Genomic DNA, 111,012 nt, shown 5'->3' on the forward strand with positions numbered 1-111,012 from the left:
CGCAAGGAGTTCTGGGGTTATGCGCCTGGCGAGAACCTGTCCCCGGACGATCTGATTGGCGAACCATATCAGGGTATCCGCCCAGCGCCAGGGTATCCCGCGCAGCCCGATCACACCGAAAAGGTTACGCTGTTCCGGCTGCTCGATGCCGAACGGAACGCCGGTGTCAGCCTGACCGAGAGCATGGCGATGTGGCCGGGCTCATCCGTCTCGGGAATCTATCTATCGCATCCGGAAAGCTATTATTTCGGCGTCGCCAAGGTCGAGCGCGACCAGGTTGAGGACTATGCCGCACGCAAGGGCATGGATGCGGCCGAAGTGGAGCGCTGGCTCGGGCCGATCCTCAACTACATCCCTACTGCCTTTGCGAAGGCAGCTGAATAGCTGCACTGCGGACTCACGTGCCCGGCGTGAATGGCCGGACGCATCCTCGTCCTTATCGCCTGTGTCGTCGGCATTCGCGTCATGGACCTGCCGCCATACGCGCAGCGGTTCTATGAGATCGGCACCGCCGGACTCGTCGGCGATCCGGGCTGCCGCAGCACGAGCGCTCATACCGCTTATTGCTGCGAGATAGGACGGAGTGAGTCTCCAGCGGCGTTGCTACAAACGCCTTCCGCGCGCTGGCGTCTATCGCGACCCGGCGCGGTCTTGCCTATCGCGCGGCCGCGCTGGGCGAGCACGGTGCAATGGCCGAGGCCCTTCTCTTCGCCACACCCGACCAGTTGCCGGCGCGCGACTGGCCGGTGTCGCTGCTCGGTTCGCGCCAGCCGCGTACTATGACCGACCGCTGTGCCCTTCGGTCTGGCCGATCGCCGGTGCCCGTGCCCTCGGCCCCGTGATAGGCCACAAGGCCCGATCTCGTTGCTCAATCACGATGGCGCCGCCAGCCCGCCATCGTGAGAAAGCCGGGAAACTCTACCTTCCGGCGGTCCAGAGAATGGTATCGGAGCAATGAAACTCTGGACTCTCCATTGAACTGGCGGGAACAAGGGTCTCAGGTCAAATTCGCAACCCGCATATGCGCCGCCGCACTGTTGGAGCGCATTGCCATCCTCTCCCCATCCAATGCGGCGATGAAGGCTTTTCGTCGGCTGGTTCCCCGGCAGCTGACGATCGGAGTTGTCAGGCAAGACGAAAGCGCTGCCGAATCTGAGAGATAGAGGCTCTGAATAGACAGGCGATTGAAAGGCGGCCACTTAGTGGTGGTGGCCTTCCGGCCCAACCATCTAAACAGCAGTTCCTGCGGCCTGTTCACCGCAAGACCAACGTCGCTTCGAACTCGAGAGGCTCGGTGGGAGCTGCATCGCGCTCGTAGCGATGGTGATTGCCGACGGCGGGCCGGAGGCGAAGCGTCTCCGTCCCGCCAGGTCGGTCGATAGTCCCGGTAATCGCTAATTCCTCGTTGCCGTCAAGACGCTGCCTGCACGTTCTAGCGTTATGCGAGAGGACTTGAATGGCGTAGTACGGAACGTGAGTAGGTCGTCGACAGTACGCACTGGCCGACCGTCGATGTCTCGGATGATGTCACCCTCTCGAAGCCCGAGACGGTATGCCCCAGCCCCTATCCGCACCTCTAGGACGACGACACCTGAAATGCCGCTGTCAGCACCAATCTCGTCGGCGAATGCGGGCGACAGGCTCGCGACCCTCGCGCCACGCAGCGGACTGAGGTTCGGCATCCAGCTTTCGTTGCGGGCCGGTTCATTGGGGGGCAATTGCAAAGAGACGGCAATCTTGTGGAACTCTCCGTCGCGCTCCAACGTCAATTGTACCGTGCTGCCGGCCGCCCGAGTGGCAATTCGATAACGCAGCGCCTGCGGATCATCCACCGGAAATTCGTCGATGGCGAGGATTACGTCACCGGGTTGGAGACCCGCGCTATCGGCGGGGCCGCCCTTGAAGACATCTGTCACCAGGACACCATGCAGCGAGGATAAGCCCAACAACTCAGCTATCTGCGGCACAACGGTGCGGCTCGAGAGGCCGATCCACGGCCGGACGAGAGTTTGGCCTTTCACGGCACCGTCGACCATTACGCGCGCCATGTTGCTGGGGATTGCGAAACCCAACCCCTGCGACCCCCCAGAGGTTGAGAAGATAGCGGTGTTGATGCCCACAAGTGTTCCGTCCATGGCGATCAGGGCACCGCCGGAATTGCCGGGATTGATAGCAGCGTCGGTCTGGATGAAGAAACGAAAATCGCCGACACCGAATGAAGTGCGCGCCGTAGCTGAGACGATTCCGCTCGTCACGGTTTGGCCAAGTCCAAACGGATTGCCGATCGCTATCACCCGATCGCCGGCCTTGAGACGATCAGAGTCGCCGAACGCGATAGATGGCAACGCCGCGCCGCCAGCCTCGATCTGCAAGACAGCCAAATCGGTGCGCTGGTCGGAAACCAACACCCTCGCCGAGTAAACCTGACCGCCTGGCAACGCGACAAGTATTCCGCTGGCCGCTTCGATCACGTGATAGTTGGTGACGACGACACCGTTGGCAGCGACGATGACGCCAGAGCCAAGCGAGCTTTCAAAACGGTCCTGCCCATAACCAAACAGCAGAGTATCCCTGAACAGGCGCCAGAATGCGGAGCCATCGAGATAACGGGTCGCTGAACGGTTGCGAATGACTTTTTGGGCAAAAATATTGACGACCGACGGAGCGGTCTTTTCGACGAGCGGCGCCAAAGATTGGCTGGGTAGCGGAGCAGGCGGCACATCTTCCGCGGCAGTAACTGGCGCAAGAAGTGTCGCGCCGATTAGCGCCGTCATCCCGATTGCCATGGCGATGCTGCGGAACTGCATGAGTAGCGTTCCCCTTCCCCGGTCATTCTCATTGCCACGGAAAGTAAACGGGCAAGAGGATCGCGGCGACGACGATCCAGAACAAGATTACGGAATAATAGGCTGCACTCTTGAAATGGCCGGTGATCCTCCGGTCGGCGGGAAAATCCTGATCCTTGAATTGGCTATGGATCTGCTCCCACAGGTCAGTCGCCGATTCAGCATGGAGATGCTCGCATTTTTCGATAAAAGAACGCTCGGTGTTGCCACGTGGCCGGCTGCGCAAGTAGTCGCGATAGAAATCGTAACCCAGGCTTAATTCAAGAAAGATGATGCGCGGATACAGAAACACGACACCGCGGTCGATGGTTAATACTACCCGGTATGCGAACCACACGATCATCGAAGCGACAAGGGCGGCGGCAATCAGCAAGGGTCTGCTCGCCAAATCGAGGCTAAGAAGCAGCATCAACCAAAAATATCCGTGCGCTACTACATGACCGAAAGCGTACCACACATTATAAGAGCGGATAGTAGCAAGGCGCTGGTCGTGAATAACCTTATATTCAAGCTCGCGACTGCTAGATGCAAGGGGCTCCTGCCCCAACTGCCTTGTGGTTTTGACTTTGGCAGTGTCCATTGGGAAGCTCCCAATATCCTCCGTCAAGATTATACATCTTAGTTCCAACTTACCTTACTGGCAAGCTTTCCGCCGAAACCGCCGCAAGACGGCGACCGCATATAAAACATGGAACACGGGCTCCTCAGGTCAGCACCAAAATCTGAGCCCAGTCCAGGCACGGTACTGCCTCGCGGTCGAATACCAGCGAGAGATGATTTCTTCCGAGCCTGCTGGCTAGCTAAGCCCGCGTTCCGTTGATTTTCAGTGCCTGAGCCAGTTTCACGTTCTGCTCTGTTGCCGCCAGGATATCCGGCTGCTTGTCGGTCTTCAGGCGCGATGCGTCGAGGCCAATTTCCGCCGAGATCCTGAGAACGATCACCTCGTTCACTCTGCTCTTGGCGGATCACATTCTTCCCCAGCAGAAGGCCCCTAAGCGGATAGTCGTCACCGCCTCTGATCGCGATGAGAGCGGCGACCTCAGCCTATCTACGGGCCAGCAGAGCAGCAGACCGAGGACCGGGCGATCTTTGCGAAGCCTCCACATCTGCGTGAACGAAGCCCTCCAGGCATCATCGTGATTGGACTTCACGATCCGTTGGAGTCACGCTGGCTGCAGGCATAAGAAGGATATGGGTGGACCAACTATCGTCCGAATAGGAGGCCAACATGAAGCACCAAACGATCGAGCAACTGCAGATGGTCGCCGAGATCGATCAGGACTACCTGCGCCAGGCCATGTCGCGCAGCGAACGTCTTGAACGCTGGGCGGAGCTCCTTGAACGGAACCCTGACCGGCGCCTCTCGACGCTGCCTCAGACCGAGTATCAGCCGGTTAGAGCACGCGTGGCCATGCGCGGCGACGGCTCGCCGATCTCAGTCGCTTTCGAGGATCCTGTCCTGCGCGCCGCCGGGTTGGAAAACGACAACTACGGCGAAGCGAAGCGGTTCTTCGAACTGACCGACAGGCAATTGCATGAGATCATCTGCTATTGTCATTTCGGCGCGACGGTGAGCGCCGCAACGGCCGCCCGTCACATCCGTGCGGCGATTGCCGGGAAACAGCCCGGCATGTTCGCTCGGATGCGTGAGGCGTTCGTCGGATAAAGCCGGCGCCGTTTCGCAGCATCATTTTTGAAGCGGCTCGCATGGAAAGCCGCAGCCGAGCGCAGGCAAGCGCTCCCCACGCGGGAAGGCTGCGTTCCATTAGGGATGGTGCGGTCATGACTATCCAAGGTCCTTTTCGAGAGCGGCGTCGAGGTCTGCTGGGCTGAGTTGCACCATCTGTTGCGCCGAACTCTGCAGGGCGATTGCCGGCCGGTGAATGAACGCGCCGACGCGTCGCCAGGCAAGCCTGGAAAATTTGGCACTCCTATCATTCGAGTGCCAAAGGGGCTATGTTAAGTGGTGCAGTCGCTCTATGTGCGGCGGCAGAAAGAACCCCAATGAAATTCCGACCACTCCACGACCGCGTCGTCATTCGGCGCGCTGAAGGCGACAACAAATCCAAGGGCGGAATCATCATTCCCGACACCGCCAAGGAAAAGCCTCAGGAAGGCGAAGTGATCGCCGTCGGCCCGGGCTCGCGTGATGAGAGCGGCAAGCTGATCCCGCTCGACGTCAAGGCCGGCGATCTCATCCTGTTCGGCAAATGGTCCGGCACGGAGGTCAAGATCGACGGCGAGGATCTCCTGATCATGAAGGAGAGCGACATTATGGGCATCGTCGAGAAGACCAAAGCGGCCAAGAAAGCCGCCTGACCGGGCGATTTGCGCTCTCCTAATTTCTAGACTGAACTGGACGTAAAATCATGTCTGCCAAGGAAATCAAATTCGCTACCGATGCCCGCGACCGGATGCTGCGCGGTGTCGAGATCCTCAACAATGCCGTGAAGGTGACGCTCGGCCCCAAAGGCCGCAATGTCATCATTGACAAGGCCTATGGCGCGCCGCGCATCACCAAGGACGGGGTCGCCGTCGCTAAGGAAATCGAGCTTGCCGACAAGTTCGAGAACATGGGCGCGCAAATGGTGCGCGAAGTGGCCTCGAAGACCAACGACCTTGCCGGTGACGGCACCACCACCGCCACGGTGCTGGCCGCTTCCATCCTGCGCGAGGGCACCAAATTCGTTGCCGCAGGCATGAACCCGATGGACCTCAAGCGCGGCATCGATCTTGCTGTGGCTGCCGTGGTGAAGGACGTTCAAGCCCGGGCCAGGAAAGTCAAATCTTCGGACGAGATCGCCCAGGTTGGCACGATCGCCGCCAATGGCGATGCGTCGGTCGGCGCAATGATCGCCAAGGCGATGAACAAGGTCGGCAATGACGGCGTCATCACCGTCGAGGAAGCCAAGACCGCCGACACCGAGCTCGATGTCGTCGAAGGCATGCAATTCGACCGTGGCTATCTTTCTCCCTATTTCGTCACCAATGCCGACAAGATGCGCGCGGAGCTGGAGGATCCCTACATCCTCATTCACGAGAAGAAACTCGGAAATCTGCAGGCGATGCTGCCGATCCTTGAAGCCGTGGTGCAAAGCGGCAAGCCGCTGCTAATCATCTCCGAGGACGTCGAAGGCGAAGCGCTGGCGACCCTTGTGGTCAACAAGCTGCGCGGCGGCCTGAAGGTCGCGGCCGTCAAGGCGCCGGGCTTCGGCGACCGTCGCAAGGCCATGCTGGAAGACATTGCGGTGCTCACCGCCGGCCAGATGATTTCCGAGGATCTCGGCATCAAGCTGGAGAACGTCACCATCGACATGCTCGGCCGCGCCAAGCGCGTGCTGATCGAAAAGGACACGACCACGATCATCGACGGCGCTGGTGAAAAGACCGGCATTTCAGCGCGCATCCAGCAGATCAAGTTGCAGATCGAGGAAACGACCTCGGATTACGACAAGGAGAAACTCCAGGAGCGGCTGGCGAAGCTGGCTGGCGGCGTTGCCGTCATTCGCGTCGGCGGCGCGACCGAGACGGAAGTCAAAGAAAAGAAGGACCGCATCGACGACGCGCTGAACGCCACGCGTGCGGCGGTGGAAGAAGGCATCGTGCCCGGCGGCGGCGTCGCACTGCTGCGCGCCAGGTCGGCGCTTAACGGGCTGACGGGAGCCAATGCCGATGTGACGGCCGGCATTTCGATCGTGCTGAGGGCGCTCGAGGCGCCGATCCGCCAGATCGCAGAGAATTCCGGTGTCGAAGGCTCGATCGTCGTTGGGAAACTCATGGACAGCAAGGATCACAATCAAGGTTTCGATGCTCAGACCGAACTCTACGTCGACATGATCAAGGCCGGTATCGTCGACCCCGCCAAGGTCGTTCGGACGGCCCTGCAGGATGCCGGCTCGATCGCCGCGCTCCTGATCACCGCTGAAGCAATGATCGCGGACATTCCGCAGAAGGATGCGCCCGCTATGGGTGGCGCAGGAGGTATGGGCGGAATGGGCGGAATGGACTACTGAGCGGCGCCTGAAACTATAGCCAGAACGACGGAAGGCCAGCGACGCGGGCACATGCGAGCCGATATCTCGGCGATCATCGGTTCGCTCGACATCATGTTCGGGGAGATCGATCGATAGGCGCTCGTCGCTGTCGTTTTTGCTGCTAAAAATCGTCTTGGAGACAAGAACATGACCGACACTCTTGCCGAGAAAACATGTACGCCTTGTCGCGGCGGCGTCCCGCCGCTCACGCGTGATGAAGCCCAACGTTTCCAGGCACAGGCTCCAGATTGGGAGCTGGGTGACGATGCCCACCGCATCCAACGGAGCTTTCGATGCCGCAATTTCCGGGACGCGCTCACCCTTGTTCAGGAGATCGGTGAGCTCGCCGAAACCGAAGGCCATCACCCCGACATCAGCTTCGGCTGGGGTTATGTGACGGTTTCCCTGAGCACCAAGAAGATCAAAGGACTGCACGAAAACGATTTCATCATGGCAAGCAAGATCGATCGGGTGCTCGATCGCTCGGGCCGGCCCGTCGACCGCCAGCAGTGACACGGCAAATCCATCGCCAATCTAGCGAGGTTTCCATGACACAGATCCGAACCGACAACCAACCCGTCACCCAAATCACCATCGTCGATTCTGAACCGGACAAGCAGGCCGAGGCATTGTCCGTCATGACCGAGCGGGCGCGCTTTATGGCGCGCCAGCCTGGGTTCATCTCAATCAGCCTGCATCGCAGCCTCGACGGGCGGCGCATCGTCAACTACGTCCAATGGCAGAATCGCAACCTGCTGCGATTGGCTCATCAGTCGCCGGAATTCCGCAAGGAGTGGGGTCATTTCGATCAGTTGACGGACGAGATCGATCCCAATCGGTACGAGGTAGCCCAGGTGATAGATAGTGGTCAGTAGGCGTGCCGCCCACATGACCTGAACCGCCGGGTCGAGACGGCCGACATGAGCTGACAAAGTCTAAGCCATGGCTGCCATGAACCATCGCGTCGTCACCGTATTCGGTGGAACCGGGTTTCTCGGCCGCCGCGTTGTTCGGCATCTCCGCAATGGCGGTTTTTTCGTTCGGATTGCATCAAGACATCCGGAACGGGCCGAGAAGTTGTTTGGTTCTGATGATCCGCAACTTCAATCGGTCGAAGCCGATATCCATGATGAGCGGGCGATCGCCGATGCACTTGCCGGTGCTTTCGGTGTTGTAAATGCGGTCAGTCTCTATGTCGAACGGGGACAGGAGACCTTTCATTCCGTGCATGTCGAGTCGGCCCGGCGGGTCGCAGCACAAGCACACCGAGCTGGCGTCGAACGGCTCGCTCACATTTCAGGAATCGGCTCCGATGTTGCCTCGCAGTCGCTCTACATCCGCAAGCGTGGCGAAGGCGAACTAGTGGTGCGTGCCGCGTTTGCTGACGCCACTCTCATCCGCCCGGCGGTGATGTTCGGACCGGATGACGCGTTTCTCACCATTATCCTCAAATTTCTCCGCCGGTTTCCAATCTATCCGATGTTCGGTCGCGGCCTGACGAGATTGCAGCCGGCCTATGTGGCCGATGTGGCAGAGGCGACCGCAAGAGTGCTGCAGGGGACGGAAACGCATGCGATCACGTATGAGTGCGGCGGCCCTCGCGTCTACTCTTACGAGGAATTTCTCAGAGTCGTTGCGCACGAAGCCGGTCTTAAGCCCAAACTGATTCCAATCCCATTTGCCGCTTGGCACGCGCTGGCTTGGTTCGCCGAAATGCTCCCGAGCCCGCCCGTCACCAGGAATCAAGTGGAACTGATGCGGGTCGACAACGTGTCATCGCCGAAGATGCCGGGATTTGGAGAACTTGGAATTTCGCCGTGCTCGGTCGAGGAAATGCTCCAGGAGATATTGTGGGATCACTGATTAAAGAGCTTCTTCGGCTAGTGCGCTCCCGCCGAGGGAACAACAAGGGCAAGGTCGAGGGCATGGTGAAGTATTCCCGCTCGAACTTCATGACGCCGATACCGGCGGCGGCGAGCGTCGATGAGGCTTCGGTCTATCGTCTGCTCAGGGCGCACGACCTGATCAACAGTCCGGCCTTCATCGTCGTGAAGGCTCCCAACGAGTTCAAATTGAGTCGTATGTACCAAACCGGCACACTATATGTCGATGGTCGCCTGCACCTTCCCGGCAAGCCGGCGAGTGGAAGAGACCACCACGCTTTCGCCCAACAAAGGGAGAAGCGATAATGACGTTCAATGACTCAGCGGACTCAAAGCAGCTTTCAATACTGGCCACAGTGGTCGATGTTTATTGCCGTCAGGCCGGGATAGCAGTGGGCGATCCGGCCAGGGAACGTCTTGGCCGTCAAATCATCGAGTTGTTCCAAAACGGCATGGATCAGCCAGACGAGTTGTTGTTGGCCCTAAACCATCACTACGACGAGTGGCTTGGTGAGGTTGGCTTGCCGTCGTCTTGTGCCGACCAAGCCGCATCGCTGATCTCTGGCGCTGCTCCCTCTCCTGCGGATCACCCGTCGATGTCGCCGCAACGCTTCCCCCAACGAAAAACCCCGCAGGAGCGGGGCTTCTAGTATTTTCGGCGCGGGCTTGCGCTCCACTGAAAACAGTGACGGAGCAGTTAGGCGATAGGGCCAGCGTCTGCCGTTACGGCGAGTCAGGATATCGTTGCATCATCGGCGTTCCGAGCCGCGTCGAACGCGACCGGTCGATTGATGACATTGCTGACGGCAGAACCAGCGAGTGTGCGCGTCACGGAAGCCGGAAAGCAGCGGTCGTTCAATTGCGGAATTCGGATGGAATTGTATCGACTCCGACTATCCTTGCACACCCTGCAAAGCTGCGCCGATGGCGCTTGCAAGGACGACAGGAAAACACCATCTATAGACTGATAGCGAACAAGCTGGAAACGTCGGTTCAAGTCCGACGGCCCCGACCAAATCGGGGTTTCGTCTAGGGTAGGACACCACACTTGGTAAACGCCGCTCCCTTCCGGTCGAGCGGCGTTTTCGTATCTTCTGTAAAAAGGCAACAAACGGCCCGCATTGTGGAAGGCTAGCGTTGTAGCGCTGGCTAGTGCGTCCGCAACTCGAACTTGATCAGGACTTGCATAAGCTGCCTGTCTGTCTCGTCACTTTCGCCATTTCCAGGTGACATCGGTGAGCGTTGCGAACTGGCTTAGCAATACCGTCTGAGCGGCAAGCGATGCGAGATTCCTTGATAAGCGCTGACTAACAGGTTGTTTGCAATCTTTGAGGGGATGCAGAAGCCCTTGAGGCCTGGGAAGTCGGAGCCTGTCAGTGATCATGATGCACGGTGCCCAACCTCGGCAATTCTGAAGTGTCCGCGTCAAGCATTTGTTGCCAGCAGACCGTGCGCGCGGTCTGAAATAAAGGAACTCGAACGCTGCGCCAGTGCCACCCGCAGCACTTGAAACCATGCCCGGGTCTTCCATGTAATACGCAATAGCGCACAACTTTCCGAATGAGGAAGCGCCGGCAGATGAGTCTGCTCCCCACCAGCAATTCAACAGAGCATCGCCGTGCCGACCATCGTTGGCCGGCAGCGTTAACAACAGAGCGTTTTCCTCTTCGTTGTCAGACGAAGGGAGATACACAATGGCAAAGGTCGTTTGCGTCCTCTATGACGATCCGGTCGACGGTTATCCGACAAAATATGCGCGGGACGGCCTGCCAAAGCTCGACCGCTATCCCGGCGGCCAGACACTTCCCACGCCGAAAGCCATCGACTTTGAACCGGGGGTCTTGCTCGGTAGCGTGTCGGGCGAACTCGGCCTGAGGAAATTTCTCGAAAGCACGGGCCACAGCCTGGTAGTGACATCGGACAAGGACGGTCCCGACAGCATTTTTGAACGCGAGCTCGTTGACGCCGAAATCGTGATCTCGCAGCCGTTCTGGCCGGCATATCTGACTGAAGAACGAATGGCCAAGGCAAGCAGACTGAAGCTTGCGATCACTGCCGGCATTGGATCCGACCATGTCGATCTTCAGGCCGCCATGGACCGCGGCATCACGGTCGCCGAGGTGACTTACTGCAATTCGATCAGCGTGTCCGAGCATGTGGTCATGATGATCCTGGGGCTCGTGCGCAACTACATCCCGTCCTACCAGTGGGTCGTGAAAGGCGGCTGGAATATCGCCGACTGCGTCGCACGCTCCTACGATATCGAGGGAATGCAGATCGGAAGCGTCGGTGCCGGCCGGATCGGCAGCGCGGTGTTGCGCCGGCTGAAGCCGTTCGACGTCAAGTTGCACTACACCGATCGCCACCGCCTGCCTGAGGCGGTCGAGCAAGAACTTGGCGTTACCTTCCACCAGGACCCCGCATCCATGGTCGGCGTCTGCGACGTGGTCACGATCAATGCACCTCTGCATCCGGAGACGGAAAATCTCTTTGACGAGACGATGATCGCCAGGATGAAACGCGGCGCCTATCTGGTGAACACAGCGCGCGGCAAGATCTGCAATCGTGACGCCATCGCCCGCGCGCTGGAGAGTGGCCAACTCGCTGGCTATGCCGGCGACGTCTGGTTCCCGCAGCCGGCTCCCAAGGATCATCCGTGGCGATCGATGCCGCATCACGGCATGACGCCGCACATTTCAGGATCGTCGCTCTCCGCCCAGGCGCGCTACGCCGCGGGCACGCGCGAAATTCTGGAATGCTGGTTCGAAGGCCGGCCGATCCGTGAGGAATATCTGATCGTCGATGGCGGCAAGCTCGCCGGCGCCGGTGCACATTCCTACAGCGCGGGAGACGCCACCAGAGGTTCGGAGGAGGCAGCACGCTTCAAGGCCAGGAGTGATCCGAGCTAGATCGATTTCCGCTGCGCTCGACTCGGACGGGAAGAAGACAAGGGTGACGTGGGGGGCAGATCAACATGGGTCCTGCTGCCAAGGTTGACGAAAAGACCAAGGCCGAACTCAAGAAGAATTGGACGATGATGCTGGCCGGTTCGACAAAGTCCGCTAAAGAAGATTGATGTGTCCGTGCCTCTGATTAGCGTTAACACGCTAGGGCGGAGCGGTTGGACAGGACTCATCCCAACCCGAACAAGTCAGCTTCCGCGCATGCATTCTCAAATTTCGTTGACTGACAAGTCTTCCCGATGTGTCGCGATCTGCCATCTATTCCCCCACGCATCCTGCATCATCGCTCGTCGGTCGCCATAAGGCGTGTCCTTAGGTTCCTCAATCGACTCTCCGCCCGCACCGATTGCACGCCGGTACGTTTCGTCAGTGTCTTCTACACACACATAGAGGAAAGCCGGCATTGCTTCGCGTTCGCCATCGCCGCTGACCATCACGATAGAGTCGCCAATCTTCATCTCTGCCGGCGCCTCAGTCCGGTACTCGCCGGTCGCGTCGAATACGGTTTTGAGAAATTCGACCAAGCCCCTGACGTCGTCGGTGACGATTCTCGGCGTGACGCTGCGCCAGCCATCGGGCTGAAATTTGACCATTTGCTCAGCCTATCAGTCAACCACGACAGTTGCATGAGGGGCGAGGGGTTAGCCATGCTACGCCTCGTAGGCTCTGCACGTTACCGACCGATCGGCGCGGTTGGCGCTGCAGTCGTTCCTCGAGGGATCCTAAGCTTTCTGCCGCAAGTCGAACAAGACCGCGTGCTCGGGCTATAGGGCCAGGTTCGGTCCTCAGGGCACTTACCCACGAAGGAACAGATGAACTTCCTGACCGGGATGTTCGGTGGCCGGGTAGGGAGACCCATTGGCCGTGAAACCGCGAGCCGGCAAGATTCGCCGCATGGCGGCATTATTGCTGTGTGTTGTAGCGAACACGGCTGATCCGCTTGCGAATGACAGCGCCGCGTCGACGAGACGCCAGCCCAATTTATGACGGCGATGGCTTTCTGCGACGACCACATACCCTAGTTCGACTGGGTAGGCGGCGGCGTCCGCATTTGATTTCGACTTGGCAAAGACGGCGGTTCGATAGTCCGGCTCTGGATTTTTAATCGCCGCAGTTCCGACCAGCTTCTTACCGTCATAGAGCATGACTAGGCCCCGCGCACCCTTGATGCGTTCAAGCAGCCCATGGTGGGAAACTTCGCCCTCCGAAACAACCAACTTGACAAAGGCATCGAGTTCTTTGTCGGAATATCCATGCGGGGGCCTGGCGGTCAACGAACTGAGATGTTGCATTGCTTGAGCATAGGTCACTCAGATTGAGGTCGCAAATTCATCGACACGGGCGGGCCGAGAGCGAGGCAATTTTCAGGCGTGAATTGCGCGCCGGCGCTCGCGGTCTCTCTCGGCGAGGCCCTCCGCGCCGCCGGGCTGCCCTAGTAACGGTGCAATTTACGATGCTTGCACAATCGGACAGCAGCGAACGTCTCCTTGTGGGCGCATGCACGAACCCGCTTCGCGGGAGGGTCGCCTCGACCTGAGATGGCGCGACAGGCATTTGACTTGAGCGGGTAGAGGCGTCGATCTGACCATGGAGTTCCCTGCAACGAGGAACTCGCCATGGCTACCCTGTCGACCGATGCACCAATCTCTCCGCTTCGCCAGCGCATGCAGCACGACATGCTCATGCGTGGCCTGGGCTCCCATACCCAGCAGGACTACGTTCGTCACGTCCGGCGCTTCGCTGTGTTCCTTGGCCGCTCGCCGGACACTGCGACGGCTGAGGACATCCGCCGATTCCAGCTGCATCAGCATGAGAGCGGCGTCGGCCCTGCGACGATCAATGGCGCGGTCTCGGCATTGCGGTTCCTGTTCCTCGTGACGCTGAAGCGGCGGGATCTGGCGCGCGCGCTGGTGATTATGAGGTATCAGCGCAAGCTGCCCGACGTGCTGAGCGTGGAGGAAGCGGCGCGGCTGCTCGAAGCGGCGCCGGGCATCAAGTACAAGGCCGCGCTCGGTGTCGCCTATGGCGCTGGTCTGCGCGTGTCCGAGGTCGCGCACCTCAAGGTCGACGACATCGATAGCACACGCATGCTGATCCGCGTTGAACAGGGCAAGGGACGCAGGGACCGCAACGCCATGCTCTCGCCGCAACTTCTGGAACTGCTGCGGCTGTGGTGGCGCGAAGGCAGGCGGCGCGGGGTGATGCTCCCGCATGGCTGGCTGTTCCCAGGGCGCAGCTGCACGGCGCCGATCTCGTCGCGGCAACTGCATCGCGCGGTCCAGGAAGCAGCCGAAGTCGCCGGCATCCGCAAGCGCGTCAGCCCGCACACGCTGCGCCACAGCTTCGCCACTCATCTGCTCGAACAGGATGTCGACATCCGCGTCATCCAGGTGCTGCTTGGCCACAGCAAGCTCGATACCACCGCGCTCTACACCAAGGTCTCGACGCGGACGATCCATGCGGTCGCAGGGCCGCTCGACCGGCTGATGGCGCTGATGGAACACAAGACGCCGCCCGGCTGAGCCGTGCGCACCTCTGTCGAGGTCGCCGACATCTTCCGTGCTGCCGGCCCCGCCTATCGGGCCGCCCATGCAGGTCACCTGAGCCTCATCCAGCTCAAGGTGATGTCGGCGATCGAGCATTGCCGCACCGCGGCGCTCGGCGGTCACGTCGAGGCCTGCGAGGACTGCGGCCAATGGCGGATCGCCTATAACAGCTGCCGCAACCGGCACTGTCCCAGGTGCCAGGGCGCGGCCGCGCGTACATGGCTCGCCGAGCGCGAAGCCGACCTGCTGCCAGTCGGCTACTTCCACGTCGTGTTCACGCTGCCCGCCGAGGTCGCCGTCATCGCGTTCCACAACAAGGCGCTGGTCTATGACCTGCTGTTCAAGGCGGCATCGGAGACGATGCTGGCGATCGCGGCGGATCCCAAGCACCTCGGCGCGCGCATCGGCATCACCGCCGTGCTCCACACATGGGGCTCGGCAATGACGCACCATCCTCATGTCCACATGATCGTGCCGGGCGGCGGCATCACGCCGGACGCGTCACGCTGGATATCGTCGCGGCCGGCCTTCCTTCTCCCAGTCAGAGTGCTGGGCAAGCTGTTCCGCCGTCTGTTCCTGACCCGACTGGTCGCGCTGCACGACGCCGGTCGGCTCGCCTTCTTCGGATCGGCGGCGCACCTCGCCGATCGTCGGGCCTTCCTACGCCACCTGGCTCCCGTCAAGAAGAAGCGCTGGGTGGTCTACGCCAAGCCGCCCTTCGCCGGTCCCGGGGCGGTGCTCGCCTATCTGTCGCGCTATACCCACCGGGTTGCGATCTCGAACCGCCGCCTGATCGCCTTCGAAGAGGCTGGGGTCACCTTCCGCTACAAGGATTATCGCCGCGACGGCACCGACCGGCAGCAGGTCATGACGCTCGCCACAGATGAGTTCATCCGCCGCTTCCTGCTCCACGTCCTGCCGCGCGGCTTCCATCGCATCCGACATTATGGCCTGCTCGCCGGCTCCGCCCACAAGGCCAGCCTCGCACGCGCCCGCGAACTGCTGGGCGTCGCTGCCCCGTCCGATGACCACACACCCGAACCAGAGGACTTCCGGCCGCCATGCTCCTGCTGTGGCGGACGCATGATCGTCATCGAGGTGTTCGAACGGTGGAGGAGGCAGCCGCGCGGACCTCCGAACGCATCGGCACCGATCCGGGAGACCGCTCCATGACCCGGCATGGTCTGATTCAGCCTCCAGCCACAGGCGCTCAACGGTTGTGTGCGTCAAGTTCTGCAAAAAGGGGCGGCCATAGTGCTGGTCATGCGGCTTGGCGTAGAGCGAGCTTTTTGTGCTCGCGCAGGTCGTCCATGTTGATGTAGCGGTTGGCCTCCATCCAGTTTTCGTTGGTCTCGACAGCCAAGGCCCTGACAAGGCGCAGGCAGCTTTCGGCGTTGGGGAAGATGCGTACGACATAGGTGCGCCGGCGGATTTCCTCGTTGAGGCGCTCGAGCATGTTGGTGGACTTGAGATGCTTGTGGTGCTGTCTCGGCAGCCTGAAGAAGGTCAGAGTTTGTTCGATGGCATCTTCGGCCCAGCCTGTCAGGCGCGGATAGCGAGGTGACCATTTGGCAAGCCATGCGGCGAGATCGGCCCTGGCCTCGGCGAGATCGCGTCGGTCGTAGAGCCAGCGCAGCTCCTGCAGGCAGTCATCGCCGTGCTTGCGCGGCAGATGATCGAGCGCGTTCCTGAGGAAGTGCACGTAGCAGCGTTGCCAGGGGCGGCTTCCGGGATCACCTCGCCGATCGCCGCCACCAGGCCGGCGTGATCGTCGGACACGACCAATTCGACGCCCTTGAGGCCGCGCGCCTTCAGTGAGACGAGAAAGTCTTTCCAGGCCGAACGGCTCTCGCGATTGGCCATCTCCACAGCCAGGATCTGGCGCCGGCCGTCCCAGTCGATGCCGACCGCGATCAGCACCGCCTGGCTCATGACGACGCCGGCTTCACGCACTTTCTCGTAGCGCGCATCGAGGATGAGGTAAGCAAACGGCTCTTGAAGGGGACGCCTGGCAAAGGCAGCGAGGCTCTCGTCCAGCCGCTTGTTGATGGCCGAGATCGACGAGGCCGAGAAAGCATGGCCGCACAGCTCTTCGGTGATCGCCTTCACCTTGCGGGTCGACACGCCCTGCACATACATCTCGGCCAGCGTCGCCACCAAAGCCCGTTCCGAACGCTGATAGCGCTCAAACAACTCGGTCGAGAAGCGCCCCGAGCGGTCCTGCGGAACCCGCAGCTCAAGCTTGCCGACGCGCGTCACAAGGGTGCGGCCATAGTAACCCGAGCGATAGCCAAGCCGCTCGGGCGTGCGTTCGCCCTTCGAAGCACTCAGCGCCTCATCCATCTCGGCCTCGAGCACCTCCTGCATCACCGCACGGATCACTTCGTGAAGTCCGTCCGGGTTCGAAAGCAGAATGTCTTTGACGGAGGCGCTGGCGGTCTTACTTTCAATCTTGGTCATGGTGGCGTTCCTTCGCGGGAATCGGTGACGTGAACAATCACCAGCCTGCCATGACCGCCCCTCTCTCAGCGAATTTGCAGAACTCTCAGCACACTACCCGCTCAACCTGCGGCGACGGACCCACGCGCGCCCATGGTGCTCAGCGAGGCCCGCAGGGCCCCGTCCGCCTGCGCGCAGAGGCTACAAGGCTGTGCGGAGGCTTCACTGAGCGGTCCGTCCGTGTCCACCGCGTCGCCTAACGGGGGCGGTCACGCCGTCGCCGACATCAGCCGCAAACTAAAATCCCCATAGCCATCAACTGTGGCCCGCGGGTTCCTGCATGAGAGGCTTTCGTACGCCTCTCGGCACCCGAAACCCTTCAGCATCACGGTCACCGGTCCTTTGATCCGAAGGTCTGCTTTCCAGCCCTTGCAGACGGTCAGACTAGTTCTGTGCAAGAGCCGACTGAAAGTCCTTGGTGTTGTTGCGATTGGGATAGGACTGGTCCGGCACCGGCACACCGAGATGCAGGCAGAGCGGCTTCCACCCATCTCCCAGATTGTGGACCAGCAGCCGACCCGGCGGCACTGTCGCAATGACCGCCCTTACATTGGCCTCGTAGACGGCTATGGCATTGGCGCGATCGTGCGGCCGGCCGCCGAAGACCTGCCTGGAGATCAACGCAAGACCCAGTGACTCCTGATCCGTGCTCTGGCTGATGCCTGCCAGGATCGTTTTCTCGAAGCTTTTCCACCAGCTTTCCGGCGATCGGTATGTCAGGATGACCCGGGCGTCTGGATAGAACTCAATCAGGTCACGCCAATAGTGCGCCGAGGGCCAATCGATGCAGGACGCGTAGCCCGCAAACAGCTGGTTCCAGTCTGGTGCCGCGCCCTGCGCCAGCGCACGCCAAAGCCGCTTCTGGTCTTCATTGGCCATGACTTCGGACATGTGGTGACAGGGGCCGAAGCCAAGGATCGTCAGCGCCTCGCGCATCGAATCCGTTCCTGTCCGGCCAAAGCCCGTTCCGATTACCCTTATCGCCATTGTCCCCCCGTTCAGGCCTACAGCCAGATCAGTCGCTTGCGAGCACCATCCGCAGGCGGTTTCCCTCAGGGTCGGAGAGGTCCAGCGCCCCGTCCGTTTGCAGCGAGGGCACCTGCGCATCGCCGAGACGTCGCGCGGCGGCCGCGAGGTCTTCCCGGGTGGGAAGCACGACGGTAAAATGCTCCAGACCTGCCGCGCCGAGCGGTGGCTCCTTCAGCTCGTCGCGAGCCCAGATGTTGAACGCCACCATGTGTGTGCGTTCCTCGGTGCCGCAGTCGAACAGGCCAAACGTTGCTGACTGGATATGTGGCCTGAAGCCAAGCACACCGAGGTAGAACGCCATCAGCGTTTCGGGCGACCGTGCGCGCATATGAATGTGACCGATGAAGGTATCCGCCGCCAGCGGAACTTTGACACGGTCCGCCGGGTCGAGCTCCTGCAGCAATCGATCGATATCCGGAGGTTCAAGCCCGGAATGCCTTGTGCCGTCCTTGGCGACAAGCGAAACACCGCCGTCAGCCATCTCTTCCCTGGACGCGAAGCGCCCGGGTGTGTCGAAGCAGATCTCGATCCCGTTGCCGGAAGGGTCGGAAACGTAAAGGGATTCCGAGATCAGGTGATCCTGGGCGCTGTGCCTCAGGCCGGAGGCCCGCAGCCGGGCGACGACTCGGGCCAATTCCTTGCGTGTCGTGACATGGATGGCGACATGAAAAAGATCGCGGGACTTTGACGGCAGGATGGTTGTCGCCCCGGCGTGCAGCACAATGAGGATCTTGCCGTCGACGCCGAGTTCGGCGATCCCGCCGTCCCTGGTCAGGGTCGAGAGGCCGACCACGTCACGCCAGACCGGTAAGGCGGCTGGAATGTCGACGACGCGCAGATGAACCGGGCCGAGACGGGTGGTGCTGGCCAGAATTTCTTGGCTCTTCATCGGCCGTTGTCTCCCTGCAGCGCTGGAACATTAGCTGCGAAAGATATGCCTGTCTTGCGCATAGTTCGGGTCGACCGCTCCCGGGCGCGTATCCGCCTGTGGTAGCCGGGTCGTTGCCGCCCCTGCTGTCATTTTGCGATAGCCGGCGGATGGGGGGAGCAGATGGACAAGGCAAGCGCGGAGCACCGCTACGAGGACTGGGACAAGCTCAACGCGGAGCAGGATGCGCTCGGCGCCTTCGAGCCCGTCATGACGCATTCCTTCGGAATTGATCCGCAGGACGGCCGGCCCGTGATGTTCCACTCTCAGATGATCTGCGACCTAGCGACCGTCGTCGACATCGGTGAGTCGTGACCGCCGAGCCTAAGCACATATTGAGGCCGACCGCTGGCTCTCCGCCCCAATGCCGCATCGTGGAGGTGGTGCGTCGCTACCGCGTAGGGTGGTCGTGGCATGAGTGCCGATGTCCGCTTGGGTCAAAGTCGACATTCAGCCGGCAGGCAAATCAAGCTAACAGAGTAGCCGAGAATTTCGTCCAGTTCAGATCGCCACCCTGCACTGGTGGCTCTGAATCAGGCGCTTCTGCAAACCGTGAAGGAAGTCCCCAGACCGCCCCTTGGATCTTGTAGGCTTTACAGGACCGGTGAAGCCGCCCCTACGGTTGGGTAGCGACTGCGCGAGACCGGATGGCCATCGCTAGCTCTCCGCATGGCTAAAGACCACAGCGCCGTTGTCGTTACGAACTTCAACGGCGACGATTCCATCGTCACCTTTTCGGGTCTGGAACATCGAGATTGCATGGTCTTTCGCAGTCTTCTCGGCGTCGAACGTCTCCTTGTCGACGATGCCCTGTCTTCCGTACCAGATGACAGTGAAGGCCATTTTTGGTCGTTCCTTTGCGCCAAGCATACAGGAATTCAGGGCGGTAGGGGATGAAAGCACGGTGCCACATTCAAGCATTGGCGCTCCACAGGGCCGGTGAACTAGCCGCATCTGGACTCCAAACGGCAAGAGGTCGCATTCTGCCCTGGGGGAAGAGGGGCGTGGACAAGCACCCCTACGACAACCGCTCTGGACAGTGGCGCAAGGGTACCGCCGGCAAACGCCGTCGTCGTTCTGGCAACCCGTCGTGGTGGGGCCCATCTTTGCGGGCGGCGCATTCCTGCCCGGCTTGCTGACCCTTGAAATCGGCCCAACTCTCGTAAGCTGCAACATCAAGGGCAATATCAGCTACAACACAGGCGAGCGTTCCTACCATGTTCCCCGGACAGGAATACTACTGGCAGACACGTATAAGCCTTTGGAAGGGGGAGCGGTGGTTTTGCTCTGAAGCGGCCGCCCGCAAAGCTGGCTGGCGGAAATCGAGACTGTAGTGGCATAATTGGCCGGGCTTAACAGTCCGGCCTTTCTATTGAGCATATGAGCCCAGTACGAAGACGCCATGTGGCGCGCTCGCCCAGTGTTACGACGCTGAGCTGACGATCCACATACAACGCCAGTTGCGAAGCGTCTCTTCGCTCAGCTGTCCGCGGTAGTGAGCGATGACGTCTTAAAGAGTGAGGTAGTTCGAGTCAGACACGGGGCGCTATTGCGTTGATGGAGTTCTTGATCGGCGACCGCCCTTGGCTACCAAGCGCAACGAACGCCGGCGGAAGAAAGAGGCGGCTTAAGGAAGTGACTTGGCTAGATCAACCGATGTCGCTCCTTAGATTCGTCTGCCCGTCGCCTCGTGCCATTGGTGTCAGTGGTTTTAGCTCGATGCGCCGCGTCGCTTTGAGCCCGATCTGTGTTCTTCTTCCTTCCGCTAGCGCCGCCTTCATTCTCCCACCGCTCGATCGCCCTCCGTTCGAGCGCCTTACGCGTCTTTAGCACGTCGAACTCAATGCCGACGCCAGCCGATAGAGCTTCGCTCGCGATGGCGTCGGCAAGATCGGCGTCGGAGATTTCCAGTTCAGGAAAGATCTGTCTTATTGCTGCTAGGGCTTCCGAGAGAGCAAATGATTTCGGGTCTCTTTGGACCTCGTTGAGGAAGGCGCTAATTGCGGCGCGCACTTCAGGCTGAATTCGGTGAGTCGGGTCCGCGCTATTCATGGCGATTCTCCCTGGCAATCGTCTTAACGGTGCATACACGTTGAGGGTTCCCTCACGCGCGCGGGCAGCAGTATCCGCGGGTATGAGTGGTTGGCCGCATTCACCGTGGCATTTATTCGCCTAGTTCTCCCGCCATTCGCGCAGGACGAGCTGATGACGATGTGGAAGATTGGGCGCGATGTCGTCGGCAATATGTACCATTGGAACGGCCGGCTTCTGCCGGTCGAGGATCTGTGCGCCCTGGCACGCGAACATGACATCATCACCGTGGTCGACGGAGCGCAGACCTTCGCCCAGATGCCGCTCAGCTTCCGAAAGCTCGACTGCGACATCTTTGTGACGAGCTTGCATAAATGGCTCGGCGCGCCGGCGGGCAACGGCATGTTAGTTGTCAGGGAAGGAAGAAAAAGGAATTGACCTGCGGGCTGTCGCGCGTGTTCTGTAAAAAGGTTGGATCGGATGCAACATCGCGTCCAGGATATTCTAGTCCTCTTCGAGCCGACCACCAGGGAAAGCTGGGGCGCTAATGGCAAGCAAAGATGGGCAAAATCAGAGTGACCCGCGTTGGCATGGGCCTTAGGACCAAGACAAGACGGCCGGTGCCGTGTCCTTCGCCATCGACGAGGCTTAGCTGTTTCCGGTTTGCTCCACCTGCTTCAATGCCCGGCGAATTTCTCCATCAGGCTAGGCACAGGGCTCTCCTGTCGGCTCTCAAGTGGGGTCGCCAGACGGGTAAGCAGGGGTCGGCGACTTGGGGTCACAGGGGGCTGCAATCCCCCTTAAAACGGGTCCCAGACTGCCACAATATCCGGGAGCTCGACAAGTAAAAAAAGTCGATGATTCAATGTGTAACAGCGTGATCCTACGTGATAGAAATAGGACGGGTGGGATGGTTGTGGACCAGGATTATCGTGCTGTTTTGGTTCGAGACGAATTCTCCATTCAGATGCCCATCATTAGTGAATCTCGGTGTGTCGGTGGCTGCGCCTCCATGATTTGAATCTGCGGTGGCCAGCAGACGTCGAGGCTGAGGGGCGGTAGCCGGCCGCCGCCCTTAGTTCCGTGCGTCAAACAAACGGGCAGGCGTGTCCGGAGTCTGAAGGTCCACGAAATTCGCCGTACTTATTTCGCAAATATTTCGCAAAAAAAGTACGGCGTCGATTCGCTAAGCACTTGAAAACGTTGGTGATCCCGACAGGAATCGAACCTGTGACCTACAGATTAGGAATCTGCCGCTCTATCCTACTGAGCTACGGGACCACGCGGCCTGACACATAGCCGCTTCGGATCGTTTCGCCAAGAGGCCGGCCGCATGCAATCGGCCAGCCTTTTGTGCGGCGCTCGTCAGGCGGCCAGCGCGGTTTCCGCCAGCTTCACCCAGTAGCTCATGCCGTGCGGGATGGCCTCGTCGTTGAAATCGTAGGCCGGGTTGTGAAGACCGGCAGTGTCGCCATTGCCGATGAAGATGAAGGCGCCGGGGCGCGCTTCCAGCATGTAGGAGAAATCCTCGCCGCCCATCACCGGCTGGATGCCGCGGTGGACTTGGGCGTCGCCGGCGACATTGGCCGCGACGTCGCTGGCAAACACCGTCTCTTCGGCGTGATTGAAGGTCACGGGGTAATTTGCCTGGTAGTCGACCTCGATCTTGGCGCCGAAAGCGGTCGCCAGGCCGTCGCAGATGGTGCGGATGCGCTCTTCGGATTTCTTGGCGATCTCCTTGCGCAAGGTGCGCACGGTGCCGGCGATCTCGGCCGATTCGGGAATGATGTTATAGGCATCACCGGCATGGAATTTGGTCACCGAGACAACCACGGCCTCGACCGGATCGGTGCTGCGCGAGGCGATCGTCTGCAGCGCGCCGACCAGCTGGCTGGTGATGACGATCGGATCGATCGTGCCGTGCGGCATCGCGGCATGGCCGCCCCGGCCTTTCACGGTGATGGTGAATTCGGCCGTCGCCGCCATGATCGGGCCCGGACGGATGGCGAACTGGCCGACAGGCAGGCCCGGCATGTTGTGCATGCCGAACACTTTTGCGATGTCGAAGCGCTCCATCATGCCGTCCTTGACCATCTCGTTGCCGCCGCCGCCGCCTTCCTCGGCCGGCTGGAAGATCACCGCCACGGAGCCGGCGAAGTTGCGCGTTTCAGCGAGGTATTTCGCAGCACCCAAAAGCATCGCCGTGTGGCCATCATGGCCGCAGGCGTGCATCTTGCCGGGAACGGTCGACGCATAGGGCTTGCCTGATATCTCGTTGAGCGGCAGCGCGTCCATGTCGGCGCGCAGGCCGATGGTGGCGCCTTCGCCCTGGCGGCCGCGGATGATGCCGACGACGCCGGTCTTGCCGAGACCGGTGACCACATCGTCACAACCGAACTCTTTCAGCTTTTCGGTGACGAAAGCCGCCGTCTTGAAGACGTCGAAGTTCAGTTCCGGTGTCTGGTGCAGATGCCGGCGCCAGCCGGCGACTTCGTCCTGCATTTCAGCGGCGCGGTTCAGGATTGGCATGATGGTTCCATTTCGTCGTTGGAGCAGCCGGCTTCAGCCTGGTGTTGTGCAATTGTGCCTTGGGTTTTGCAATTGTGCCCTGGGTTTTGCAATTGTGCCCGGGGTTTTGCAATTGTGATTGTCAGGCACTTTGCCATGTTGGCGTCACATAGGGTAAATAGCACCGCACCGATGCGGTCCGTTTTTGAGGGTCGGACTCATTATGCTGGCGGTCACGTAACGAAATCTTACGGAGCCAGGGGCAATCAGGGCAAGAGGCGATTTCGGATTCGATCATGCGGCACAGGCATTTCCTCAAACTATTCTCGGCTGGCGCAATCATGCTGTCGGTCCTGGCCGGGCCGGCGCTGGCCAATCCGGTGGTTGTCTTCGACCTGAAGAACGGCCAGATCCTGCAGCATCAGGATGCCTTCAAGCGCTGGTATCCGGCGTCGCTCAGCAAGCTGATGACCGCCTATGTGACCTTCCGGGCGATCGCGGCCGGCGAAGTCCAGCTCGATTCGCCGATCAAGGTGACCAAACACTCCGCCGGCGAGCCGCCGAGCAAGATGGGTTTCAAGCCCGGCTCGGTGATGCGGCTCGACAATGCGCTGAAGATGATGCTGGTCAAATCGGCCAATGACATCGCCATGGCGGTCGGCGAGAATGTCGGCGGCTCGCAAGCCGCCTTCGCCGAAAGGATGAACGCCGAGGCGGCCCGGCTCGGCATGAACGGCACCCATTTCGTCAACCCGAACGGCCTCTACTCGCCCGACCAGTACACGACGGCGCGCGACCTTTCGGTCCTGGTGATGGCGATCCGCCGCGAGTTCCCGCAATATGCGCCGTGGTTCTCGATCGAAGGTCTTGCGGTCGGCAAGAAGGCCATCCCGAATTACAATCTCCTGATCGGCCGCTATCCCGGCGCCGATGGCATGAAGACGGGCTTCGTCTGCCCTTCCGGCTTCAACATGATCGGCTCGGCGACGCGCAATGGCCGCACGCTGGTGGCGGTCGTGCTTGGCGAGAAGTCGGCGGTCAGCCGTGCCGAGGCCGCGGCAAAACTGCTCGACCAGGGGTTTGATACGCCCGCCGCCGGCTCGGCCACCGTCACGACGCTGGCTCCGTACGGCGACACGGTCTCGCCCAACGACATGCATGACGAGGTCTGCAAGAAGAAGACGCCGGAGGAGCAGTCCGAGGCGCCGCCGGCCACTGCGGCCAAGGACGTGCCGAAATCGCCCTATCAGGAGAAGCTCGACCATGTGCCGACGCTGGTTGCCGTCGGCCTCGGCGGCGCTACCGGTCCGGCGCCGAAGGCGATGCTCGACCAGGGCGGCCAGGAATATGCCGACGTACCGATCCCGAGCTGGCGACCCGACAAGCCGGTACCGGCCGGCACGGGTCCGAAAGTGGTAGGTACGGCCGCGCAAGGCGACCAGCCGGCCAAGGTCGCGAACTAGAGCATGATCCCGAACCGAAGGTCCGCGTCAGCGAAACTTGGAGTCCGGTTTTCTCGGACGAACGGTTCCATTCGTCCAGAGATCATGCTCAAACAAAGAGACAACCGATGAGCGGCTTTCCTATCCCCGTCTCGGTGCTGACCGGCTTCCTCGGCGCCGGCAAGACGACATTGCTCAACCGGCTCCTGAAGGACCCGGCGCTGGCCGACACGGCGGTGATTATCAACGAGTTCGGCGAGGTGGCGATCGACCATCTGCTGGTCGAGCAGGCTTCCGACGGCATCATCCAGCTTTCGGATGGCTGCCTGTGCTGCACCGTGCGCGGTGAACTGGTCGACACGCTGGCCGACCTGGTCGACCGGCTGCAGACCGGCCGTATCGCCCGGCTTGCCCGCGTCATCGTCGAGACCACGGGGCTTGCCGACCCGGCGCCAGTGCTGCAGTCGATCATGGCGCATCCAGCACTTGTCCAGGCTTTTCGGCTCGACGGTGTCATCACGCTGGTCGACGCGGTCAATGGCAATGCCACGCTCGATGCCCATGTCGAAGCGGTCAAGCAGGTCGCCGTCGCCGACCGCATCGTGCTGAGCAAGGCCGATCTGGTGACCGATCCCGGCGATCTCGACACGCTGCGGACGCGCCTGCGGCAGATCAATCCCGGCGCCGAACTGCTCGATGCCGGTGACTCAGAGACGGGCGTAGCGGCGCTGTTTGATTGCGGCCTCTACAATCCCGCCACCAAATCCGCCGATGTGCGGCGCTGGCTCGGCGAGGAGGCGGCGCATGATCACGACCATCATCATGACGGTCATGACCACGGGCATAGCCATGACCACGATCACAGTCATGATCATGGCCATCGCCACGATCAGCGCGTGCGCTCCTATTCGCTGGTCCATGACGGCCCGGTGCCGTTTTCAGCGATAGAAATGTTCCTCGACCTGCTGCGTTCGACGCATGGCGAGAAGCTGCTGCGCATGAAGGGCGTGATCGAACTCAGGGAAGATCCGTCACGGCCGCTGGTCATCCACGGTGTGCAGAAGATCCTGCATCCGCCGGCAAGGCTGCCGGCCTGGCCGGACGGCCAGCGCGGCACGCGGCTGGTGCTGATCACGCTCGACATGCCGGAAGACTATGTGCGCCGGCTGTTCGCCGCCTTCACCAACCGGCCGTCGATCGACACGCCCGACCGCGCGGCGCTGGAAAACAACCCGCTGGCGATTGCCGGGCGGTAGCACCTACGATCGCTGCTCGCCGCGCTCGACCAGAAAGCGATGGCCGCCTGAGATCGCCGCTGTTTCAATCAGCTGATGGCCGGCGTCCGAGCAAAAGGCGGGAATATCGATGACGGCGAGCGGGTCGGTGGTTTCGAGCCACAGCCGGCTGCCCGGCTCCATTCCGGCCAGGCGCTTTTTCGCCTTGAGCACGGGAAGCGGGCAGTTCAGGCCCTTGAGGTCATAGATAGTGGCATCCGCGGCCAAGACCAGGCTCAGCCGCCGAACATGCCGAGCAGCTTGTTCTTCAGCTTTGCCACCGTGCCTTCGCCGGCGTCGGCGGCTTGCGTCTCGGCTGCCGGCGCGGCCTCGGTGGGGGCTGCGATGGTGGCGGTGGCGACTGGGGCTTCCTTGGCAGCCTTGGCCGCTTCCTTTTCGGCGAGCGCCTGCGCCTTGGCGGCTTCCTTGGCCTGCTTTGCGGCCTCTATGGCGGCCAGCCTCTGCTCCTCGGCCTTCTGCTTGGCGGCCTTCTCGGCGTCGAGTGCAGCCATCTTGCGGCCGGCCGGCGAATCGATGCGGCCCATGCGCGCCGTCTCGGTCACTGTGCCGTCGTTGTTGAGCGACGGCGGATCGATCGGCACGCGCTCGCCGCGCGCCCGGCGCTTCGACCAGTCGGAGACGATGCTGGCTTCCTTGATGCCGGCGATGGTCGGCTTGGGCGGCGGCACGCTGGCCTTGAGCGCGCCGTTAAACGCCGCGTCGTAGGTGCTCTGGTAAGTGTTGTAGGCGCTCTTCAGCGAATCCGGTTGCGTGGTCGCCGGGCACGGTCCGGTCGGATCGAATGTCTGGCCGTCGGCGGCGACCTGGTTGAAGACATAGCGCTTTTCGCAGACATCGACCTTCGGCGGCACCTTGGTGACCTCGAAATTGTCGTAGCCGACCTTCAGCATCTTCCAGAATTCATAATTCGGATCGTTGCGATAACGCGCCATGTTGGCGGCGGTCATGCGGAACGGAAAGGCCTCGACCTGGAACTCGGTCTGCCCGCCCTGGAAGGCATCGCGGCCGAAGGCATAGATCTGTTCGATCTGCGCGTCGGTCATCGAATAGCAGCCCGACGACGAACAGGCGCCGTGCACCATCAGATTCTGGCCGGTGCGGCCATTGGCGCGGTCATAGGCGTTGGGGAAGCCGATGTTGAAGGACAGATGGTAGTTCGAGCGCGGATTCATCTGCGCCGGACGCACAGTGTAGAAGCCTTCGGGCGCCTGGCGGTCGCCTTCGGTGTATTTGGGGCCTAGCTTGCCCGACCATTTGCAGATGTCGTAGCTCGCCACCATGTCGTAGCGGCCATTGGTCTTGGCCTTCCAGATCTCGAGCTTGCCCTCTTCCTTGAAGATGCGCGCCATCACCGAGGAGGTGCGCACCATGCCCTTGGCCTTCATGTCGGCAAGGATCTTGTCCGGCAGCGGCTTGTTGGCCTCCGGGGCAAAGTCCTTCATCGACGAATCATTGCAGCCGACAATGGCTATCGAGGTGACGAGGACTCCGGTGCGGGCAAGCTTGGCAAACATGGATACGGCTATGTCTTTTCCCTCGGGCCAATGGCTTCGAAACGGCCGAGCCCATATGCTGAACACCGACGGACCGTAAGCCCGTTAACCTTGAAAATTCCTTACCGCAAGCTTCGACCAACCCCTCACGGCAATTTCATTGACCCGAATGCGGCGGCATTTTTGTGGCGAAATTGCTCATTGCCGCCACATTGCCTTGGGCGCAGGGCTCCCGATGGCCTAGTTCCGCCGTCCGAAAGGCGTCAGAGGCTGCGGCCCATCGCCAGATATTTCTCGCGGCGCTGTTCGCGGAAGTCGGTGTTGGCGCCGTAAAATTCCTTCATCGTCTTGGCAATGAGGTCGCCGGTCGCGGCAATCACCGTTTCGGGCGCGCGCTGGGCGCCGCCCATCGGCTCGGGGATGATGGCGTCGATGATCTTCAGTTCCAGAAGGTCCTGCGCGGTGATCTTCATGTTGGTCGCCGCGTCCTTGGAGCGCGTCGTGTCGCGCCACAGGATCGAGGCGGCACCCTCAGGCGAAATCACCGAATAGATGGCGTGTTCGAGCATGTAGACGCGGTTGGCGGTGGCGATCGCGATGGCGCCGCCCGAACCGCCTTCGCCGATGACCACCGAAATCGACGGCACTTTCAGGCCAAGGCAGGCCGAGGTCGAGCGGGCAATGGCTTCGGCCTGGCCGCGCTCCTCGGCGCCGACGCCGGGATAGGCGCCCGCCGTGTCGACCAGCGTCAACAGTGGAATCTTGAAGCGGTCGGCCAGCTCCATCAGCCGCACCGCCTTGCGGTAGCCCTCGGGGCGCACGGAACCGAAATTGTGCTTCAGGCGGCTGGTCGTGTCCGAGCCCTTTTCCTGACCGATGATCGCGATAGGCTCGCCACGGAAGCGGGCGAAACCACCGACGATCGCCTGGTCTTCGCCGAAATTGCGATCGCCGGCCAACGGCGTGAAATCGCTGAACAGGCCCTTGATGTAGTCGACGCAGTGCGGCCTGTCGGAGTGGCGGGCCACCTGCACCTTCTGCCAGGGCGTCAGCGCCTTGTAGAGTTCGCGCAGCGCGTCGCGGGAACGCTTCTCTAGCCTGGTGATCTCATCGGCGACATCAACCGCCTCGCCGTTCTCGGCAAGCTTCTTGAGCTCGAGGATCTTGAGCTCAAGATCCTGCACCGGCTTTTCGAAATCGAGGTAGTTGTACATGCTTGAGCGGACCGATACGTCGGAAGGCAAGGACTGCGGAACCGTTGAAACCAAGGCTCCGGGCGGTGAAATGTCGTCCTCACATAGCGATATGAGGCCTAGTCGGCAAGCGGATGATGATCGTTGACCAGCCGCACCAGCCGCTCCTCCAGCACATGGGTGTAAATCTGTGTCGTCGATATGTCGGCATGGCCAAGCAGCTGTTGCACGGCCCTGAGATCGGCGCCGTTCTGCAGGAGATGGCTGGCGAAAGCATGGCGCAGCACATGCGGCGATATCTTCGCCGAGGCGATGCCGGCCCGCGCCGCCAGCCCTTTCAGGTCGCGGGCAAAGACCTGGCGCGAGAGATAGCCGCTGTCGGATGCTGCGGGAAACAGGAACGGGCTTTCGGCGAAGGTGGGCACCCCGGCCCGGGCGGCAAGCCAGGCGCGCATTGCCGTGCGCGCCTTGACCGACAGCGGCACCATGCGCTCCTTGTCGCCCTTGCCGCGCACCATGAAGAAACGGTCGTCACGCTGCGCCACCGTCACCGGCAGGCCGACCAGTTCGGACACGCGCAGGCCGGTGGCGTAGAGCACCTCGACCAGAGCATGCAGGCGAAGGGCGGCCAGCCTGTCGCTGTAGCCGAGCCCGGCGTCGCCGGCTTCCTGTGCGGCGCGGTCGATCAGCCGGCCGGTGTCGGCCTCGCTCATCGTCTTGGGCAATGGACGGCCCTTTTTCGGGCTGTCCAGCGTGCCTGTCGGGTCGTCCGCGCGCAGGCCCTCTGCGTAAAGGAACTTGAAGAACTGGCGGATCGCCGACAGTTTGCGCGCCTGCGAAGTCGGCGCGAAGCCGCGCGCGGCGATGTCATCGAGATAGGCGCGGATATCGGCGGCGGCGGCACCGGCAAGCCCGCCATCGATCTCGCTCGAAGCGTCTTCGAGGTCGCGGCGGTAGGAGGACAGCGTGTTTTCGGCAGCGCCGCGTTCGGCGCTCATCATTTCCAGAAAGGCCTCGATGCGGGCGGCGCTGTTCATTTCCTGCTGGTCAGTTTTTCTTCGGGATTTAGTTCTTCTTGGGATTCAGCTTTTCCGGCGGGATACGCACGCTCATCTCTGCTTTTTTCGGCTCGACGAACATCACCAGCGCGAACATCGTACCATAGGCAATGCCGGCCAGAATCGCGAGGGTCACGACAAAGCGAAACAGTGTCGGCATCAATTTTCGCCCGTCTTCTTGTTCTGCGTTTCCAAACCCTGTGCCCTTATGGGACGCCAATCCGGCCAATTCAAGGAAGAAGCGGAGGCCTGTTAGCAACTTCTGATGCAGTCATCCCTTGGCCGATATAGGCTTGCCCGTGCTCGGCACGCTTGACGCAAACCGGCTTTTCATGTCGATACGCCGGCAAAGAGGGCCCAAGAAACAGCTGATGACCGCGCACCAAAATCCTCCGGGCGAGACCCACGCCGCGCTACTTGGCCGGCTGGGCAGCCGGTCCGTCGTCTTTGTCGGCCTGATGGGCGCCGGCAAGACGGCGATCGGCCGCAAGGTGGCGGCCATGCTTTCGCTGCCTTTCATCGACAGCGACCAGGAGATCGAGAGCGTCTCGCGCATGACCGTTCCGGAGCTGTTCGAGCGCTATGGCGAGACGGAGTTCAGGGCGCTGGAGCAGCGCGTCATCCTTCGCGTGCTGGAGAACGGCCCACAAGTTCTGTCGACCGGTGGCGGCGCCTTCATGAACGCTCAGACGCGCGAGGCCATCGCCGCGCATGGCGTGTCGGTGTGGCTGAAGGCCGAACTCGACCTGCTGATGGAACGCGTTTCCAAGAAGCAGAACCGGCCGCTGTTGAAGAGTGCCGATCCCCGTGCCGTGCTGGAGCGGCTGATGGGTGAGCGCTATCCGGTCTACGCGACATCAGATGTCACCGTGCCGACCCGCGACGACCGCAAGGAAGTCATCGCCGCCGAGGTGCTGGGAGCACTGTGCCGGCATTTCGGCATCGATGAAATCGCAGTGACGGGAGAGATCGAATCGTGAGCGCGGATCAGCCAGTCACCGTCGAAGTCGGGCTTGGCGACCGTGCCTACGACATATTGATCGGCTCCGGCCTTTTGTCGCGCGCCGGCACCGAGATTTCGCGCCGCCTGCCGGGCACGCGCGCTGCTGTCGTCACCGACCAGAATGTCGCCGCCGCGCATCTCGATACGCTGAAGGCCGGGCTTGAGAAGGGTGGCATCCAGCCCACCGTCATCACACTGCCGCCGGGCGAGAAGACCAAGAGCTTCGCCCATCTCGAAGAGGTGGTCGATGGCGTTCTGGCAGCCAGGCTGGAGCGCGGCGACGTCGTCATCGCGCTGGGCGGCGGCGTCATCGGCGATCTCACCGGTTTTGCCGCCGGCATCGTGCGGCGCGGCATGAATTTCGTGCAGATCCCGACTTCGCTGCTGGCGCAAGTCGATTCCTCCGTCGGCGGCAAGACCGGCATCAACAGCCCGCGCGGCAAGAACCTTGTCGGCGTCTTCCTGCAGCCCAAGCTGGTGCTGGCCGACACCGAAGTGCTCGACACGCTGCCGATCCGCGAATTCCGCGCCGGCTATGCCGAACTCGCCAAATACGGGCTGATCGACCGGCCGGAATTTTTCGCCTGGCTGGAAGCGAACTGGGAAAAAGTGTTCGCCGGCGGGCCGGAGCGGGGAGAGGCCATTGCCGAAGCCTGCCGCGCCAAGGCCGATGTGGTCGCGCGCGACGAGTTCGAGACCGGTGACCGCGCGCTGCTCAACCTTGGCCACACATTCGGCCACGCGCTCGAAGCCGCCACGCAATATGACGGAACCCGGCTCGTCCATGGCGAGGGGGTGGCCATCGGCATGGCGCTGGCGCATCGGTTCTCCTCGCGACTCAACCTCGCCAGTCCTGACGATGCGGCGCGCGTCGAGACGCATCTGCGCGCCGTCGGCCTGCCGTGGCGGATGGCCGACATTCCAGGCGATCTGCCCGATGCCGAGGCGCTGCTTTCATTCATCACCCAGGACAAGAAGGTGTCACGCGGTGCGCTGACCTTCATCCTGACGCGCGGCATCGGCCAGGCTTTTATCGCCAAGGACGTGCCGGCTTCGGAAGTGCTGTCGTTCCTGAGGGAAAACCATCCAGCCAGCCGGAAAGCCGGCTGAGATGGACAACGAGACGGGCTGGGTCATCGTCGCCGTCCTTGCCATCCTCATCCTGCTGGTCGTTGCCGTGCGCACGCGCCTGCTTGCCATGTTCGGCTACGAGCTGTCGCGCATCGAACCGCAGCGCTCGAGCCAGGACGAATTGCGCGGCGCGGTCGACGATTTCCGCCGTGACGGCCAGGTGGTGCGCGAGGACCGCGACCGCATTGGCGGCCTGTTCGACCTCGAAGAGCTCGAAGTCTCCGATATCATGGTCCACCGCACCAATATGCGCTCGGTCAATGCCGACAATGCGCCGGAAGCGGTGGTGCGCGAGATCCTGCAGAGCCCACACACCCGCATGCCGCTGTGGAAGGGCTCGCTCGACAACATCGTCGGCGTGCTGCACGCCAAGGATCTGCTGCGTGCGCTGAACGAAGTCGGCAACGACTTTTCCAAGATCGACGTGATGAAGATCGCCTCGAAACCCTGGTTCGTGCCCGATACCACGACCTTGCAGGAACAGCTCAACGCCTTCCTGCGCCGCAAGGCGCATTTCGCGGTCGTCGTCGACGAGTATGGCGAGGTCGAAGGGCTGGTGACACTGGAGGACATTATCGAGGAGATCGTCGGCGAAATCGCCGACGAGCACGACGTCGACATCCAGGGCGTCAAGCAGGAAGCCGACGGCTCCGTCGTCGTCGACGGCAATGTGCCGATCCGCGACCTGAACCGGGCGCTCGACTGGAACCTGCCGGACGAGGAAGCGACCACCATCGCCGGCCTCGTCATCCACGAGGCGCAGTCGATCCCCGATGAGAAGCAGGCCTTCACCTTCCACGGCAAGCGCTTCATCGTTATGAAGCGCGACAAGAACCGCATTGCCCGGTTGAGGATCAGGCCGGCCGGCGACGCTTAGAGCAGTTCACCGTTTCACGGAAACGGCGAACCGCTCTAACTCTTTGTTTTGACGCAATTCCCAAGGGAAAGCGCTATGCGCTTTTCCCGGGAAAACCGTTTCACACTTTTCCTGGAATTGTTCTAAAGCCCTTGTTTTTATGCCTGTCGTTTGTCCCGCCGCTGCGCACTTTTTGGGCGACATGCGTCAGGCCGAGAGCCGTGAGGACCAGCGCCTCATTCTGCGATCTGGCTCGTCGAGCGTTCGTGGATCGTCAGGCCCGTCTCAGCGTCGACAGCCGCCAAACTGACCTCATAACCCCAAAGCCTCCGGATGTGACGAAGCGTGGCGTCACGGCTGGCATCCTCGAGAAGGATGCCGTGATTCACCTTGTGCTGCAGTCGCAAATGCCGGTCGCCGAGCAGATCGACATCCACCACCTGAATGTCCGGTCGGTTCGCGCCGACGTCGTAGCTGTGAGCGAGCGCGGCGCGGATCTTTTCATAGCCGCGCTCATTGTGGATCGAGGCAACCTGAAAATGCGGTTGGTCGGCAACGTCGCCGAGCACAAAAAACCGCCACTTCCGGATCAAGGCCGGGCTGAGGTATTGGCGGATGAAGGACTCGTCGCGGTGCTCTGCCCATGCGTCGAGCAGGACCTCGCGCCAGTTTCCGCGGCCGGCTATGTTGGGAAACCAGTCCCGATCCTCGGCCGTCGGCTCGGTCGAGATGCGCTGGATGTCCTGCATCATGTACGAGGCCGAGAGCGTAGGGGTTGATGCCGGAAAAGCGCGGATCGTCGAACGCCGGCTGGAAGATCACGTTGGAATGATTGCGCAGGATTTCGAGCATGGCGCCCTCGCTGATCCGGCCGCGGTCGAACAGCATGTTCATCAACGTATAGTGCACGAAGGTGGCGCAGCCCTCGTTCATCACCTGTGTTTGCCGTTGCGGATAAAAATATTGTGCTATGACACGAACGATCCTGATGATTTCACGCTGCCAGGGCTCCAGGATCGGGCTGTTCTTTTCCAGGAAATAGAGCAGGTTTTCCTCGGGCAGGTTGAGCGATTTCTTCCACTCCGGGTCTTGGGCCTTGTCGTTGACCCTTTGCTGTGAAGGCGGCAGCGTGCGCCACAAATCGTTGTAGGAGCGCTCTTCGTATTCGAGACGCTCGCGAAGCCCTTCGCGCTGGCGTTCCGACGACAGCTTCGGTGGCCGGCGATAGCGGAACACGCCCTGTTCCATCAGCGCGTGGGTGGAATCGAGAACAGCCTCGACGGCAGCGCGGCCGTGCCGCTCCTCGCAACGAGCAATGTAGCTCTTGGCGAAGTCCAGGTAGCCGAGGATCGCCCCAGCGTCCGTCCACTGCTTGAACAAATGATTGTTCTTGAAGAAATGGTTATGCCCGAGCGCAGCATGGGCCGTCACCAAGGCCTGCAGGGCCATGGTGTTTTCCTCCATCAGATAGACGATGCAGGGATTGGAATTGATGACCAGTTCATAGGCAAGCCCGCGCCCGCCTTTGCGATAGAGCAGGTCCTGGTAGAGGAAGTGTTTGCCGAAAGACCAGTGATGGTACATCAGTGGCATACCGACTGACGAGTAAGCGTCGAGCATCTGTTGGGAGGAGATGATCTCCATCTGCACGGGATAGGTATCGAGATGAAGCTCTTCGACCGCGATTGCCTCGATCGCGTCATAGGTCCGCGACAATTTCGTAAAATCCCAGTCGGATCCGGAAAAAAGCAGATCGGATTTACCGGCTTGTCTGGCCATCGGCCCCTCTCACGCTCTCTTAAGGACAGCAGGCTGTCTGCCGAAGAGCTGGCGAAAGACCGGGTAGATATCGGCGGGCGTGGCGATGCGGCTCATCTGGAAGTTCGACCATTTCAGGTCGATCGCGCTATAGGCACGCCATAAAGATGTCCCGTTTTCGGTCGTGCCGAAGATGTGGGCTTCGCGCTTGTCGATGATCTCGACGTAGGCAAAATACTGGCACAGCCGCATGAGCTTGCCGTCGAGCAGGGCTATGCAGCGCTCGGAATCGGTGACGGAATTGTCTCCGTCAGAGGCCTGGGCGGCATAGATGTTCCACTCGCTGGGCGGATATCGCTGCCTGATGATGCGATGCATTTCCTCGAGCGCGGTGGAAACGATGGTACCGCCGCTTTGCGTGCAATTGAAGAACGTCTCCTCGTCAACCTCCTGCGCCTCGTGGGTATGGCGGATGAAGACGATCTCGATGCGGTCATAGCGCCGTTTCAAGAACAGGTGCAGCAGCACGAAGAAGCGCTTGGCCAGATCCTTTTCGCGCTCGCCCATGGACCCGGACACATCCATCAGACAGAACATGACGGCATTGGCGTTCGGCACAGGCTGGGGATCGAAGCGGTTGAATCGGATGTCGACAGGATCGACAAAGGCAATTCGCCTGCGCCGCCGCTCCAACCGGTCAAGCTCCTGCCGCAATGCCGCAATGCGCTGGCGCGCCGCTGCGCTGGATGGCACCACCTCAAGCATGGCAATTTCCTCGAGGATCGCGTCCAACTCCTCCTGCTTAGGGCGCCTCAGCGCGATGCGCCGGCCGTGGCTGTTACGCATCGTGCGCCCAACATTGATGTTGGTCGGTGAACCGGTGGCGGCGAAGCCAGCCCGGCGCGGCTTGAAGGCAAGGATTTCCTTGAGGTTGAGCTTGACCATATCCGGGAGTTCGAGATCCTCGAAAAAAAGATCGAGCACCTCTTCGCGTGACAGCACGAAACGAAAGTCGTCTTCAGACGCCGTGTTTCCCGGGGATGACGCCCCAGCGCCGACGCCCTTGCCGGGCTTGGGGATCAGGTCTCCAGGGGAGAAATGCCTATTGCCCGGCAGGATGTGCTGGCGCATGCCGCCGTTCCTGGCGTTGTTGAAGGTCGGCTCGCCCGTGCCTCTTTCGGGCATGGGCACGGCGTGCTCGGCATCCACGTCTGCGATCCTGCCGATGCGGATCTGATCGCGAATGCTCCGCTTGAGCTCTTCGCGCGCGCGCCTAAGGAAGCGCTGGCGATTGCCCAGGCTTTTGTCCTTCGGATTCAGGCGACGGTCGATAAAGATAGGCATGGAACCATTCGGGCTTTCTCAACCCGCCTTGTTCACGCGCATGTACCAGTCGACAAGCCGGCGCACCTGCCGCTCGGTGTAGCCGCGTTCCACCATGCGCTGCACGAATTCATTGTGCCGCTTTTCCGTGACGCTGTCCTGCTTGGAGCCGAAACTGATCACCGGCAAGAGGTCTTCGACCTGGCCGAACATGCGCTTCTCGATGACCTCGCGAAGTTTCTCATAACCTGTCCACGATGGGTTGCGGCCGTGGTTTCGCGCCCGGGTACGCAGCGTGAATTTGACCACTTCATTGCGGAAGTCCTTGGGATTGGCGATGCCGGCCGGTTTCTCGACCTGCGACAATTCCTTGTCCAATACCTCGCGATTGAGAATCTGGCCCGTATCGGGATCCTTGTAGTCCTGATCCTCAATCCAGGCATCGGCATAGGCGATGTAACGGTCGAAGAGGTTCTGGCCATACTCGCTGTATGATTCCAGATAGGCCTTCTGGATTTCGTGGCCGATGAACTCGGCATAGCGCGCTGCCAGTTCCGACTTGATGAAGTCGAGATAGGCAGCTTCCGTTTCCTTTGGAAACTGCTCGCGCTTGATCGCCTCCTCCAGGATGTAGATCAGATGCACGGGATCGGCAGCCACCTCCTTCGTGTCGTAGTTGAATGTCTGCGACAGGATCTTGAAGGCGAAGCGTGTGCTGACGCCGGTCATGCCTTCGTCGACGCCGGCGGTATCGCGATATTCCTGGACCGACTTCGCCTTGGGATCGACCTCCTTGAGGTTCTCGCCGTCATAGGCGCGCATCTTGGTGTAGAGCGGCGAATTGTCGTGCTCGGCAAGGCGGGTCGAGACCGTGAATCGGCTGAGAATGTCCAGCACTTCAGGTGCGCAGGGGCTGGTGGCCAAGTCGCTCTCGCGCAGCAGCTTTTCATAGATCTGCCTCTCTTCGGTGATCCGCAGGCAATACGGCACCTTGACCACGAGGATGCGGTCGAGAAAGGCCTCGTTGTTCTTGTTGTTCTTGAACTGTTGCCATTCCGATTCGTTGGAATGGGCAATGATGATGCCCTGATAGGGAAAGGCGCCGAAATTCTCGGTACCGTTGTAGCTGCCTTCCTGGGTCGCCGTCAGCAACGGGTGCAGGACCTTGATAGGCGCCTTGAACATCTCGACGAATTCGAGCAGGCCTTGCGTGGTCCGGTTCAGTCCGCCGCTGTAGGAATAGGCGTCCGGATCGGACTGGCTGAAATTTTCCAGTTGTCTGATGTCGACCTTGCCAACCAGGGCCGAGACATCCTGATTGTTCTCGTCGCCGGGCTCTGTCTTGGCAATGCCGATCTGGCGCAGCCGCGAAGGCATCAACTTGACCACGCTGAATTTGGAAATGTCGCCGGACAGTTCGTCGAGGCGCTTGGCCGCCCATGGTGAGATGAGCCCGTTCAGCCGGCGTCGGGCTATGCCGTATTTATCCTCCAGCAGGTCGCCCATGCGATCGGGATGGAAAAGGCCAAGTGGCGATTCGAAAACCGGGCTGATCTGGTTACCGACCTTCAGCGTGTAGATCGGGCGCAGCTCCATCAATTTCTTCAACCGTTCGGCCAGAGAGGATTTACCGCCGCCGACAGGGCCAAGGAGGTAGAGGATCTGCTTGCGCTCCTCGAGTCCCTGGGACGCATAGCGGAAATACCCGGCGATGCGCTCGATCGTTTCCTCCATTCCGTAGAAGTCGGAGAAGGAGGGATAGATCTTAACGGTGCGGTTCGAGAAAATGCGGCCGAGCCGTTCATCCTTGCTGGTGTCGACCAGGTTCGGCTCGCCGATTGCCTCGACCATCCGTTCAGGCGCCGAGGCATACATTGATTTGTCCTCTCGGCACGCAAGGAGATACTGCTGGAGGCTGATTTCTTCCTGGGCCGCGTTCGCATAAATCTCCGAAAACAGATCGAAGACGTCGGACTGATTCTCACGCATGATACTTTGCCCTCAGCGCCGGTCTGGCTGCCGGCTGGCTCATCATATATTCAACTGCTGCAACGCATTGTGGTTCCTTCACATGAAGGAGAGCGCGCGCATCTGTCGTTGAGACCTGGGGCACTACCCATGTCACTGAAATTCCTGTCCAAATACTTAAGTGGTGATGGCCAGATGAGACCGTCAAGGGGTAGATATTGATTTCGTGAACTGAACGACAAGGGCAGTGCATTGATGCGGCCTGAAGCGGCGTTGCGACCCGATGCGAGTTCAACAAAGCCCGGTCGATCCAGCCTCCTCCATAGCGGATGAGTCCCCAAAGCTTGAGGTCCGCATCGATGGTCGATCGCCGAGCCAGACCGCTAAGCATTACCAATCCTTAACTGGACGCTCGCGGTGCCTGCGGGCACTGTTGGCTACACGGTCGGGAGACCACGATGATCGATCGACGAAGCCTCGTTCTGGCCTCCGTGGCGGTGGTGCTGCCATTGGGAGCATCGGCCGCGTGGCGCCCGCGCCAACCCGCGCAAAAAACCTTCGACTACGGTCCGGCCAAGCTCGATGTCTACGCGCCCGACGGCGCGAAAAACCTGCCTGTCGTCTTTTTCGTTCATGGCGGCGCCTGGGAGTTCGGCAAACGCAGCCAGGTGGGCGCCAAGCCGACCTTCCTGCTTGCCAACGGCTTCTGCTTCGTCTCGATCGATTACCGCATGCTGCCCGAGGCTGATGTCGCGACCCAGGCCAATGACGTGGAAAAGGCCTATGCCTATGTCAGGGCCAATATTGCCGGGCACGGCGGCGACCCCAAGCGCATTGTCGGCATGGGCCATTCGGCCGGTTGCCACCTGATTGCGTTGACCGGCATGCGCGGCGGGCTGCCTGGCGTCGCTGGGCTGCTGCTCGACGACACCAGGGCCTATGACCTAGTGGCGCTTGAGAAAAATGGCGGCATGGTGCGGGCCTATGCCAGGGTCTTTTCCGATCCCTCGCAATGGGCGGCACTGTCCCCGGCCAACTATGTCGACGGCCGCAAGCATCCGCCGACTTTCATCGCCTATTCCGGGGCGTCCGGCCGTGGCGAGGATTCGAAAGCCCTTGCCGAGCGCCTACGAGCCACGGGCACGAAGGTGACGCTGTTCGACGGCAGCGCGTATACGCACATGTCGATCAACCGCGATTTCGGTGGGGATGGCGACGCGCTGACCGGTGCCGCGCTGGCATTCCTGAAATCGACGGTCGGCTGATCGCTGCCGACTTCCGCTCGAAGCGGTGATCTGAAGGTCCGAAGCCGAGCGGACCCGACCTACCAGCGGGTCTTTTCGCCGGGCGCTGCCGGTTCGATCGCCAGTGCGTGCACGCCGGCCTTGAGTTCGTCGGCAAGCAGGTCATTGACGGCGCGGTGGCGGTCGATGCGGCTCATGCCGGCAAAGGCCGATGCAACGACACGGACGCGAAAATGCGTCTCGCCGGTGCCGTCATAGGCGCCGTGATGATCCGAGCCGTGGTGATGGTGGCCGGCGTGGAGATGGCTTTCGTTGATGATGACCAGCCGCTCGGGCGAAAATGCCTTGTTGAGCTTGTCTTCCATGGTCGCCTGTATGGACATTACCGTCTCCCTTCACCACATATGGCTGGCGCACCAGCCCCGGGGGCCGCTGTATCGCAACTAAATCCGTCATTCGCCTGCTTTAGGCCGCGATTCAGCGGTTAGGGCGATGATCGCGAAAATGTCAATTCTTGTTTCGCATCTGCGAACGCCCCATAAATGGGTGAGATGAAGCCGTACCCCAAATATTTCGAGAAGATTCGCATCCGCCCGGAGAAGGATGCGGAGCTGAAGTCGCACTCGCCGATCTGCCAGTGGGATGGCTGCAAGGAGGCGGGCACCCATCGCGCGCCGGTCGGGCGGATGAAGGAGGGCGAGTATTTCCGCTTCTGCTTCGACCATGTGCGCGAGTACAACAAGGGCTTCAACTATTTCTCCGGCGTCCCGGACACCGAGGTCGCGCGCTTCCAGAAGGAAGCCATGACCGGCCATCGGCCGACCTGGAAGATGGGCGTCAATGGCGCCTCGACGCGCTCATCGCCCGATATGGCGCAGATGCGCTCCGGCCGCGCCGGCTATTACAACCGCATGCGCGACCCGTTCGACCTGTTCAAGGGACCGAAGGATCCGCGCGAGGCGCGCGAGCGCAAGGCCAAGCCGCTTGAGGCCAAGGCGCTGGAAACGCTTGGCCTTGATACAAAGGCGACTGGCAAGGATATCAAGGCGCGCTATAAGGAACTGGTGAAACGTCACCATCCGGATGCGAATGGTGGCGATAGAGGTTCGGAAGACCGGTTCCGCGATGTGCTGCAGGCCTATCGCGTGCTCAAACAGGCGGGCCTGTGCTGAGCGACCCTATGGTTTGTGTCGTTTTCCAACTTTCATAAGGTTGGAAAAGGCTTTAAGACCGCCCCCGAACAAAATCGATTGCCGGCGAAACGGGACGTTTCGCCCGTGGAGACGTTGAGAGATATGAACAAGGTCGATCGCGACATCGCCAACCTGCCCGACACGACGGTGTCGGTGAAGGAAAAATTCGGCTTCGAGTCCAAGATGGTGGTGCCGGCCTATTCGGTGACATCAGAGCATGTGCCTGACGTCGATCCGGACTATCTGTTCGACAAGGCGACGACGCTGGCGATCCTTGCCGGCTTTGCCTACAACCGCCGCGTCATGGTGTCGGGCTATCACGGCACCGGCAAGTCGACCCATATCGAACAGGTCGCCGCCCGCCTCAACTGGCCCTGCGTGCGCGTCAATCTCGACAGCCATGTCAGCCGTATCGATCTCGTCGGCAAGGACGCGATCGTCGTCAAGGACGGCTTGCAGATCACCGAATTCCGCGATGGCATCCTGCCCTGGGCCTACCAGCACAATGTCGCGCTCTGCTTCGACGAGTATGATGCCGGCCGCCCGGACGTGATGTTCGTCATCCAGCGCGTGCTGGAATCGTCGGGCCGGCTGACGCTGCTCGACCAGAGCCGGGTCATCCGTCCGCATCCGGCATTCCGTCTGTTCTCGACCGCCAACACGGTCGGCCTTGGCGACACCACCGGTCTTTATCACGGCACGCAGCAGATCAACCAGGCGCAGATGGACCGCTGGTCGATCGTCACTACGCTGAATTATCTGCCGCACGACAATGAAGTGAACATCGTGCTGGCCAAGGCCAAGCACTATCGCGACACTAAGGGCAAGGACATCGTCAACAAGATGGTGCGCGTCGCCGACATGACGCGTTCGGCCTTCATCAATGGCGATCTGTCGACCGTGATGAGCCCGCGTACCGTCATCACCTGGGCCGAGAACGCCGAGATCTTCGGCAATATCGGCATGGCGTTCCGGCTGACCTTCCTCAACAAGTGCGACGAGCTGGAGCGCTCGGTGGTGGCCGAATTCTACCAGCGCGCCTTCGGCGAGGATCTGCCCGAGAGCGCCGCCAACGTGGTGCTGGGCTAAGCATAGCCTCGATGGCGGGTCCGGGCGACAACACGCGTAACAAGTCGAAGACGGGGTCTGAAGCCGACAGCTTCAAGCGTGCCGTCACTGTCTGCATGCGCGCCATTGCCGGCGACAAGGACATGGAAGTCGGCTTCGCCAAGGACCGGCCGGCACTCGCCGGCAGCCGCGCGCGTTTGCCCGAATTGCCAAAGAAGGCGTCGAAGACCGATATTGCGATCACCCGCGGGCTCGGCGATTCCATGGCGCTCAAGCGTGCCTGCCACGATGCGCGCATCCACACCAAGCTGGCGCCGGAAGGCAAGGCGGCGCGCGCCATCTATGACGCGGTCGAGCAGGCTCGCGTCGAGGCGATCGGCAGCCGCGCCATGCAAGGCGTCGCCGACAATATCGGCTCGATGCTGGAGGACAAATACGCCAAGGCCAATCTGGTCGACGTCAAGGACAAGGCCGACGCGCCGATCGAGGAAGCGCTGGCGCTGATGGTGCGCGAGAAGCTGACCGGCCGGCCGGTCCCGAAGAGCGGCGAGCGGCTGGTCGAACTCTGGCGTCCGTGGGTCGAGGAGAAGGCCAAGGCCGACCTCGACGGCCTGTCGGCCAAGCTCGACGACCAGCAGGCCTTCGCCCGCGTCGTGCGCGAAATGCTCGCCTCCATGGAAATGGCCGAGGAACTCGGCGACGACCAGGAGACGGAAGATTCCGAGGACAATGACGACAACCAGCCGCAAGGCGAGGAGCAGAGCGAGGAGGGCGGTGAAGAGGATTCCGGCTCCGAGCAGTCGCAGTCGGAGGATGCCGAGGCTTCGGCCGATGACGAGCAGTCGTCCGAGACGGAGGCGTCCGACGCCACCGCCGACGATTTGTCCGACGATGACGATGCCGACGCCGAGACGCCCGGCGAAGCGCGGCGCAACGACAATCCCTTCACCAATTTGCCGAAGGAAATCGACTACAAGGTCTTCACCACCGCTTTCGACGAGACGGTCGGGGCCGAGGAGCTTTGCGAAGAAGAAGAGCTCGACCGGCTGCGCGCCTTCCTCGACAAGCAGCTAGCCAATCTGTCCGGCGTCGTCGGGCGGTTGGCCAACCGGCTGCAGCGCCGTCTGATGGCGCAGCAGAACCGCTCCTGGGATTTCGACCTGGAAGAGGGCTATCTCGATCCGGCGCGGCTGGTGCGTGTCGTCATCGACCCGATGCAGCCGCTGTCCTTCAAGCAGGAGCGCGACACCAAATTCCGCGACACGGTGGTGACACTGGTGCTCGACAATTCCGGCTCGATGCGCGGCCGGCCGATCACGGTAGCCGCCACCTGCGCCGACATCCTGGCGCGCACGCTGGAACGCTGCGGCGTCTCGGTCGAGATCCTCGGCTTCACCACGCGAGCGTGGAAGGGCGGCCAGGCGCGCGAGAAGTGGCTGAAGGACGGCAAGCCGCCGAACCCCGGCCGGCTCAACGATCTGCGCCATATCATCTACAAATCCGCCGACCATCCGTGGCGGCGGGCACGGCGCAATCTCGGCCTGATGATGCGCGAAGGCCTGCTCAAGGAAAACATCGACGGCGAAGCGCTGCTGTGGGCGCACAACCGGCTGATCGCCCGGCCGGAACAGCGCAAGATCCTGATGATGATCTCGGATGGCGCGCCGGTCGACGATTCAACGCTTTCAGTCAATCCGGGCAATTATCTGGAACGCCATTTGCGCGCCGTCATCGAACTGATCGAGACGCGCTCGCCGGTGGAACTGCTGGCCATCGGCATCGGCCATGACGTCACGCGCTATTACAGGCGCGCCGTCACCATCGTCGATGCCGAGGAACTGGCCGGCGCCATGACCGAGCAATTGGCTTCGCTGTTTGCCGAGGAGAGCGCACGCGACACGCGGCGTGGCGGCATGCGGCGCGCCGGATGATCTTTTCGCGCGGCGGGTTTCGGCAAACGCTCTTCGCCGCCATCGCCCTGTTCGCCGGCGTGGCGTCCGCGCCAGCCAGTTCGGCTGGCTCGGCCGCGGTTGAACCCGTTGAAGTCTCGGCCCGCCCGATCACCGAATTCCATATTGGCCGCACCGACAAGCAGTTCGGCCCGCTCGAATTCGCCGGCGGGCTGGAAATGACCTCGCCTTCACGCGATTTCGGTGCGCTGTCGGCCTTTCGGTTTCTGAAAGCGGGCAGCGATTTCATCGGCGTGGCCGACACCGGCTACTGGTTCTTCGGCACGCTGGCCCGCGATGCAGACAAGCGGCCTATCGGCATCCAGAACTTCCGCATGCAGCAGATGGTCGACCAGAGCGGTCAGCCGATCGACGAGAAGTGGGAAGTCGATGCCGAAGGCCTCGCGGTCAAGGATGGCATCGCCACGGTCGGTTTCGAGCGCAACCACCGCGTCGCCCAGTTCAGGATCGACCCCAATGACATGAAGGCGCCATACCGCCAGCTGGATTTCCTGGTGCCGGCGCGGGAGCTGCGCCAAAATCGCGGCTTCGAGACCGTCACCCATGCCCATGCCAATGGCCAGCATCAGGGCGGTCTGGTCGTGGTCTCGGAAAAGAGCCTCGACAAGGCCGGCAACATCTATGCCGCCATCATCGAAGGGCCGCACAAGGGTGTCTTCACCGTCAAGCGCAATGGCGATTTCGACATCACCGATGGCGCCTTCCTGCCGGATGGCGACCTTTTGCTGCTGGAGCGCAGTTTCACCATGGCTGATGGCCTCAAGATGCGGCTGCGGCGCATTTATGGCGAGAGTGTCGAGAAGGGCGCTGTCGCTGACGGGCCGGTGCTGCTGGACGCCGACATGGGCTACCAGATCGACAATATGGAAGGTCTTGACGTCTGGACCCGCGACGACGGCGCGCTGATGGTGTCGCTGATATCAGATGACAACCACTCGATCCTGCAGCGCAACCTCTATCTGGAATTCATCCTGCACCAGGATTGAGCGGCGCTCCAACCGCGAAGCTGAAGTTGAGGGTTTTCAACGGCGGGTTCGGTTTGGGGCGGGTTCGATTTGGTCGGATGCCTTCCCTCACTCCGTCGCTGCTTCGCAGCGCCGCGCCAACCAAACCGCTTGGCGCGGCAGAGGACACATAGGGGAGAAGTGTTACCCATGTATCCGGTTCAAAGTGTTACCCATCTATCGGCTGGACAAGCATAGCTCGACGGAGTGGGGGTCGACCTTTCATCAGATCCGCCTGATTGCTCGTTTGCCGCAGATTAGGCGCTCGCTGCGTCGTGCCCAATTTGCGGCGACTGCGCGTTTGACGGACGCCTTCCCCCACTCCGTCGCCGCTTCGCGGCGCCACCTCTCCCCCCTCCGGAGGGAGAGGAAGGGGGCCCCCCGGCATAAGCTCGCAGGTAGTGTGCTGAGAGTTCTGCAAATTCGCTGAGAGAGGGGCGGTCATGGCAGGCTGGTGATTGTTCACGTCACCGATTCCCGCGAAGGAACGCCACCATGACCAAGATTGAAAGTAAGACCGCCAGCGCCTCCGTCAAAGACATTCTGCTTTCGAACCCGGACGGACTTCACGAAGTGATCCGTGCGGTGATGCAGGAGGTGCTCGAGGCCGAGATGGATGAGGCGCTGAGTGCTTCGAAGGGCGAACGCACGCCCGAGCGGCTTGGCTATCGCTCGGGTTACTATGGCCGCACCCTTGTGACGCGCGTCGGCAAGCTTGAGCTGCGGGTTCCGCAGGACCGCTCGGGGCGCTTCTCGACCGAGTTGTTTGAGCGCTATCAGCGTTCGGAACGGGCTTTGGTGGCGACGCTGGCCGAGATGTATGTGCAGGGCGTGTCGACCCGCAAGGTGAAGGCGATCACCGAAGAGCTGTGCGGCCATGCTTTCTCGGCCTCGTCGATCTCGGCCATCAACAAGCGGCTGGACGAGAGCCTCGCTGCCTTTGCCAGGCGTCCCCTTCAAGAGCCGTTTGCTTACCTCATCCTCGATGCGCGCTACGAGAAAGTGCGTGAAGCCGGCGTCGTCATGAGCCAGGCGGTGCTGATCGCGGTCGGCATCGACTGGGACGGCCGGCGCCAGATCCTGGCTGTGGAGATGGCCAATCGCGAGAGCCGTTCGGCCTGGAAAGACTTTCTCGTCTCACTGAAGGCGCGCGGCCTCAAGGGCGTCGAATTGGTCGTGTCCGACGATCACGCCGGCCTGGTGGCGGCGATCGGCGAGGTGATCCCGGAAGCCGCCTGGCAACGCTGCTACGTGCACTTCCTCAGGAACGCGCTCGATCATCTGCCGCGCAAGCACGGCGATGACTGCCTGCAGGAGCTGCGCTGGCTCTACGACCGACGCGATCTCGCCGAGGCCAGGGCCGATCTCGCCGCATGGCTTGCCAAATGGTCACCTCGCTATCCGCGCCTGACAGGCTGGGCCGAAGATGCCATCGAACAAACTCTGACCTTCTTCAGGCTGCCGAGACAGCACCACAAGCATCTCAAGTCCACCAACATGCTCGAGCGCCTCAACGAGGAAATCCGCCGGCGCACCTATGTCGTACGCATCTTCCCCAACGCCGAAAGCTGCCTGCGCCTTGTCAGGGCCTTGGCTGTCGAGACCAACGAAAACTGGATGGAGGCCAACCGCTACATCAACATGGACGACCTGCGCGAGCACAAAAAGCTCGCTCTACGCCAAGCCGCATGACCAGCACTATGGCCGCCCCTTTTTGCAGAACTTGACGCACACAACCAGCTCGCACCCTTCCTCTCCCCCGTCGATCGGGGGAGAGGTGGCGAGCGAAGCTCGACGGAGTGGGGGTCGACTGTTCATCATTTACGCTCGCCAAAATACTTTAGTCTAGACTTGACAATTGGCGTCACCAGCACAATACTCAAGTCCATGCTTAACTATTCCGAGATCGACAGCATCCTCCGCGCTCTTGTCGAGCCTACGCGGCGCCAGATCCTGGAACGGTTGAGCCGCGGACCGGCCACCGTCAGCCAACTGGCGGAACCGTTCGGCATGACGTTTGCCGCCGTGCTGCAGCATCTGCAGGTGCTGGAGGCCTGTGGGCTTATCCGCAGCGAAAAGATCGGGCGGGTGCGCACCTGCCGGATCGAACCGGGCGGGCTCGCCCCGCTCGCCGACTGGATTGCCGAACGCCGCATACCGGCGGAACGCCACCTCGACCGACTTGGCCAAATCCTGGCCGAGTCAGACCCATCCCCAAAAGGCCAATCCCCCAAGAAGAATCAGGAAAAGGACGAACAGCAATGAACCAGACCGCCCCCATCAAGAACGAGCAGTCCGTCATCCACTCCACATTCACCATCGAGCGGACCTATCCGCAATCGCCCGAACGTGTCTTCCATGCTTTCGCCGACAAGGCGACGGTGCGGCGCTGGCGGGTTGAAGGCGACGGTTTTGCCATCGCTGAATTCAGCTTTGATTTCCGCATCGGCGGTGGCGAGGTGTCACGTTTCAGCTATGGCGGCGGCCCGGAGGTCAGGCTCGACGCCCAGTTCCAGGACATCGTTCCGGACCAGCGCATCGTGTTTTCCTACCGGATGGCAATCGGGCCGCAGCCCATGTCGGCGTCGCTGACCACGGTGGAGCTGACGCCCTCCGGCGATGGCACAAGGCTGACCTATACCGAGCAAGGCGCCTTCTTCGACGGTGTCGATTCCGCCAAGGGGCGGGAGGAGGGCACGCGCGGGTTGCTAGAGTCCCTTGCGGCGGAACTCCAGAAGTCAAACTAGACTCGAACCGCCGGTCGACGGCTCCGGTCAGGTCCGCGAGCCGTTGGTGGCAATCCAGATGACATGACGCGCGCCACGCTTGCCGTTGGCGCGCGTGTTGACCTCCTCGACCGCGAAGCCCGCCTGCTTCAGCCGCCTGACGAAGCCGCTGTCCGGTCCTTGCGACCACACGGCCAGCACGCCGCCCGGCTTGAGGGCACTGCGCGCGGCGCCGAGGCCTGACAGGCTGTAGAGGGCGTCATTGCCCTTGTGGACGATGCCTTCGGGGCCATTGTCGACATCGAGCAGGATCGCGTCCCAGGCTGCGGGCTCGGACCGTATCAATTGGCCGACATCAGTCTCCTGGATGGTGACGCGGGGATCGTCGAGGCAACCGCCAAACACGTCCGCCATCGGGCCGCGTGCCCAGGCGACGACGGCCGGCACCAGCTCCGCGACAACGATTTCGGCATCCTTGCCGAGTTCGGCCAAGGCGGCGCGCAGCGTGAATCCCATGCCAAGGCCGCCGATCAGGATCTTCGGCTGGCGATGGTCCGCAATCCTTTGGCAGGACAGTTTCGCCAGCGCTTGCTCGGAGCCGCTGAGGCGGCTGTTCATCAGCTCGTTGGTGCCGAGCATAATCGAGAATTCGCTGCCGCGCCGTTTGAGGCGAAGTTCCTGCGCGCCATCCCCGGTCTTGGCCGAATCGAGCTGGACCCAGGGGATCATGGTCTAGGCCGCGACTGCCGGCTGGCTCCAGCGAGCGGCGAGCAGCCGGTAGGGGATGAGCGCGACCACGGCGATGATCAGCTTCACCGAGAGGTCGCCGAGCGCCCAGGAGACCCAGCGCATGGCGTCGACATGGAAGACACCCATCAACGGCGCAGTCTCGAGCGCAAAGCTGTCATTCGGGCCGGCGAAGGCAAAAGCGGCCGAGAAAGCGACGGTGAAAAACACCATGGTGTCGAACACCGATCCGACCAGCGTGCCGACGATCGGCGCCCGCCACCAGCTCTGCCGGCGCAGCCGGTTGAACACGGTGACATCAAGCAGTTGGGCCGACAGGAACGCGGCGCCCGAAGCCGCGGCAATGCGCACCAGCCGGTCGGCCGCCGTCTCGAATTCGATCAGGCCATGGCGAAACAGGAAGGGCGGGACGAGGATCGAGCACACCACCGCCGTCATGAAGCCGACAAAGACGATCCGGCGCGCCACTGCAGGCCCGTAGCGGCGGTTGGCGAGGTCGGTGACCAGGAAGGAGAAGGGATAGGTGAAAGCGCCCCAGGTGAGCAGGTCGGCCAGCGAGAGGCCGCCGACCTGGCCCTGCATCGGGAACTGCACGAGGATGTTCGACGCCACGACGACAAGCGCCATGGCGGCCACGAAGGGCAAATATCGCGAGAAGGAAGTCATTTTTTTATCCTGGGTAATGGAACCAGCGGAGCATCATACCGATCGGGGCGGTGCTCGCTTCGTAGTTGAGCACCGGATGTCGAACCTTGCGGATCTATCCGATGCCCAAGGCCAACAAGAGGTTGGCCCGGGCGGTCGTCCCCGCCTTTATCCGATGTTACGCAGCGACCTGTTCGGCCAGCTTCTTGGCGATCTGCTTCTTCAGCAGACGCGCGCGCTGCGACAGTTCCTTGACGTCGGCCTTGGCCAGGAAAGCATCGAGACCGCCGCGATGTTCGACCGAACGCAGCGCGTTGGCCGAGATGCGCAGGCGCACATTCTGGTTCAGCGCTTCCGAAATCAGCGTCACATTGACGAGGTTCGGCAGGAAGCGACGCTTGGTCTTGTTGTTAGCGTGGCTCACATTGTTGCCGGTCTGGACTGCCTTGGCAGTGAGTTCGCAGGTGCGGGACATAATTCTAACCTTCAATTCTCTCGGGACCTGCCAAACCTTTGTGCCCACGCCGGGTGGCGCGCGGTTCTGGTCAGGCGGCCTTATGGAAAAAGTTGGCGTTCCATAGTTGCATTTCGCCGGGGCGTCAAGCTCCGGCTTCGCCACGGAAGCGCCCGGCATTTCATATTAAGGCCGGATTTCATCCTATAAGCGGTCTCATAGGGACACGCCAGACCGGAGCCGCCCGCCTCCGGCCGAAATCAAGGATCCGATCCCGCCATGCCTCGTTTGTCTCACGCGCTCGTTGCCGCGCTTGCCATCGCCTTGCCGTCCGCCGCGTCGGCGGCCTCGCCGCAGTCCTTCAAGGGCGAGTACACGGTCTCCTTCCTTGGTCTCTCGATCGCAAGGTCGACCTTCTCCAGCCATTATGAGAACGGCGCCTACGCGATCGAAGGCAGCGTGACCGCTGCGGGACTGGCCAAGCTGTTCGACGACACGCGCGGCACGATCTCATCCAAGGGCACGATTTCCGGCAAGAAGATGGTGCCGCAGGCATTTCGTGCCGATTACACCTCCGGCAAGAAGGCGTCGGTGGTCGATATCCGCTTCACCAATGGCGCGGTCACTTCGACGCAGGTCGTTCCGGCGCCAGGCAAGCGCGACCCCAACAATTGGGTGCCGATCGGTGCCGGCGACCTGGCATCGGTGCTCGATCCGATGGCCGCGACCGTCATCTATGCCGACAGCCTCGATCAGGTCTGCGGCCGCAAGGTCAAGTTCTACGATGGCGAGATGCGCGCCGACCTGACGCTGACCTACGCTTCGAAAGGTACGATCTCGGTGCCGGGCTATAAGGGTGACACCATCACCTGCCGCATGGGTTTCGAGCCGGTGGCGGGCTATCGCAAGGGTCGCAAGGCGCTCAACTATCTCCAGAACAAAAGCCGCATGATGGTGACGTTTGCACCGCTCGGCCAAACCGGAGTATATGCGCCGATCCACGCCACGGTGGGAACGCAGATCGGCACCTTGACCATCAGCGCCGGGCGTTTCGAAGCGGTACAATAGGCACGCCCCTGGAAATCGAACAGGCCGCGCCACGGGAGAGGACATGGCGCGCGCAACACTGATCGGCTTTTCGGCGGTTGCCATGTGGGCGCTTTTGGCGCTGCTCACCGATGCGTCCGGCAAGGTGCCGCCGTTCCTGTTGTCGGCAATCACCTTCTCGATCGGCACTGGCGTCGGGCTTGTCGCGCGGCTGTTCATGCCGGCCGCCGGCAAGAGCCGGAAAATACCGCCCCAGGTCTGGGTGATCGGCATTGCCGGCCTGTTCGGTTACCACTTTTTCTATTTCACCGCTTTGCGCAATGCACCAGCGGTCGAGGCGAGCCTGATTGCCTATCTGTGGCCGCTGCTGATCGTGCTCGGCTCGGCGCTGATGCCGGGCGAAAAACTGGCGTGGAACCATGTCGTCGGCGCGCTGCTCGGCCTTGCCGGCACGGTGCTGATCGTCACCAAGGGCGGCGGGCTGGCCTTCGATGCGCGCTATGCGTTCGGCTACGCCATGGCCGCCGTCTGCGCCGTGCTGTGGTCGTCCTATTCGCTTCTATCGCGGCGCTTTCCGTCAGTTCCGACCAGCATCGTCACCTGGTTCTGCGCGGCGACCGCCGTGTTGTCGCTCGTTTGCCATCTGGCGCTGGAGCAGACAGTGCTGCCGGAAGGCGCCGGCCAGTGGCTGGCGGTGCTTGGCCTTGGCCTGATGCCGGTGGGCGCTGCCTTCTATGCCTGGGACATCGGCGTCAAGCGCGGCAATATCCAGGTGCTGGGCGCCGCAAGCTATGCGGCGCCGCTGCTGTCGACGCTGGTACTGATCGTCGCCGGCGTCGCCGAACCCTCACTGCGCATTCTCGCCGCCTGCGTGCTCATCACCGGTGGCGCGGCCCTGGCGGCAAAATCGCTGTTCCTGCGCAAGCCGGCTGCGGCTGAGGGCGGAGCCAGGGCATCCGAAAGCGGAGCCGGGGCATGACGATGCCGTTTGCCGGCGGCATCGACGCCAACGCCAATGCGACGCTGATCTTCTCGCTGGTGGCGGCGGTGATCTACGCTTTCACGCTTGGCATGCCACCGAGCCTCGCCCGTTCGGCGGCAAAGACCCTCGCGGTGGCGATGCTTGCCGTGCTTGCGGCGTTGCAAGGCGGCCCGCTGCTGCTGGTCGCCGCCCTGGCGCTCAGCGCGGTGGGCGACGCCTTCCTGTCGCGCGACGGCGACAAGGCCTTTCTCGGCGGACTCGCCAGCTTCCTCGTCGCCCACATCGTCTACATCGTGCTGTTCCTGCGCAGTGGTGGCGGGTTGGGACTGCTTGGCGCCGAATCCTGGCGCGGGGCGATCGCGCTGGCGCTGGCGGTGTTCGTCGTCGTCATGCTGGTGGCGCTCTGGCGTCGCGTCGGCCCCAGCCTGCGTATCCCCATCGCCGTCTATGTCGTGGCGATCCTGGCGATGGGCATGGCGGCGCTGACCACCAACAGCGCCTGGGTTATCGGCGGCGCGGTGCTGTTCATGGCCTCGGACGGGCTGCTCGCCACGGAGAAGTTTCTGGTGGCGGCCATCTCGCCGCATCGTGCGTGGATGCGATTTGCGGTGTGGGTTTTGTACTACGCCGCCCAGCTGGCGATTACGCTGGGTTTCCTGCTGGGGTAGGACTCCAGCCCGGTTCGGCCAGTTCGAAGGCGGCGAAGTCGAAACCCGGTGCGACGGTGCAGCTGACCAGCGTCCAGTCGCCCAGGCTGCGCGCCGATTGCCACCAGCCTGCCGGCACGACGATCTGCGGCCGTTCGCCCGCCGCGAGCCCGATACCGAGCACCTGCTCGATCACGGTTGACCCTTCTTCCCACATCGACAGCGCCAGCGGCGCGCCGGCATGGAAATGCCAGGCCTCGGCGGCATCCTTGACCCGATGCCAGGCCGAAAGCTGGTGCTGTTCCAGCAGGAAATAGATGGCGGTCGAATGGCCGCGCGCACCGCCGGCTTCATCGCGAAAGGTTTCCGCGTACCAGCCGCCTTCCGGATGCGGCTTCAGACCAAGCATAGCGATGATTTCTGCTGAACTGGTCATTGGTCTCCGAAATCCCCCCGGGGGCTCAAAAATTATCCTTGCGCTTGCGGATCTCGGCGAACACCTCGGCATCCCCAGCCTTTTCCATGCCGAGATGCTTGCGGATCGCCGGGTCGTGCCAGCGCAGGAAGGGATTGGTCGACAGTTCTTCGCCAATCGTCGTCGGCAGTGTCGGCTTGTTGTTGATCCGCAGCGCCTCGATCCTGGCGGCACGCTCCTTCAAAGCCGAATTGGTCGGGTCGACGGTCAGCGCGAAACGGGCGTTGGCCAGCGTGTATTCATGGCCGCAATAGATAGACGTCGCGGCGGGAAGGGCGGCAAGTTTCTTCAGCGATTCGTACATCACCGGCGGCTTGCATTCGAACAGGCGTCCGCACCCCAGCGCGAACAGCGTGTCGGCGGTGAACGCCACCTTCGATGCCGGCAGATGATAGGAAACGTGGCCGGCGGTGTGGCCGGGGGTGGCGATCACCTCGATCCGTTCATCGCCGAGATGAAGGACGGAACCCTCTTCGACGGTTTCGTCGATGCCGGGGATCTTGGCCTTTTCCGCCTCCGGGCCGACGATGCGCAGCTTGAAGCGCTCCTTCAACGCCAGGTTGGCTTCGACATGGTCGGCATGGTGATGCGTGGTCAGGATCATCGTCGGCGTCCAGCCGGTGCGCTTGATCGCGGCCAGGATCGGCGCCTCCTCGGGCGCGTCGATGATGGCGGTCTGTCCGCTTTTGGGGTCATGCACCAGCACGCCGAAATTATCGCTGCGGCACATGAACTGTTCGATTTCGACCGCCATCGCGTCTCTCCATTTGTCGCCGCAGACATAGGGCGCCAGAGGGCGGATGTCATCTACCGGGTGACGAATGTCATCCCCGGAGATGATGAATGTCATCCGGGGATGTGTCGGCCGCCTCAGGGGCCCTTTGTTGAAACCTGCCGATATCACGGCTACATCCCTGACATGCATTCCGACATCGTCGACCTTCGCTCCTTCTATTCGACAACGCTCGGCCGGTTCGCCGAGCGCTCGATCACCATGGCGCTGTCGTCGATCTGGGCCACTGTCCCCAATGAACGGCTGGTTGGCCTCGGCTATACCTTGCCCTGGCTGGAGCGTTTCGGCTCCGGTGCCGAGCGGGTCTTCGCCTTCATGCCGGCGACGCAGGGCGCCGTGGTCTGGCCGGCGACGGGGCCGACGGCGACGGCGCTGGTCTTCGACGAGGAGCTGCCGCTGGTCGATTCCTGCATCGACCGCATGCTGCTCGTCCATTCGCTCGAACATGTCGAAAACCCGCGCGAGACACTGAATGAGATCTGGCGGGTGCTGTCGCCGGCGGGACGCGTCGTCATCGTCGTGCCAAACCGGCGCGGTGTCTGGGCGCGCTTCGAGCATACGCCATTCGGCAATGGCCGGCCTTTTTCACGCGGCCAGCTCACCGAGTTGCTGCGCGAGGCCAATTTCACGCCCGCTTCCTGGTCGGATGCGCTGTTCTTCCCGCCATCGCGGCGGCGCTTCATGATGCGCTTCCACAATGTGCTGGAGCGCGCCGGCCGGCGGCTGTGGCCGATCTTTTCCGGCGTCATCGTCGTCGAGGCGCAGAAACGGCTCTATCAGGGTGTGCCGGTGGTCCAGCGCGCGTCTCGCCGCGTCTTCGTGCCGGTGCTGTCGCCGCATGGCGCGACGCGGCTCGGCCGTCGGGCCGAAGCGACAGGCACGGCAGCGCCGTCTCGCCAGGTGAAACCTTCGTGATCAAGGCGGAAACTTTTCTCGCGCGGCATTTTTCCGACCTATCTGTCTCGCGGACTGGTTGACGGGCGGCGGCTGTCGGCTCTCTTCATCCGGTTTCAGCTCCGCACTGAACGCAAGGACCTCTGACATGGCTGATCAACTGGACAATCCGGCCACCGTTCAGCCGGTCGCCGTGACCACCAGCCTGCGCGATCAGGTGGCGACGATCAAGCGGGCGCTGGTGGGATCGCCGGTCCGTAAGTGGCTGCTGTGGACGTCGGTCGGTATCATGGCCGTCATCATCGCGACGTCGATCGGCCAGGTCCTGCTCAACCGCTGGAACCAGCCCTTCTATGACGCACTCGCGCGCCGTGACATGGCGGCCTTCCTGCACCAGCTCCTCGTCTTTGCGATGATCGCCGGCGGGCTGCTGGTGCTCAATATCGGCCAGACCTGGCTCAACCAGATGATCCGGCTGAAGCTGCGCGAGGCACTGACGCTGGACCTGATCGACCAGTGGATGCGGCCGGCGCGCGCCTTCCGGCTGGCCAATGCGGGTGCCATCGGCGTCAATCCCGACCAGCGCATGCAGCAGGATGCCGCGCATCTGTCCGACCTGTGGACCGACCTTGGCGTCGGGCTCTTACAATCGCTCATCCTGCTGGTGTCTTTCGTCGGTGTGCTGTGGGAATTGTCTTCGGGCTTCGTCTTCCACATCAACGGCTGGTCGCTGGCCATACCGGGCTACATGGTCTGGGCTGCGTTCCTCTATGCCGGCATCGCCTCCTGGCTGAGCTGGCTGGTTGGACGGCCACTGATCAGCCTGAACAGCGACCGCTACACGCGAGAGGCGGAGCTGCGCTCCTCGATGGTGCGCGTCAACGAGAATGTCGATGCCATTGCGCTGTACCATGGCGAGGATGACGCCAGGCGACGGCTCGAACTCGATCTTGGCACGGTGCTGGGCGCCATGCGGCGCATCTATACCGCCCAGATCAACCTGTCCTGGGTGACCGACACCTATGGCTGGATCACCGTCGTGGCGCCGATCCTGGTCGCCTCACCGGTCTATTTCTCGGGCGATATCAGCTTTGGCGGGTTGATGATGGCGGTCGGCGCCTTCAACCAGGTCCACTCTTCGTTGCGCTGGTTCATCAACAATATCGGCAGCATCGCCGACTGGCGCGCCACGCTGATGCGCGTCGCCGACTTCCGCATCGCGCTCGATGAAACCGATGTGCTGCACGACACCGAAAAGCGCATCACCTTCGATCAAAACGCCAATGGCAGCCTGACATTCGAGAAACTCGAAGTGGCCTCGCCGGAGGGCTGCACGAAACTCTCCGACCAGCATGTCGAAATCCACGCCGGCGAACGCGTCATGATCACGGGCGAGCCGGGCGCCGGCAAGACGCTGTTCTTCCGCGCCATTGCCGGGCTTTGGCCTTGGGGCAGCGGAAAGATCGGCTTGCCGGCCGGAGAAACCCTCATCTTCGTGCCACGCGTGCCGTATTTGCCGGCCGGCACGTTGCGCGAGGTGCTCAATCACGCGAACGGGCATGCGCCCGCGGGTGATGCCGACATTGCGGCGGTGCTGGCCGAAGTTGGTCTTGAACGGCTGTCGTCCTCGCTCGACCGCGTCGGGCGCTGGGACCATGAATTGGGCGATGACGAACAGCGTCTGCTGGGCGTGGCCAGGCTCGCCTTGCGGCAGCCGAAATGGGTGATCATCGACGAAGCGATGGACGCGTTCGACGGACCCGCGCTGCGGCGCGTGCTGGCGATGCTGGAAAAGCATCTCAAGGGAGCCACGATCATCAACATCGGGCGCGGCCAGCACAACAACCAGTTCTTCCCGCGTGGCCTGACGATCGTGAAGGATTCGGGTGCCCCGGCGCTGAAACCCGCCCGTGTCAGGGCCGGCGCCATCGATCCGCCGCCGGTTGCCGCGCGCCGCAAGAAGTAGGCTGCTTTCTCTGGTTGCGCGCAAACCTTATTTCGCCGTGATCGCAATGGAAGATTTCCCGGAGAAACAACCCTGGCATTGGCCATGCTCGATGCGCTGCGCCTGCTTGCCTGCATTGCCTGCGCCCAGGCAGTTCCCGTCGCTTCATCGCCGGATGCGCCGGCCGTTGATGTCAAGCTTGTGCTGGCGGTCGATATATCCCTGTCGATGGACGAGAAGGAATTCGCCCTGCAGCGCGCCGGCTATGTCGAGGCGCTGCGGCATCCCGACTTCATCCAGGCTGTCCGATCCGGCAATACGGGCCGCATCGCGCTCGCCTATTTCGAATGGGCCGGCACGGTGCGCGACGACGCGGTCATTAGCTGGCAGATCATCGACAGCGCCGAAAGCGCCAACAGCTTTGCCGACAAGGTGGCGGCGCGCCCGTTCCGGAGTTTTCGCGGCACCTCGATTTCCACAGCACTTGCCTTCGGCGCCGGGCTGTTCGACAGGGCGGATTTCGCCGGCGAGCGCAACGTCATCGACATATCCGGCGATGGCCCCAACAATATCGGGCCGCCGGTCACCGCGACGCGCGATGCGGCAACCGCCAAAGGCATCGTCATCAATGGCCTGCCGATCCTGATCAACCCGTCGCCGACCTTCAGCCATCTCGACCGGTATTATGCGCAGTGCGTGACCGGCGGGCCTGGTTCCTTCGTGCTGCCTATCTACTCGGCCGCCGAATTTTCCACCGCCATCCGGCGCAAGCTGATCCTCGAAGTGAGCAGCATTCAGGACAAGGCCAGGGTCACGCCCGTCGACGGGGATGCGCCGATCGACTGCCTGCAAGGGGAACGGGACAGGCGATTCCTGTCGGATCCCTATTTCCCGGAGCTCGACCGGTGAACTTGCGAAGGGTTCAGGCGGGCCGGGCGCCGAACTTGTTGCGGAACTCAGTGTAGAGATCGCGGCGCCAACGCCGGCCACAGACATAGCCGTTGATCAGCTCCGGCAGCGAATAGCCGAGCGCTTTCGACGAACGGTTGGCCATGTAGCCCTCAAACGCCTCCGGTAGGCGGCCCCTGAGAACATCGGCGATGATCTGCCGTGAGATCATGTAGGGCGGAATGTGCGGGTAGGAGCGGGCGATATGCGGGTGTTTATCCATCAGGTTCGCATAGGCTTCGACATAGCCGCTGCGGCGGCGCGAAATCGAATTCTGCGAATTGTATTTCGTCCAGTCGATATCCCCGGACAATTGCGCACCGAAGCGCCGTGCCAGGCGCAGCAGCAACTCCCGGTCCTGCATCCGGGTAATGTCGCTGTCGTAACCGCCAATGGCGAGCAAAGCCTCGCGGCGGGCGGTGATCGCCGTGCCGGCAATGAAGATCGTCTGCGCCACGAGCGTCCGCTCCAGCATCGTGGGGCTCACGAATGCCTCGGGATTGATGCAGTTGGTGACACGTCCGCTCTTCAGCGAGACATATGAGCTGATCAGAACTTCGAGTGACGGATCGTCATCGAACCGGGCCAGGGTGCGCTCGAGCCGGTGCGGCAAGTAGACGTCGTCCGAATCAAGGAAGGTCACCACCGGTGCCCGCGCACGCTCGATTCCGGCATTCCGGGCGGCGTTTGCGCCTCGCCATTTCGCTCCGACATAGATCAGGCGCGGGTCGCTGATGCGGGCCAGCGCCGCTTCCGTGCCATCGGTGGAGCCATCGTCGACGACGATATGTTCAAGCCTCGGCATGCTCTGGGAAAGCACGCTTTCGACGGCACGCAATACCGTTTCGCGCCGATTGTGGGTTGGCGTGATGACCGTGATAAGGGGCGTGCGCTCCGTCTTCCCGGTCATGCCGCCTCAGCCGTTTCCAGCGCAAAAATGCGCTTCCTGCCAGGTCTTTCGATCTTCAGGGTGATCGAATCGATCGGACTTCCCTTTCCACGACGCATCGTCGGATTTGTTGGTGACGCTACAAAAAACAGCTTGCCGTGTCACCCATCCTGCTGGTGCGCGACCCGCGCGAAAGGACGAATTCCCGTCCTAGCGCTCCAATTGCAACAGCGTCGCCGGGCAAGAGCGTTTGCGACGGGTCGTCGGAGGGATCGGCCCATCGCGACTTGGTCGCGTTCATTCCATTACCTCGGAGGTAATCGCTTTGCGATGGCCGCTCCGGCAGATTGCCCTCGTGGGGCCGGCAAATCGGCTTCGATCGACAAGGGAGTTACGTCATGACCGCTTACGCCGTTGCCCATATGCGCCAAGTCACAATGGGCCCGCAGATCGTCGAGTATCTGCATAAGATCGATGCCACGCTGGAACCATTTGGAGGCCGTTTCCTGGTCCATGGCGGCGATGTGGAGGTGATCGAGAACGAATGGCCAGGCAACCTCATCATCATCGAATTTCCCGACCGGCATCAGGTGCGCAGCTGGTACAATTCGCCAGCCTACCGGGCGATCCTTCCACTGCGCACCGATAATTCGGACTCCGACGTAATCATCGTTGACGGCGTCGAGCATCCGCACAAGGCTACGGATGTGCTTGGCTGACGGAGATAGCCTCATGCGGACGATTCGTGGCGATCTGTTGCAACTTGCGCTTGACGGAGAGTTCGACGCGATCGTGCATGGCTGCAATTGCCAATGCCAGATGGGCAAAGGCATTGCCCTTTCCATCAAGCAACGGTTTCCGCAGGCCTACGCCGTGGATCTCGCGACCGCGAAAGGCGACCGCGCCAAGCTGGGCACCATCTCGGTTGCCGAGATCCGGCGCGAGGATCGAAGTTTCCACGTCATCAATGGCTACACCCAGTTTCACTGGCAGGGCCAGGGCGTGAAGGCTGACTACGACGCCATCCGCAATGTCATGAAGGCGGTGAAGGCTGGGTTCGCCGGCCGGCGTATCGGCTATCCCAGGATTGGCGCGGGCCTGGCGGGAGGCGACTGGGCAACGATTGCTTCAATCATCGATGAGGAGCTGGCGGGCGAGAACCACAGGCTGGTCGAATACGCCCCGTAACGTCAGCTCCGCTTCAGCAGAAACACCGCCTGCTGGCCAAAGAAATTCCAGAACCACCAGGGCATCGACAGGCCGATCTTCTGGCCGGCGGCGTCGAGCGCGGTCGCCTTCTCCACCGTAGCGCCGAGTTCTTCGCACAGATTGACGAAGTCGCGGATGGTGCAGAAATGGATGTTAGGCGTGTCGTACCAGGAATAGGGCAGGTCCTGGGTCACCGGCATGCGGCCTTTGACGAACAGCGACAGGCGCACCCGCCAATGGCCGAAATTGGGGAACGAGACGATCGCCCGGTCGCCGATCCGGAGCAATTCGTCGAGCACCAGCTTCGGGTTGCGGGTCGCCTGCAAGGTCTGCGAAAGGACGACGAAGTCAAAACCCTTGTCGGGATAGAATTCGAGATCCTTGTCGGCATCGCCCTGGATGACGGAGAGGCCGCGCGCCACGCATTCGTTGACGCCGCGCTGCGACAGTTCAAGTCCACGGCCGTCGACCTGCTTGGTTTCCTGCAGCAATTCGAGCAATGAGCCGTCGCCCGAACCGACGTCGAGCACGCGGGACTGCGGCGGGATGAGGTTGGCGACGACCTCGAGGTCGACGCGCTGGCTGCCGTTCACACTCATTATACGAGCCCCCTGGCGCGCGCCGCCGAGCCGATGAAGCCGTTGATGGCGGCGAACAGCTCCGGCTCGTCGAGCAGGAAGGCGTCGTGGCCGCGATCGGTCTCGATCTCGACGAAGGATACCGAGGCGCCGGCGGCATTGAGCGCGTGCACGATGGAACGGCTCTCTTCGGTCGGAAACAGCCAATCCGATGTGAACGACACGAGGCAGAAGCGGGTCTTGGTACCGGCAAAGGCGTCCGCCAGCCGGCCGCCATGGTCGGCGGCGAGGTCGAAATAGTCCATGGACCGCGTCATGTAGAGATAGGAATTGGCGTCGAAGCGGTCGACGAAGGTCATGCCCTGGTGGCGCAGATAGCTTTCGATCTGGAAGTCGGCATCGAAGCCGAAAGTCAGGTGGTCGCGGTCCTGCAAATTGCGGCCGAATTTGCGGTGCAGGGCGGCTTCCGAAAGGTAGGTGATGTGAGCGGCCATGCGCGCCACCGCCAGGCCCTTTTCAGGGCGCTTGCCATGCTCGAAATATTTGCCGCCATGCCAGTCCGGATCGGCCATGACGGCTTGCCGGCCAACCTCGTGGAAGGCGATGTTCTGCGAGGAATGGCGGGCGCCGGTGGCGATCGGCAGCGCCGAAAAGACGCGCTCGGGATAGCACGACGCCCATTCCAGCACCTGCATGCCGCCCATCGAGCCGCCGAGCACGCAGAACAGCTTTTCGATGTCGAAATGATCGATCAGCATCTGCTGCGCGCGCACCATGTCGCGGATGGTGATGACGGGCAGGTCGAGCCCATAGGGCTTGCCGGTGGCGGGGTTGGTCGAAGCCGGTCCGGTTGAGCCGAGGCAACCGCCGATGACGTTGGAGCAGATGACGAAGAAACGGTTGGTGTCGATGATCTTGCCGGGGCCGATCAGCACTTCCCACCAGCCCGGCTTGCCGGTCACCGGATTGGTGTTGGCGACATGCTGGTCGCCGGTCAGCGCATGGCAGACAAGGATGGCATTGGAGCGCGCATCGTTCAGCGTGCCATAGGTCTGGTAAGCGATCTGGAACGGCGACAGCAGCGTGCCGGCATCGAGCTTGAGCGGCTTGTCGGGGCCAAAGCGCAACACCGGACTCGACGGCTGGTCGGCCTCATTGTTGGTCTTTCCTGCGCGCAGAGCGGCCATTCTCGTCTCACTTGCTGCATCATATCAGACGAAAAATCGCCGCCGATGCGTCCGTCCGGCCGGCCGCGGACAATAAAAAACCGGCATTGCCGTTCGCAAAGCCGGTTACGTCACGCAAACGGCCCTTTAGCGAATTGTTTAACGTGGCTGCAAGCCGACCGGCCAAATCACCACGGAACTGTCACTGCCCTTCTAGAACTCGCCCGCTCTGCCGTCAATGCCGGCATCTGGGCCGACTGCTGGGACCACTGCCGCCTCTCGACATTGCAGGCCATGGCTTGTATTTCCGCTGCGGCCTCCGGGTGGAGGCATTTCGTCGGATTTTGCAGAAATGAACAAGACACCGGATCAGGCACGTCCAACCCCGCGCGCGGGCATCATGGACATCGACGCCTATGTGCCCGGCAAGAGCGCCGCACCCGCCGGTGTCGCCAAGGTCTACAAGCTGTCGTCGAACGAGAACCCGCTCGGCCCGTCGCCGAAGGCGATCGAAGCCGCGCGTGAGGTTGCCGCCAAACTCGACATCTATCCCGATGGCACCGCCAGGCGGCTGCGCGAGGCGATCGCCGAGGTGCATGGCCTCAACGCGCAGAACATCATCTGCTCCAACGGCTCCGACGAGATCCTCGGCCTGTTGGCGCAGACCTATCTCTCGCCCGGCGACGAGGCCATATTCACCGAACACGCCTTCATGGTCTACAAGATCTACATCCAGTCGGCCGGTGCTGCGCCGATCGCGGTCAAGGAGGCCGATGAGCGCGCCGACATCGATGCGATGCTGGCCGCCGTCACACCGCGCACGAAAATCGTGTTCCTTGCCAACCCCAACAACCCGACCGGCACCTATGTACCGTTCCAGGAGGTGCGCCGCCTGCATGCCGGCCTGCCCCGCAATGTGCTTTTGGTGCTCGACGCGGCCTATGCCGAATATGTCCGCCGCAACGACTATGAGGCTGGTATCGAGCTGGTCGGTAGCGCCGAGAATGTGGTGATGACGCGCACCTTCTCCAAGATCGGCCTTGGCGGGGCGCGGATCGGCTGGATGTATGCGCCCATGCACATCGTCGACGCGATCAACCGCGTGCGCGGTCCCTTCAACGTCAATGCGACGGCGATCGAGGCTGGCATCGCGGCGATCCGCGACCGCGCCCATGTCGAGCGCAGCGTGGCGCACAACGAGACCTGGCTCACCTGGCTGAGCGAAGAGATGACCGGGCTCGGTCTGCGGGTGACGCCCAGCGTCGGCAATTTCCTGCTCATTCATTTTCCCGATGACCGGAAGCATTCGGCGGCCGCGGCGGACGAGTATCTGACCGCGCGCGGCTATATCTTGCGGCGCGTTTCCGGCTACGGCTTTCCCAACGCGTTGCGCATGACCGTCGGTACCGAAGAAGCCAATCGCGGCGTTGTCGCCGCGCTCACGACATTCTTGAAAAGCTAGAACGCCCAAAAGCTGGAACGCCCGAAAGCTACAACGCCATGACATCACCGATGTTTGAAAAGATCGCGCTGGTCGGCATCGGCCTGATCGGCTCGTCGCTGGCCCGCGTCATCCGACGCGAAGGCCTGGCCGGTCACGTTGCCATCTCAACCCGTAGTGCCGCAACGCTGAAGCGGGCGGAGGAGCTTGGACTGGGCGATTCCTACACCACGGATGCCAAAGAAGCGGTCCGCGACGCCGATCTGGTCATCGTCTCGGTGCCCGTCGGCTCGTCCGGCGCGGTGGCTGAGGAAATCGCGCCGGCGCTGAAGAAGGGTGCGATCCTTACCGATGTCGGCTCAACCAAGGCCTCCGTCATCGCGCAGATGCAGCCGCATGTGCCGGAGGGCGTCCATTTCATTCCCGGCCATCCGCTGGCGGGCACCGAAAAATCCGGACCGGATGCCGGTTTCGCCGATCTGTTCGACAATCGCTGGTGCATCTTCACGCCGCTGCCGGACACCGATCCGGATGCTTTGGAGCGGTTGTCGGAATTCTGGCGCCGCTGCGGCGCCAACATCGATACGATGGACCCTCAGCATCACGACATGACCCTCGCCATCGTCTCGCATCTGCCGCACATCATCGCCTACAACATCGTCGGCACCGCCGACGATCTGGAATCGGTGACCAAGACGGAAGTGATCAAATATTCCGCCTCCGGCTTTCGAGACTTCACGCGTCTGGCCGCCTCGGATCCGACCATGTGGCGCGACGTCTGCCTGCACAACAAGGACGCCATCCTCGAAATGCTGGCGCGGTTTTCGGAAGATCTGGCGTTCCTGCAGCGGGCGATCCGCTGGGGCGACGGCGACAAGCTGTTCGACCTGTTCACCCGCACCCGGGCGGTGCGCCGCTCGATCATCGAGGCCGGCCAGGATATCGACGCGCCCGATTTCGGCCGTCAGGCCGTAGAACACCCGGCGAAGACTTAAACCTGTCAGGCGGGCCAGGTCGCCGCGACCATCGCCAGCGTCTCGGCCCGATCCGGCGCGCCCAGCCTGCCGCCGAAGCGCTGGCATTTGAGCGCGGCGGCGGCACTGGCGAAGCGCAAGGCCAGCTCGACCGGCATGGCTTCCGCCAGCCCGACGGCAAAGGCGCCGTGAAAGACATCACCCGCCGCCAGCGTGTCGACCGCCTTGATTTTTGGTGCCGCGACGTGACGGGATGACCCCACCGCCCGATCGAACCACCAGGTGCCTGCCGCGCCGCCGGTGACTGCGACGAAGGCGTCGGTGCGGGAGGCCATGTCGGTGCAAGCGGTTTCCAGATCCAGCGCCTGGCCGCATATGGTGCGGACCGCCGGCTCGGAGGCGACGATGTGCGAGGCCAGCGGCAACAGCTGCTCCAGCACTGCCAGCGGCGCGGTATCGGCATCGAGAATCGCCGGCCGGCCGGCGGCGCGCGCCGCCTTCAGGGCAAGGGTCGCGGCACCCGGCCAGCGCACGTCCACCAGCACGGTATCGAACGTAGCGATGTCTGCGAAAGGCAAGGCCTCGGGATTGGTCTGGGCCAGGCTGTCATAGAAAGGCACGATGATGCGCTCGCCATGCGCATCGACCAGGATCGAGGCCAGTGCCGAGCGCGCGCCAGGGACACGGCGGACATAGGTGCAATCGACGCCCTCGGCCTCGACACCGGCAATCAGCTGATCGCCGATGGGATCGTCACCGGCGCTCGCCCACAGTGACACCTCGGCGCCCAGGCGATGCGCGGCGCAGGCAGCGCTCGTGGCCATGCCAGAGGCGATCTGGACACCGTCGGTGGCAATGAATTTTCCCTGATGCGTGGGCAGCGTCTCGATACGCAGGATGGTGTCCAGCGTCAGCGCGCCGGCACTGAGGAGCCTCACAGGTTTTGCCATGGCGCGCTATTGTACCGGCTTGATCTTGCCGAGCGGGATGAAGCCGAGCGAGGCCTTGCCCTTGACCACTTTCAGCGGCATCGACGGTTCGCTGCCGAGCATAGCAAGCGCGGCAAAGCCCTGTTCGATCGCATTCTTCTGCTCGGGTATCGCGCCGGCCAGGATGGATGCCACGGCCTTGGGGTCCTTGATCCGGATCATCAGATCGGCGTCGACCAGACCCTCAGCGTCCACCGACAGCGGCCCGGAAACGGTGACCCGCGCCGTGCCGGAGGACAAATCGAGGTTGCGAATCTCGACCTTCTGGCCGCGCAGGCTCTTCACCTGCGTTCCGATCAGCGCGACACCATTCTTCAGCGTGGCGTCGCCGCTGGCATCGAGCGCCGGCAGCACGCGCCCACCGATCGCATTCGGGTCGATCTCCAGATCGTTGAAGCTGCCGATGTAGTCGACATCCTGACCGTTCGGCTGCAGCTGACCGGCAGCCCTGCCGGCGCTGAACAGTTCCACCGGATCGGTGTCGTCGGCCGGATCTGTCTGGCCGGACAGGCCCTCCGCCTGCAGCGCAATGCGCTGCGGCAGCGGCCATGACAGCTTGACCTTGGCCTGCAGATTGTCCCAGTCGATCCACAGCGGCACCATGCCAGGGACGGAGGTCCTGAGCGGGCCGCGCAGATCAGCGACCGGCGACAAAGGTTGGATGATCTGGGCGACGGCATTGAAGGAGCCGGCCGACGCGGCAATGTTTTTGGCATCGTCCTCGTAGGCGAGGTTGTCGCAAGAGACGGTGAAGCTCAAGGGGTAGCCGCTGACCTCGAGATTGGCGCAGCCAGCCTGGATGCCGTTCTTGTTGAGCGTGGCAACCGCCTTGTCGGCCTCGCTCCTGACTCGGTCAGCCAGATAGAACCAACCAGCGCTGTAGATGGCAAACAGCACAACGATGAACGCCACGAGCCAGAACAGGCCGCGGCGGGACTTTGGTTGGCGTTCGTCACTTGACGTCATGCTTTGGCTCTCATTAACGCATGGGTGTTGGTGGACGGGCTTTCGATTCCGACAACACCAGGTAGACAGTGACGAAATAGGTAGCCGGGGACGGACGGAAAAAACACCGGTTTCCGGTGCGGTGTTGCCATTCTTTACAATCAGGCACGGCGATATGGGCGATTTTTGGGTGTTTGGCTACGGTTCGCTGATCTGGCGGCCCGGTTTCGCTCATGTCGAGACACGGCGCGCCCGGCTGCATGGCTACCGCCGCTCGCTCTGTGTCTATTCCTTCGTGCACCGCGGCACGCGCCAGCGGCCCGGACTGGTGCTCGGCCTCGACCATGGCGGCTCCTGCGTCGGCCTGGCTTTCCGTGTGCCTGGGGAATTGCGCGACGAGGTCATCGCCTATCTGCGCGAGCGCGAGCTCGTCACATCAGTCTATCTCGAGCGCACGATCAAGATTCGCCTCGATGGTGGCGGCACGGTCGAAGCCGTGGCCTACATCGTCGACCGCAAGCATGAGCAATATGCCGGCGCGCTGGATGCTGCGCATGCGGCGGCGGTGGTGCGCGGTGCGGTTGGCCAATCCGGCAACAATGAGGATTATGTGCTCAGCACGTTGAAGCATCTGGAAGCGCTTGGCATCCGCGACCATTGGCTGGAGGACGTGGCACGGGGGATAGCGCCTTTGTGAAGCGCTGGCTCTGCGGAAAAGGCAGCCAGGCCTTTGACCTTGGTGCGGCGAGACCTAGGTTAGGCTCCGAACCCAGCCAGCGGGCGGCATCCGCCCGGTCCCAATCCTCACGGAGATCCGTCTTGCAGAAACGCCGTCTCGGTCGCACCGACCTTTCCATCGCGCCGCTGGTTCTGGGCGGCAACGTCTTCGGCTGGACCGCCGACGAGAAGACATCTTTCGACCTGCTTGATCGCTTCGTCGGGGGCGGACTCAACGCGGTCGACACGGCCGACGCCTATTCGCGCTGGGTCCCCGGCCACAAGGGCGGCGAATCCGAAACCATCATCGGCAGCTGGATGAAGAACCGTGGCAACCGTGACAAGGTCGTGGTGATCACCAAGGTCGGCTCGGATATGGGACAGGGCCACAAGGACCTGTCCGCCGCCTATATCGAAAAGGCTGTTGACGCGTCGCTGAAGCGGCTGCAGATCGACGCCATCGACCTCTATCTGTCGCATTGGCCGGATCCAACCACGCCCTATGAGGAAACACTCGGCGCCTATGAAAAGCTGCTCGCCAAGGGCAAGGTCCGCCATGTCGGCTGCTCGAACCTCGACGCCGGCCAGTTGCGAGCGGCACTCGATGTCGCGAGCCTGCGCAGCCTGCCGCGCTACGAGGTGCTGCAGCCGGAATACAATCTCTATGACCGCTCCGCCTTCGATGGGCCGCTGCACGATCTGTGTGTGGCCGAGGATATCGGCGTCATCACCTATTTTAGCCTGGCCAAGGGTTTCCTAAGCGGCAAATACCGCAGCGAGGCCGATCTTGGCCAAAGCCCGCGCGGCGGCGGGGTGAAGGACTATCTCAACGCGCGCGGCACGCGCATTCTGGCAGCACTAGACGCGGTGTCGGCGAGACATTCGGCCAAACAGGCGGAAGTCGCGCTTGCCTGGGTTATCGCGCGGCCCGGCGTCACGGCACCGATCGCCAGCGCCACCAAGCCGGACCAGATGGACAGTTTGATCAAGGCGGCGTCGCTGAAGCTGACCGCCGACGACATGGCCGAGCTCGACAAGGCGAGCGGCTGAGGCCTCCCGCCACCGCTAGAGCAGCTCGCCGTTTCACGGAAACGGCGAACCGCTCTACCTCTTCGTCTTGCCACAATTCCCAAGGGAAAGCGCTGCGCGCTTTTCCCGGGAAAACCGCTTCACACTTTTCCTGGAAGTGTTCTATCCGCACGAACGTCCAAGACCACCCTCCCGTCTTGCCATAGCGTCCTGCGCTCGAGGCAAGACAGAGGGTGGAATGACTGAGCCGCTTCTTTCGCAGCCGGAGCTTTGGCCGCTGCTCGCGTTGGTACTTGCCGCAACGGTGGTCATGGGCAGTCCAGGTCCGGCAACGATAAGCGTCACCGCTGTCGGCGCCGCCTTCGGCCTGCGCGATTCGCTGCGCTATACCTGCGGGATCGTTCTTGGCACGGTCGCTGTCCTGCTGGTGGTGGCGACCGGGATCATGGCGGTGCTCGGGTCGATGCCTAGGCTGGCGCCGTTGCTGGTTGTCGCGTCTGCCGCCTACATCCTCTATCTCGCCTTCAAGATCGCTACGGCGCCGCCGCTGGCGACACGCACGGCCGAGGCTACGCGCCCGACCTGGCTGGCCGGTTTTCTGCTGGCTGTCGCCAACCCCAAAGCCTATGTGGCGATCGCCGCCGTTTTTGCCGGCGCTTCGTCGAACCAGGGCAGTGCTGAACTTGGCTTATGGCCGAAGCTGACGGTTCTGGCCGTGATGATCGTTGTTATCCACGCCGTCTGGCTTCTTGCCGGCGCAGCGTTCGCGCGCTTCCTGCGCAGGCCGGTCGCCTCGCGCATGATCAATCTGGTCTTTGCCGCGACGCTGGTGCTGACCACCGTGCTGGCTGTCTACCGCTGATTGCCTGGCCGGAGGGCCTTCAGGCCTTCGCGCCGAGCTCCCGCAACCGCTTCACCGCGGTCGGCGGGAAGGCCGGCGGGTTGGGTGCGCGGGACGCTTCGACGAGCATCTGGTCGCAGGCGGCTTCCGTCTCGCCGATCAGCCGCGCCATGAATTCGTCCTTGCCCAGGCCCGGCGGAATCGGCGGCAGGAAACGCGCCTTGATGGTGCCGGGATAGCGCAGGAACTTGCGGCGCGGCCAATAGAGGCCGGCCACATGGGCGACCGGCACCACCGGAACGCCAAGCTGCGCGTAGATTTCGACGATGCCGTATTTGTAGGCCGGCTCGTCGCCCGGCGCCCGGCGCGTGCCTTCGGGATAGATGATCAGCTGGCGTGGATTGCGCGCCATCTCTTCCTTGGTCGCCGCGACCACCGCCTTCAAGGCCTTGGAGCGGCTGCCGCGGTCGACCGGTATCATGCGCATCTTCATGATGTACCAGCCGAAGAACGGGATCCAGGTCAACTCACGCTTGAGGATGTAGAGCGGGTCCTGAAGATAGGGGAAGAAAGCGATCGCGTCCCAGAACGACTGGTGCTTGGGCGCCAGGATGAAGGAGCCCTCGGGCAGGTTTTCCTGCCCGGTGATGTCGTTCTTCGTTCCGGCGATCTTGTCATAGAGCCACATACAGCTGCGCGACCAGAATTTCGGCACGAACCAGGCGCGGTGACGGGGCGACAGGAAATAATAGGGGGTCCAGAGGATCATCTGGACGATCAGATTGACGTAGAAGACGAAATTGAACGCCAGCGATCTGACATAGAGCATGGGGGAGGTCCGGTGAGGAAGTGTGCGTTGGTTACACCAAGCGCGGGGAAAAAGGAAATGGCGCAAGCGTGTTCCGATCAATGTCGAAGCACGGTTCGCGCCAGGTGCCGAGCCCAGGCACGCTACCCCAATCGCGCCAGCCGCTCCTTCAGACGCGGTGCCGCAAAATCGAGGAAGGCGCGCAGCTTGACCGGCAGCAGGCCATGGCCAGCATGCACCAGGCTTACCGGCCACGGTTCCGGCTCGAATTCTTGCAGCAGAATGCGCAGCATGCCCGACCGCACCGCGGCATCGACCTGATAGGAGAGCACTTTTGTCAACCCGACGCCGGCAATCGCTGCATCGATCGCCGCCTCGGCGGTGTTGACCTGAAGCCGCGAGCGGACCTGAACCGTGACTTCCGTCTTGCCTCTGGTGAAGCCCCATGGGGCGGCGGAGGAAAGTCCCTCGAAGGTGATGCAATTGTGCGTGTTCAGGTCTTCCGGGATCGTAGGCGTGCCGTGTTCGGCGAGATAGGCAGGGCTGGCGCAGACGACGCGGCGAATCGAGCCGACGCCAATGGCGACAAGGCTCGAATCAGGTAACTGGCCGATGCGCAGCGCGAGGTCGAAATGGTCCTCGACCAGCTGGGTAATGCGGTCCGCCAGGGTCAGGCGGATGTCCACGTCGGGATAGGCCGAGAGAAAGCCGGTGACCACCGGCAGCACATGAAGGCGGCCGAACACGACCGGCGCGGTGATGGCCAGTTCACCGGTCGGAGCGCTGTATTCGCCCGCCGCGGCGCGTTCAGCCTCGCCAACCTCGTCGAGGATGCGGCGGCAGGCAGCAAGATAGGCCTCGCCGGCATCGGTCGGCGTCAGCCGGCGCGTCGAACGGTTCAGGAGCCGGGTGTTGAGATGGCGTTCCAGATCGGAAACCTTGCGGCTGACGGTCGCCAGCGGAATGCCGAAACGGCGGGCCGCGGCGGAAAGGCTGCCGGCCTCCACCGCGGCGACAAAGAGCGACATGGCCTCGAGACGATCCATAGCTTCTTTCAGAAAATGGAAGGACTGGTTGCAAATATGTCATCTGCATTTCAAGAATGGAAGGCTTTATATCTGGGGCGTGGCTTTGTCTGCAGCATGGCCAATCAAAGGAGTCTCTATGTCTGAAAGCCGCCCGCCGCTTCCGCCCTTCACCGCCGAGACCGCGGCGCAAAAGGCGCGCATGGCCGAGGATGCCTGGAACTCGCGTGATCCGGCACGGGTCGCGCTCGCCTACACGACGGACAGCCGCTGGCGCAACCGCGCCGAATTCCTGCAAGGCCGCGATGCCATCCAGGCTTTCCTGACGCGCAAATGGAGCCGCGAGCTCGACTACCGGCTGATCAAGGAGGTCTGGGCCTTCCACGGCAACCGCATTGCCGTACGCTTCGCCTATGAATGGCACGACGACAGCGGCTCCTGGTTCCGCAGCTACGGCAATGAGAACTGGGAGTTCGACGAGCACGGGCTGATGCGCCTGCGCATCGCCAGCATCAACGACCTGCCGATCAGCGAGGTCGACCGCAAGTACCATTGGCCGCTTGGGCGCCGCCCGGATGACCACCCAACATTGTCGGAGCTCGGGCTTTAAACCTGTTCCGGGCAAGGAGGTTTCGATGAACGCGCATGCTTTCACCAGCGATGTCGCCTTCACGCCGACCGTCAAGGCGATCCAGGCGCGCAAGGGTTCGCGGCAGTCTTACGCCCGCGTCGAGGAGCGTGGTGGCTGGCAAGCTGTCATCACGCCGGACCTTGCCGCCTTCATCGAGATGCAGACCAGCGTCTTCCTGTCGACGGCCAATGGCGATGGCCAGCCCTACATCCAGCATCGCGGCGGGCCGGCCGGCTTTCTCAAGGTGTTGGACGAAAGGACGATCGGCTTTGCGGATTTTTCCGGCAACAGGCAGTTCATCACACAGGGCAATCTGGCCGACAATTCACGCGCTTTCCTGTTCCTGATCGACTACATGCTGCGCCAACGCATCAAGATCTGGGGCACGGCGCGCGTCGTCGAAGGCGATGCCGAGCTGATCGCGAAGCTGATGCCGCAGGATTACAAGGCGCGGCCCGAGCAGGTCATCCTGTTCACGGTCTCGGCCTGGGATGCCAACTGCCCGCAACACATTCCGCAGCGCTTCGAGGCGGCTGATGTGGCGGCGGCGCTTGGTGAACGGGACAAGCGCATCCAGCACCTTGAACAGGAGGTCGCGCGTCTCAAGGGAATGTCAGGCGCTGCCGCCAAGGACTGATACCTGAATCAGCCGCCAGCTGCGGTTTCGGCCAGTGCGATGCCGTCGGGGGTCGGCTTCACCGGCACGATGCCGCGTGCCAGCGCCAGCAGATATTTGGTGTATTCGGTGAACAGCACGCGCAGCGCCCGCGGCTTGGTCAGCCAGCCGCCATTGTCGAGGTTGGAATTGACCACCGGATAGGGTTCCAGCTTGGCGCCATGCAGCAGGCGGCCCATTTCCAGCAGACTGCGCGGCATGTGGTAGTTGTTGGTGACGAGGATCACGGTGCCATAGGCATGGCTTTCGACCCATTTGGCACTTTCCTCGGCATTGCCGATCGTGTCGAGCGCGGCCCGGTCGATGTCGACGCAGCAGGAAAACAATTTCTTGTCGCCGCCGGTCGCGACCTGAAGCTGGCGACGGCTGGCGGAAGGATGCACGCCGCTGATCAACAGCCGCTCGCCCTTGCCGGACGCCAGCAGATCCATCGCGGCGTCGAGGCGCGACTGACCGCCGGTCAGCACGATGATGGCATCGGCCTTGGCCGGATTGGCGGGCGTGGTCAGATGGGCGACTTTGTTGGCGAACCAGCCGAAGCCGCCGGCAAACAAGGTTGCGAGGACGAGGAGGGAGAGCGCGGATATCCGCAGTGCGGTCTTTAAACGGCTAATCCCGCCGTGGTCGCGCAAACGAGCAACCACCACTGGCATCTGCCCAGCCGTCCCGGTCGAATCCCGCACGTCCATAGCCATATGGTTAATCCTGAAATGCGGCCTTTGGTAGGTAAAAGACGCACTTTGCGTTACGCCGCTTCTCCATCCGTGATCACGCTGCTTCCATCCCCGCCAGAGCATGCTCCCTTTCATGCGTCTGGCTGGCGAACGTCGATGTCGCTGAGATAGGCGACAACGGTGGCATGCGAGGTTGCCGCTGTCAGCGCGCCGATCACCAGCACCATGAGGACGACGCCGAGATAGCCCGCCGAGCCGATGGCGAAATTGCCGAACAAAGCGGTTGCCTGATCGGCCTGCGGCGTCGCCACGTTGCGCGACGACCACCAGGAAAAGACGATGAAGACCAGCACAGCCGCTGCCCCGCCGGCGGCCGCGCCCTTCATGCCGGTGACCAGGAAATGCCGGCGGAATTCGCGCGCGATGAAGGCCGCCTCGGCGCCGACGAAATGCAGTACCTCGATAATGTGACCGTTGCCGGCCATGGCGCCGCGGGTCGCGAACACCACGGTCAGCACGGTTGCCGACAGCATCAGCGCCAGTACGGCGATGCCGATGGTCACCGTGGTGCGCGCCATCGCCACCAGCCGGTCGACCCAGGTGCGATGGTCGTCGAGCGACGCGCTCGGCAGCTTCGGCGTGATGGCGGCGCGCATGGCGGCGAAGTCGGGCGGGCTGTTCTCGTCGATGGTGACGATGATCAGGCGCGGCACCGGCAGTTCGTCGATGTTGAGGCCGGAGCCCAGCCACGGCTCCAGCAGCCTGGCGGTCGCCTCGCGGTCGATGATCCTTGTCGACTTCACGCCGGGAAATTCGCTGGCGATCTGCGACGCCTGGGCAAGCGCTGCCTCCATGTCGAGGCCGTCGGCCGGCTTCACCTGGATCGTCGCCTCGCGCGAAATCTGGTTCTCCCAGACCGAGGCGGTATCGCGCACCAGCGTCACCGCGCCGAAGGTCAGGCAGGATAGGAAGGTCATGATGGCGATGACCAGGACCAGGGCGCGGCCGGCGATGTTCTGCGCCGGTACGATCGGCGCCATCCGGCGCTGGGCGCGCGGCCTTGCTTCGGCCGCCTCGGCTTCCTGCTCATGCTCTTCGAGATGTTCGGCGGACAGGTCAGTCATAGATGTCCAGCCTTCCGCCGGCCAGGATCATGCGGCGCGCGTCGACCTGTTCCATCAGGCCAAGGTCATGGGTCGCGATGACCACGGCGGTGCCCAACCGATTGAGCTCGATGAACAGCCTGAGCAGGCGCCGCGCCAGCGGCGGATCGACATTGCCGGTCGGCTCGTCGGCCAGCAGGATTTCCGGCTGCTCGATCAGGGCGCGCGCGATCGCGGCGCGCTGCTTCTCGCCGCCCGACAGGACCGGCGGCAGCACATGCATGCGCTCGCCCAGCCCCACCCATTTCAACAGCTCGGTGACATCGGTGCGGTAACTTGCTTCCTCGCGCCCGCGCACGCGCAGCGGCAGCGCGACATTCTCATAGGTGGTCATGTGGTCGAGCAGGCGAAAATCCTGGAACACCACGCCGATGCGGCGGCGCAAGTGCGGCAGTTCGGTGCGCGAGATGCGTGAGCGGTCCTTGCCGAAAATGGTGATCAGCCCGCGCGTTGGCTTCAGCGACATGAACAAAAGGCGCAGCAACGTCGTCTTGCCGGCGCCCGAAGGGCCGCTCAGGAACTGGAAGGAGCGCTCCGGTATATGCAGGGAGATGTCGCGGAGGATTTCCGGACCCATGCCATAGCGGAGGCCAACATTTTCGAAGCGAATCAATTTCGACGACCTGAAATTCCTAGAGCATGATGCCGAAAAGTGTGAAGCGGTTTTCGGACGACATCATGCTCGGTCTCTTTTAGAGCCGGCGCAGAGCCTGCCTGTTCTGGGAAAAGACCATCGGCCGGCATGGTTAACCGGCGGTTAATTCCTGTGCTGTTTCGGCTTGTCACGACGGCTCCGGTGGGGAAGCGTTAACCATTTATGTTTACGCAAAAGAAACGAAAAGCGAACACGCGCAATAACGGGGCCATGATGGCTGACGAACGAACCGCGCGCCCGGTTTCCGGCGAAATCATGACCGATACCCCGGCAATTGCCGCGGCGGACAGGATCGTGCGTGCTCCGGCGGCCGATATCATCGATGCCGACTATGAAGTAGTGCCGCGCTTTGCCCCTGCCGTGGAAAGCGTTTCACCGCTGCCGCGTGCGATTATCACCCCGTCCATCGAGGGCATGGACATGTTGCGCAAGCCGGAACCACCGGCGGAACGGCCGCCGGCCGCGCGCGGTGGGCCGATCTTCTGGATCGCCGGCATCGGTGCTGCGCTCGCCGCCTTCTGGGTCTCCGGCGGGCATGCGCTGGTGCGCCAGGTGCCGTTCCTGTCCAGCGCGCAAGCGTCGGCGCTGACCATCTCGGGCGTCACCTCACGCGTCGACGCCTCCGGAGCCAATCCGGTGTTGTTCGTCGATGGCGAGGCCGCCAATGACGGGACGGGGCCGGCAACAATGCCGCCGCTCGAAATCCGGGTGACGGGCAATGACGGACGTTTGACCCGCTATACGTTGGGGACATCCGGCCATTCGCTGGCGTCGGGCGAAAGATTCGGCTTTGCCAGCCGGCTCGACGTGCCTAAGAACGGCGTAAGGACCGTTTTGGTTACTTTCGCTGACTAGGCGATCACCGGGGAAGACCACCAAATGCCCATCGTACGCGACAAGGACATCGAAGTCCTGTTTTCGGCGTCGGCGATCGCGCGCCGCAATCTCGAGCTGGCCAAGGAGATCGCCGAGCACGACTATCACGATCTGCTGGTGATTTCCGTGCTGAAGGGCTCGTTCATCTTCGCCGCCGACCTGATCCGCGCCATGCACGATGTTGGCCTGTCGCCAGAGGTCGAGTTCATCTTCATTTCCAGCTATGGCGCCGGCACCACCAGCGGCGAGGTGAGGGTGCTGCGCGACATCGACAATGAGGTTGCCGGCCGCGACGTGCTGCTGATCGACGACATTCTCGAATCCGGCAAGACGCTGACCTTCACCCGCGACCTGATGCTGTCACGCGGTGCGAAAAGCTGTTCCATCGCCGTGCTGCTCGACAAGCGTATGCGCCGCCAGACCGCGCTCGTCGCCGACTATGTCGGCTTCGACTGCCCCGATTATTTCGTCGTCGGCTACGGCATGGACGTTGCGCACGCCTTTCGCGAATTGCCGTTCGTGGGTGTTGTGAAAGGCGATGCGTGAGGCGAGTGCCTCGCACCGGCAAGTTCTGAAAAAGCCCTTAACGGCGCTGGAAAAATTAGCCGGTCGGACGCTTGGGGCTTTCAGAAAAAGTCAACTTTTCGCCGCCAAATATGCCGGCCATGGCAAAGCTTCTGATCGTCGAGGACGATGAGTCCGTCCGCACCCTCGCAGCCCGCGCGCTTGAACGCGCAGGCCACGCAATCGATATCGCCGCCCATGGCGCCCAAGGCCTGGCGCTGATCCGCGCCGCCCATGGCGGCTACGATCTCGTCGTCTCCGACATCCGCATGCCCGAGATGGACGGCATCGAGATGGCGATCGCGGCGGCGGCGCGTTTCCCGGCGATGAAGATCATGCTGATGACCGGCTATGCCGACCAGCGCGAGCGCGCCGAGGAGTTGAACGGCATCATCCTCGACGTCGTGCAAAAGCCGTTCACGCTGGCGGAAATCCGCTCACGCGTCGAACGGGCGCTGATCTGCTTCGCCTGATCACACCGGATCGGCAGCGGCAAGCACCGGCGCTGCGCTCCTGCGCCGCTCGGTGTTGAGCGCCAGCAGGCCGGCGCCGATGATGAGGATCGCACCGATCACGGTCGTCGACCGCGGCACCTCGGCGAAGAACAGGAAACCCCACAGCGGCGACCACAAAATGCCGGTGTATTCGAAGGTGGCGACCCGATTGGCCGGTGCCAGCCTGTAGCCCTGCGACAGAAGGATCATGCCGGCGGAGGCGACGAAACCGCAGGCGGCCATCTTGAGGAAATCCGGCAGCGTCGGCCATATCCATGGCCGCACCAGGAACTCGACACTGGGGTGGACGGCGTGGGTTATGCCGGCCAGGTGGAATGTGCCGGCAACCACCGCCGCGCCGATGAGATAGGCGCCGTTCTGGTAGAAGGCCATGACGGTGGACGATTCGGTATCGCCGATCTTGCGCGCCATCAGCTGCGAGAAGCCGTAGAGCGCCGCCGAGCCCAGCGACAGCAGCGCCGCCCAGTCAAACAGGCCGGCACCGGGGCGCACCATCACGATGACGCCAAGCAGTCCGATCAGCACCGTCGCCAGCGTCCGCCAGGAGACGCGTTCGCCAAGGTAGGGCCCAGCCAGCGCCATGATGAACAGCGGCGCCATGAAATAGAGCGCTACGGCGTCGGCCAGCGGCAGCGCGGCGATGGCCAGATAGTAGACCGTGTAGGAGGTGAACTGGATGAAGGCGCGGATCGTCAGCAGGCCGAACCGCTTCGACAGGATTGCGCGCAAGCCGACATCGGCGTGGACGAGGACGATCAGGATCGGCAAGGCGACTATCGAGCGGATCGCCATCACCTCGGTCACCGGGTAGCCGCTCGATACGGCTTTGACCAGCGGGTCCTGCAGCGAGAACACCAGCACGCCAAGGCACAGGCTCAGGATGCCGCGCACCATCCTATTCTGCATCTGCGTTCAGGCTCCTGCGCGTATGACCCGAAGCGCGTCCGGATCAAAAAGAACCCGCCACCGTTTCGGGCAGCGGGCACGAGTGAGGACTCTTTATTGGTCCGCGGCCGATTTCGCAGCCGCATATCCAATGGGTGTCACAACTATCGTCACGGCGTTTGACATGTTGCAAACGAATTGGAATGATAGCTGTGATCAGATTTTCTTATGGCGGATTCCATGCGACCAACCCTCGACAGCGATCTCCTGCGCACCTTTGTGGCCATTGCCGAGGCCGGCAATTTCACGCGGGCGGCCGAGCAGGCCGGCCGCACCCAGTCGGCCGTGTCGATGCAGATGAAGAAGCTCGAAGAGCTGGTCGGCGACAGCCTGTTCGAGCGCGGCTCGCGCGGCGTCGCGCTGACACGGCGCGGCGGCGAACTCATCGTCAATGCCCGCCGCATCGTTTCGCTGCTCGACGAGACGGCGGCGTCGATGGCGGCGGCGCCGCTCGGCGGACCGGTGCGCATCGGCATTCCGGAGGAATATGGCCACGCCATCCTGTCGCGCGCGCTCGGCGCGTTTTCAAAGCGCCACACCAAGGTCGAGGTCACCGTGCGCTACGCGCATTCGGGAGCACAGCTGTCGGCGCTCGCCGCTGGCGAACTTGATCTGTGCGTGGTGTTCGAATGGCAGGATCCGGCCGGGGGCGAAGTGCTGATGCACGATCCTACCGTCTGGGTGACGTCGAACCTGCACCACATGCATGAGGAACGGCCGGTGCCGATCGCGCTCTACAACCGGGCCGGCTGGTGCAAGGACTTTGCCATCAAATCGCTGGAACAACGCGGTCTTGCCTATCGTGTCGCCTATACCAGCGACACCACCGGCGGCCTGAAGCTTGCCGTCACCTCAGGACTGGCGATCGCGCCGATCTCGCGCAGCAACATTCCAGATGGCTGCCGGGAACTGACGTCCGCCGACGGGTTTGGCGACATCGATTCCTCTAATGTGGTGATGCATCGCAACCCGAATGCATCAGGTGAGGCGATCGACGGCATGCAGGAGGCGATCCGCGAGGCGTTCGTCAACCGGTAGCTGGATTAAGCATATCCTCATGGAAATTAGCATCTCGTTCCGTGCTTGCGACACAGGGCTGTCGGCAGCGGTTCATGAAGTGCAAGGCCCTCCGACAATCGAATGTCGTGCGGTCGATTGATCCTCGTCGCAGACTGGGGGCGCCGATTGGCTCCAACACCGTGCTACTCGGGCGCGGTGACTCGCATCAGCATTGCTTGAAGGAAGCCATCGGGGCGAGGGATCGAGATAAATTCGTGCGTCACGCGATGGCTAGCGAACTTTGCCACCAGGGCCTCGATGTCGTTCCGTTTTCCGGACGAGATAATCAGATCTTCCGCGCATTGCACGACGGCCTCGTTGATCCGTTCAACTCCTCTAGGCTCGATCGCGGCGAACCGAACAGACCCCTGGGGCTCTCTGGAAAAATCAGCCTCGTCGAGCCGCATTGAGACGTCCATGACGACATGAAGGCAAAGCGAAGGCGTTAGCGGCAGATAGCGGGGCAGGATAGGTTTTCCGCCCCGAAAAGGACCAGGATCGTGGAACGCAGCCGGATTGTCGCACGTGACGAATTCCAGACGGGTGGAATTCTTCACTACAATCCACTCGGCGTTATAGATGCGCCAAGCATGCTCTGTGAGTTGGCGTGCCATCATCGCGCGGATGAAGTTTGGATAGGTTTCGACCGCTATGCGTCCTTTGTCTACCTCCTCAATAGCTCTCTGTAACTTTGGGTCGGCCTTTCCTCGGCGTGCATTCAATACCTGGTATGCTCGGACTGTCTCGATGACGTTCCGGTTGTTACCCTCCACAAATAGCCGCGTGGCGGCAGGTGTGGTGACCATAAGATTTGCCATATAGCCCGAAACGGCGAATTTGACGTCTGCCGGCGCATGGCCGTTCGCCAAGGCCTCTACCGAAGGCTTCCAGTACGGTTCGAAAGTCTTCCGGTACTCGCCAAGGGCCTCGGGCTTGGAAAGGAAATCGGGAACGATGTCACCACCCATCTCCCGGCATATGTCGCCAGGATGACAGGGAAAATCTTTCAAGTCCGACTTACGGTAGGCGTGCAACATACCTCCTGGGTGAACGAAGTGCTTGAGATAGGTTTGGGCCACATAGTGGTCCTTGCGCATCGGACCTCCTATCGCAAAGCGCGCGTTCTAAGGGTTGCAGTCGTCCCGAGGGCGTTGGTTCCTACTTCAGCTCCAGCAGCCGTTCCAGATAGCTGCGCTCGATGTCGGGGCTGAGCGCGTTGCCGAGCCGCTTGCGGATCGCTTCCAGGATCTGGCGGGCGCGCTGGACGTCGATCTCGTCGGGGACTTTCACCGAATCGCCGAAATCCGGACCCTGGCTGGCGCGCGGCCGGCCGAGCGGGTCGCGGTCGGCATTCTGCTGGCGACCGCCTTCCTGGCTGCCGCCCTGGTCGCCTTGCATGGCCTGCATCTGCTTCATCATGTCCTTGGCACCCTTGCGCAGCGCCTCGAGCGCCCGGCCCTGGTGGCCGACGGCCTCGTCGCCCTGGCCTTCGCCGAGCGCCTGCTCGGCGCTGCCCATGGATTTTCCGGCCTCGCCAAATCCTTCATTGGGCTCCATGCCCATGCCTTCAAGGCTCTTCTTCAGCTTATCGAGATCGCTCTTCAGCTGGCCCTGGCCTTCCTGCAGCTGCTTCAGCGCATCGGCGAATTCCTGCGGCGTCATTGGCTTCGGCCTCGCCAGCGGATCGCGGTCCTCGCCAACGCCCGGCTTGTCCCGGTCCTGGCCACCGCCTTGGCCGAGCTGCTCGTCGCGGTTCTGTCCGCGCTGGCGCTCGCCGCGCTGCATCTGGTCCATGCGGAAGGTGTCGTTCATCATCTCCTGCTGGCGCCGCAGGATCTCGCCGAGCTTGTCCATTTGCTGGCGCATCTGGCTGTCCTGCTCGCCGCCCTGCTGCTGACGGCCGGCCTGGAGATTGTTCATCATGTCCTGCAGCTGCGACAGCAATTGCTGCGCCTTGTCGCGATCACCCGACTTCGCCAGATTCTCGATCTGATCCATCATGCGGTCGATGTCGCTCTGGCGCAGTTCCTGGCCGTTCTGCTGCATCTGCGGCGCGTTCGGGTTCTGCTTGGCGCGTTCGGCGAATTCCTGCAGGAACTGGTTCATCGCCTCGCGCAGTTCCTTCATCGCCTTTTCGATTTCCTGGTCGCTGGCGCCGTTCTTGATGGCGTCCTGCAGCGCCTGCTGCGCCTGGCGCAGCCGCTTTTCTGCCGCCGAGAGGTTGCCCTCCTCGATGCCGAGCGCGATTTCCCAGAGATAGGCGACCTCGCTGCGCAGCTGATCGTCGTTCCCGGCCAGCTTCAGCCGGCTGCGCGCGCTCATGATGGCGAGATAGTGGGACATGTTGTCGAACGTGTCTTCCGGCCGCAGCGTGATGGCATCGATCAGGTCGAGCACGCGCGGCTTGGCTTTGACGTCGAGCGCCAGCAGGCGGCGCTGCTCGATCACCGCCCGTGCCAGCGGGTTGGCGAACGGCCGCTCGGGCATCACAAGCGTCTTGGTCTCGCTCGATGCGGTGTGGCCGGCGTCATCGGTGGCGACCAGTGTCAGCTTGATGCTGCTGCCGGCCCAGACATGCTCGGTCAGGTCCTTGGTGGTCTTGGCGGCATTAGACTTGCCGCCACGGCGCGGCAGTGCCAGCGGCATCTCGGGCGGACCATAGAGCGGATGCGCATCCGGTGCCTGCGGGTCGGCCAGCGCGAAGACCGCTTTGGCGGTGGCGGCGCCATAATCGTCGTCGATCTGGTAATTGAGTTCGAAGGCGCCGTTGGCGGCACGCTTGGGCTCGCCGACAAAGCGGATCTGCGGTGGCTTGTCCGGGATCACGGCGAAGGCCCAGCGGCCAAGCTGATCCTCACCCGATTTCAGCGTCAGCGTACCATCGCCGGTCAGCTTGCCGGTGAACTGGCGTACCTTCGAGGGGGATGTGGGGGCCGGCGCCGCCGGGCTTGCGGCAGGCTTGGTAGTGCTTGCCTGCGGTCCGGCCGGGTCGATGACACGCGCATTGTCGTCCTTGTCGGCATAGGCAAGCGTTTCCTCGCCCGAGCCTCCGGTGACGCGCAAGGAGACATCGCTGCCTTCAGGCACATGAAACGTTGGCGTCGCCTGGTTGGCGTCCGCGGTCAGGAAGATCGGCGGCTTGCCGGTGTAGGCTGGCGGCGTCACCCAGGCGTCGATGCGCGGCGGCACGGCGTCGTGCGCGCCGTGGGCGCTGAAGCCGTCGGCAATCCTGCCGCCGGTCGGCCCGAAGGAAAAGGCAAAGGCGGTGACGAGCAGGAGCGCCGCCACGGCGCGCAGCCCCCAGGGGTCGCGCTCCGGCACACGCGTGCGCGGCAGGTCGGCGCCGATTCTGTCGAGCTTGGCGGCCATGCGCTTCTGGTGCTCGCGCCACAGTGCCTGCGAGAAGCTGCTTTCCCGGCCGCTTGGCCGGTCGGCCTGCACCAGCACGGGGCTGTGCAGCAGTTCGTTGGCGGCCTCGATGCGGCGATCGACCTCGGTGGCACCGGGCAAGCGGAAGAAACGCAGCGGATAGAGCGCCGCCAGCCCTGCCAGGCCGAATGTGGTGACAAGACCGATGCGCGCAACATCCGGCAGCCGGGAGAAAACGCCGAACCAGGAGATGCTCAGGAACAGGCTGGCGACAATAATCAGCGGCAGCAGCAACGGCCAGCCGCGCTCGACCATCATCGAGACCCGCGTCGCCAGCCGGCTGAGCGCAAGGCGCCCGGCGAGACCGCGATCGCTAGGGGTGGGTCGTTGCGTCATCGGCCCTTCCTGGAATCAGGCGGGATAGCCCGATCCTCACGACTCGAAGAATACCAGCAAACACGGCAAAGGCGAGGCGCTTTCAAAAAACGTGAAGCCCGCCGCTATGGTTGCAATCAGAAATTGGCGGGGTTTGCGTTGGCGCCACAGACCAGCACGGCGACGCGTTCGCCGGGTGCCGGCGCATAGCGGCCGGACAGGATCGCGGCGAAGGCCGCCGCACCACCCGGCTCGGAGATGATGCGCACACGGTTCCACAGCGCCTTCTGCGCGGCGATGATGTCGTCGTCGCTGACCAGGAGGGAGCGTTCGACGAAGGCTTCGGCGATCGGGAACATCATTTCGCCGACGCGCTTTGGCGCCAGCGAATCGGCGGCGATGCCTTCGGCCGGCGCGTCGACGGGATGGCCGGCCTCGAAGGCGCGATGAAGCGTCGGTGCGCCCTCGGGCTCGATGGCGATGATACGGATGCGGCCGGCATACCAGGCGGCGATGCCGCCGATCAGGCCGCCACCGCCGACGGCGACCAGCAGCGTGTCGATCTCAGGCAAGTCGCGCTCGATCTCGAGCCCGAGCGTGCCCTGGCCGACCAGCGTCTCCTCCTGGTTGAAGGCGTGGATCTGCAAGGCGCCGGTCTCCTCGGCGAAACGCTCACTGGCGGCCAGCGCCTCGGCATAGCGGGCGCCGCCGACGACCAGGTCGGCGCCATAGCCGCGAATGCGGTCCAGCTTGGCTTGTGGGCTCACTTCGGGAACGAAGATGGTGGCCTTGTGGCCGAGCCGCATGGCGGCGTAGGCGACGGCGGCGCCATGGTTGCCGCCCGAGGCGGCGACGACGCCGGCCGCGGGGACTGGCCGTTCGAGCAGATTGGTGAAGGCGCCGCGCGCCTTGAACGAGCCGGAATGCTGCAGGCATTCGAGCTTCAAGTCGACCGCCAGCGGCGGCCGGTCGAAGTCGGCCATGTCGACGCGCAGCACCGGTGTGTGCCGGATGTAGGGACGGATGCGCGGTTCCATCGCGGCAATGCGTTCGCGTGTGACGGTGTTGCCCTGCGGCATGGCGATCTCCTTGGGATTGACAGCAATTAGTAACTTGGCAAAATGGCTAAATGCAAGAGGTTGATGTCTTCAAGGCGATCGCCAACGAACGCAGGCTGCAGATCCTCGACTGGCTGAAGGATCCGCGCGCGCATTTCCCGACCCAGGCGGACGGCGATCTGGTCGAGGACGGCGTTTGCGCGCTGCTGATCGCCGAGAAACTCGGCATCACGCAGGCGACGCTCTCCGAACATATGCGCGTGCTCACCCAGGCCGGCCTGCTGCGGTCCAAGCGCATCAAGCAATGGACGTTCTACCGCCGCGACGAAGACAGGATCGCCGACACCAGAGTGCTTATCCAGAACCGGCTGTAGCGCCGCCGGCGAGACGGCTTCTATGCCAGCCAGTCGGGCACTGAATCCAGCCCGATCAGATCGTCATAGGTCAGGCGCGGGCGCACGACGTGGAAACGGTCGCCGTCGACCAGCACCTCAGGCACCAGCAGGCGGGTGTTGTAGGTGCCTGCCTGCACGGCGCCATAGGCGCCGGCCGTGGAAACGGCGACGAGATCGCCGGCCTTCAGCCTGGGCAGATCGCGGTCGAGGCCGAGATAATCGCCGGTCTCGCAGACCTGGCCGACCACGTCGACCATCATGCGTGGCGTGTCGGCCGGCGGCTGCACGACCGGCTTGATGTCGTGGAAGGCATCGTAGAGCGTCGGCCGGATCAGATCGTTCATGGCGGCGTCGACGACCAGAAAATTCTTGGCGTCGCCTTCCTTCACGAAAATCACTTCCGAGACCAGGATGCCGGCATTGCCTACGATCAGCCGGCCCGGCTCGAACATCACCTTCAGCCCGAGCTTGGTGACATGCTTCCTGACGACCTGGGCATAGGCGTCGGGCAGGGGTGGTGGGTTGTTGTCGACGCGATAGGGAATGCCCAGCCCGCCGCCGAGATCGACATGATCGATGGCATGGCCATCCGCCCGCAGCGCGCCGACCAGATCGACCAGCAAGGCGAAGGCGTCGTCGAAGGGCTGCAACTCGGTGATCTGGCTGCCGATATGGGTGTCGATGCCGGTGACCTTGATGCCCGGAAGCGTTGCCGCCCTGGCATAGACCTGCCGCGCCCGCTGCCAGGCTATGCCGAACTTGTTCTCGGCCTTGCCGGTGGAGATCTTCTTGTGGGTCTTGGCGTCGACATCGGGATTGATGCGCAGCGAGATCGCCGCCATCTTGCCGAGGGCCGTGGCGCGGGCCGAAAGCAGCTCAAGCTCCGGCTCGGACTCGACGTTGAAGCAAAGGATGCCGGCTTCGAGCGCAAAGTCCATTTCGCGCGCAGTCTTGCCGACGCCCGAGAACAGGATCTTGCCGGGCGGGATGCCCGCGGCCAGCGCGCGGCGCAACTCGCCTTCCGAGACTACGTCGGCGCCGGCGCCGAGCTTGGCCAGGGTCCGCAGCAACGCCTGGTTGGAATTGGCCTTCATGGCGTAGCAGACCAGCGCGTCCAGCCCGGCGAAGGCCTGGGCGAACACCCGGTAGTGCCTGGTCAAGGTGGCGGTGGAGTAGCAGTAGAACGGCGTGCCGACCTGTGCGGCGATATCGGGGATTGCCACGTCCTCGGCATGGAGCACGCCGTCGCGGTAGTCGAAATGGTTCACGAGAGTGGTTCCGGAAAGTTGGAGCACGAAGAGATCGGGTTTAGAAGACCAAACCCGGTCTGATCGGTTCTAGATCAGCGGGTCGAGGAAGAACTTCTTGTCCTTGACCGGTTTTTCCGGCTCCGGCGGCAGCGGCTGCTTGGCCTTCTCGGCATCCTTGCGGGCCTGTTCGGCGGCTTCATAGGGCGTGTCGAGACCGGCCTTGCGGCCGCAGGCGGTCACGGCGGCCATCGCCGCCAGCAGCGTCAGCGTCACCAAAATCCTGCTTCCGGTCATCGATCCATCCGTCCGAAACGTTTTGTCAGCCGCCGCTTTTAGCCGAGTTCTCGGCGTATTGCACCCCTGGCTCAAGCTTTCGCCAGCCGCTTTTTCCAATAGCGAATCTGCTTCCTCACTTCCGACGGCGCGGTGCCGCCGAAACTGGTGCGGCTCTTGACCGAGTTCTGCACCGCCAGCACCGAGAAAATATCCGAGGTGATGCCGGGGTTGATCGACTGCAGGTCCTCCAGCGAAAGCTTCTCCAGGCCCACCTTCTTCTCCTCGGCCAGCGCCACCGCGCGACCGGTAACATGATGCGCCTCGCGGAACGGCAGGCCGAGCGTGCGCACCAGCCAGTCGGCAAGGTCGGTCGCGGTCGCGTGGCCGGAGCCGGCGGCCTTCTTCATCGCGGCGGCGTTCACCGTCATGTCAGAGACCATGCCGGTCATCGCCGCCAGCATCAGGTCGAGCGTCTCGGCGGCGTCGAACACCGATTCCTTGTCTTCCTGCATGTCCTTGCCATAGGTCAAAGGCATGCCCTTCATCACCGTCAGCAAGCCGACCAGATGGCCGTTGACGCGGCCCGTCTTGCCGCGCACCAGTTCGGCGGCGTCGGGGTTCTTCTTCTGCGGCATGATCGAGGAGCCGGTGGAGAAACTATCCGACAGCCTGATGAAGCCGAACTGCGGCGTCGACCAGATGATGATTTCTTCCGCCAGCCGCGACAGATGCGTGGCGCAGATCGCGGCCATGCTAAGGAATTCCAAAGCGAAATCGCGGTCGGAAACGCTGTCCAGCGAATTGCGCATCGGCTCGCGGAAGCCGAGCGCCTTGGCGGTTCTATGGCGGTCGATCGGGAAGCTGGTGCCGGCAAGGGCCGCCGCACCCAGCGGGCTCTCGTCCATGCGTTCGATGGCGTCGCGCACGCGCGACAGGTCGCGCGAAAACATCTCGACATAGGCCATGCAGTGATGGCCGAAAGTCACCGGCTGCGCCGCCTGCATATGGGTAAAGCCCGGCATCGCCGTCGCCGAGTGCTCCTCGGCCCGCTCCAGCAGCGCCGTGATCAGGCCCTTCAGCGCTTCGGCGACGCGGAAGCACTCGTCCTTGACCCAGAGCCTCAGATCCACCGCCACCTGATCGTTACGCGAACGCGCGGTGTGCAGGCGGCCGGCGGCCGGGCCGATCAGCTCGGCGAGGCGGGATTCGACATTCATGTGGATGTCTTCAAGCTTGGTCGAAAACTCGAAGCTGCCGGCCTCGATCTCTTTCAGGATCGTGTTCAGGCCGTGGGCGATTTTTTCTTGATCGGCCGCCGAAATAATGCCCGTTTGCGCCAGCATCTCGCTATGGGCGATCGAGCCGCGGATGTCCTGCGCGTAGAGTTTGCGGTCGAACGAGATCGATGCGTTGATCGCTTCCATGATCGCGGCCGGACCCGAGGCAAATCGTCCGCCCCACATCTGGTTGCTGGTCTTCTTGTCGCTCATCGCTATAAAACCCGTGCTTCGGAGCAGTTTTGAGAACATGGCAGACGGAAACAGATTTTTCCCGGCCCCGCGCCTGATCCTCGCCGCCCTGGTGGCGGGAGCGCTGGCCGGCGCGGTCGCGGTATATGTCAGCGAGAGCCGGTCTGGCAACAATGCAGCGGCGCAAGTGGCCGTCGGCGGCAGCAAGGACGACGTCGCCTGCGCCGCCAAGAGCGACCGCGCCAAGAAGGTCGCCGCCGCTGCTACTGGCGAAGTCGCCGCCCTGTTGCCCGCCGACCCGCCGCAATCCATGAAGAGCCTTGCTTTCAATGGCCCGGACGGCAAGCCGATGACGATCGCCGACCATGCCGGCAAGACGGTGTTGCTCAACCTCTGGGCGACATGGTGCGCGCCGTGCCGCGCCGAAATGCCGGCGCTCGATGCGCTGCAGAAGGAGAAAGGCAGCGCCACCTTTCAGGTCGTCGCCGTCAATGTCGATGCCGGCGACGATGTGAAGCCGAAGAAATTCCTCAGGGATATCGGCGTCGAGGCGCTCGGCTACTACCGGGATTCGACGGTGGCGCTGTTCAACGACCTCAAGGCGCGCGGCCTGGCGCTCGGCCTTCCCGTCACCATGCTGATCGACGGCGAAGGCTGCCTGATCGCGCATATGAACGGTCCGGCCGAATGGTCGAGCCCTGACGCCAGGCGGCTGGTCGATACGGCGCTTGGATCGTAGGCTAGGCCGAGCGCACGTTTGGCTTGAGCAATATGAGACTGCCATCCTGGCGGTCGGCGCGCACCGGAGTGCGCTTGCCATGGCCGGTCAGGTCGTCGAACGCCTCGATCGGCGCCGGCTTGCCGAGATAGTAGCCCTGGCCGATCTCACAGGCTTCCGCGTCCAGGAACTTCAGCTCGCCAAGCGTCTCGACGCCTTCGGCAAGAACCGGCAGGCCAAGGCCGCGCCCCAGCCCCAGCACGGCGCGCACGATCGCCGCGACCTGGCCGTTGGTGTCGACCGCCTTGATGAAGGAGGAGTCGATCTTGATCTTGTCGAAGGGGAAGGCGCGCAGGTTGGAGAGCGAGGAATAGCCGGTTCCAAAATCGTCCATGGCCACGCGCACGCCCAGCGACTTGACCTGCCGCAAGGTTGCCAGCGCACGCGGCATGTCCTTTACCAGTGCGGTTTCGGTGATCTCGAGTTCCAGCCTTGTCGGGGCCAGACCTGTCCTCAGCAAGGTCTCGTGGACCTTGCGGCTGAAATTGGGATTGTGAAGCTGGACCGCGGAGACGTTGACGGCGACCGTCAGCGGATTTTCCCAGCGAGCGGCTTCCTTGCAGGCCGCGTCGAGCACCCAGTCGCCGATCTGCCCAATGGCGCCGCTGTCTTCGGCAACCGGGATGAATATTGCCGGGGAAACGTCGCCGCGTTCGGGATGACGCCAGCGAATCAGCGCTTCGAAGCCAACCATCTTGCCGCTGCTGATCTCCTTCTGCGGCTGGTAGACGAGGTAGAATTCGCCACGCACGACGGCCTGGCGCAATTCGTGCTCCATCACGCGCTTGTCGCGGGCCTCGGCGCCCATCGACGCCTCGAAATAGCGATAGGTGTCCCGGCCTTCGGTCTTGGCGCGGTAGAGTGCCGTATCGGCATGGCTGATCAGGCTGGTCTGGTCGTCGGCGTCGAGCGGATAGATCGCGATGCCGATGCTGGCCGAGACCAGGCCGCCGCCAACCGCGGCCCGGTTTTCCTCGCGCATGGCGGCGAGCAGTGAGCCTGCGATGCGGCCCGCCGCCTGCGGGTCGGGCAGGTTGGGGGCGATGATGGCGAATTCGTCGCCGCCGAGGCGCGCAAGCATCTGGCCGTGGCGCAGAATGCCGGCTGCGCAGCTTGCCACCTTCTGCAGCATCGCATCGCCGGCGCCGTGCCCGTAGAGGTCGTTCACCTCCTTGAAGCGGTCGAGGTCGAACAGCAGAAGCGCAAGATGCCGGCCTTTGACGCCCTTGTCGGCATTGGCGATCCGGTTCATCGATGCGATTTCCGTGTCGAGACGGCTGGAAAAGGAGCGGCGGTTGGCAAGTCCCGTCAGCGGATCGAAATGGGCGAGGCGAAGGATCTCCTGCTCCGCCTTCTTGCGCTCGCGGATGTCGCGGACGGCGATGACGTTGTGGGGTTTGCCGCAATAGTCGATGCTTCGGGCAATCAGCTCGACAGGAATTCGCGTTCCGTCGCGGTTCCGCAGCTCCGCCTCCCACGGCTGGCCTTCCAGGCTGGCTGCGTCGGTTGCGGTGCGTTCGTCGAAGAGTTCGCCCAACTCCATGCCGGTCAGCGTCGCGGCCAGCGTGCCGGTCAGCTTGCCCATGCTGTCATTGGCGCTGACGATGCGGTTGCCGTCGCAGACGATCAGGCCCTCCACGGCGGCATTGGCCAGGCCGTGCATACGGTCGACCTCGAGCTTCTGGCGACGGAAGCGCAAATCGATCCACAGCGCCGATGCCGACAGCACCAGGATCACCAGCGTGGCAGCCGCGGCCGCGAAAGCCTGCGAGGTCGGCTCGATCGTGTATTCGGATATGACGATCGCGGAATCGGGAAAGATCGAGACGGCACCCATGCCGATGAAATGCAAGGTGCAGATAGCCAGCGTCAGCAGCACCGCGCCGACGGATGTGGCGACCAGGGAGGGGCGGCGCAGAACGACACGCAGCGCCAGTGCCGCGAGTGTCACGCCGGCCAGCAGGGAAACGGCGACCATCAACAGGTTCCATTCGATGCGGCCCTGGACCTCGAATGCCGCCATGCCGATGTAGTGCATGGCCGCGATACCACCGCCCAGAACGGCGCCGCCGACGAGATGATACTCGAACTCGTCCCGCAAGGTGGCGATCCACATGCCGGCCGCCGTCAGCGCGACCGAGGCGGCGAGCGAGAGCACGGAGAGCCACGGATCGTAGGCACTGGGTATGCCCGGCGTGAACGCAAGCATGGCGATGAAATGCGTTGCCCAGATGCCGAAGCCGGTCGAGGTGGCCGCGATCATCAGCCAGGCAAGCCGGTTCCGGTCTGTCGAGCGGCTGATGTGGTGAAGCAGGCTGACAGCAGAGAAACAAGAAATTCCGCAGATCAGCGCGGCGAGTGCGACCAGTCTCAGATCGTGCTGGTTCACGATACAATTGTAGACCGTCAACATCTTATTTCCCCAAGCCCATTGGAAATAAAAACGAAATACGACTGATTACTGCTTGGCTGTTGAAGGATCGATAAAGTCGCCTGCAACCAGAGCGTGCTTCCCCGGCGCAAGCGTCAGTCGCCGCACCAGCATTTCACCATTCCGTTAGCCGGATAAGCATGGCGACCGATCATGTCTTTACGTCCTCGACAGCCGCCCTAGCTACCTCAGGCGCCGGTGTGCCGTTTGATGCCAAGCCGCCGAAGGAGAGGAACGAGCAGCTGTGCAAACGCCGGAGGCCCACAACAGAACTGTCACATACCTTCTCTAAGAGAGCGGGCAAGGACTTGCGCAAGACCCTTGTCACCAGCCACTCAAGAGGGAAAACCATGACCATCATCAAGCGGGGCTTTGCTGCCCTTGCCGCTGGCGCGCTCAGCACCGCGCTGGCGATGCCTGCCTTTGCAGAGCCGGTAAAATTTGATTTCTGGTTCGGCCTTTCGGGCGACCTCGCCCGCGTCGTCGACACGCTGTGCAAGAACTTCAACGCCTCGCAGAAGGACTATGAAGTCGTCTGCACCAGCCAGGGCAATTACGACGCCACGCTGCAGAACACCATCGCGGCCTTCCGCGCCGGCAAGCAGCCTGCCGTCGTCCAGGTCTATGATGTCGGCACCGCCACCATGATGCTGTCGGGCGCCTACAAGCCCGCCGACAAGCTGATGGAAGAAAACGGCTACAAGGTCGACTACGCCGACTATTTCCCCGGCATTGCGCGCTATTACGCGACGTCGAAGGGCGAGATGCTGTCCTTCCCGTTCAATTCCTCGACCGCGCTGATGTACTGGAACAAGGATGCCTTCGCCAAGATCGGCAAGACCGAAGCGCCGAAGACCTGGGAAGATGTCGGCGCCGACCTCAAGGCGATGAAGGATGCCGGCTATGAATGCCCGATGGCCATCAACATCTCGGCCAACGAGAGCTGGCAGCTGATGGAGCAGTTCTCGGCCATCCACAATCAGCCGATCGCCACCAAGAACAACGGCTATGATGGCCTTGACGCGCGTCTGGAAGTCAACAAGACCAAATTCGTCCAGTACGTCACCGACCTGAAGAAGTGGTATGACGCTGGTCTGATCAAGATCAAGTCCAAGGATCTCGGCCAGGATATGGTCCAGGCTTTCGCCTCGGGCACCTGCCAGGTCATCCTGACCTCGGTCGGCGACCACGGCACCGTCGGCAAGACGCAGAAGGAAGGCATGAAGTGGGATGTCGCCGAACTGCCGGTCTATGCCGGCACCGAGCGCAAGAATTCGCTCGTCGGCGGTGCCTCGCTGTGGGTTCTCTCCGGCAAGTCGGATGCGGAGTACAAGGGCGCTGCCGCGTTCCTCAACTTCATCCACGATCCCAAGACGGCTTTGTTCTGGTCGACCAACACCGGCTACATCCCGGTGACCAAGTCGGGCTTCGACTACATGAAGTCCAGCGGCTTCTACGACAAGGCGCCCTATAAGGGCCGTGAAACCGCCATTGCCAGCCTGACCGCGTCCGAGCCGACTGAAATCACCCGTGGTGTGCGCCTGGGCAACTTCACCCAGATCCGCGCCGAGTTCGGCACGCAGATGCAGGCGATCTTCGCCAATAAGGTCAGCGTCCAGGAAGGCCTCGACACGCTGGTCAAGAATGGCGACGCCATCCTCGACCGCTTCCAGCAGACCTATCCGGGCAAGACCCTGCCCTGATCGCTGAAATTTTCAGGCTGCCCGTCGGCTCATGCTTCGAGTCGACGGGCAGTTGTTTCGTGTATTTAATGCAAACGTGACTGCCGTTCAGCGGCATCGGCGGACCGATGGAAAAACGCGTCACCTTCAGCAGTTGGACGATCGGCATCCTTTTCGCGGTGCCGCAGCTCCTCCTGATCTTCACGTTCTTCTACTGGCCGGCTGGCCAGGCGGTGTACTGGTCGCTGACGCTGCAGCAGCCCTGGGGCGGCGGCAACATCTGGGTCGGGCTCGACAATTTCCGCTCGATCCTGGCCAACGCCGATTACTGGAACTCGATCACCGCCAGCCTTGTCTTTGCCGGGATCAGCACCGGTCTTGCAATGTTCATTGCGCTGGTGCTCGCCGCCCTGACCGACCGGCAGCTCACCGGCTCGCGTCTCTATCGCGTCGTGCTGATCTGGCCCTATGGCATCGCCGCACCCGCGCTGGCGCTGGCGTTTCGCTTCATCCTGGCGCCGGAAGCGGGATTCCTTTCCGCCGTCAACCGGATGTGGCCGGGAATCTGGGATCCGGGTCTCGACGGCGCCGACGCCATGGCTTCGATCATCGTCGCCTTCTCGTGGAAATATGTCGGCTACAACTTCATCTTCTTCGTGGCCGCGTTCCAGGCCATCCCGCGTTCGCTGATCGAGGCGGCGGCGATGGACGGCTCCGGTGTCGTCAGGCGCTTCTGGGACATCCAGTTCCCGCTGATCACGCCGACGATCTTCTTCCTGCTGGTCATCAACATCACCGAAAGCTTCCAGGATTCCTTCGGCATCGTCGACATCATGACATCAGGCGGCCCGGCGAACGCGACCAATCTGATGGTCTACAAGATCTATTCCGATGGCTTCAAAGGTTTGGATTATTCGGGTGCCGCCGCGCAGAGCATCATCCTGATGCTGCTCATCATCGTGCTCACCATCTTCCAGTTCCGCTTCATCGAGCGGCGCGTGCACTACGGGTGAGGATGACGATGACATGGTAGAGCGCACCCCATTCCTCAATTTCTTCACGCATCTGATCCTTTTCATCGGCTTTGTCTTCTGCGTCGCGCCGTTCCTGATCGTCGCCATCGCCGCGTCGCACAACCTGCGGGATGTCAACGATGTGCCGATGTCGCTGCTGCCGGGCAGCGACTTCTGGGTCAACATCAAGACGGCGTGGGTGACGGCCGATCTCGGCCCCAAGCTGCTCAACAGCTTCATCGTCGCCGGCGGCGTGGCGGCGGGCAAAGTGATCATTTCGGCGCTCACCGCCTTCTCGATCGTCTATTTCCGTTTTCCCGGCCGGATGTTCATCTTCTGGCTGATCTTCGTCACCCTGATGCTGCCACTGGAAGTTCGCATCGTGCCGACCTATGCGGTCGTCGCCAACGTGCTGTCGCCCTATCAGGCCATCCTCGACGTGACAGGCTTGAGCTGGCTGATCGAGAAGGTGTCGGGCGTGCAGGTCTCGCTCAACCTCGGGCTGCTCAATTCCTACCCTGGACTGATCCTGCCGCTGGTCGCCACGGCCACCGGCACGTTCCTGTACCGGCAGTTCTTCCTCACCGTGCCGGATGAACTGACCGAGGCCGCGCGCATGGACGGTGCAGGGCCATTGCGCTTCTTCATCGATGTTCTTCTTCCGCTCTCGCGCAACAACATGGCGGCGCTCGGCACCATCATGTTCCTGTGGGCCTGGAATCAGTATCTTTGGCCGCTTCTCATCACCACCGACCAGTCGCATGCGATGGCGGTCACCGAGCTTAAGTTTCTCATTCCCAATGTCGGCGGCACTCCGGAATGGCACATTGCCATGGCCGGCACGCTTATCATCATGCTCCCGCCGCTGTTCGTCGTGGTGCTCATGCAACGCTGGATCGTGCGTGGCCTGATCGCCACCGAGAAATAATAGGAGACAAAAATGGCCTCCATCACCATTCGCGGCGTCAAGAAGAACTACGCCAAGACGCAGGTCGTGCACGGCGTCGACCTCGACTTCGCCTCGGGGGAATTTGTCGTCATCCTGGGACCGTCCGGCTGCGGCAAGTCCACGCTGCTGCGCATGATCGCCGGGCTGGAAGAGATCTCCGGCGGTGAGATCTCGATCGACGGCACTGTGGTCAACAAACTGGAGCCGCGCGAGCGCGGCTGCGCCATGGTGTTCCAGAATTATGCGCTCTATCCGCATATGAGCGTGGCGCAGAACATCGGTTATTCGCTCAAGGTCGCCGGCGTGCCTTTGGCTGAACGCACACAGCGCATCCAGGCGGTGGCGCGCACGCTGGAGCTCGAGCATCTGCTCGACCGCAAGCCGATGGCGCTTTCCGGCGGCCAGAGACAGCGCGTCGCCATGGGCCGCGCCATGATCCGCGAACCCAAGGTTTTTCTCTTTGACGAGCCGCTGTCCAACCTCGACGCCAAGCTGCGCGTCCAGATGCGCTCGGAAATCCGCAAGCTGCATCGCCGGCTGAACGCCACCTCGGTCTTCGTCACCCATGACCAGGTCGAAGCGATGACCCTGGCCGACCGGCTGGTGGTGATGAATGGCGGACGCGTCGAACAGGTCGGCACGCCGGCGGACGTCTACAGCCGTCCGGCCAGCCGCTTCGTCGCCACCTTCGTCGGCGCGCCGGCCATGAACATGCTCGAAGGCACGGTCGAGCTCGACGGGCTGTCGCTGCTCGGCGGCAGCCGGCGCCTGGCGATGGCACGCGCCGGCCTGCCGGTCGGCAAGAAGGTGGCAATGGGCATCCGGCCGGAAGCCGTGCGCCTGGTGGCGCCCGGCACGGCCGGCGCGCTCGACGCCACCGTCGACCTGGTCGAGGAACTGGGTGCGGGGCGGGTCATCTATGTCGATCTCGACGGCGCGCCGTTTTCGGTGATGACGTCGGAGGCCATCCACCCCGAACCCGGCAGCCCGGTCGGCCTGAAGTTTTCGCCAGCGGACATGCATTTCTTCTCGTCGGAAACAGGAAGCCGCCTCGATGTCTTCAAGGCGTCCGTACCCGAGCCGGCGCTCTGACTTTCAAGCCCATTGAGCAGTGGCCGAGCTACTCGGCCGAATCCGCAAAACGCATCATCGCGTGATCTCTCTGCTGCGCCCCGGGTGTGGCACCGTCAGACCTTCAGGCGAACACATGCGCCTTTCCCGACACGGTGAGCCGCACGATCTCGCCGACCGCCGGTGCGTCCATGCCGGATTTGCGCAGGATCAGCGGCGTGTTGCCGATCGCAGCGGCGTCCGGCGGATCGGCGTTGTTCAGAAGCCGCACCGCGACCGTGCATGTCGAGCCGGCGAATTCGGATTCCGTCACCTCGCCAAACAGCATGTCCGGGGTGCCCGACATGCCCTCGCGCGACGTGCGTTTCAGCCCGATCTGCTCCGGCCGCAGCATGATGCGGACGACATCGCGGCTGTCATTGGTATCGACGGCGATGCGGCCGAGCGGCGAGCTGGCGAAGCCGCCAGAGATGCTTGCCGGCAGGATGATGGCATCACCGAGGAATTCGGCGATCATCCTGTCCTTCGGCTTTAGGTAGAGATCGCGCGGCGTGCCGACCTGCGAGAATATGCCGTCGCGCATCACCGCCACTTGGGCAGCGAAGGACAGCGCCTCGGCCTGGTCGTGCGTCACCAGGATGGTGGTGATGCCGGCCGCCTCCAGAAGTTCTGCCACCGCCTTGCGCATCGAGGCGCGCAGGCCAGTGTCGAGGGCCGAGAACGGCTCGTCGAGCAACATCAGCCTTGGCTTCATCGCCATGGCGCGGGCGAGCGCCACGCGCTGTTGCTGGCCGCCAGAGAGTTCGTGGGGGCGGCGCTTGAGGATCGCTTTGTCCAGTCCGACGATATAAGCGAGTTCGACGATGCGCTCGGCGCGCTTGTCCTCATTCCGGCCCAGACCGAAACCGATATTGTCCGATATGGTCAGATGCGGGAACAGGGCGCCGTCCTGCGCCACCACGCCGATGCCGCGGCGATGTGCCGGGACGGCGGCGCCGCCATTGGCCAGCACCTCGCCGTCGAGCACGATGCGGCCCTGGTCCGGCGCCTCGAAGCCCGCGATCAGCCGCAGCAAGGTGGTCTTGCCGCAGCCGGAGGGTCCGACGATTGCGGTCCGGCTGCCGCCGGCGACATTGAGGTCGACGCCGGCCAGGGCGGCGACCGGGCCGTAATGCTTGTGCAGGCCGCTGATTTCGAGAAAGCTCATCGTCCGGCCATCCGTTTCGACTGGACATAGAGCAGCCAGGTCAGGGGCAGCGACATTGCAACCATGATGAAGGCGTAAGGTGCCGCCGAGGCGTAGTCGATCTCGCCGCTGTAGGACCAGAACGCCATCGCCAGCGTGCGGGTGCCGTTCGGCGCCAGCATCTGGGTCGCGGTCAGTTCGTTCATGATGCCGAGTGCCACCAGCGCCATGCCGGCCGCGGCACCGGGCGCCGACAGGCGAATGGTCGTCGACCACAGCGCGTTGAGCGGACGCCGGCCGAGGCTGGACGCGGCGCGCTCGAGCTCGACCGGCGCCTGGGCGATCGAGGCGCGCAGGCTGACCAGGGCACGCGGCAGGAACATGAGTGCATAGGCGACCAGGATGGTGAACAGCGTCTGATAGAGCGGAAGCGCAATGCGCACGGTGATGGTGACCAGCGCCAGCGCGATGACGACACCCGGTAGCGAGCCGACGATGTAGTTGCAACCCTCCAGCAGGCGCTGCAACGGCCCCGGCGCGCGGATTGAGATCCAGGCCATCGGCATGGCGGCGACAGTGGCGAGCAAGGCCCCGGCAAGCGCCAGGAACAGCGTCTGGCCGAGCGCCAGGCCAATCTCGTCGAGACGCCAGACATCGGCACCGCCGGCGACGAGCCAGCGGCCGATGGTGATGAACGGCACGCCAAGTGCCAGCAGCGTGGTGACGACAAGCAAGACCAGGCTCGGGATGGTGGCGCGGCCGAGGCTCGTGCGTTGCTGATACCGCGCCGCGCCGGAGCCGACACGAGCATAACGCTCCTCGCCGCGCACCAGCACTTCGAGGCCCAGAAGCACGAAGCAGCAGGTCACCAGCACGCCGGCCAGCATGTTGGCGGCCGGTCCGTTGAAAGTCGACTGGAACTGGTCGACGATCGCGGTGGTGAAGGTGTCGAAGCGGATGAAGACGTAGAGGCCGTATTCGGCCAGCAGATGCAGTCCGACCAGCAGCGAGCCGCCGCAGATGGCGAGCCTGAGCTGCGGTACCGCGACACGCCAGAAGACGCGCCAGGGCCCAAGGCCAAGGGCTGCAGCCGCGTCCTCCAGGGCCGGATCGAGACGGCGCAGCGCCGCCGATATGGGCAGATAGAGGAAGGGGAAATAAGCGATCACGGACACCAGCACGCCGGCCCACAGGCCATGCAGCCCGGGTAGGATGGTGATCCAGGCATAGGAGTGCACGAAAGCGGGAATGGCGAGCGGCGCCACGCATAGCCAGGCCCACAGCCGGGCGCCGGGCAGGTCGCTGCGCTCGGTCAGCCAGGCCAGCGCGACAGACAGCACGATGGCGACCGGCACGGTCAACAGCACCAGCAGGGTGGTGTTGACCAGCAGTTCGCCGACGCGCGGCCGGAAGACCAGCGCCGAAACGGTTTCCCAGCCGGTCTGCACCGCGATCCAGATGATGAAGGCAAGCGGCACAAGGGCGAGCAGCGAGACGAGAACAGCGGCAGTGACAAGCCAAGGTGCCGCCCGCCGCTGCGGCCTTCGGCGCATCCTCGGTGGCAATCCGGAGCGCGCGAGATCGACCGCGGGCTGCATCAGCTCAGACGCCCCACGCCTGCGGCGGGGTGCCGGCAATCAAGGGACCACGGTTGGTGGTCAGGAACGCAGCGTGTCGTCATCGGCGAATGCCATCTCGAAAACAAAACGCTCCCGCGGAAGGCAAATTCCCGCGGGAGCACGGTCTGACGCCTTATCAGGACGAACGGCCACTAAAGCAAGCCGGCTGCCGTCATCAGATCGGTGACCTTCTTGGAGTTCAGCGTCGTGGGGTCGACCTTCGGCGCCTGCAGATCGGCCAGCGGCACCAGCTTCGGGTTGGACTCCGCACCCTTTCCGACGGCGTATTCGAAGGAGTCGCCGGTCTTCAGGATCTCCTGGCCGCCCTTGCCGGTCACCCATTTCAGGAAGGCCTGGGCTTCCTTCGGATGCTTGCTCGAAGCCAGCACGCCGCCGCCGGAAATTGAGACGAAGGCGCCCGGATCCTGGTTCTTGAAGTAGTGCAGTCCGACATTCTTGCTGTTTTCGCCGGTCTTGGCCTGATCGCCGAAGTAGTAATAGTGGTAGATCACACCGCCTTCGATCTCGCCGGCATTGACCGCCTTCATCACCGTGCTGTTGCCCTTGTACGCGGTGAAATTCGTTTTCATCCCCTTCAGCCAGTCCGCCGTGGCGGCCTCGCCCTTGAGCTGAACAAAGGCGCTGACGATGGCCTGGAAATCGGCACCCGACGGTGAAGCGGCCCAGCGGCCCTTCCAGCTTGGATCGGCGAGATCAAGCATCGACTTGGGCAACTGGTCGGCCTTGAGCTTGGTCTTGTTGTAGGCAAAGACGGTGCTGCGTGCGGCGACGCCGACCCATTTGCCGCTGGCCGGCTGATAGTCCTTCGGAACCTGCGCTAGCGTCTCGGCATCGACCGGTGCGAACAGGCCGGCATTCTCGACCAGCGCCATGGCTGGCGAGTTTTCGGTCAGGAACACGTCGGCCGGCGAGGCAGCGCCCTCGGCGACGATCTGGTTGGAGAAGTCGCTGTCGCCACCATTGCGCACGGTGACCTTGATGCCGGTTTCCTTGGTGAAGCCTTTAGCCCAGGCCTTGGTCAGGCCTTCGTGCTGGGCATTGTAGACGATGATGCCGGCATCTGCGGCCATCGCCGGGCCGGCGGCCAGGCTGATTGCAAGTGCGGCGGCACCAGCAAGGGCGGAAAGGGTGAATTTCATGGCGTTATCCTCGATGTCGTTGGTCTTTGCACGCTGCACCTATCGATACCTGACAGGCATAGTCAACATTGTTGGCTGCTTCAATCGGTCGCTGAGGCGCGAAGGTCAACGCAAAGCGGACAATTCCATGTGATGGCGGCCTGGATCGACGGTTTCTCGCCAGATGTGTCCGCAAGGCCTGTAAGGTGACCCGGTGTGCGGCTGTGCCTTCAGGACCCGCAAACTTTTGTGATTTGCCCGTAGTTTGGCTTGGACATTATTTCGCCGGCCACGTAACAAATCAGTGCCGAGGCACGAAAATCGGGGGAGTGAACTCTTGTGAGCGGCAAGGACGAAGCCGAGCTTTCCCGGCTGTTGCGGGCCGCGATCGCCGGAGACGAAAAGGCCTATGCCGACTTTCTGCACCGGATTGCCGCGCTGGTGCGCGGCTTTGTCCGGCGCAAGATCGTGCAGGGCGGGGTCGATCCCGAGGATGTCGTGCAGGAAACCTTGCTGGCCATTCATGTGAAACGGCACACCTGGCGCCAGGACGCGCCGGTGCTGCCGTGGATCTATGCCATCGCCCGCTTCAAGCTGATCGATGCGTTCCGGCGGCGCGGACGGCGCATCGAGATCGATGTCGACGATATCGCCGAGACCTTCGCCGAGCCGGAAACCGAAACCGTCAGCGAGCGCGACATCAACCGGGCCCTGGACGGGCTGCCGCCGGCGCAGCGCTCCGTGGTCTCGGCCGTATCGGTGGAGGGTCGCTCGATCGGCGAGACGGCAGCGAAGTTCGGCATCAGCGAGACGGCGGTGCGTGTGTCGTTGCATCGCGGACTTGCCGCCATAGCCAAGCGATTTGGGCAGGGGCGATTCGGGCGGGAATGACATGAGGACCGAGGATCTCATCAGGGCGCTCGACGCCGATGCAAGCAGCAAGGCGATGCCATTGCGCTCGGCCTGGTGGTTGGCGGCTGGTGCGGCCATTATCATTGCGGCAGTCGTTTTCCTGCTGACGATCGGCCCGCGCCCCGACTTCATGGTGGCCGCGCACACGATGCGCTTCCTCTCCAAGTTCGTTTTCACCATCGTGCTGGCCGTCAGCGCCTTCGCCTTGATCCGCGCTTTGTCGACGCCGGGTGCCTCGACAGGTCGGGCGATGGCGGGGATGCTGGCCGCGCCGCTGCTGGTGGCCGTGGCGGTGGTTCTGGAGCTCTTCATGGTGCCGGAGGCGTTGTGGGGCACGCGCATGGTCGGCTCCAACATGATGATCTGCATGGGCTTCATCCCGCTGATCGGCATCGGCCCGCTCGCCATCTTCCTATGGATGCTGCGCTATGGTGCGCCGACAAGGCCGGTGCTTGCCGGCGCGGTCGCGGGCCTGCTCGCTGGCGGGCTGGCCGCGACCTTCTATGCCGCGCACTGTTTCGACGATTCGCCGCTTTTCGTCGCCACCTGGTACACGATCGCGATCGCGGTTCTTGCCTTGCTTGGCGCGCTCGGCGGGCGGTTTTTCGTACGCTGGTAGCAGGATAGCTGCGACCCGCGAATACCGATCCTTAATCATGCCGGCAATTGTTTGCCGGTTGCCCATATCGCCGGTACCCCCTACGCAACCTTTCCTTAAAATCGATCCTTCAGGGTTTTAACGGGAAAAAGCGATTGCCCACGGGGGTGGCACGGATCGTGAGATTACCAGGACCTATCAGGCTCCACAAACACGCAGCGCCGGCACTGCTTGTGGCTGGCCTCGCCGTTGCGGCGGCCTCGCTCGTGCCGTCGCGGCTGGACCTTGGCGCCGAGGCACTCAGACTTTGTTTTCAGGTATCGGTCGCCGTTGCAGCCGGCGCGCTTTTCCTCGCCGGGCTGTTTGTCATTCGCATCTCCGCCGACCGGCGGCAGATCGCGCAAAGCGAGCAGCGCTTTCGCCGGGCCATGCAGGATTCGGCGATCGGCATCGCCATTGTCGGGCTGAACGGGCGTATTCTGGAAACCAATCCGGCCTTCGCCTCGATGCTTGGCTACAGCCGCGAAGAGATCGAGGCGCTGACCTTTTTCCAGATCACCCATCCTGACGACGTACATATCGGGCGGGAAACCATGGAAGGCATCAAAGCGGGCACGGTCAACGCTTTCCAGTTCGAAAAGCGTTACCTCAAGAAGGACGGCACGGCTGTCTGGGCGCATCTCGCCGGCTCCGTCATTCGCGACGAGAAAAGCGGACGCCCGCTCTATCTCGTCTCGCAGATCGAGGACATCGACGCGCGCAAGCAGGCCGAGGCGCGCATTGCCGAGGCCGAAACGCGCTGGAATTTCGCCCTGGCCGGCGCCGGCCAGGGCGTCTGGGACCTCGACGTGCGCAAAGGCGGCACGACCTACTCGTCGACCTGGGTCAAGATGCTGGGTTATGCGGATGGCGAACTCGACGGCGATCCGGACCGCTGGCTGACCATGATCCATCCCGACGACCGCGAGACCGTCGCCGAAGCGGACCGCGCCCACCTTGACGGCCAGACGGAGTTTTTCGAGGCCGAGTTCAGGATGCGCCACAAGGATGGCCGCTGGGTCTGGATCCTCGACCGCGGCAAGGCCATCGAGCGCGACGGGGACGGGCGGCTGATCAGGGCCATCGGCAGCCTGACCGACATCACCCGGCGCAAGGAGGCCGAAGAGCGCCTGACCCTGTCGGCGGCAATGCTGGCCGACGAGAAGGAGCGCCTCCGGGTGACGTTGCAGTCGATCGGCGATGCCGTTATCTGCACCGATGCGGCCAATCGCGTCACCTTCATGAACCCGGTTGCCGAGAAGCTGACCGGCGTTTCCGGCGAGGCGGCGCTCGGCAAGACGCTCGGCCATGTCTATTGGGCGGTCGATGAGGAGACAGGTCACAGGATCGGCGTGACGCGGCCGGCGATCGGCGCGGAGGCGCCTTCCGACCAGAACAGCCGTGCCGTGCTGATCCGCCGCGACGACACACGCTGCAGCATCCGCCAGGTCGTGTCGCCGATCATGAACGAGCGCAACGAATTCTGCGGGCTGGTCATCGTCTTCCAGGACTTCACCGATGCGCGCGCCCTGCAGCGCCAACTTGCCCACGCCGCCGCGCATGACGCGCTGACCGGCCTTGCCAATCGCTCGAGCTTCATCCGCACCATGGAGGGATTGGTCGATCAGGCGCGCAAGGACGGCACGACGGCCGGGAGCGGCCATCAGTTCATGTTCATCGACCTCGACCATTTCAAGCTGGTCAACGACACGGGTGGTCACGCCGCAGGCGACGCCTTGCTGAAGCGGGTCGCGGAGGCCGTGCGCGGTGTGCTTGGTCCCGAAGACATCGTCGCGCGCCTGGGCGGCGATGAATTCGCGGTCATCCTGAAATCGGGTTCGATCGCCGGCGCGAGGATCGCGGCGCGCTCCATCATCGACGTGATAGCCGGGCTGAACTTCACCTGGGACGGCCGGCCGCATGCGATAGGCGCCAGCATCGGCCTGGCGGCGATCTGCGCCAATTGCGGTGAAGTCGACGAGATCATCGCAAAGGCCGACGCCGCCTGCTATGCGGCCAAGGCCGCCGGCCGTGGGTGCGTTTCGGTGGCGCCGGATGACAGGATCACCTACGACAGGTCAGAACCGCCCGCGCCGTTTGCCGCGGCGTCGTAGAGCGTTTCACCGCTGCATGGAAACGGCGAACCACTCTAACTCTTTGTTTTGACGCAATTCCAGACGGAAAACCGCTCACACTTTTCCTGGAATTGCTCTAAGCGGATGCGTCAGCGCGTCGGAACGGGGTGCTCGCCGCGATAGTCGTAGAAGCCGCGTCCGGTCTTGCGGCCGAGCCAGCCGGCTTCGACATACTTCACCAGCAACGGGCAGGGGCGGTACTTCGAATCCGACAGGCCGTCATGCAGCACCTGCATGATCGACAGGCAGGTGTCGAGGCCGATGAAGTCGGCCAGCTGCAGCGGTCCCATCGGATGGTTGGCGCCAAGCCGCATGGCGGTGTCGATGGCATCGACCGAGCCGACGCCCTCATAAAGCGTGTAGATCGCCTCGTTGATCATCGGCAGCAGGATGCGGTTGACGATGAAGGCCGGGAAATCCTCCGAAACCGTGATCGTCTTGTCGAGCTGCTTCACATAGGTCTTCGCCGCTTCGAAGGTCTGGTCCTCGGTGGCGATGCCGCGCACCAGCTCGACCAGCTTCATCAGCGGCACCGGGTTCATGAAATGTATGCCGATGAAGCGCTCCGGCCGGTCGGTCTGCGCGGCAAGCCGCGTGATCGAGATCGACGAGGTGTTGGTCGCCAGTATGGCTTCGGGGTTGAGCTGCGGACAGAGCTGGGCGTAGATCTTGCGCTTGACCGTCTCGTCCTCGGTCGCCGCCTCGATCACCAGATCGGCGCCGGCGAGATCTGCCATCGCCGGTGCCGAGGCAATGCGCGCCATCGCCTGGTTGCGTAGCTTTTCGTCGAGCTTGCCGGAGCCCACCTGCCGGGCCATGTTGCCGCTGATGGTGGCGATGCCCTTCTCGATGCGGTCGGGCGATATGTCGTAGATCAGCACCTTGTAGCCCGAAAGCGCGGAGACATGGGCGATACCCCCGCCCATCTGGCCTGCGCCGATGATGCCGATCGTCTCGATCTTGCTCATTACACCGATCCCGTCCAAAGGCTTTTGCAGCCTGCTTTTTGTGCGGTGCAAACTAAAAGGGCGGGGCGACTTCGTCTACCCCACCCCAAGCATTTAATACGCTTTGTCAGAGAGCGTCAAAGCGCCTTCTGCAACTCCGGCAGAATGACGAAGAGATCGCCGACGAGGCCGTAGTCGGCAACCTGGAAGATCGGTGCCTCCTCGTCCTTGTTGATGGCGACGATAACCTTGGAATCCTTCATGCCGGCGAGATGCTGGATGGCGCCGGAGATGCCGACCGCGATGTAGAGATCGGGAGCGACGACCTTGCCGGTCTGGCCGACCTGCCAGTCGTTCGGCGCATAGCCGGCATCGACCGCCGCGCGGGACGCGCCAACGGCGGCACCGAGCTTGTCGGCGACGGGCAGGATGACCTCCTGGAACTTTTCCGAGGAGCCAAGCGCGCGGCCGCCCGAGATGATGATCTTGGCCGAGGTCAGTTCCGGACGATCAGTGTCCGACAGCTTGTTCTCGACGAAGGTGGAGAGGCCGGGATTGGCCGCGGCCTTGACGGTCTCGACCGCGGCCGAGCCGCCCTCGGGGGCTGCCTGGAAGGAAGCCGTGCGCACGGTGATGACCTTCTTGGCGTCGGTCGACTGCACGGTCTGGATGGCGTTGCCGGCATAGATCGGCCGCTTGAACGTGTCGGGCGAGACCACTTCGATGATCTCGGAGACCTGCGCGACATCGAGCAGGGCCGCCACGCGCGGCGCGACGTTCTTGCCCGACGAGGTCGCCGGGGCGATGATGGTGTCGTAGCCGCCGGCGAGCGACACGACCAGTGCGGCCGTCGGTTCGGCAAGGCGTTCGGCGAGTTCGTCGGCTTCGGCGAGCAGCACCTTGCTGACGCCCTTGAGCTTGGCTGCGGCGTCCGCCGCGCCTTTGGCGCCCTTGCCGGCGACCAGCACATGCACGTCCGAACCGATCTGCAGGGCCGCCGAAAGCGCCTTGGCGGTCTGGTCGGAAAGGGTGGCGTTGTCGTGTTCGGCGATGAGGAGAATGGTCATTTTATCTGTTCCTTCCGATCTCAGAGCACGCCGGCTTCGTTCTTGAGCTTGTCGACCAGTTCGGCGACGCTCTTGACCTTGACGCCTGCCTTGCGGCCGCTCGGCTCCTCGGTCTTGATGACCTTGAGGCGCGGCTTGACGTCGGCGCCGTAGTCGGCCGGGCTCTTTTCGTCGAGCTGCTTCTTCTTGGCCTTCATGATGTTGGGCAAAGAGGCATAGCGCGGCTGGTTGAGGCGAAGGTCGGCGGTGATGATCGCCGGCATCTTCAGTTCCACCGTCTGCAGGCCGCCGTCGACTTCGCGCGTCACCTTGGCCTTGTCGCCGTCGAGCACGACCTTGGAGGCGAAGGTGCCTTGCGCCCAGCCGAGCAGGGCCGCCAGCATCTGGCCGGTCTGGTTGGAATCGTCGTCGATCGCCTGCTTGCCGAGGATGACGAGGCCGGGCTGTTCGGCGTCGACGACGCCCTTCAGCACCTTGGCGACGCCGAGCGGCTCGGTCTGCTCGTCGGTCTTGACCAGGATGGCGCGGTCGGCGCCCATGGCGAGTGCGGTGCGCAAGGTTTCCTGCGCCTGCTGCGGGCCGATCGAGACGACGATGATTTCTTCGGCCTTGCCGGCTTCCTTGAGCCGGATTGCCTCTTCGACCGCGATCTCGTCGAACGGGTTCATCGCCATCTTGACGTTGGCGAGTTCCACCGCCGAACCATCAGCCTTGACGCGAACCTTGACGTTCGCATCCACAACCCGCTTCACGGGCACAAGGATCTTCATTTGCCTGTCACCTCTTCACGCTAGTTGGGCGCGCTATAGCAGCCTGCGCCCCTTCTGAGTTGTCGAAAGCCGACATTCCGGATGGAAATTCTGGTCTTTGCCCGCCTTGGGCTCAGACGGAGACGTTTCCGTAGTTGCGGCAACCCTTGACGTCAATACGCTGAAAGCAGCTCAAATCGGTTCAGTTTGGGCCAGAGGGGTTTCCCCGGCCCCAGCGCGTCGTGGTGGCCGGCGGTTCAGGCGCCGCTGGTTCGGCAGCAACCGGCGGCTGGTCTGACGTGGGAACCGCGGTATCCTCGTCCGCGCCGGCAAAAAGCGGCACGCCGCGGCTGCGCAGGACAAGCACCAGCACGGCGCCTGCAATGATGCCGCCGATGTGGCAGGCCCAGGAAATCTGGTCCTCGCCACCAGCGGCGAACATGAAGACCTGGAACAGCACCCACAGGATAAGCGGGATGAAGGCCGGAATGCGCAGCGGGATGCGGGCAAAGGCAAGCACCCAGACCTTCACCCGGGGATAGAGGATCAAATAGGCGACGACCACGCCGGCAATGGCGCCGGAAGCACCGATCAGCGGTACCTGCGAATCCCAGGCGACAAGGCCCTGGAAGGCGGCGCCGGCGATGGCGCACAGGAGATAGAAGATCAGGTAGCGGATGTGACCGAGCGCGTCCTCGACATTGTCGCCGAACACCCACAGGAACAGCATGTTGCCGCCGAGATGGAAGATATCGGCGTGCAGGAAGGAATAGGTGAGGTAGCTCAGGCTTTCGGGGATGATGACAAAGCGAGGGTCGAGTTCGGCCGTGTTGTGAACGACGGACGGAATGAAGCCGAGCCCAAGCACGGCCGCATTGGTGAAATTCTCGCCGCCCAGTGCCGTCGCGCAATAGACCAGCGCGTTGACCACGATCAGCCCGATCGTCACATATTGCAGGCGGATGTGGCGCAGCCTGTTGGTGTCGTAAAGCGGGATGAACATGTCCCTGGCCCCCTCCCGCTTTTCAGTCCGTTCAGCGGTTCTTGCCGGGAACCCATAGCACGTCGGCATTTCCATTGTCATTGACCGCCCGGGCGGCGACAAACAGGAAATCCGAGACGCGGTTGATGTATTTCAGCCCGTCGCGGTTGACGTGTTCGCCTGGATCCTGGGCAAGCGCCACCATCAGCCGTTCGGCCCGCCGCGCCACGGTGCGCGCGAGATGCAGGGCAGCTGCCGCCGGCGTGCCGCCGTTGAGCACGAAGGATTTGAGTGGCTGGAGGTCCTTGTTGAGGAGGTCGATGTCCTTTTCCACACGATCGGTCTGCGCGGCCACGATGCGCAGCGGCTCATAGCCGAGCGGCTTGCCGTCGTCAGGCACGGCCAGATCGGCGCCGAGGTCGAAGAGATCGTTCTGGATGCGCGACAGCATGGCGTCGATCGCCGGATGGCTAGCTACTGTGTGGACCCGCGCGATGCCGATGCAGGCATTGGCCTCGTCGACCGTGCCGTAGGCGTCCACGCGCAGATCGGATTTCAGCCGACGCTCTCCGGTGCCGAGACCCGTGGTGCCATCATCGCCGGTGCGGGTGTAGATCTTGTTGAGCTTGACCACGTCGCCTCCCCGAACGGCCTTCACTTGCGGGTGAAATACACCGCGAGCAGAATCAGCACCAGCGCCACGGCCTGCAGCATGACGCGCGCCTGCATCAGCTTGTTCGAGGTGACGCCGGAGCCGCCGCGCATCATGTTGATGAGGCCACGGATCAGCACGATCACCACGGCGGCCATGACCAGAATGGCGAGGATGTTGAAGACGGTTGCCATTGTTGCGTTTCCAGTTGGTTTGGCGTTCAGGCGCGTTTGGCCATCAGGCGGTAGAGCATCGATGCCGGCAGTATGCGTTTGAGCGCCGCGCCGATCTTAGCCGGCACCGTTACCACATAGTGCGGGCGCGGGCGCCGCGACAGAAGTGCATGGCGCAGAACCTTGTAGACCACTTCCGGTCCGGGCTTCAGCACCGACTGGCTGCCGCCGGCGCGCAGTCGCTCCAGCTGCGCGGCATAGTCGGCGCTGTGCACGGAATTCTCGATGTCGATGTTTTTCAGGAACCAGGGCAGGCCGTTGCTGGCGATCTTCGATTTCACCGGCCCCGGTTCGATCAGCGAAACATGGACGCCGCTGCCTTCCAGTTCCTGGCGCTGACAGAGCATCAGCGCCTCGAGCGCATGTTTCGACGCCGAATAGGCGCCACGAAAACGTACCGGCACGAGACCAAGGATCGATGAGCAATGGACGAGGCGGCCATGGCCCTGGCGGCGCATCACCGGCACGAGACGGCAGGTCAAGTCGTGCCAGCCGAAGAAATTGACCTCAAATTGCTCCTTGAGCGCAGCCACGGACAGGTCCTCGACAGCGCCGGCCTGGGCGTAGGCGCCGTTGTTGAAGAGCGCGTCCAGCCGGCCGCCGGTGCGGTCGAGCACTGAAGCCACCAAGGCAGTGATCGAGTCCGGTTCGCTGTAATCGAGGTAGAAAGCCTCGATGCCGTCGCTTTCGAGGGCAGCGATGTCCTCGGGTTTTCGGGCCGTTGCAAAGACCCGCCAGCCTTCCGCCTTGAGTGCCCGGGCGCAATATGCACCTATGCCGGACGAGGCGCCGGTGATGATGATGGTGCGCAACTCCTGCGCTGTCGGACTCGTGGTTTCGCCAAGGGTTGCCATTTGCCGCATTCACTTCCCATATTCGCGGCGTCGAGACAATCGAAGGGAACGCGGGTTCTTGCTGCGGAATATTGTCGCCCTGCGCCGCGTGCTCTACGACGCGCTCGGCCATTTCAACACCGATGACGGCTGGGCAATGGCCAGCCATCTGGCGATCACCTCGCTGATGGCGCTGTTTCCGTTCCTGATCTTCGCCACGACGCTGGGCAGCTTCCTTGGCGCCCAAGCCTTTGCCGACACGGCCGTGCACCTGGTCTTCGACACCTGGCCGGATCAGATCGCCAAGCCGATCGCGCATGAGGTGCTGAACGTGCTGACCGTCCGGCGCACCGACCTGTTGACCTACGGCGTGCTGCTCGCCGCCTACTTTGCCTCGAACGGCATCGAGGCGCTGCGCACGTCGCTCAACCGCGCCTATCGCGTCACCGAGACGCGCGGCATCATCTATCGCCGCGTGCAGAGCATCTTCTTCGTGCTGATCGCCACCGCCGGTTTCCTGGCGATCAGCGTGCTTCTGGTGTTCGCGCCCTTGCTGGCGCGGCTGGCGGAAGCTCATTTCGAGTGGATCAAACCCTATACCGGCACGATCACGCTGTGGCGCTACGTCATTGCCTCAGCCGTCATCATCGGCGGGTTGTTTGCCGTGCATTACTGGTTGCCGGCCGGCAAGCGCCGCTTCGTCTCGCTGGTGCCGGGCATCGTCTTCACACTGGCGGCATGGCTTATCGGCTCGACGATGTTCGCCACCTATCTCGACCATTTCTCGTCTTATGTGACGACCTATGCTGGTCTGGCCTCGATCATGATCGCGGTGGTTTTCCTCTACATCGTCTCGGCGATCTTCATCCTCGGCGGCGAACTCAACGCCGCGATCAGCCGCTATCTGGAGGCACGTGCCCGGGTCGGATGAGTCGATAGCGGCCATTCAGGAATTGAAGAACTGGAGAATTGAGGAATTGAAGAAAAAGCAGACAGCGCCAGATATGGCCGCTTTTCCTCAGTTCCTCAGTTCCTCAGTTCCTCAGTTCCTCAGTTCCTCAGTTCCTCAGTTCCTCAATTCTTCCCTTGGCCTGCCGCGCCGTTGCCAGGCCAACGCCGAAGGTCGTGATCGCCATGCCGACAATCTGCAGCGCGTTGAGCTGTTCGTCGAACAGTGCCCAGGCGATGATCGCCGTCACCGCCGGCACCAGGTAGAACAGCGAGGCGACTTTCGACATCTCGCCGTCGCGGATCATCACCATCAGCAGGAAGATGGCGCCGAGCGACAGCACCAGCACCAGCCAGGCCATGGCGAAGATCAGTTCGCCGTTGATGATGACGATGTGCGTCTCGAAGGCAAGCGCGGCCAGGATCATCAGCGAGGCGCCGCCGACATATTGCCACATGGTCGCCGCGACGAGGTCACCGCTGGAAGCAAAGCGCTTCTGCCAGATGGTGCCGGCGCTCATGCCAAGCACCGAGACCAGGGATGCGGTCAGTGTCGCCGCGGTCACACCGCCGCCGAGCGCCCCGAGCTTCGGCCACAGCACGATGACGATGCCGATCAGGCCGATGCCAAGGCCAAGCCAGTGGCGCGGCAGGATGGCCTCGCCGAGAAACTTGCCGGCAAGCACCGCCGTGATCAGCGGCTGCAGGCCAACGATCAGGGCCGAAAACCCGGCCGGCATGCCCCGGTGGATGGCCCAGAAGACGGCGCCGAGATAGACGCCATGCATGAGCACGCCGGCGCCGGTGGCGTGCAGCGTCTCCTTGCGGGTGGCTCGTTTCGAACCCAGCACGGGCATCAGGACAGCCAGCAGGATGGCGGCGATGACGAAACGCGCGGCGAGGAAGGTGAACGGCTCCGCCCACGGCATGGCGTAGCGGGCGCCGATGAAGCCGGTCGCCCACAGGACGACGAAGGTGGCGGGGATGAACCGCTTGATGCTTTGCATTTTTCCGGAGACCGCGAGGCTGGGGAAGTTGACCGTGGCGCTGCTCTAGTCCCGTTCAACGCGGTGCGCAAAGCGAAACGATTGATCCATGCATCACCGGAATTCAATTGGCGGTGCCTCGACACGCGTTTCCCAGAGTTTCTTCGCCAGGCTCAGAGCCCAACCATTCGCCTGATGTCGTCAGGCGATGCACCGGCATCGCGCAAGGCCGCAAGGCCGGTATCGCCAAGGCTCTTCGACAGTTTTCGCCCATCCGGCCCGAGGATGAGCCGATGGTGGAAATAGGCGGGTTGCGGCAGCCCAAGCAGTTCCTGCAGCAGGCGCTGCACGCCGGTGGCGGAAAACAGATCCTGGCCGCGCACGACGTGGCTGACGCCTTGCAGGACGTCGTCCATAACGACGGCGAGGTGGTAGCTGGTCGGGATGTCGCGGCGCGCCACGATCACGTCGCCCCAGTCCTGCGGTCGGGCTTCGACGGAGCGCGTCGTGGACAGCGTCTCATCGCCGAATTCGGCCCATGCGAGGTCCCTGCCGACACGCGCCATGGCGGCATCGACATCCAGTCGCCAGGCGAAGGGCGCATTTTCGGCGATGCGCCGCTTGCGTTCCCTGACCGGCAGCGCCTTGTCGGCGGGGGGATAGAGCGGCACGCCATCGGGGTCGCGCGGCCAGTCGCGTCCGTGCTTTTCGCTGTCGGCGATGAAGGCCCTGATGTCGCCACGGCTCATGAAGGCGGGATAGACGAGTTCTTCGCGGATCAGCCGGTCAAGCACCGCCTCGTACTCGGCGAAATGCTCGGATTGGCGGCGCACCGGCTCTTCCCAGCCAAGCCCCAGCCATTTCAGATCGGCAAGCACGCCTGCCTCGAATTGCGGCGTGCAGCGTGTCGTGTCGATATCCTCGATGCGCAGCAGCAGCCGGCCGCCGCTAGCCTTTGCCAGCTTCCGGTTGAGCAGTGCCGAATAGGCATGGCCGAGATGCAGTTCGCCGTTGGGGCTGGGCGCGAAGCGGAATGTCAGGAGCGTCATGTCTCGAGCGGCAATCGGGTTGTGCTGTGGTTTCGGCGATTGCTACTTTGCGGCACATTGGCGGACAAGGATACCATGCAACGCATCGCAACACTGGACGACATTGCGCGCGGGCTGGATGCGCTTTGCATCATCGACCCGCGCCTGGAAAAGGTGCGCGGCATGGCCGGCGAGGTGCCGCTCAGACTTTCGGAGCCAGGATTCAGGAGCCTGGCCTCGATCATCGTCTCGCAGCAGGTGTCGCGGGCGAGCGCCGACGCGATCTTTGGCCGGCTGACCAAGCTCGTCGACCCGCTGACGCCGCGGGCGATCCTGGCCGCCGGCGAGGATATGTTTCGCGAGGCCGGCCTGTCGCGGCCCAAGCAGCGCGGCCTGATCGCAATTGCCCAGGCCGTGGCCGACGGCCTCGACCTCAATCACCTCTGTTCGCTCGACGCAACCGAGGCCATCACGGCGATGACGGCGGTGCCCGGTATCGGCCCCTGGACGGCGGAAGTGTACCTTCTGTTTGCCGCGGGGCACCCCGACATCTTCCCCGCGCGCGATGTCGCGCTGCAGAGCGCGGTCGGCCATGCGCTCGGCATCGACCCGCGTCCGCCGGAGAAAACACTGATCGCATTGGCCGAATCATGGAGCCCGTGGCGAGGTGTCGCATCGCGGCTTTTCTGGTCCTATTATCGCGAAACCAGGGGCAGGGACGCAGCACCTCCGGCCTGAATCCGCAAAAAGTCATAAAAATCGAGGGTTTTTGACGCGTTGGGCAAGCGACAATCCGCTTCACATCCCTGTCATGTCGGGCTTACAGTATCCGCGCCGATCGGTTCGAGAAACTAGGAGGTAAACAAGGTGACGGTTGCCGTATCTCCGGATGGGCTTCCAGCGCTGGTGCTGAATGCGGATTACCGTCCGCTCAGCTATTACCCCTTGTCGCTCTGGTCCTGGCAGGACGCCATCAAGGCGGTGTTCCTCGACCGGGTGAACATCGTCGCCGAATACGAGCACGCGGTGTCCTCGCCGACCTTCTCGATGAAGCTGCCGAGCGTGGTCAGCCTGAAGGCCTATGTGAAGCCGTCCAGGCATCCGGCCTTCACCCGCTTCAACGTCTTCCTGCGCGACCGCTTCCAATGCCAGTATTGCGGTACGCCTGACGACCTGACCTTCGACCACGTCATCCCGCGCCATCGCGGCGGTGCGACGACCTGGGAGAATGTCGTCGCCGCCTGCTCGCCCTGCAATCTGAGGAAGGGCGGCATGATGCCGGCGCATGCCAAGATGTGGCCGCTGCAGAAGCCCTATCAGCCGACCGTGCATGATTTGCACAACAACGGCCGCCTGTTCCCGCCGAACCATCTGCATGAAAGCTGGATGGATTATCTCTACTGGGATGTTGAGCTGGAGCCCTGAGATCGTTCGAGAATTCGGGAGGCTGGCCGCCTGAAGCGATTTTCTGCGCTTCCGGCCTTCGCTGGCCGAAGCACTCATGGGTGGTCGGACAGTTCAGGCTACGGCCGGCGCAGGCCGGTGCTCACATGCCTACCAGACCATGATAATCTGACACTCCCGATATCGCACCAGCTCGGTCGCGCTCACTTACCAGCGGCTTCGCGTTCAAGGACCGGCTTCCCCCACTCCACTCCGTCGCTGCTTCGCAGCGCCACCTCTCCCCCCTCCGGAGGGAGGGGAAGGGAGCCTGCTGGAGGCCGGAGGGAGGGGAAGGGAGCCTGCTGGAGGCCGGAGTAGAGAAGGGAGCCTGTTGGAGGAGCGCTGGCTACAACAGGCTCGCGCCCTTCCTCTACCCCGTCGATCGGGGGAGAGGTGGCTCGGCGAAGCCGAGACGGAGTGGGGGTCGATCTGGCTCGGACGTCGAAAGCCGCGCCATGCGGC

110 protein-coding genes, 1 tRNA gene, 3 pseudogenes and 1 riboswitch (1 of these 115 only partly in view) are annotated in these 111,012 nt (G+C 62.7%); of the genes and pseudogenes, 58 read left to right on the forward strand and 56 right to left on the reverse strand.

The features are described from left to right. Window positions 1-384: pseudogene (gene metH / locus DBIPINDM_RS21415) on the forward strand (methionine synthase); it begins 3,415 nt to the left of the window's first position. A gap of 1,010 nt (window positions 385-1,394) precedes the next feature. On the opposite strand, the gene DBIPINDM_RS21420 reads toward metH, so the two are convergent. The 3 genes from DBIPINDM_RS21420 to DBIPINDM_RS21430 all read right to left on the reverse strand — a co-directional run bounded on the left by DBIPINDM_RS21420 (window position 1,395) and on the right by DBIPINDM_RS21430 (window position 3,796). Further along, window positions 1,395-2,807 (reverse strand): Do family serine endopeptidase, encoded by a 1,413-nt coding sequence (locus DBIPINDM_RS21420; protein WP_258589073.1) that lies wholly within the window; start codon window positions 2,805-2,807, stop codon window positions 1,395-1,397. A 28-nt stretch (window positions 2,808-2,835) separates the two neighbouring features. Beyond that, on the reverse strand, window positions 2,836-3,426 hold the full coding sequence (locus DBIPINDM_RS21425) for a hypothetical protein (protein ID WP_258589074.1): 591 nt from the start codon (window positions 3,424-3,426) through the stop codon (window positions 2,836-2,838). A 220-nt stretch (window positions 3,427-3,646) separates the two neighbouring features. Continuing rightward, window positions 3,647-3,796: a hypothetical protein gene (locus DBIPINDM_RS21430; protein WP_258589075.1), complete on the reverse strand. Its 150-nt coding sequence runs from the start codon at window positions 3,794-3,796 to the stop codon at window positions 3,647-3,649. A 278-nt stretch (window positions 3,797-4,074) separates the two neighbouring features. Here DBIPINDM_RS21430 and DBIPINDM_RS21435 point away from each other — a divergent pair, with 278 nt between their 5' ends. The 9 genes from DBIPINDM_RS21435 to DBIPINDM_RS21475 all read left to right on the forward strand — a co-directional run bounded on the left by DBIPINDM_RS21435 (window position 4,075) and on the right by DBIPINDM_RS21475 (window position 11,672). Continuing rightward, entirely contained in the window at window positions 4,075-4,512 is a 438-nt protein-coding gene (locus DBIPINDM_RS21435) for a hypothetical protein (protein ID WP_258585546.1), read from the forward strand. Window positions 4,513-4,850: 338 nt separating this feature from the next. Then, window positions 4,851-5,165 (forward strand): co-chaperone GroES, encoded by a 315-nt coding sequence (gene groES, locus DBIPINDM_RS21440; RefSeq protein WP_258589076.1) that lies wholly within the window; start codon window positions 4,851-4,853, stop codon window positions 5,163-5,165. Window positions 5,166-5,215: 50 nt separating this feature from the next. Next, window positions 5,216-6,859, forward strand: a complete 1,644-nt coding sequence (gene groL / locus DBIPINDM_RS21445) for a chaperonin GroEL (RefSeq protein ID WP_258589077.1) — start codon at window positions 5,216-5,218, stop codon at window positions 6,857-6,859. A gap of 168 nt (window positions 6,860-7,027) precedes the next feature. Then, the gene (locus DBIPINDM_RS21450) at window positions 7,028-7,393 is read left to right on the forward strand and encodes a 4a-hydroxytetrahydrobiopterin dehydratase (protein WP_136621984.1); all 366 of its coding nucleotides are present in this window, start codon (window positions 7,028-7,030) and stop codon (window positions 7,391-7,393) included. A gap of 35 nt (window positions 7,394-7,428) precedes the next feature. Next, the gene (locus tag DBIPINDM_RS21455) at window positions 7,429-7,755 is read left to right on the forward strand and encodes an antibiotic biosynthesis monooxygenase family protein (protein ID WP_258589078.1); all 327 of its coding nucleotides are present in this window, start codon (window positions 7,429-7,431) and stop codon (window positions 7,753-7,755) included. Window positions 7,756-7,822: 67 nt separating this feature from the next. Then, complete coding sequence (locus DBIPINDM_RS21460) at window positions 7,823-8,743, forward strand: complex I NDUFA9 subunit family protein (RefSeq protein WP_258589079.1); 921 nt, start codon at window positions 7,823-7,825, stop codon at window positions 8,741-8,743. Continuing rightward, entirely contained in the window at window positions 8,731-9,069 is a 339-nt protein-coding gene (locus tag DBIPINDM_RS21465; RefSeq protein ID WP_258589487.1) for a hypothetical protein, read from the forward strand. Before DBIPINDM_RS21460 ends, DBIPINDM_RS21465 begins: the two co-directional genes overlap by 13 nt. Next, complete coding sequence (locus DBIPINDM_RS21470) at window positions 9,069-9,413, forward strand: hypothetical protein (protein ID WP_258589080.1); 345 nt, start codon at window positions 9,069-9,071, stop codon at window positions 9,411-9,413. The genes DBIPINDM_RS21465 and DBIPINDM_RS21470 overlap by 1 nt, the downstream gene beginning before the upstream one ends. A 1,044-nt stretch (window positions 9,414-10,457) precedes the next feature. Continuing rightward, on the forward strand, window positions 10,458-11,672 hold the full coding sequence (locus DBIPINDM_RS21475) for an NAD-dependent formate dehydrogenase (RefSeq protein ID WP_258589081.1): 1,215 nt from the start codon (window positions 10,458-10,460) through the stop codon (window positions 11,670-11,672). Between the two features lie 263 nt (window positions 11,673-11,935). Here the strand turns inward: DBIPINDM_RS21475 and DBIPINDM_RS21480 are convergent, their stop codons facing one another. Both DBIPINDM_RS21480 and DBIPINDM_RS21485 read right to left on the reverse strand, forming a co-directional pair. After that, on the reverse strand, window positions 11,936-12,319 hold the full coding sequence (locus DBIPINDM_RS21480; protein ID WP_258589082.1) for a VOC family protein: 384 nt from the start codon (window positions 12,317-12,319) through the stop codon (window positions 11,936-11,938). 201 nt (window positions 12,320-12,520) lie between these two features. After that, window positions 12,521-13,018: a GNAT family N-acetyltransferase gene (locus tag DBIPINDM_RS21485; protein ID WP_258589083.1), complete on the reverse strand. Its 498-nt coding sequence runs from the start codon at window positions 13,016-13,018 to the stop codon at window positions 12,521-12,523. A 324-nt stretch (window positions 13,019-13,342) separates the two neighbouring features. Here DBIPINDM_RS21485 and DBIPINDM_RS21490 point away from each other — a divergent pair, with 324 nt between their 5' ends. Further along, on the forward strand, window positions 13,343-14,248 hold the full coding sequence (locus DBIPINDM_RS21490) for a tyrosine-type recombinase/integrase (protein WP_258582557.1): 906 nt from the start codon (window positions 13,343-13,345) through the stop codon (window positions 14,246-14,248). A gap of 3 nt (window positions 14,249-14,251) precedes the next feature. Further along, a complete protein-coding gene (locus DBIPINDM_RS21495) occupies window positions 14,252-15,445 on the forward strand; it encodes an IS91 family transposase (protein ID WP_258582558.1) in 1,194 nt (397 codons plus the stop codon). 88 nt (window positions 15,446-15,533) lie between these two features. On the opposite strand, the pseudogene DBIPINDM_RS21500 reads toward DBIPINDM_RS21495, so the two are convergent. The 3 genes and pseudogenes from DBIPINDM_RS21500 to DBIPINDM_RS21510 form a co-directional block, all read right to left on the reverse strand. Next, window positions 15,534-16,732 (reverse strand): annotated as a pseudogene (locus DBIPINDM_RS21500) (IS256 family transposase). Window positions 16,733-17,155: 423 nt separating this feature from the next. After that, window positions 17,156-17,707, reverse strand: coding sequence for a sulfotransferase family protein (locus DBIPINDM_RS21505; RefSeq protein ID WP_258589084.1), 552 nt, complete (start codon window positions 17,705-17,707; stop codon window positions 17,156-17,158). Window positions 17,708-17,786: 79 nt separating this feature from the next. Beyond that, the gene (locus DBIPINDM_RS21510; protein WP_258589085.1) at window positions 17,787-18,689 is read right to left on the reverse strand and encodes a VOC family protein; all 903 of its coding nucleotides are present in this window, start codon (window positions 18,687-18,689) and stop codon (window positions 17,787-17,789) included. A gap of 162 nt (window positions 18,690-18,851) precedes the next feature. Between DBIPINDM_RS21510 and DBIPINDM_RS21515 the strand changes: the two genes are divergently transcribed. Then, window positions 18,852-19,043, forward strand: coding sequence for a hypothetical protein (locus tag DBIPINDM_RS21515; protein ID WP_258589086.1), 192 nt, complete (start codon window positions 18,852-18,854; stop codon window positions 19,041-19,043). 342 nt (window positions 19,044-19,385) lie between these two features. Here the strand turns inward: DBIPINDM_RS21515 and DBIPINDM_RS21520 are convergent, their stop codons facing one another. Continuing rightward, window positions 19,386-19,571 carry a hypothetical protein gene (locus DBIPINDM_RS21520; RefSeq protein ID WP_111549063.1) on the reverse strand — a complete coding sequence of 62 codons (186 nt, stop codon included), beginning with the start codon at window positions 19,569-19,571 and terminating at the stop codon, window positions 19,386-19,388. A gap of 801 nt (window positions 19,572-20,372) precedes the next feature. Further along, window positions 20,373-20,780 (reverse strand): hypothetical protein, encoded by a 408-nt coding sequence (locus tag DBIPINDM_RS21530; protein WP_258589087.1) that lies wholly within the window; start codon window positions 20,778-20,780, stop codon window positions 20,373-20,375. Between the two features lie 90 nt (window positions 20,781-20,870). Here DBIPINDM_RS21530 and DBIPINDM_RS21535 point away from each other — a divergent pair, with 90 nt between their 5' ends. Next, window positions 20,871-21,197: an aminotransferase class V-fold PLP-dependent enzyme gene (locus DBIPINDM_RS21535; RefSeq protein WP_258589088.1), complete on the forward strand. Its 327-nt coding sequence runs from the start codon at window positions 20,871-20,873 to the stop codon at window positions 21,195-21,197. Between the two features lie 766 nt (window positions 21,198-21,963). On the opposite strand, the gene DBIPINDM_RS21540 is transcribed toward DBIPINDM_RS21535, so the two are convergent. Next, a tRNA-Arg gene (locus DBIPINDM_RS21540) sits at window positions 21,964-22,040 on the reverse strand. Window positions 22,041-22,124: 84 nt separating this feature from the next. Then, window positions 22,125-23,288 (reverse strand): M20 aminoacylase family protein, encoded by a 1,164-nt coding sequence (locus DBIPINDM_RS21545; RefSeq protein WP_258589089.1) that lies wholly within the window; start codon window positions 23,286-23,288, stop codon window positions 22,125-22,127. A 275-nt stretch (window positions 23,289-23,563) separates the two neighbouring features. Between DBIPINDM_RS21545 and DBIPINDM_RS21550 the strand changes: the two genes are divergently transcribed. After that, entirely contained in the window at window positions 23,564-24,730 is a 1,167-nt protein-coding gene (locus DBIPINDM_RS21550; RefSeq protein ID WP_258589090.1) for a D-alanyl-D-alanine carboxypeptidase family protein, read from the forward strand. A gap of 107 nt (window positions 24,731-24,837) precedes the next feature. Beyond that, the gene (locus DBIPINDM_RS21555; protein ID WP_258589091.1) at window positions 24,838-25,965 is read left to right on the forward strand and encodes a CobW family GTP-binding protein; all 1,128 of its coding nucleotides are present in this window, start codon (window positions 24,838-24,840) and stop codon (window positions 25,963-25,965) included. 3 nt (window positions 25,966-25,968) lie between these two features. On the opposite strand, the gene DBIPINDM_RS21560 is transcribed toward DBIPINDM_RS21555, so the two are convergent. The 5 genes from DBIPINDM_RS21560 to DBIPINDM_RS21580 form a co-directional block, all read right to left on the reverse strand. Next, window positions 25,969-26,211: a sulfurtransferase TusA family protein gene (locus DBIPINDM_RS21560; protein ID WP_258589092.1), complete on the reverse strand. Its 243-nt coding sequence runs from the start codon at window positions 26,209-26,211 to the stop codon at window positions 25,969-25,971. An 8-nt stretch (window positions 26,212-26,219) separates the two neighbouring features. Continuing rightward, a complete protein-coding gene (locus DBIPINDM_RS21565; RefSeq protein ID WP_258589093.1) occupies window positions 26,220-27,518 on the reverse strand; it encodes a L,D-transpeptidase family protein in 1,299 nt (432 codons plus the stop codon). Between the two features lie 242 nt (window positions 27,519-27,760). Then, the gene (locus DBIPINDM_RS21570) at window positions 27,761-28,711 is read right to left on the reverse strand and encodes an acetyl-CoA carboxylase carboxyltransferase subunit alpha (protein ID WP_258589094.1); all 951 of its coding nucleotides are present in this window, start codon (window positions 28,709-28,711) and stop codon (window positions 27,761-27,763) included. A 98-nt stretch (window positions 28,712-28,809) separates the two neighbouring features. Further along, on the reverse strand, window positions 28,810-29,727 hold the full coding sequence (locus tag DBIPINDM_RS21575; RefSeq protein WP_258589095.1) for a site-specific tyrosine recombinase XerD: 918 nt from the start codon (window positions 29,725-29,727) through the stop codon (window positions 28,810-28,812). Window positions 29,728-29,755: 28 nt separating this feature from the next. Beyond that, on the reverse strand, window positions 29,756-29,908 hold the full coding sequence (locus DBIPINDM_RS21580; RefSeq protein WP_015315495.1) for a hypothetical protein: 153 nt from the start codon (window positions 29,906-29,908) through the stop codon (window positions 29,756-29,758). 211 nt (window positions 29,909-30,119) lie between these two features. Here DBIPINDM_RS21580 and DBIPINDM_RS21585 point away from each other — a divergent pair, with 211 nt between their 5' ends. Genes DBIPINDM_RS21585 through DBIPINDM_RS21595 form a run of 3 tightly spaced genes read left to right on the forward strand, consistent with a single transcriptional unit; the run spans window position 30,120 to window position 32,759 of the window. Then, window positions 30,120-30,728, forward strand: a complete 609-nt coding sequence (locus tag DBIPINDM_RS21585; RefSeq protein WP_258589096.1) for a shikimate kinase — start codon at window positions 30,120-30,122, stop codon at window positions 30,726-30,728. Then, window positions 30,725-31,861: a 3-dehydroquinate synthase gene (aroB, locus tag DBIPINDM_RS21590; RefSeq protein ID WP_258589097.1), complete on the forward strand. Its 1,137-nt coding sequence runs from the start codon at window positions 30,725-30,727 to the stop codon at window positions 31,859-31,861. The genes DBIPINDM_RS21585 and aroB overlap by 4 nt, the downstream gene beginning before the upstream one ends. 1 nt (window position 31,862) lies before the next feature. Next, complete coding sequence (locus DBIPINDM_RS21595; protein ID WP_258589098.1) at window positions 31,863-32,759, forward strand: HlyC/CorC family transporter; 897 nt, start codon at window positions 31,863-31,865, stop codon at window positions 32,757-32,759. A gap of 215 nt (window positions 32,760-32,974) precedes the next feature. Here the strand turns inward: DBIPINDM_RS21595 and DBIPINDM_RS21600 are convergent. From DBIPINDM_RS21600 to DBIPINDM_RS21610, 3 genes and pseudogenes are all read right to left on the reverse strand, one after another. Continuing rightward, a pseudogene (locus DBIPINDM_RS21600) lies at window positions 32,975-34,517 on the reverse strand (SpoVR family protein). Between the two features lie 9 nt (window positions 34,518-34,526). Next, window positions 34,527-35,840, reverse strand: a complete 1,314-nt coding sequence (locus DBIPINDM_RS21605) for a YeaH/YhbH family protein (protein ID WP_258589099.1) — start codon at window positions 35,838-35,840, stop codon at window positions 34,527-34,529. Window positions 35,841-35,858: 18 nt separating this feature from the next. Then, entirely contained in the window at window positions 35,859-37,808 is a 1,950-nt protein-coding gene (locus tag DBIPINDM_RS21610; protein WP_258589100.1) for a PrkA family serine protein kinase, read from the reverse strand. Between the two features lie 437 nt (window positions 37,809-38,245). Between DBIPINDM_RS21610 and DBIPINDM_RS21615 the strand changes: the two genes are divergently transcribed. Next, on the forward strand, window positions 38,246-39,052 hold the full coding sequence (locus tag DBIPINDM_RS21615; protein ID WP_258589101.1) for an alpha/beta hydrolase: 807 nt from the start codon (window positions 38,246-38,248) through the stop codon (window positions 39,050-39,052). A 59-nt stretch (window positions 39,053-39,111) separates the two neighbouring features. Here DBIPINDM_RS21615 and DBIPINDM_RS21620 read toward each other — a convergent pair whose 3' ends face one another. Further along, window positions 39,112-39,414, reverse strand: coding sequence for a BolA family protein (locus DBIPINDM_RS21620; RefSeq protein WP_258589102.1), 303 nt, complete (start codon window positions 39,412-39,414; stop codon window positions 39,112-39,114). Window positions 39,415-39,573: 159 nt separating this feature from the next. Here DBIPINDM_RS21620 and DBIPINDM_RS21625 point away from each other — a divergent pair, with 159 nt between their 5' ends. From DBIPINDM_RS21625 to DBIPINDM_RS21655, 7 genes are all read left to right on the forward strand, one after another. Further along, window positions 39,574-40,203: a J domain-containing protein gene (locus DBIPINDM_RS21625; protein ID WP_095204007.1), complete on the forward strand. Its 630-nt coding sequence runs from the start codon at window positions 39,574-39,576 to the stop codon at window positions 40,201-40,203. A gap of 123 nt (window positions 40,204-40,326) precedes the next feature. Beyond that, window positions 40,327-41,313, forward strand: a complete 987-nt coding sequence (gene cobS, locus DBIPINDM_RS21630; protein WP_258589103.1) for a cobaltochelatase subunit CobS — start codon at window positions 40,327-40,329, stop codon at window positions 41,311-41,313. Between the two features lie 11 nt (window positions 41,314-41,324). Continuing rightward, window positions 41,325-43,223 (forward strand): cobaltochelatase subunit CobT, encoded by a 1,899-nt coding sequence (cobT, locus tag DBIPINDM_RS21635; RefSeq protein WP_183463562.1) that lies wholly within the window; start codon window positions 41,325-41,327, stop codon window positions 43,221-43,223. Continuing rightward, on the forward strand, window positions 43,220-44,248 hold the full coding sequence (locus tag DBIPINDM_RS21640; RefSeq protein WP_258589104.1) for an esterase-like activity of phytase family protein: 1,029 nt from the start codon (window positions 43,220-43,222) through the stop codon (window positions 44,246-44,248). The genes cobT and DBIPINDM_RS21640 overlap by 4 nt, the downstream gene beginning before the upstream one ends. 513 nt (window positions 44,249-44,761) lie before the next feature. Beyond that, complete coding sequence (locus DBIPINDM_RS21645) at window positions 44,762-45,958, forward strand: IS256 family transposase (protein ID WP_258583994.1); 1,197 nt, start codon at window positions 44,762-44,764, stop codon at window positions 45,956-45,958. A gap of 195 nt (window positions 45,959-46,153) precedes the next feature. Then, window positions 46,154-46,531, forward strand: coding sequence for an ArsR/SmtB family transcription factor (locus tag DBIPINDM_RS21650; protein WP_258589309.1), 378 nt, complete (start codon window positions 46,154-46,156; stop codon window positions 46,529-46,531). Continuing rightward, window positions 46,528-47,013 carry an SRPBCC family protein gene (locus DBIPINDM_RS21655; RefSeq protein WP_258589105.1) on the forward strand — a complete coding sequence of 162 codons (486 nt, stop codon included), beginning with the start codon at window positions 46,528-46,530 and terminating at the stop codon, window positions 47,011-47,013. Before DBIPINDM_RS21650 ends, DBIPINDM_RS21655 begins: the two co-directional genes overlap by 4 nt. Window positions 47,014-47,040: 27 nt before the next feature. Here the strand turns inward: DBIPINDM_RS21655 and DBIPINDM_RS21660 are convergent, their stop codons facing one another. From DBIPINDM_RS21660 to rpmB, 3 genes are all read right to left on the reverse strand, one after another. After that, window positions 47,041-47,721 (reverse strand): spermidine synthase, encoded by a 681-nt coding sequence (locus DBIPINDM_RS21660; RefSeq protein ID WP_258589106.1) that lies wholly within the window; start codon window positions 47,719-47,721, stop codon window positions 47,041-47,043. 3 nt (window positions 47,722-47,724) lie between these two features. Continuing rightward, window positions 47,725-48,405, reverse strand: coding sequence for a queuosine precursor transporter (locus tag DBIPINDM_RS21665; protein WP_258589107.1), 681 nt, complete (start codon window positions 48,403-48,405; stop codon window positions 47,725-47,727). 157 nt (window positions 48,406-48,562) lie between these two features. Continuing rightward, window positions 48,563-48,859, reverse strand: a complete 297-nt coding sequence (rpmB, locus tag DBIPINDM_RS21670; protein WP_010911765.1) for a 50S ribosomal protein L28 — start codon at window positions 48,857-48,859, stop codon at window positions 48,563-48,565. A gap of 258 nt (window positions 48,860-49,117) precedes the next feature. On the opposite strand from rpmB, the gene DBIPINDM_RS21675 reads away from it, so the two are divergent. Genes DBIPINDM_RS21675 through DBIPINDM_RS21685 form a run of 3 tightly spaced genes read left to right on the forward strand, consistent with a single transcriptional unit; the run spans window position 49,118 to window position 51,535 of the window. Beyond that, the gene (locus DBIPINDM_RS21675; protein ID WP_258589108.1) at window positions 49,118-49,906 is read left to right on the forward strand and encodes a DUF3108 domain-containing protein; all 789 of its coding nucleotides are present in this window, start codon (window positions 49,118-49,120) and stop codon (window positions 49,904-49,906) included. A gap of 43 nt (window positions 49,907-49,949) precedes the next feature. Next, window positions 49,950-50,864, forward strand: a complete 915-nt coding sequence (locus tag DBIPINDM_RS21680) for a DMT family transporter (RefSeq protein WP_258589109.1) — start codon at window positions 49,950-49,952, stop codon at window positions 50,862-50,864. After that, on the forward strand, window positions 50,861-51,535 hold the full coding sequence (locus DBIPINDM_RS21685) for a lysoplasmalogenase family protein (protein WP_258589110.1): 675 nt from the start codon (window positions 50,861-50,863) through the stop codon (window positions 51,533-51,535). The genes DBIPINDM_RS21680 and DBIPINDM_RS21685 overlap by 4 nt, the downstream gene beginning before the upstream one ends. On the opposite strand, the gene DBIPINDM_RS21690 is transcribed toward DBIPINDM_RS21685, so the two are convergent. Both DBIPINDM_RS21690 and gloB read right to left on the reverse strand, forming a co-directional pair. Further along, the gene (locus DBIPINDM_RS21690) at window positions 51,510-51,950 is read right to left on the reverse strand and encodes a cupin domain-containing protein (protein WP_258589111.1); all 441 of its coding nucleotides are present in this window, start codon (window positions 51,948-51,950) and stop codon (window positions 51,510-51,512) included. The genes DBIPINDM_RS21685 and DBIPINDM_RS21690 overlap by 26 nt on opposite strands. Window positions 51,951-51,975: 25 nt before the next feature. Continuing rightward, entirely contained in the window at window positions 51,976-52,743 is a 768-nt protein-coding gene (gloB, locus tag DBIPINDM_RS21695) for a hydroxyacylglutathione hydrolase (protein ID WP_258589112.1), read from the reverse strand. 165 nt (window positions 52,744-52,908) lie between these two features. Here gloB and DBIPINDM_RS21700 point away from each other — a divergent pair, with 165 nt between their 5' ends. From DBIPINDM_RS21700 to DBIPINDM_RS21710, 3 genes are all read left to right on the forward strand, one after another. Continuing rightward, window positions 52,909-53,697, forward strand: a complete 789-nt coding sequence (locus tag DBIPINDM_RS21700; protein ID WP_258589113.1) for a class I SAM-dependent methyltransferase — start codon at window positions 52,909-52,911, stop codon at window positions 53,695-53,697. Window positions 53,698-53,824: 127 nt separating this feature from the next. After that, window positions 53,825-55,642 carry an ABC transporter ATP-binding protein/permease gene (locus DBIPINDM_RS21705; protein ID WP_258589114.1) on the forward strand — a complete coding sequence of 606 codons (1,818 nt, stop codon included), beginning with the start codon at window positions 53,825-53,827 and terminating at the stop codon, window positions 55,640-55,642. A gap of 84 nt (window positions 55,643-55,726) precedes the next feature. Next, window positions 55,727-56,530, forward strand: a complete 804-nt coding sequence (locus DBIPINDM_RS21710) for a DUF1194 domain-containing protein (protein ID WP_258589115.1) — start codon at window positions 55,727-55,729, stop codon at window positions 56,528-56,530. 13 nt (window positions 56,531-56,543) lie between these two features. On the opposite strand, the gene DBIPINDM_RS21715 is transcribed toward DBIPINDM_RS21710, so the two are convergent. Further along, window positions 56,544-57,479, reverse strand: coding sequence for a glycosyltransferase family 2 protein (locus DBIPINDM_RS21715; RefSeq protein WP_258589116.1), 936 nt, complete (start codon window positions 57,477-57,479; stop codon window positions 56,544-56,546). Between the two features lie 377 nt (window positions 57,480-57,856). On the opposite strand from DBIPINDM_RS21715, the gene DBIPINDM_RS21720 reads away from it, so the two are divergent. Both DBIPINDM_RS21720 and DBIPINDM_RS21725 read left to right on the forward strand, forming a co-directional pair. Beyond that, a complete protein-coding gene (locus DBIPINDM_RS21720; protein ID WP_258589117.1) occupies window positions 57,857-58,177 on the forward strand; it encodes a DUF1330 domain-containing protein in 321 nt (106 codons plus the stop codon). Between the two features lie 13 nt (window positions 58,178-58,190). Further along, window positions 58,191-58,646, forward strand: a complete 456-nt coding sequence (locus DBIPINDM_RS21725) for a macro domain-containing protein (RefSeq protein WP_258589118.1) — start codon at window positions 58,191-58,193, stop codon at window positions 58,644-58,646. A gap of 2 nt (window positions 58,647-58,648) precedes the next feature. On the opposite strand, the gene metW is transcribed toward DBIPINDM_RS21725, so the two are convergent. Beyond that, the gene (gene metW / locus DBIPINDM_RS21730; protein WP_258589119.1) at window positions 58,649-59,266 is read right to left on the reverse strand and encodes a methionine biosynthesis protein MetW; all 618 of its coding nucleotides are present in this window, start codon (window positions 59,264-59,266) and stop codon (window positions 58,649-58,651) included. Beyond that, window positions 59,266-60,432 (reverse strand): homoserine O-acetyltransferase MetX, encoded by a 1,167-nt coding sequence (metX, locus tag DBIPINDM_RS21735; RefSeq protein ID WP_258589120.1) that lies wholly within the window; start codon window positions 60,430-60,432, stop codon window positions 59,266-59,268. Before metX ends, metW begins: the two co-directional genes overlap by 1 nt. Window positions 60,433-60,538: 106 nt before the next feature. Continuing rightward, window positions 60,539-60,616: riboswitch (SAM riboswitch) on the reverse strand. A 147-nt stretch (window positions 60,617-60,763) separates the two neighbouring features. On the opposite strand from metX, the gene hisC reads away from it, so the two are divergent. Next, on the forward strand, window positions 60,764-61,873 hold the full coding sequence (gene hisC, locus DBIPINDM_RS21740; protein ID WP_258589121.1) for a histidinol-phosphate transaminase: 1,110 nt from the start codon (window positions 60,764-60,766) through the stop codon (window positions 61,871-61,873). Between the two features lie 38 nt (window positions 61,874-61,911). Beyond that, window positions 61,912-62,847 carry a prephenate/arogenate dehydrogenase family protein gene (locus tag DBIPINDM_RS21745; RefSeq protein WP_258589122.1) on the forward strand — a complete coding sequence of 312 codons (936 nt, stop codon included), beginning with the start codon at window positions 61,912-61,914 and terminating at the stop codon, window positions 62,845-62,847. A gap of 5 nt (window positions 62,848-62,852) precedes the next feature. Here DBIPINDM_RS21745 and DBIPINDM_RS21750 read toward each other — a convergent pair whose 3' ends face one another. Then, window positions 62,853-63,776: a sugar kinase gene (locus DBIPINDM_RS21750; RefSeq protein ID WP_258589123.1), complete on the reverse strand. Its 924-nt coding sequence runs from the start codon at window positions 63,774-63,776 to the stop codon at window positions 62,853-62,855. Window positions 63,777-63,782: 6 nt separating this feature from the next. After that, window positions 63,783-64,781: a DUF2125 domain-containing protein gene (locus DBIPINDM_RS21755; RefSeq protein ID WP_258589124.1), complete on the reverse strand. Its 999-nt coding sequence runs from the start codon at window positions 64,779-64,781 to the stop codon at window positions 63,783-63,785. A 154-nt stretch (window positions 64,782-64,935) separates the two neighbouring features. On the opposite strand from DBIPINDM_RS21755, the gene DBIPINDM_RS21760 reads away from it, so the two are divergent. From DBIPINDM_RS21760 to DBIPINDM_RS21770, 3 genes are all read left to right on the forward strand, one after another. Continuing rightward, window positions 64,936-65,457: a gamma-glutamylcyclotransferase gene (locus DBIPINDM_RS21760; RefSeq protein ID WP_258589125.1), complete on the forward strand. Its 522-nt coding sequence runs from the start codon at window positions 64,936-64,938 to the stop codon at window positions 65,455-65,457. A 122-nt stretch (window positions 65,458-65,579) separates the two neighbouring features. Beyond that, the gene (locus DBIPINDM_RS21765; protein ID WP_258589126.1) at window positions 65,580-66,527 is read left to right on the forward strand and encodes an aldo/keto reductase; all 948 of its coding nucleotides are present in this window, start codon (window positions 65,580-65,582) and stop codon (window positions 66,525-66,527) included. Window positions 66,528-66,744: 217 nt separating this feature from the next. Next, a complete protein-coding gene (locus tag DBIPINDM_RS21770) occupies window positions 66,745-67,368 on the forward strand; it encodes a LysE family translocator (RefSeq protein WP_258589127.1) in 624 nt (207 codons plus the stop codon). Between the two features lie 19 nt (window positions 67,369-67,387). Here DBIPINDM_RS21770 and DBIPINDM_RS21775 read toward each other — a convergent pair whose 3' ends face one another. Both DBIPINDM_RS21775 and DBIPINDM_RS21780 read right to left on the reverse strand, forming a co-directional pair. Continuing rightward, complete coding sequence (locus tag DBIPINDM_RS21775) at window positions 67,388-68,176, reverse strand: lysophospholipid acyltransferase family protein (protein ID WP_258589128.1); 789 nt, start codon at window positions 68,174-68,176, stop codon at window positions 67,388-67,390. 122 nt (window positions 68,177-68,298) lie between these two features. Next, window positions 68,299-69,201, reverse strand: coding sequence for a LysR family transcriptional regulator (locus tag DBIPINDM_RS21780; RefSeq protein WP_258589129.1), 903 nt, complete (start codon window positions 69,199-69,201; stop codon window positions 68,299-68,301). A gap of 118 nt (window positions 69,202-69,319) precedes the next feature. Between DBIPINDM_RS21780 and DBIPINDM_RS21785 the strand changes: the two genes are divergently transcribed. Both DBIPINDM_RS21785 and DBIPINDM_RS21790 read left to right on the forward strand, forming a co-directional pair. Continuing rightward, a complete protein-coding gene (locus DBIPINDM_RS21785; protein WP_258589130.1) occupies window positions 69,320-69,790 on the forward strand; it encodes a DUF1348 family protein in 471 nt (156 codons plus the stop codon). Window positions 69,791-69,815: 25 nt separating this feature from the next. Continuing rightward, window positions 69,816-70,448, forward strand: coding sequence for a pyridoxamine 5'-phosphate oxidase family protein (locus tag DBIPINDM_RS21790; RefSeq protein ID WP_258589131.1), 633 nt, complete (start codon window positions 69,816-69,818; stop codon window positions 70,446-70,448). A gap of 8 nt (window positions 70,449-70,456) precedes the next feature. Here the strand turns inward: DBIPINDM_RS21790 and DBIPINDM_RS21795 are convergent, their stop codons facing one another. The 3 genes from DBIPINDM_RS21795 to ftsE form a co-directional block, all read right to left on the reverse strand. Beyond that, window positions 70,457-71,182 carry a YdcF family protein gene (locus tag DBIPINDM_RS21795; protein ID WP_258589132.1) on the reverse strand — a complete coding sequence of 242 codons (726 nt, stop codon included), beginning with the start codon at window positions 71,180-71,182 and terminating at the stop codon, window positions 70,457-70,459. 110 nt (window positions 71,183-71,292) lie between these two features. Further along, entirely contained in the window at window positions 71,293-72,285 is a 993-nt protein-coding gene (locus DBIPINDM_RS21800; protein WP_258589133.1) for a cell division protein FtsX, read from the reverse strand. After that, entirely contained in the window at window positions 72,278-72,937 is a 660-nt protein-coding gene (ftsE, locus tag DBIPINDM_RS21805) for a cell division ATP-binding protein FtsE (RefSeq protein WP_010911739.1), read from the reverse strand. Before ftsE ends, DBIPINDM_RS21800 begins: the two co-directional genes overlap by 8 nt. Before the next feature lie 252 nt (window positions 72,938-73,189). On the opposite strand from ftsE, the gene DBIPINDM_RS21810 reads away from it, so the two are divergent. From DBIPINDM_RS21810 to DBIPINDM_RS21820, 3 genes are all read left to right on the forward strand, one after another. Then, a complete protein-coding gene (locus tag DBIPINDM_RS21810) occupies window positions 73,190-73,834 on the forward strand; it encodes a hypothetical protein (protein ID WP_258589134.1) in 645 nt (214 codons plus the stop codon). 24 nt (window positions 73,835-73,858) lie between these two features. Continuing rightward, complete coding sequence (gene hpt, locus DBIPINDM_RS21815; protein ID WP_027031270.1) at window positions 73,859-74,401, forward strand: hypoxanthine phosphoribosyltransferase; 543 nt, start codon at window positions 73,859-73,861, stop codon at window positions 74,399-74,401. Between the two features lie 119 nt (window positions 74,402-74,520). After that, on the forward strand, window positions 74,521-74,892 hold the full coding sequence (locus tag DBIPINDM_RS21820) for a response regulator (RefSeq protein ID WP_258589135.1): 372 nt from the start codon (window positions 74,521-74,523) through the stop codon (window positions 74,890-74,892). On the opposite strand, the gene DBIPINDM_RS21825 is transcribed toward DBIPINDM_RS21820, so the two are convergent. After that, window positions 74,893-75,840: a DMT family transporter gene (locus DBIPINDM_RS21825; RefSeq protein WP_258589136.1), complete on the reverse strand. Its 948-nt coding sequence runs from the start codon at window positions 75,838-75,840 to the stop codon at window positions 74,893-74,895. Between the two features lie 219 nt (window positions 75,841-76,059). Between DBIPINDM_RS21825 and DBIPINDM_RS21830 the strand changes: the two genes are divergently transcribed. After that, window positions 76,060-76,917: a LysR family transcriptional regulator gene (locus tag DBIPINDM_RS21830; protein WP_258589137.1), complete on the forward strand. Its 858-nt coding sequence runs from the start codon at window positions 76,060-76,062 to the stop codon at window positions 76,915-76,917. Window positions 76,918-77,081: 164 nt separating this feature from the next. Here DBIPINDM_RS21830 and DBIPINDM_RS21835 read toward each other — a convergent pair whose 3' ends face one another. The 3 genes from DBIPINDM_RS21835 to DBIPINDM_RS21845 all read right to left on the reverse strand — a co-directional run bounded on the left by DBIPINDM_RS21835 (window position 77,082) and on the right by DBIPINDM_RS21845 (window position 81,761). Continuing rightward, window positions 77,082-78,035: a DUF4238 domain-containing protein gene (locus DBIPINDM_RS21835; RefSeq protein ID WP_258589138.1), complete on the reverse strand. Its 954-nt coding sequence runs from the start codon at window positions 78,033-78,035 to the stop codon at window positions 77,082-77,084. A gap of 61 nt (window positions 78,036-78,096) precedes the next feature. Continuing rightward, window positions 78,097-80,703 (reverse strand): TIGR02302 family protein, encoded by a 2,607-nt coding sequence (locus tag DBIPINDM_RS21840; protein ID WP_258589139.1) that lies wholly within the window; start codon window positions 80,701-80,703, stop codon window positions 78,097-78,099. Between the two features lie 116 nt (window positions 80,704-80,819). After that, window positions 80,820-81,761 carry a threonine/serine dehydratase gene (locus DBIPINDM_RS21845; RefSeq protein WP_258589140.1) on the reverse strand — a complete coding sequence of 314 codons (942 nt, stop codon included), beginning with the start codon at window positions 81,759-81,761 and terminating at the stop codon, window positions 80,820-80,822. A gap of 50 nt (window positions 81,762-81,811) precedes the next feature. Here DBIPINDM_RS21845 and DBIPINDM_RS21850 point away from each other — a divergent pair, with 50 nt between their 5' ends. Continuing rightward, a complete protein-coding gene (locus DBIPINDM_RS21850) occupies window positions 81,812-82,114 on the forward strand; it encodes an ArsR/SmtB family transcription factor (protein WP_258589141.1) in 303 nt (100 codons plus the stop codon). 20 nt (window positions 82,115-82,134) lie between these two features. On the opposite strand, the gene lysA is transcribed toward DBIPINDM_RS21850, so the two are convergent. The 3 genes from lysA to argH form a co-directional block, all read right to left on the reverse strand. Then, a complete protein-coding gene (gene lysA, locus DBIPINDM_RS21855; RefSeq protein ID WP_258589142.1) occupies window positions 82,135-83,403 on the reverse strand; it encodes a diaminopimelate decarboxylase in 1,269 nt (422 codons plus the stop codon). Between the two features lie 69 nt (window positions 83,404-83,472). After that, window positions 83,473-83,679: a hypothetical protein gene (locus DBIPINDM_RS21860; protein WP_027054069.1), complete on the reverse strand. Its 207-nt coding sequence runs from the start codon at window positions 83,677-83,679 to the stop codon at window positions 83,473-83,475. A gap of 71 nt (window positions 83,680-83,750) precedes the next feature. Further along, window positions 83,751-85,151 carry an argininosuccinate lyase gene (argH, locus tag DBIPINDM_RS21865; protein WP_258589143.1) on the reverse strand — a complete coding sequence of 467 codons (1,401 nt, stop codon included), beginning with the start codon at window positions 85,149-85,151 and terminating at the stop codon, window positions 83,751-83,753. A gap of 37 nt (window positions 85,152-85,188) precedes the next feature. Here argH and tlpA point away from each other — a divergent pair, with 37 nt between their 5' ends. After that, window positions 85,189-85,869: a thiol:disulfide interchange protein TlpA gene (tlpA, locus tag DBIPINDM_RS21870; protein WP_258589144.1), complete on the forward strand. Its 681-nt coding sequence runs from the start codon at window positions 85,189-85,191 to the stop codon at window positions 85,867-85,869. A 1-nt stretch (window position 85,870) separates the two neighbouring features. Here the strand turns inward: tlpA and DBIPINDM_RS21875 are convergent, their stop codons facing one another. Next, window positions 85,871-88,321, reverse strand: a complete 2,451-nt coding sequence (locus DBIPINDM_RS21875) for an EAL domain-containing protein (RefSeq protein WP_258589145.1) — start codon at window positions 88,319-88,321, stop codon at window positions 85,871-85,873. A gap of 368 nt (window positions 88,322-88,689) precedes the next feature. Between DBIPINDM_RS21875 and DBIPINDM_RS21880 the strand changes: the two genes are divergently transcribed. The 4 genes from DBIPINDM_RS21880 to DBIPINDM_RS21895 all read left to right on the forward strand — a co-directional run bounded on the left by DBIPINDM_RS21880 (window position 88,690) and on the right by DBIPINDM_RS21895 (window position 93,075). Further along, window positions 88,690-90,042, forward strand: coding sequence for an extracellular solute-binding protein (locus DBIPINDM_RS21880; protein WP_258589146.1), 1,353 nt, complete (start codon window positions 88,690-88,692; stop codon window positions 90,040-90,042). 107 nt (window positions 90,043-90,149) lie between these two features. Then, window positions 90,150-91,034: a carbohydrate ABC transporter permease gene (locus tag DBIPINDM_RS21885; protein WP_258589147.1), complete on the forward strand. Its 885-nt coding sequence runs from the start codon at window positions 90,150-90,152 to the stop codon at window positions 91,032-91,034. A gap of 13 nt (window positions 91,035-91,047) precedes the next feature. Continuing rightward, the gene (locus DBIPINDM_RS21890; RefSeq protein ID WP_258589148.1) at window positions 91,048-91,962 is read left to right on the forward strand and encodes an ABC transporter permease subunit; all 915 of its coding nucleotides are present in this window, start codon (window positions 91,048-91,050) and stop codon (window positions 91,960-91,962) included. Window positions 91,963-91,974: 12 nt separating this feature from the next. Beyond that, window positions 91,975-93,075 (forward strand): sn-glycerol-3-phosphate import ATP-binding protein UgpC, encoded by a 1,101-nt coding sequence (locus DBIPINDM_RS21895; protein WP_258589149.1) that lies wholly within the window; start codon window positions 91,975-91,977, stop codon window positions 93,073-93,075. Between the two features lie 103 nt (window positions 93,076-93,178). Here DBIPINDM_RS21895 and DBIPINDM_RS21900 read toward each other — a convergent pair whose 3' ends face one another. The 3 genes from DBIPINDM_RS21900 to DBIPINDM_RS21910 form a co-directional block, all read right to left on the reverse strand. Next, on the reverse strand, window positions 93,179-94,261 hold the full coding sequence (locus DBIPINDM_RS21900; protein ID WP_258589150.1) for an ABC transporter ATP-binding protein: 1,083 nt from the start codon (window positions 94,259-94,261) through the stop codon (window positions 93,179-93,181). Continuing rightward, window positions 94,258-95,838 (reverse strand): ABC transporter permease, encoded by a 1,581-nt coding sequence (locus tag DBIPINDM_RS21905; RefSeq protein WP_416361772.1) that lies wholly within the window; start codon window positions 95,836-95,838, stop codon window positions 94,258-94,260. The genes DBIPINDM_RS21900 and DBIPINDM_RS21905 overlap by 4 nt, the downstream gene beginning before the upstream one ends. A 173-nt stretch (window positions 95,839-96,011) precedes the next feature. Then, the gene (locus DBIPINDM_RS21910) at window positions 96,012-97,019 is read right to left on the reverse strand and encodes an iron ABC transporter substrate-binding protein (RefSeq protein WP_258589152.1); all 1,008 of its coding nucleotides are present in this window, start codon (window positions 97,017-97,019) and stop codon (window positions 96,012-96,014) included. 318 nt (window positions 97,020-97,337) lie between these two features. Between DBIPINDM_RS21910 and DBIPINDM_RS21915 the strand changes: the two genes are divergently transcribed. From DBIPINDM_RS21915 to DBIPINDM_RS21925, 3 genes are all read left to right on the forward strand, one after another. Continuing rightward, entirely contained in the window at window positions 97,338-97,889 is a 552-nt protein-coding gene (locus DBIPINDM_RS21915) for a sigma-70 family RNA polymerase sigma factor (RefSeq protein ID WP_019861390.1), read from the forward strand. A gap of 1 nt (window position 97,890) precedes the next feature. Continuing rightward, window positions 97,891-98,529, forward strand: a complete 639-nt coding sequence (locus DBIPINDM_RS21920; protein WP_258589153.1) for an NrsF family protein — start codon at window positions 97,891-97,893, stop codon at window positions 98,527-98,529. A gap of 212 nt (window positions 98,530-98,741) precedes the next feature. Next, window positions 98,742-100,661, forward strand: a complete 1,920-nt coding sequence (locus tag DBIPINDM_RS21925) for a PAS domain S-box protein (RefSeq protein WP_258589154.1) — start codon at window positions 98,742-98,744, stop codon at window positions 100,659-100,661. A gap of 110 nt (window positions 100,662-100,771) precedes the next feature. On the opposite strand, the gene DBIPINDM_RS21930 is transcribed toward DBIPINDM_RS21925, so the two are convergent. From DBIPINDM_RS21930 to DBIPINDM_RS21960, 7 genes are all read right to left on the reverse strand, one after another. Continuing rightward, a complete protein-coding gene (locus tag DBIPINDM_RS21930) occupies window positions 100,772-101,650 on the reverse strand; it encodes a 3-hydroxybutyryl-CoA dehydrogenase (protein ID WP_013892834.1) in 879 nt (292 codons plus the stop codon). A gap of 116 nt (window positions 101,651-101,766) precedes the next feature. Continuing rightward, a complete protein-coding gene (locus tag DBIPINDM_RS21935) occupies window positions 101,767-102,696 on the reverse strand; it encodes an electron transfer flavoprotein subunit alpha/FixB family protein (protein WP_258589155.1) in 930 nt (309 codons plus the stop codon). A gap of 20 nt (window positions 102,697-102,716) precedes the next feature. Continuing rightward, a complete protein-coding gene (locus DBIPINDM_RS21940) occupies window positions 102,717-103,466 on the reverse strand; it encodes an electron transfer flavoprotein subunit beta/FixA family protein (protein ID WP_258589156.1) in 750 nt (249 codons plus the stop codon). 181 nt (window positions 103,467-103,647) lie between these two features. Next, window positions 103,648-104,448 (reverse strand): rhomboid family intramembrane serine protease, encoded by an 801-nt coding sequence (locus tag DBIPINDM_RS21945; protein ID WP_258589157.1) that lies wholly within the window; start codon window positions 104,446-104,448, stop codon window positions 103,648-103,650. 31 nt (window positions 104,449-104,479) lie between these two features. After that, window positions 104,480-105,061: a cob(I)yrinic acid a,c-diamide adenosyltransferase gene (locus DBIPINDM_RS21950; protein WP_258589158.1), complete on the reverse strand. Its 582-nt coding sequence runs from the start codon at window positions 105,059-105,061 to the stop codon at window positions 104,480-104,482. A gap of 20 nt (window positions 105,062-105,081) precedes the next feature. After that, the gene (locus DBIPINDM_RS21955; RefSeq protein WP_027031242.1) at window positions 105,082-105,273 is read right to left on the reverse strand and encodes a twin transmembrane helix small protein; all 192 of its coding nucleotides are present in this window, start codon (window positions 105,271-105,273) and stop codon (window positions 105,082-105,084) included. A gap of 26 nt (window positions 105,274-105,299) precedes the next feature. Continuing rightward, window positions 105,300-106,166, reverse strand: a complete 867-nt coding sequence (locus DBIPINDM_RS21960) for an SDR family oxidoreductase (protein ID WP_258589159.1) — start codon at window positions 106,164-106,166, stop codon at window positions 105,300-105,302. 58 nt (window positions 106,167-106,224) lie between these two features. Between DBIPINDM_RS21960 and DBIPINDM_RS21965 the strand changes: the two genes are divergently transcribed. Beyond that, window positions 106,225-107,076, forward strand: coding sequence for a YihY/virulence factor BrkB family protein (locus DBIPINDM_RS21965; protein ID WP_027047430.1), 852 nt, complete (start codon window positions 106,225-106,227; stop codon window positions 107,074-107,076). 127 nt (window positions 107,077-107,203) lie between these two features. Here the strand turns inward: DBIPINDM_RS21965 and DBIPINDM_RS21970 are convergent, their stop codons facing one another. Together DBIPINDM_RS21970 and gluQRS are read right to left on the reverse strand one after the other, a co-directional pair. Then, complete coding sequence (locus tag DBIPINDM_RS21970) at window positions 107,204-108,100, reverse strand: DMT family transporter (RefSeq protein WP_258589160.1); 897 nt, start codon at window positions 108,098-108,100, stop codon at window positions 107,204-107,206. Between the two features lie 152 nt (window positions 108,101-108,252). Continuing rightward, window positions 108,253-109,128 carry a tRNA glutamyl-Q(34) synthetase GluQRS gene (gluQRS, locus tag DBIPINDM_RS21975; RefSeq protein ID WP_258589161.1) on the reverse strand — a complete coding sequence of 292 codons (876 nt, stop codon included), beginning with the start codon at window positions 109,126-109,128 and terminating at the stop codon, window positions 108,253-108,255. Between the two features lie 75 nt (window positions 109,129-109,203). Between gluQRS and DBIPINDM_RS21980 the strand changes: the two genes are divergently transcribed. Together DBIPINDM_RS21980 and DBIPINDM_RS21985 are read left to right on the forward strand one after the other, a co-directional pair. Then, entirely contained in the window at window positions 109,204-109,845 is a 642-nt protein-coding gene (locus DBIPINDM_RS21980; RefSeq protein ID WP_258589162.1) for a DNA-3-methyladenine glycosylase family protein, read from the forward strand. A gap of 129 nt (window positions 109,846-109,974) precedes the next feature. Next, window positions 109,975-110,532: an HNH endonuclease gene (locus DBIPINDM_RS21985; protein ID WP_010911702.1), complete on the forward strand. Its 558-nt coding sequence runs from the start codon at window positions 109,975-109,977 to the stop codon at window positions 110,530-110,532. Window positions 110,533-111,012: the final 480 nt, after the last annotated feature.

It is taken from the genome of Mesorhizobium sp. AR02 (assembly GCF_024746835.1).
Classification (GTDB): Bacteria; Pseudomonadota; Alphaproteobacteria; order Rhizobiales; family Rhizobiaceae; genus Mesorhizobium.

Coding starts and splice junctions, on each gene's coding strand:
- DBIPINDM_RS21795 (WP_258589132.1), bottom strand. CDS start 71,182: ATGGCTATGGACGTGCGGGATTCGACCGGGACGGCTGGGCAGATGCCA.
- DBIPINDM_RS21530 (WP_258589087.1), bottom strand. CDS start 20,780: ATGAATAGCGCGGACCCGACTCACCGAATTCAGCCTGAAGTGCGCGCC.
- gloB (WP_258589112.1), bottom strand. CDS start 52,743: ATGGCGGTCGAAATCGAACAGTTCATGTGCCGCAGCGATAATTTCGGC.
- DBIPINDM_RS21955 (WP_027031242.1), bottom strand. CDS start 105,273: ATGGCAACCGTCTTCAACATCCTCGCCATTCTGGTCATGGCCGCCGTG.
- DBIPINDM_RS21755 (WP_258589124.1), bottom strand. CDS start 64,781: ATGACGTCAAGTGACGAACGCCAACCAAAGTCCCGCCGCGGCCTGTTC.
- DBIPINDM_RS21725 (WP_258589118.1), top strand. CDS start 58,191: ATGCGGACGATTCGTGGCGATCTGTTGCAACTTGCGCTTGACGGAGAG.
- metW (WP_258589119.1), bottom strand. CDS start 59,266: ATGAGTGTGAACGGCAGCCAGCGCGTCGACCTCGAGGTCGTCGCCAAC.
- DBIPINDM_RS21720 (WP_258589117.1), top strand. CDS start 57,857: ATGACCGCTTACGCCGTTGCCCATATGCGCCAAGTCACAATGGGCCCG.
- DBIPINDM_RS21455 (WP_258589078.1), top strand. CDS start 7,429: ATGACACAGATCCGAACCGACAACCAACCCGTCACCCAAATCACCATC.
- gluQRS (WP_258589161.1), bottom strand. CDS start 109,128: ATGACGCTCCTGACATTCCGCTTCGCGCCCAGCCCCAACGGCGAACTG.
- DBIPINDM_RS21940 (WP_258589156.1), bottom strand. CDS start 103,466: ATGAAGATCCTTGTGCCCGTGAAGCGGGTTGTGGATGCGAACGTCAAG.
- DBIPINDM_RS21605 (WP_258589099.1), bottom strand. CDS start 35,840: ATGCCTATCTTTATCGACCGTCGCCTGAATCCGAAGGACAAAAGCCTG.
- DBIPINDM_RS21515 (WP_258589086.1), top strand. CDS start 18,852: ATGGACAAGGCAAGCGCGGAGCACCGCTACGAGGACTGGGACAAGCTC.
- DBIPINDM_RS21480 (WP_258589082.1), bottom strand. CDS start 12,319: ATGGTCAAATTTCAGCCCGATGGCTGGCGCAGCGTCACGCCGAGAATC.
- DBIPINDM_RS21625 (WP_095204007.1), top strand. CDS start 39,574: ATGGGTGAGATGAAGCCGTACCCCAAATATTTCGAGAAGATTCGCATC.
- DBIPINDM_RS21885 (WP_258589147.1), top strand. CDS start 90,150: ATGGAAAAACGCGTCACCTTCAGCAGTTGGACGATCGGCATCCTTTTC.
- DBIPINDM_RS21890 (WP_258589148.1), top strand. CDS start 91,048: ATGGTAGAGCGCACCCCATTCCTCAATTTCTTCACGCATCTGATCCTT.
- DBIPINDM_RS21770 (WP_258589127.1), top strand. CDS start 66,745: ATGACTGAGCCGCTTCTTTCGCAGCCGGAGCTTTGGCCGCTGCTCGCG.
- groES (WP_258589076.1), top strand. CDS start 4,851: ATGAAATTCCGACCACTCCACGACCGCGTCGTCATTCGGCGCGCTGAA.
- DBIPINDM_RS21960 (WP_258589159.1), bottom strand. CDS start 106,166: ATGGCAACCCTTGGCGAAACCACGAGTCCGACAGCGCAGGAGTTGCGC.
- DBIPINDM_RS21945 (WP_258589157.1), bottom strand. CDS start 104,448: ATGTTCATCCCGCTTTACGACACCAACAGGCTGCGCCACATCCGCCTG.
- DBIPINDM_RS21880 (WP_258589146.1), top strand. CDS start 88,690: ATGACCATCATCAAGCGGGGCTTTGCTGCCCTTGCCGCTGGCGCGCTC.
- DBIPINDM_RS21970 (WP_258589160.1), bottom strand. CDS start 108,100: ATGCAAAGCATCAAGCGGTTCATCCCCGCCACCTTCGTCGTCCTGTGG.
- DBIPINDM_RS21420 (WP_258589073.1), bottom strand. CDS start 2,807: ATGCAGTTCCGCAGCATCGCCATGGCAATCGGGATGACGGCGCTAATC.
- DBIPINDM_RS21615 (WP_258589101.1), top strand. CDS start 38,246: ATGATCGATCGACGAAGCCTCGTTCTGGCCTCCGTGGCGGTGGTGCTG.
- DBIPINDM_RS21620 (WP_258589102.1), bottom strand. CDS start 39,414: ATGTCCATACAGGCGACCATGGAAGACAAGCTCAACAAGGCATTTTCG.
- DBIPINDM_RS21640 (WP_258589104.1), top strand. CDS start 43,220: ATGATCTTTTCGCGCGGCGGGTTTCGGCAAACGCTCTTCGCCGCCATC.
- DBIPINDM_RS21830 (WP_258589137.1), top strand. CDS start 76,060: ATGCGACCAACCCTCGACAGCGATCTCCTGCGCACCTTTGTGGCCATT.
- DBIPINDM_RS21825 (WP_258589136.1), bottom strand. CDS start 75,840: ATGCAGAATAGGATGGTGCGCGGCATCCTGAGCCTGTGCCTTGGCGTG.
- DBIPINDM_RS21920 (WP_258589153.1), top strand. CDS start 97,891: ATGAGGACCGAGGATCTCATCAGGGCGCTCGACGCCGATGCAAGCAGC.
- DBIPINDM_RS21900 (WP_258589150.1), bottom strand. CDS start 94,261: ATGAGCTTTCTCGAAATCAGCGGCCTGCACAAGCATTACGGCCCGGTC.
- DBIPINDM_RS21655 (WP_258589105.1), top strand. CDS start 46,528: ATGAACCAGACCGCCCCCATCAAGAACGAGCAGTCCGTCATCCACTCC.
- DBIPINDM_RS21660 (WP_258589106.1), bottom strand. CDS start 47,721: ATGATCCCCTGGGTCCAGCTCGATTCGGCCAAGACCGGGGATGGCGCG.
- DBIPINDM_RS21550 (WP_258589090.1), top strand. CDS start 23,564: ATGCGGCACAGGCATTTCCTCAAACTATTCTCGGCTGGCGCAATCATG.
- DBIPINDM_RS21705 (WP_258589114.1), top strand. CDS start 53,825: ATGGCTGATCAACTGGACAATCCGGCCACCGTTCAGCCGGTCGCCGTG.
- DBIPINDM_RS21555 (WP_258589091.1), top strand. CDS start 24,838: ATGAGCGGCTTTCCTATCCCCGTCTCGGTGCTGACCGGCTTCCTCGGC.
- rpmB (WP_010911765.1), bottom strand. CDS start 48,859: ATGTCCCGCACCTGCGAACTCACTGCCAAGGCAGTCCAGACCGGCAAC.
- DBIPINDM_RS21475 (WP_258589081.1), top strand. CDS start 10,458: ATGGCAAAGGTCGTTTGCGTCCTCTATGACGATCCGGTCGACGGTTAT.
- DBIPINDM_RS21820 (WP_258589135.1), top strand. CDS start 74,521: ATGGCAAAGCTTCTGATCGTCGAGGACGATGAGTCCGTCCGCACCCTC.
- DBIPINDM_RS21800 (WP_258589133.1), bottom strand. CDS start 72,285: ATGACTGACCTGTCCGCCGAACATCTCGAAGAGCATGAGCAGGAAGCC.
- DBIPINDM_RS21435 (WP_258585546.1), top strand. CDS start 4,075: ATGAAGCACCAAACGATCGAGCAACTGCAGATGGTCGCCGAGATCGAT.
- DBIPINDM_RS21875 (WP_258589145.1), bottom strand. CDS start 88,321: ATGTTGACGGTCTACAATTGTATCGTGAACCAGCACGATCTGAGACTG.
- DBIPINDM_RS21490 (WP_258582557.1), top strand. CDS start 13,343: ATGGCTACCCTGTCGACCGATGCACCAATCTCTCCGCTTCGCCAGCGC.
- tlpA (WP_258589144.1), top strand. CDS start 85,189: ATGGCAGACGGAAACAGATTTTTCCCGGCCCCGCGCCTGATCCTCGCC.
- cobS (WP_258589103.1), top strand. CDS start 40,327: ATGAACAAGGTCGATCGCGACATCGCCAACCTGCCCGACACGACGGTG.
- DBIPINDM_RS21505 (WP_258589084.1), bottom strand. CDS start 17,707: ATGCGCGAGGCGCTGACGATCCTTGGCTTCGGCCCCTGTCACCACATG.
- DBIPINDM_RS21910 (WP_258589152.1), bottom strand. CDS start 97,019: ATGAAATTCACCCTTTCCGCCCTTGCTGGTGCCGCCGCACTTGCAATC.
- DBIPINDM_RS21570 (WP_258589094.1), bottom strand. CDS start 28,711: ATGTACAACTACCTCGATTTCGAAAAGCCGGTGCAGGATCTTGAGCTC.
- DBIPINDM_RS21675 (WP_258589108.1), top strand. CDS start 49,118: ATGCCTCGTTTGTCTCACGCGCTCGTTGCCGCGCTTGCCATCGCCTTG.
- cobT (WP_183463562.1), top strand. CDS start 41,325: ATGGCGGGTCCGGGCGACAACACGCGTAACAAGTCGAAGACGGGGTCT.
- DBIPINDM_RS21645 (WP_258583994.1), top strand. CDS start 44,762: ATGACCAAGATTGAAAGTAAGACCGCCAGCGCCTCCGTCAAAGACATT.
- DBIPINDM_RS21835 (WP_258589138.1), bottom strand. CDS start 78,035: ATGCGCAAGGACCACTATGTGGCCCAAACCTATCTCAAGCACTTCGTT.
- DBIPINDM_RS21520 (WP_111549063.1), bottom strand. CDS start 19,571: ATGGCCTTCACTGTCATCTGGTACGGAAGACAGGGCATCGTCGACAAG.
- DBIPINDM_RS21715 (WP_258589116.1), bottom strand. CDS start 57,479: ATGACCGGGAAGACGGAGCGCACGCCCCTTATCACGGTCATCACGCCA.
- DBIPINDM_RS21650 (WP_258589309.1), top strand. CDS start 46,154: ATGCTTAACTATTCCGAGATCGACAGCATCCTCCGCGCTCTTGTCGAG.
- DBIPINDM_RS21460 (WP_258589079.1), top strand. CDS start 7,823: ATGGCTGCCATGAACCATCGCGTCGTCACCGTATTCGGTGGAACCGGG.
- DBIPINDM_RS21710 (WP_258589115.1), top strand. CDS start 55,727: ATGCTCGATGCGCTGCGCCTGCTTGCCTGCATTGCCTGCGCCCAGGCA.
- DBIPINDM_RS21895 (WP_258589149.1), top strand. CDS start 91,975: ATGGCCTCCATCACCATTCGCGGCGTCAAGAAGAACTACGCCAAGACG.
- DBIPINDM_RS21810 (WP_258589134.1), top strand. CDS start 73,190: ATGATGGCTGACGAACGAACCGCGCGCCCGGTTTCCGGCGAAATCATG.
- DBIPINDM_RS21790 (WP_258589131.1), top strand. CDS start 69,816: ATGAACGCGCATGCTTTCACCAGCGATGTCGCCTTCACGCCGACCGTC.
- DBIPINDM_RS21760 (WP_258589125.1), top strand. CDS start 64,936: ATGGGCGATTTTTGGGTGTTTGGCTACGGTTCGCTGATCTGGCGGCCC.
- DBIPINDM_RS21850 (WP_258589141.1), top strand. CDS start 81,812: ATGCAAGAGGTTGATGTCTTCAAGGCGATCGCCAACGAACGCAGGCTG.
- DBIPINDM_RS21580 (WP_015315495.1), bottom strand. CDS start 29,908: ATGCCGACACTGTTTCGCTTTGTCGTGACCCTCGCGATTCTGGCCGGC.
- DBIPINDM_RS21700 (WP_258589113.1), top strand. CDS start 52,909: ATGCATTCCGACATCGTCGACCTTCGCTCCTTCTATTCGACAACGCTC.
- DBIPINDM_RS21450 (WP_136621984.1), top strand. CDS start 7,028: ATGACCGACACTCTTGCCGAGAAAACATGTACGCCTTGTCGCGGCGGC.
- argH (WP_258589143.1), bottom strand. CDS start 85,151: ATGAGCGACAAGAAGACCAGCAACCAGATGTGGGGCGGACGATTTGCC.
- DBIPINDM_RS21860 (WP_027054069.1), bottom strand. CDS start 83,679: ATGACCGGAAGCAGGATTTTGGTGACGCTGACGCTGCTGGCGGCGATG.
- DBIPINDM_RS21585 (WP_258589096.1), top strand. CDS start 30,120: ATGACCGCGCACCAAAATCCTCCGGGCGAGACCCACGCCGCGCTACTT.
- DBIPINDM_RS21750 (WP_258589123.1), bottom strand. CDS start 63,776: ATGGCAAAACCTGTGAGGCTCCTCAGTGCCGGCGCGCTGACGCTGGAC.
- DBIPINDM_RS21680 (WP_258589109.1), top strand. CDS start 49,950: ATGGCGCGCGCAACACTGATCGGCTTTTCGGCGGTTGCCATGTGGGCG.
- DBIPINDM_RS21785 (WP_258589130.1), top strand. CDS start 69,320: ATGTCTGAAAGCCGCCCGCCGCTTCCGCCCTTCACCGCCGAGACCGCG.
- DBIPINDM_RS21565 (WP_258589093.1), bottom strand. CDS start 27,518: ATGTTTGCCAAGCTTGCCCGCACCGGAGTCCTCGTCACCTCGATAGCC.
- DBIPINDM_RS21775 (WP_258589128.1), bottom strand. CDS start 68,176: ATGCTCTATGTCAGATCGCTGGCGTTCAATTTCGTCTTCTACGTCAAT.
- metX (WP_258589120.1), bottom strand. CDS start 60,432: ATGGCCGCTCTGCGCGCAGGAAAGACCAACAATGAGGCCGACCAGCCG.
- DBIPINDM_RS21840 (WP_258589139.1), bottom strand. CDS start 80,703: ATGACGCAACGACCCACCCCTAGCGATCGCGGTCTCGCCGGGCGCCTT.
- DBIPINDM_RS21935 (WP_258589155.1), bottom strand. CDS start 102,696: ATGACCATTCTCCTCATCGCCGAACACGACAACGCCACCCTTTCCGAC.
- groL (WP_258589077.1), top strand. CDS start 5,216: ATGTCTGCCAAGGAAATCAAATTCGCTACCGATGCCCGCGACCGGATG.
- hpt (WP_027031270.1), top strand. CDS start 73,859: ATGCCCATCGTACGCGACAAGGACATCGAAGTCCTGTTTTCGGCGTCG.
- DBIPINDM_RS21690 (WP_258589111.1), bottom strand. CDS start 51,950: ATGACCAGTTCAGCAGAAATCATCGCTATGCTTGGTCTGAAGCCGCAT.
- DBIPINDM_RS21980 (WP_258589162.1), top strand. CDS start 109,204: ATGCAACGCATCGCAACACTGGACGACATTGCGCGCGGGCTGGATGCG.
- DBIPINDM_RS21610 (WP_258589100.1), bottom strand. CDS start 37,808: ATGCGTGAGAATCAGTCCGACGTCTTCGATCTGTTTTCGGAGATTTAT.
- DBIPINDM_RS21510 (WP_258589085.1), bottom strand. CDS start 18,689: ATGAAGAGCCAAGAAATTCTGGCCAGCACCACCCGTCTCGGCCCGGTT.
- DBIPINDM_RS21425 (WP_258589074.1), bottom strand. CDS start 3,426: ATGGACACTGCCAAAGTCAAAACCACAAGGCAGTTGGGGCAGGAGCCC.
- DBIPINDM_RS21685 (WP_258589110.1), top strand. CDS start 50,861: ATGACGATGCCGTTTGCCGGCGGCATCGACGCCAACGCCAATGCGACG.
- DBIPINDM_RS21905 (WP_416361772.1), bottom strand. CDS start 95,838: ATGCAGCCCGCGGTCGATCTCGCGCGCTCCGGATTGCCACCGAGGATG.
- DBIPINDM_RS21575 (WP_258589095.1), bottom strand. CDS start 29,727: ATGAACAGCGCCGCCCGCATCGAGGCCTTTCTGGAAATGATGAGCGCC.
- DBIPINDM_RS21745 (WP_258589122.1), top strand. CDS start 61,912: ATGACATCACCGATGTTTGAAAAGATCGCGCTGGTCGGCATCGGCCTG.
- DBIPINDM_RS21845 (WP_258589140.1), bottom strand. CDS start 81,761: ATGCCGCAGGGCAACACCGTCACACGCGAACGCATTGCCGCGATGGAA.
- hisC (WP_258589121.1), top strand. CDS start 60,764: ATGAACAAGACACCGGATCAGGCACGTCCAACCCCGCGCGCGGGCATC.
- DBIPINDM_RS21485 (WP_258589083.1), bottom strand. CDS start 13,018: ATGCAACATCTCAGTTCGTTGACCGCCAGGCCCCCGCATGGATATTCC.
- DBIPINDM_RS21930 (WP_013892834.1), bottom strand. CDS start 101,650: ATGAGCAAGATCGAGACGATCGGCATCATCGGCGCAGGCCAGATGGGC.
- DBIPINDM_RS21545 (WP_258589089.1), bottom strand. CDS start 23,288: ATGCCAATCCTGAACCGCGCCGCTGAAATGCAGGACGAAGTCGCCGGC.
- DBIPINDM_RS21470 (WP_258589080.1), top strand. CDS start 9,069: ATGACGTTCAATGACTCAGCGGACTCAAAGCAGCTTTCAATACTGGCC.
- DBIPINDM_RS21665 (WP_258589107.1), bottom strand. CDS start 48,405: ATGACTTCCTTCTCGCGATATTTGCCCTTCGTGGCCGCCATGGCGCTT.
- DBIPINDM_RS21595 (WP_258589098.1), top strand. CDS start 31,863: ATGGACAACGAGACGGGCTGGGTCATCGTCGCCGTCCTTGCCATCCTC.
- DBIPINDM_RS21780 (WP_258589129.1), bottom strand. CDS start 69,201: ATGGATCGTCTCGAGGCCATGTCGCTCTTTGTCGCCGCGGTGGAGGCC.